The following is a 110,474-nucleotide window of genomic DNA, read 5'->3' as shown; positions in this document are numbered from 1 at the left end:
CACGTCGTGGTCGGGCTTGTCCCGACCATCCACGTCTTCTCTGGTCGAAGCTCGTGTTCAAGACATGGATGCTCGCCACAAGAGCGAGCATGACGGTAAGGCCTTTGCCTACCGCCCGATCACGACGTCCCACAGCGGCAGGCTGATCAGCGCGCTCAGGAAGATCACCAGATAGGCCCCGCGCCGGAACGTCTCCTCCGAAGCCAGCCGGAAGCCATGCGTCCCGGCCCAGAGCCCGATGCCGTAGACGGCGAAGAGCGGCACCGCCATCAGCACGGCACCGGTGGTGAGAATATCTTTCCACCACAAAACCATGCCGCTGATCAGCGTCGAGACGCCGAAAAAGGCCTGCAGGTTGGCCCGCGTCTTGTGTCGGTCGTTGCGCTGCGCGCCGAGCCAGAACACCGCGAGCGGCATGCCGCCGATCGAGGCCATGCCGTTGAAGAGTCCCGAAAGCGCCCCGACGCCGAGCGAGAGCGGGATCGTCGGCCGCCCGTGATAGCGCCATCCCGACGCCATCAGCGCGACAGCGATCAGCACAAGCAAGGCCAGCACCCAGCGCATCGTCTCGCGGTCGAGCCAGATCAGGAGCCAGATGCCGGCCGGGAGCGCGAGCGTCGCGGTCAGCAGCAGCGGCAGGATTTCGCGCCATTCCGCCGTCCTGGCGCTGCGCGCAGCGATCGGCAGCGCGAAAGGCAGGTCGATGAACCAGATCAGCCCGAGCGCCGCGACCGGCCCCAGCACGACCGAGGCCAGGGGCATGAACACCATGGCGAAGCCGAAGCCGGTGAAGCCGCGCACGAGGCCGCCGAGCAATGTCGCGGCCAGCAGGACGGCGATGCCGTCGGCCGTGAGGCCCGGCATGAAGGAAGACAGGATCGAGGACATGGAGCCGGCATGAGGAGAAAGTTGCCGCGAACCATGCCCACGGGCGGGCGGCAAGAACAACTTTCCTTTTTGATGTCATCGATCAGGGGAATTCATCCCGCTCGGTCTCGCCACCCGTCTCGGTGCGGGACAAATCCGAAACATCCGCTAGGTTGAGCCCGACATGGCACCCCCGATTCGCATCCTCGGCATCGACCCCGGCCTCCGGAAAACCGGCTGGGGCATCGTGATTTCGGAAGGCAGCAAGCTCTCCTTCGTCGCCTGCGGCTGCGTCGAGAGCGATGGAACTCTCCCGCTCGGCCAACGCCTGCGGCAATTGCATGAGGGCCTGAACAAGGTCCTCGCCACGCATCGCCCGCATGAGGCCGCCGTCGAGGAAACCTTCATCAACCGCGACCCGCAATCGGCGCTGAAGCTCGGGCAGGCCCGCGGCATCGCGCTGGTCGTGCCGGCGCTCGCCGGGCTCGATGTCGCGGAATACGCCGCCAACCTCGTCAAGAAGACCGTGGTCGGCGTCGGCCATGCCGACAAGAAGCAGGTCCAGGCGATGATCCGCGTGCTGCTGCCCAAGGCCGAGACCTCCTCGGCCGACGCGGCGGACGCGCTCGCCGTCGCGATCTGCCACGCCCAGCATCGCGGCATGAAGGCATTGGTCGCGCAGATGCGCGTGGCGGGCTGATGAGGAACAATGCGACGATCCCGGCTTTGCACAACGCTCTTCCTAAGCGTGTCATCCCGGACGGAGCGAAGCGGAGATCCGGGATCCATGCCTGAACCTCTTTCGGAAACCCTCCGGCATGGATCCCGGGTCAAGCCCGGGATGACACGCGGCGGAGAAAATCGATGATCGGCAAGCTCAAGGGCCTGATCGATTCCTATGGCGAGGATCACGTCATCATCGACGTGCAGGGCGTCGGCTATGTCGTGCAGTGCTCGGCGCGCACGCTGCAGCGCCTGCCCCAGCCCGGCGAGGCCGCTGCGCTCTCGATCGAGACCCATGTCCGCGAGGACGCGATCCGCCTCTATGGTTTCATGTCCGATGTCGAGCGGGACTGGTTCCGCCTGATGCAGGTCGTGCAGGGCGTCGGCGCCAAGGTCGCGCTCGCGATCCTCTCGACGCTTGAGCCGGGCGCGCTCGCCACCGCCATCGCCACCAACGACAAGGCCGCGATCGCGCGCGCGCCCGGCGTCGGCCCCAAGCTGGCGCAACGCCTCTGCGCCGAGCTCAAGGACAAGGCCCCGGCCTTCGGTCATATCGATCCGGGTGTGGCGCAGCTCGCCGGCGCGCTGGAGGACAGGAAGCTGCCGCAACCGATCGCCGACGCCGTGTCCGCTCTCGCCAATCTCGGCTATCCTCAGGCGCAAGCGGTGGCCGCCGTGGCGGCTGCCGCCAAGGCCGCCGGCGACGGTGCAGGCACGGCCCAACTCATCAAGCTGGGCCTGAAGGAACTGGCGAAGTGAGCGACGCGCCCGAAGAGCTCGAACTGCGCATCGTCACCGACAAGACCGAGCTTTGCCGCATCATGCTGGCGAGCTGGGGCTCGCACAGCATGATGATCGGCCTGCACGTCTACGACGTCGCCGAGATCGATGCGCTCGGCCTGTTCGAGCCGGATGGCGCCACAGCCGCGCTGGCGAGCTGGACCGTCCGCGGCGACAGCGCCTATCTCTGCGCGCTCCATTCGCTGAAGCCCGGCGAAGGCGTCGCGATCCAGATGCTCGACGCCGTCATCTTCGCGGCGCGCAAGGCCGGCGCCAAACGGCTCAAGGCCATGCTGACCAACGACAACATGCCGGGCATGACCTTCTATCAGCGCCGCGGCTTCCGCCTCTCGGGGCTTTATCTCGAGGCGATCGACGCCTATCGCTCGGTCGTGCCTGATATCATCAAGACGGGATACAAGGACATTCCGATCCACGACGCCATCGAGCTGGAGATCGCGCTGTGAGCGAAAGCAAGGGACAAGGAGCTGCGTCCCGGCCATCACGTTCCATAGCGGCTCCGGCATATATATTTGTCTGCTGTTTCCTTGCAGGCCCCGCTTTTGGCCTTCTCGCGATGTATCTGATCTATGTGCCTTTCGGCGCCGGTTCAGTTTCGCTCGAAGCTGCCATCGCCGCCTATGCCATGGCTTTGATCTTCGGAGGAATTCAAGGATACCGCGCGGGGTTGAGACTGACGGAGCAGTTGGACGAAAACGGGTACGTTTCGCTCCGCCATGTTGTGAAAACCACGGCCCGAATTGCGTTCACGCCCTCGGCTCTCTTCGCAATCCTCGCTTTCGTTCAGGCTTGGGCCGCTCACGACTTGAGAGGATTGTTTCTGTGGCCGGCCCAAGCCTTTGCCGCTTCCGTCGCCGTTCATGCTTTTGCCGCTCTGTGTGTCAGCGCGTTGATTTTTCCCTTGATGCGACAGCCTAAACATCGTCTTCCAGCCCAATGACACGACCTGGTCTTCTCTCCGGCGAACGCCGCGATGACGACAGCGAAACCTCGCTGCGTCCGCTGTCGCTATCCGATTTCACCGGCCAGGCGGCCGCGCGCGCCAATCTCCAGGTCTTCATCAACGCCGCCAAGAGTCGTGGCGACGCGCTCGACCATGTCCTCTTCGTCGGCCCGCCCGGCTTGGGAAAGACCACGCTGGCGCAGATCGTGTCGCGCGAACTCGGCGTCAATTTCCGCTCGACCTCCGGCCCGGTCATCGCCAAGGCCGGGGACCTTGCCGCCCAACTCACCAATCTCGAAGAGCGCGACGTGCTCTTCATCGACGAGATCCACCGCCTCAACCCGGCGGTCGAGGAAATCCTCTATCCCGCAATGGAGGACTATCAGCTCGACCTGATCATCGGCGAAGGCCCGGCCGCGCGCTCGGTCAAGATCGACCTACCCAAGTTCACGCTCGTCGGCGCCACCACCCGCGCTGGCCTGCTGACCACGCCGCTGCGGGACCGCTTCGGCATCCCGATCCGGCTGCAATTCTACACGGTCGAGGAATTGCAGGGCATTGTCGCGCGCGGCGCCCGCGTGCTCGGCGTGCCGATGTCCGATGATGGCGCCAACGAGATCGCCAAGCGCTCCCGCGGCACACCGCGCATCGCCGGGCGCCTGCTCCGGCGCGTGCGCGACTTCGCCATCGTCGACGGCGACCCGATCGTCACCCGCAAGGTCGCCGACAAGGCGCTCTCCCTGCTCGATGTCGACGCCATCGGCCTCGACCAGATGGACCGGCGCTATCTCACCACGGTCGCGATCAATTTCGGCGGCGGCCCGGTCGGGATCGAGACCATCGCCGCCTCGCTCTCCGAGCCGCGCGACGCGATCGAGGAAATCATCGAGCCCTTCCTGCTCCAGCAGGGTTTCATCCAGCGCACCCCGCGCGGCCGCCTGCTGACGCCGCACGCCTTCCGCCATCTCGGCATGCCCGAGCCGACGCGCGAGACGGCCCAGTTCGGCCTGTTCGGGAACGACGAGGACGAGGCATGAAGCAGATCTTTCGGAATTTCGCGCTGGCGCTCGCCTTGACCGGCGTCCTCGCAGTCCTTGCGGTTTCGGCACGCGCCGGTGACGATGTTCCGCGCGGTCCGGTCGAAGAGGCCTACGCCATCACGATCAAGACGCTCGCCGCCAAGGGCAAGGCCCCGCCGCCGCCCTGGCGCCCGCCGCATCGCGACAAGCTGATGAGCCAGAGTCTGGCCGCCCTCTTCGCCCGCGACGATCTCTACCAGGACGAGAGCGGCGACATGGGCCAGATCGGCGCCGATCCCTTCCTCAACGGCCAGGATGGCGAGATCAAGAAGCTGAGCCTCGACACGATCCCCGTAGCCGCCGGCAAGGCGACCGTGATCGCCAGCTTCCGCAGCTTCGGCAAGCCGGTCGCCGTCCAGTTCCGGATGATCCGGGAGAACGGCGGCTGGCGCATCGACGACATCGTCAACAGCTTCGAGGGCAAGGACTATTCGGTCCGCGAGGTGCTCTCCCAGCCTTATGACTGCGGCTCTTTCATGGGCAAGCCCTGCAAGCGCTGAGTCTGCCGATCTGACGGGGAACCACACCGTCATCCCGGGCTTGACCCGGGATCCATCATAAGGCGCCGAGCCCCCCGATGGATTCCGGATCGGCGCCGCTTCGCGGCTTGTCCGGAATGACGCGTGCTTCCCGGAAGCGAGGCAGACGTCCGCTACGACTGTCGCGCGATCTTCGAACGCATCATCGCCGGGCGAGCACCGGCGTCGTTCAACGCGCCGGATTTCGCCGCCTTCGGATTCTCGACCGGGCGCATGCCCTTGCTTGCCGTGCGGCTGGCAGGCCGCTCGGCTGCAAGCTGCCGCTGCTTGAGGGCAAGCGCCTTGCGCGCGAGACTGCGCTGGCTCGGCTTCTTCGCCTTCTCCTCCCGGCGCGTGCGCTCGGCGCCGACGCGCTTCAGCGCCGCGGTCAGCGCGTCCGCTTTCGCCTTGGTGCCGGTGTTGTCGGTGGCAGCTTTGGCACCTTTGGGCTCAGCCTTGCCACGCATCTCGCGCTTCTGGCGACGCGCCCCGTCGCGCGCCTTGTCGCGGCGCTCGCGCAGCTTGCCGGCGAGATCGCGCAACGCGTCGTCCGGCAACGTCCCGATCGCGCTGCGCTGGGTGCGGGCGACGAGATCGAGCTCGGTCTTGTCGAGCAGCCGCGCCGTCGTCTTGCTGGATTGTGCCATCGCTTGTCCTCCCTCATTGCGGTCACGCAAGCGGCAACGCCGCACGGCGAAGCCGGTTCCGGCCTTTCCGAAGGCGCGCCTCATGGTCTATGGCAGCGCGAACCGTCCGACAGCGCCCCGGAGCGACATGAGCAGCGTCCACCGCCTCGACGTCCGCGTCTACTATGAAGACACCGATTTTTCCGGCGTCGTCTATCACGCCTCCTATTTGCGCTTCATGGAGCGCGGCCGTACGGAACTGATCCGCGCCCTCGGCGTCGAGCAGCGCGAGCTCTTCGACGGCGAGACGGCGCTCGGCTTCGCGGTGCGCAAGATGACCATCGATTTCCTGCGGCCGGCGGTGATGGACGACCTGCTCACCATCGAGACCCGCTGTGTCGAAGCGCGCGGCGCCACGATGGACCTGGAGCAGCGCGTGCTGCGCGGCGCGGACGTCCTGATCGCCGCTCAGGTGATGGTCGCCTGCGTCGGCGGCGGACGCGCCCGGCGCATCCCCGACGGATTGCGCAAGCGGCTGATGCTCGACGACTGAGAAGATCCGGCCACCCGAAGCCCTCATCCTGAGGAGCCGCGCCAGCGGCGTCTCGAAGGATGGTCCAGGAGGCTCCGGAACCAACTGGAGCATCCTTCGAGACGCAAGCTTTGCTTGCTCCTCAGGATGAGGGCTTGTTGTTACGCCTAACAGTCGACGCAGCCCCCGCTCGCATGTTAGCGCTCCTTACATGAGCTGGAAGCGCGACCGCCCCGAGACACCCCGCGGCTATCACCATGGCAACCTCAAGGAGGAGCTGGTGAAGGCCGCGCTCGGGCTGATCGGCGAGAAGGGGCCGAACGGCTTCACCTTCGCCGAGGCCGCGCGCATGGCCGGCGTCAGCCCGGCCGCGCCTTACCGCCATTTCCGCGATCGTGACGAGCTCCTGGCCGATGTCGCGGCGCGCGGCTTCGAGGCTTTTGAGGCGGCACTGTCGCGCGCCTGGGACCAGGGCCGGCCCGATCCCGAAACCGCGTTCCACCGGCTGGGGCGCGCCTATCTCGCCTTCGCCCATGACGAGCCCGCCTACTACTCGGCGATGTTCGAGGCCGGCGTGCCGCTCGATGCCAGCCCCGAATTGCGTGCCGCGGCCGACCGCGCCTTCGCCGGCCTGCGCCAGGCCTCGGAAGCCCTGATCGCACAGCTCCCGGCCGGTAAGCGCCCGCCGGCCCTGATGATGGCCCTGCATGTCTGGGCGATGTCGCATGGCGTCGCCGCCCTGTTCGGCCGCGCCGATGGCGGGCGCCGTCCCCTGCCGATGTCCGCCGCCGAGCTGCTGGAAGCCGGCATGCTGATCTACCTCCAGGGCCTCGGCATCGGCGGCAACGGCGCCTCGAAGCCCGACTGATTCTTTTCGGCAAGCCCTCTTCTTGACAAGCGGCAGGGTCAGGCGCATCTATGTAAATGTGATTTACATTCACGCTGGCTCAGTGAGGGAGCAATGCCGATCGTCGAGAAACTGGACGAATATGGAAAGGGTGCCTGGATCGCCTTCGCGGTTCTCGGCTTCATTCTGTTCTGGCCGCTGGGTCTGGCGACCCTGGCCTTTCTATTCTGGAGTGGACGCATGGGTTGTGGATATGCCGGAGACCGGTACGAGCATCGGATGAGCCGTCTGCAAGGCAAGATGGACCGCCTGCGCGAGCGCATGGCCGGCCGCGAAGGCGGCTTTGGCGGCTGGGGCCGCGGCGGCCCCTCCAGCGGCAACCGCGCCTTCGATGAGTATCGCACGGAGACGCTGCGCCGGCTCGAGGACGAGCAGCGCGAGTTCCACGACTTCCTGGGCCGCCTGCGCATGGCCCGCGACAAGGCCGAGTTCGATCAGTTCATGAACGAGCGCCGCAACAACCCGCCGGCCCAGCCCGACGCGGCCTGACGCGTCAGACTCTAGCAAGCCTCCGATCACGCCCGTCCCGGTTCGCCGGGGCGGGCTTTCCGTTTCGGCTGCAGTTACAGCCGGTCGGCTCCGCGCCCTCGCCCGAACAAGTCCGCCTGCCCGGACACCGGGCAGGCGCGATGCGAGCGACGCCCTATCGCAGGGTGATGTAGAAGGCCTCTTCGAAGGTGAGGTCGACCATGTCGCCGCGCTTGAACCGCCGCAGCCGCTCCTTCACGGCCGGGTCGGCCACGGTGAGCGTGCGTGGACCCAGCGGCCCGACATAGTTGACCGTGCCGTTGGCCGCATCGAAGCGCTCGAAGCGCGCAGTCAGCGTCAGCGACCGCGTGACGAACCGCTCCGGCAGGTTCTGGAAGGCCGGCGTGCTCGCCGTCTCGGTATAGGTGATCCCCGGCCGGGAGCCGCGCCGGCTCGGCCGGACCTCGACGACAACGCCCTCGGCGCGGCTGATATCGACCATGTCGCCTTCGCGGACATTGTCGAGATTGCCGAAGACCGGTGGCACGTTGACCAGCCACTGCAAGCCGCGCTGCTCGACCACGACGGCGCGGTTGGGCCGATCGACCGAGACCACCCGGACATTGAGGCGCTCGATATCGACGGGCCCCAGGCCGGCGACGATCACGGTTTGGGTGGTTACCACCGGCGAGGTGGCGCAACCGGCAACAGCCGCTGCGAGCGAAAGAGCGACAATCAGACCAATATGCTTCGACATGGGAAACCTCTCCACTCAGAAAGCAACTTCGGTTCAATGTTGGTGTCTTGCCGCGGATGGATAGCCGCGAGGGATTCGTAGGCCTTTCCGAACAGGGTTTCAGCCAAATTCTTGCAGGCCTTCCGCCCTGCCGCTGGGGGCTCCGGAGTTTCCACCGGGCCTGCACCTCCACGACATCGCCACATCGCGCCGGGCGTATACCCGACATTAACCTTGCCGGAGGCTTAACTCGTTTCGGAGCATGCGTTCCGTGGGAAACCCCGTTTCGGCCCATCTTTCGCCGGATTCACGCGCGATTGGAGGGATACGGCATTTCCCCGGATCGCGGAACGGGCGGCGGCGTGGGTCTCCCGCGACGCAAGCGGCGGGGTTTGGGCCGAGGCTGGCGCCTTGAGACGTCCAGCATCGGCCGCACCGCCTGGGTGAGAAGGATGACAGGATGAACCCCGCCGACGTCGCGCAGGCCGCGCCGCAGATCGACATGTCGTTCTGGACGCTGTTCTGGCACGCCCACATCGTCGTCAAGCTGGTCATGATGGGCCTGCTGAGCGCTTCGGTCTGGTGCTGGTCGATCATCATCGACAAGACCCTGCTCTATCGCCGCACGCGCAAGGACATGGACGCCTTCGAGGAGGTGTTCTGGTCCGGCCGTTCGCTCGAGGAGCTCTATCGCGACCTCGCCAGCAAGCCGGTCAACGACATGGCCGCCGTCTTCGTCGCTGCTATGCGCGAATGGAAGCGCTCCTTCGAGAATGGCGGCCGCTCGGTCGCCAGCCTCTCGCAGCGCATCGACAAGGTGCTCGACGTCACCATCCAGCGCGAGACCGAGCGCCTCGATTCGAAGCTGCTCGTGCTCTCGACCATCGCCTCGGCCGCCCCCTTCATCGGGCTGTTCGGCACGGTCTGGGGCATCATGACCTCGTTCACCGCGATCGCGGTCTCCAAGAATTCCTCGCTCGCGGTCGTCGCGCCCGGCATCGCCGAAGCGCTCTTCGCCACCGCGATCGGCCTCTTCGCCGCCATTCCCGCGCTGATGGCCTACAACAAGCTCCAGGCCGAGGTCGCCAAGGCGCAAGGGCGCCTCGAAGCCTTCGCCGACGAGTTCTCCGCGATCCTGTCGCGGCAGATCGACGAGCGCATGGCGGCGTGAGGGCCTGACCGATGGGTATGTCAGCCGCTTCAGGCGCAAAGGGCGGTTCCGGCCGCCGAGGCCGGCGCGGACGCCGCCACGGCGCCATCGCCGAGATCAACATGACGCCGTTCATCGACGTCATGCTGGTCTTGCTCATCATCTTCATGGTCGCCGCGCCGCTGATCGCGACCGGCGTCCCGCTCGACCTGCCGCAGACCGGCGCCAAGCCGATCAATGTCGACCAGAAGCCCCTGACCATCGCCATTGACAGCAAAGGTCAGATCTTCCTGCAGGATGAACCGACGCTCGAGCCCGACCTCGTCACCAAGCTCCAGAGCCTGGCGAAGCAGGGTTTTGACGAGCGCGTCTATGTTCGCGGCGACAAGCAGGTCGATTACGGCCGCGTCGCCTCGGTGATGTCGACCATCACTGCCGCCGGCTTCAAGCGGGTCGCGCTCGTCACCGAGCCGGCGAGCCGCTGAAAGTAGGGATGTTCAGGGCGTGAAGCTTTCGACCTCCGAACCTGGCATGCTGGTGTCGGCGCTCGGCCACGTGACGTTCCTTGTCGCGGGGCTGCTGGCGTTCTCGTCGCCCGCGCCTCTGCCGGAGAACGAGGAGGCGATCGCCGTCGAGCTCGTCGACCCCAGCGCTCTCAACCAGGTGACGCGCGGCGAGCGCAGCGCCGAGAAGGTCCAGGCCCAGCCGACCCCGCGCGCCGAGCGCCAGTCCGAAAAGGTCGAACGCAAGGAAGCCGGCGAGGCCAAGGCCGACACTCCGGCCCCGCCCTCGCGCCCGGTCGAGCTGAAGACGGCCGAGAACAACGCCACGACGCCCCCGCCGCCGGCCCGCCCGGTCGAGCAGCCCAAGCCCGAGGCCAAGCCGCCCGAACCCGCCAAGCAGCCGCCGCAGAAGAGCGAGGCCGCCGCCGCCCGCGAGGCCGAGCAGAAGCGCGAGGAATTGGCCAAGCTCGCCGAGGAGGCCGAGCTCGCCTCCAAGGCGAAGAAGGCCGAGGAGGACGCAAAGGCCGCCGCCAAGGCCAAGGCGGAAGCCGAGGCCCAGGCCGCCAAGCGCGCCGCCGAGGCGAAGGCCAAGGCCGAGGCGCTCGCCAAGGCGGAAGCTGAGAAGGCCGCGAAGGAAAAGGCGGAGGCTGCCGCCAAGGCGAAGGCCGAGGCCGATCAGAAGGCCAAGCTCGCCGCGGAGGCCAAGGCCAAGCAGGAAGCCGAGGCCAAGGCGAAGAAGGAGGCGGAGCTCGCCAAGAACTTCAATCTGACAGATATCGACAAGCTGTTGCGCTCGAAGGAACCGGCAAAGTCGTCGGGGTCCTCAGCGCCCCAGGTCAATCGCACAGCGTCTCTGGGCACGGAACGAGGCGCTGGCCAGAAGCTCAATCCCTCGATGCGGGCGCAACTCGTCGGCATCATCAGGGATCAGTTGATCAGTTGCTGGAACAAGCCGATCGCGCTCGCCAACACTGACAATCCGCCCGTTCCGCATGTGCGGATAAAACTGAACACTGACGGCTCGCTGGCCGCCCAGCCCGGCGTGATTAATTCGTCCTCGGATCCGCTCTTCCGGGTCGCCGCCGATTCGGCGCTGACCGCCACCCGCCGCTGCGCGCCGTTGCGTATCCCGGCTCAGTTCGCCTCCTATTACGACGACTGGCGTGATGTCGTCGTCAATTTCGACGCCAGGGACGTCATGTGACCCCGATGATCGACAGAAGCCCCCTCCCCTTCCTCGCGGCCGCGCCGACGCGCCGTCGCCTCCTCGCCACCGCTGGCGCGGCGCTCATGGTGCCTGCCGCGGCCAGAGCCGAGCTGGTCATCGACCTGCGTGGCGGCGCCTTCCAGCCGATGCCGATCGCCATCGCCGATTTCGGCGGCGAGGGCGGCGTGCTCGTTTCCGGCGTCATCACCAACAACCTGAAGCGCTGCGGCTATTTCACGCCCGTCGACAAGGGCCGCTTCCCCGAAGCGAACCCACCCTTCGATGCCGCGCCGCGCTTCGATGCCTGGAAGGCGGCGGGCGTGCAGGCCCTCGTTACCGGCCGCGTCGCGCGCGAGGCCGGCCGCATCCGCGCCGAGTTCCGGCTCTGGGACGTCGCCACCGGCACGCAGACCGACGGCCAGCAGTACTTCACCGACCCGAGCAATGCCCGCCGCGTCGGCCACATCATCTCGGATGCGATCTTCTCGAAGGTCACCGGACTCGGCGGCTTCTTCGACACCCGCGTCGTCTTCGTCGACGAATCCGGCCCGAAGGAGACGCGCCGCAAGCGCCTCGCCATCATGGATCAGGACGGCGCCAATGTGCGCTACCTCACCAATGGCGACACCTCCGTGGTGACGCCGCGCTACTCGCCGGTCTCGCAGGACGTCACCTTCATGACCCAGCGCCAGGGCGAGCAGCCGCGCGTGCAGGTTTTGAACATCGAGACCGGCCAGCGCCAGATCGTCGGCAACTTCCCCGACATGAGCTCGAGCCCGCGCTTCGCCCCGAACGGCCAGCGCGTCGTGCTCTCCCTCCAGCAGGGCGGCAACGCCAATCTCTACGCCATCGATATCGGCTCGCGCTCGACGACGCGCCTGACCTCGACGGCAGCGATCGACACCTCGCCCTCCTATGCGCCCGACGGCTCGCGCATCGTCTTCGAGAGCGATCGCGGCGGCCAGCAGCAGCTTTATGTGATGCCGGCCGCCGGCGGCGAGGGCCAGCGCATCTCCTTCGGCCAGGGCCGCTACTCGCAGCCCTCCTGGTCGCCGCGCGGCGACCTCATCGCCTTCACCCGCCAGGGCGGCGGTGGTTTCGCCATCGGCGTGATGCGGCCGGACGGTTCGGGCGAGCGCATCCTGACCGAAGGCTTCCATAACGAGGCCCCGAACTGGGCGCCGAACGGCCAGTACATCATGTTCTTCCGCGATCCGGGCGGACAATCCGGCGGCAAGCTCTACATGGTCGACATCACCGGCCGCGTCGAAGTGCCGGTGCCGACCCCGGCCTTCGCTTCCGACCCGACCTGGTCGCCCCTGCTCAGCGGCCAGCGCTGAGGCGAAACCCGTGCCGGTCTGACGGGAAGCTGCCCGGTCCCGCCGGGCGGCTTCGGAAGCAGGCCGTCATGACGTACCGAAAATGCAACTGCCCGTTGAAAAGCGGCAGACACGCGGCCTGTTACCTTGCGTCAGAGCCCCATCGATTTGTACCGTTCGAATCAAGAGTTTGATCGGGCGTGCAGGGGCAATCGATGGCAACGTCTTCAGGTGAGAGCCGCTCTCCACGCAGGCTGCGACAGCTGGGACGCCTTTTGGGGGCCGGCTCGGCCCTTGCAGCGATATTCCTCGCGGCCCCGGCGAGCGCCCAGAATATCGACACCACGCCCTTTTGGAACGGCACGTCGTTCATCTCGAGCTTCGGGCGCCCCAATACCGCGACCTACGGCCAGACGATCACGGCCGACAGCAGCAGCCGGCGCCTGACCAGCTTCACCTTCAATGTGTCGCGCCAAAGCGGTGCCGACATTCCCTTCCAAGCCTATGTCTATGCCTGGGATAGCGTGAACCGGCGCGCCACGGGATCCGCCTTGTTCGAATCGCCGGTGATGACGATCTCGGGAACCGGCTATGCGGCCTACAAGGTTTCGACGGGTCTGCTGTCGCTGACGCCGGGCCAGCAATACGTCCTGCTGTTCACGACGACGAACATTCCCGGAGCGAACGGAAACGCCCGCTACGGCGCACTGACCAACAATACACAATATGCGGGCGGGCAGTTCGTCTTCATCAACAATGGTTCGCTCGGGCTCGGCAGCCTCACGTCATCGATGTGGAGCTTCATCCCGGAAGACCTGGCGTTCGCCGCGACCTTCGGCCTGCCCTATTTCTCGCTGGCCGGGCTGACCATCAATCAGGCCTCGACCGCGACCGCGCTGAACAATCAGATCGACAGGACCGGCGACCTGCCGCCCGAATTCCTCAACCTGTTCCTGCAGAGCCAGGAGCAGCTGGCCGGCAGCCTCACCCAGCTCTCGGGCGACGGCTACGCCAACATAGCCAGCACGACCTTCGCCGACGCCTCGCTCGTGCGGAACTCGGTGCTGGGCTATCTGCGTTCCGGCCAGAATTTCGGCTTCGACGGGCCGGTCGGCTCCGTGCCGACGCAAACCGTCTATGCCATGCAATCCTCCGATCTGCCGGGCGGCAAGGCCCGCCCGGTCGCGATGCAGGTGCCGACGCAGTTCCGCGGCGCCAGCCGCTACTCCCTCTGGGGTGAGGCGCTCGGAGCCCGCGGCCGGACCGACGGCAACGCGAATACGGCGAAGACCGACCGCTCCACGGGCGGCTTCATCATCGGCGGCGATGTCGGCTTCGACTGGCTCGGCGGAGAAACGCGCCTCGGTGTCGCCGGCGGCTATACGCGCACGAATTTCGACATGGACTCGCGCCTTTCCTCCGGAAACGTCAACGGCGTCTTCGGCTCGCTCTACGGCGCCACCTCGTTCGGCAATATCAATCTCCGCCTTGGTGCCGCCTACACCAATAACGACATCGAGATGAGCCGTGCCGTTCTTGTTCCCGGCCTGAACAGCGCCTTCAAGACCAAGCTCGACGGCTACACCGCCCAGGCCTTCGGCGAAGCGGGTTACCGGCTGAACTACGGTGCGTTCCAGGTCGAGCCGTTCGCCGGGGTGGCGGTCGTCCGGCTCCACACCGACTCGTTCAACGAGATCGGTGGCCCGGCGGCGCTTTTCGGCGCGAGCCAGGATCAGACCATACCCACCTCGACGATCGGCGCCCATTTCGCGACCAAGCTGGGAACCTCGCTTCCGCTGACCGCCCGGGCGACGCTCGGCTGGCAGCACGCTTTTGGCGACGTCGACGGCAAGGCCCTTCTGGGCTTTCGCTCGATCGGGAGCGCCTTCGCCGTGCAAGGCGTTCCCATCGCGCGGGACAGCCTGATCGCCGAAGCGCGGCTCGATTGGCAGATCAGCAAGCAATTGGTCGCGAGCATCGCCTATACCGGCGCCATCGCGAAGGACAATCAGGACCACGCCCTGAAAGCCCGGATGGACGTCCGGTTCTGAGCTGCGGGCGACCGTGCCCCGCACGGTCGCCGGTTTCCTTCCGGTTCAATCACGATAGACCGGTTCCTCGGCGTCGAGCTGGCGGCGGATCGAGGCCAGGTGCAGGCGCGCCGATTCCGGATCGCCCTCGCGCATCTGGCGATAGGCCGCTTCGGCGATCTCGGGCCTCACCGGCTTGACCTCGCGCCCGGTCGAGAGCGCCAATGCCTGCACTTCGCAGGCGCGCTCCAGATAATAGAGGTCGTCCCAGGCCTCGGCGATGTTTGGCCCGAGCACCATCACGCCGTGATGCTTCATGAAGACGATATCGGCATCGCCAATCGCGGCGGCGATGCGGTCACCCTCGCGCTCGTCCAGCGCCAGCCCGTTATAGTCTCGGTCGACGGCGGTGCGGCCGTAGAACTTCAGTGCCGTCTGCCCGGCGAAGATCAGCGGATCCCCCTCGGTCATCGAAAGCGCCGTCGCGTATGGCATATGCGTATGGAACGCGACCTTGGCGCGCGGAACGTTCTTGTGGATCCGCGCGTGGATGTAGAAGGCGGTCGCCTCCGGCTGGCCCTCGCCCGAGACGACATTGCCGTGGAAGTCGCAGATCAGAAGCTTCGAGGCGGTCAGCTCCCGGAAGGCCCAGCCATAGGGATTGACGATGAACAGGTCGTCATGGCCCGGCACCAGCGCCGAGAAGTGATTGCAGATCCCCTCCTCGAAGCCATAGCGCGCCGCCATGCGGAAGGCCGCGGCAAGGTCGCGGCGCGCCTCCCAGACGAGATCGGAATCGAGATCGGGCTGGTTGGGACCACGAAGGGGCGCCACGCTCGCAGCGCCGGACTTGAGGGAATGAGCCATCGCGATCTCCGATCGAAGGGAAGGCGGGAACGAAGCAAGTACCGAGCCGATGTTCAGGCAACGATAGAGCCGTTCCGGCGAAACAGGCGCTGCAATTGTCCGGGTGATCTGCAAGCTTCTTTCACGGGTGAGTGCCGATGTGGCCGCCGCACCACAGCCCCTCCCGGAATCGCCTTTTGCCATAATTGGTTAACCATAAGCCGCAATGCCGCCACTTCGCCCTGATTTGGCAAGGTCTCGTTTAGGTTGACGGTTCATTGATGAGGCCTCGCGAAGCCTTCCTCGAAGTGCACCGCCACACAATTCGATTGCCCCGGAGTCCAGCCATGTTGTCCACTCTCATTCCCAGCGGCCGTGCCGTCCGCTTCGCTGCCGCCCTCGCCGCCACCCTCGCGCTCGGCGCTTGCGCCAAGGACCAGAACGCCGATGCCAACGGTTCGGGCTTCGGCGCCGGCGGCGCAGCAACGCCGGGCAGCGCGCAGGACTTCGTCGTCAATGTCGGCGACCGCGTCTTCTTCGAGACCGACTCGACCGACCTGACCTCGACCGCGACCGCCACCCTCGACAAGCAGGCCGGCTGGCTGCAGCGCTATCCGCGCTACACCTTCACCGTCGAAGGCCATGCCGACGAGCGCGGCACCCGCGAGTACAACTATTCGCTCGGCGCCCGCCGCGCCCAGACCGTGCGCGACTATCTCGCCTCGCGTGGCATCCCGGCCAACCGCATGCGCACCATCTCCTACGGCAAGGAGCGCCCGGTCGCGGTCTGCAACGACATCTCCTGCTGGTCGCAGAACCGCCGCTCCGTCACGGTGCTGGATGGCGCCGGCGGCGCCCCGGGCGTCTGATCCCGACGCAGAGACAAATGAAAAGGCCCCGGATGGAAACATCCGGGGCCTTTTCATTCTTGAACAGGGCGTCATTCTCGGGCGAAGCGAAGACCCGAGAATCTCCGGCAGGATGAAGCGCCTCTTCCTCACGAGATGCTCGGGTCAAGCCCGAGCATGACGCTTGTCTCTCTCACCCCACCGCCGTCGGAATCAAGCTCCGCGCCACGCCCTCGATCCGCTCGGCCGCCGCGACCAGCGCTTCCGCCGCCCGGTCCTCGACCTCGCTGAGGCGCTCGTCGGCGGCGCCGGCATTGCCCTGCGTTGCCGCGAGATCGGTTTCCAGCTTTGCCAGCCGCAGCTTCAGTTCATGGACCTCATCGGCCACCATCAGCGCCGCCATGACATGCAGGCGCATGTCGCCGATCTCGCCGAAGGCCTGCCGCATCTCGCCGATCTTCTCGTCATAGAACCGGGCAAGCCCTTCGAGATGAGCTTCCTCGCCCTCCCCGCAGGCCATGCGATAGGCCTTCCCGGAGATCATGACGTTGACTTGCGGCATTCGGTCTCCAGTTCCGTTTTAGCTTTGGCTAGAGCATCGACCCGAAAAGTGGAATGCGGTTTTCGGACAAAGCCGATGCGAAATCAAAGAGCTGGACTATCGGGCTCCGCCGGCTGCTGCGCCTCCACCCGCGCGATCACCGCACCGACGACATTCATCGCCCGCTCCAGCCGCTGATCGACATCGGCAGCCGCCGTCTCGACTTGGCCCAGACGCGACATCGCGCCGTCGAGCTCGGCCGCCAGCCGCGCCCGGTCGTCCTGCATCAGGGCGAGTTCGGTTTCGAGATTGCCACGTCCACGCTCAGCCTCGACCCGCCGCCGCGCCGCCGCCTCCAGCTGCCCCAGCGCCGTATCGAGGCGCGCCAGCGCATTGTCCAGCATCAGGCTCGCCACCGTCGCTCTCCTTTCAGATCGAAGCCGGCTCACACGATTCGTGCCTCAATTTACAGCAAAGCGCCGGAAAACAGGAATCGATCTCGCAGCCCGGAAGCGCGTCTCCACAACGTCTTGGCCGGCACGGCTGAGACGGCATCTGCGGAAAACCGAGCGAAAGCAGTGCCTGCGACCCCAAAAGCAGGGTTTCGCGAATTGACTCGCAGGGAGGGCCGGGCCTAATCCACCCCGTCCTTTCCCAGCCTGCCGAAAGCGGCTGCAAGACCGCCTTCCCCCTTTCGCCGGCCCGCTGTCGCGCAGGCCGGTCCGGCCCTCCCGCCCGTCCGACGGAGCCCTGTGAGATCATCATGACCACCATCGATCGCGCCCAGCACGACAAGCTCGCCAATGCCATCCGCGGCCTGGCGATGGACGGCGTCGAGAAGGCCAAGTCCGGCCATCCCGGCCTGCCGATGGGCGCCGCCGACGTCGCGACGGTGCTGTTCACCCGTGTGATGAAGTATGACGCCGCCGATCCGCGCTGGCCGGACCGCGACCGCTTCGTGCTCTCCGCTGGCCACGGCTCGATGCTGCTCTACGCCCTGCTCTACCTCACCGGCACGCCGGGCATGGAGCTCGCCGACCTCGAGAAGTTCCGCCAGCTCGGCTCCCGGACTCCGGGCCATCCCGAGAACTTCGAGACCGCCGGCGTCGAGACCACCACCGGCCCGCTCGGCCAGGGCCTCGCCACCGCCGTCGGCATGGCGATGGCCGAGCGCATGCTCGCCGCCGAGTTCGGCAAAAAGGTCGTCGACCACCACACCTATGTGCTCGCCTCCGACGGCGACCTGATGGAGGGCATCAGCCAGGAGGCGATCGCGCTGGCCGGCCATCAGAAACTCAACAAGCTGATCGTGCTCTGGGACGATAACGGCATCTCGATCGACGGTCCGCTGACCATCACCGACAATGTCGACCAGGTCGCGCGCTTCAAGGCCTGCGGCTGGCGCTCGGAGCGCGTCGACGGCCATGATCCCGAGGCGATCGAGGCCGCGATCCGCCGCGCCCAAAAGTCGAACAAGCCGACCATGATCGCCTGCAAGACCGTGATCGGCTTCGGCGCGCCGAAGAAGGCCGGCACCTCCAAGGCCCATGGCGAGCCGCTCGGCGCCGAGGAACTCGCCGCCGCCAAGAAGGCGCTCGGCATCACCGGCGGCGCCTTCGAGGTCGCGGCCGACGTGCTCAAGGCGTGGCGCGGCTTCGGCACTGCAGGCAACACCGCCCACAAAGACTGGAATGAGCGCTTCGCCACCCTCTCCGAGCGCAAGCGCGGCGAGTTCGACCGTCGCCTCGCCCACACGGTTCCTGCGAAACTCGACAAGGTCATCCTCGCCCACAAGAAGGCGCTGATCGCAGCGCCGCAGGCTGTGGCCACCCGCAAGGCCTCGGAGCTGGCGCTCGAAGCCATCACCCCGATCATGCCGGAGCTGGTGATGGGCTCGGCCGACCTGACCCCGTCGAACAACACCCGCACCAAGGCCGCCGAGGACTTCACCCCGAAGACCCCGAAGGGCCGCTATGTCCGCTACGGCATCCGCGAGCACGGCATGGCCGCCGCGATGAACGGCATCACGCTGCATGGCGGCTTCCGCACCGGCGGCGGCACCTTCCTGGTCTTCGCCGACTATGCCCGCCCCTCGATGCGTCTCGCCGCCCTGATGGGCCTGCCGGTCGTCTATGTCATGACCCATGACTCGATCGGCCTCGGCGAGGACGGCCCGACCCACCAGCCGATCGAACAGATCGCTTCGCTGCGCGCTATGCCGAACATGCGCGTCTTCCGCCCGGCCGACACGATCGAGACCGCGGAAGCCTGGCAGGCGGCGCTGGAACGCACCGACGGCCCGACGGTGCTGGCGCTCTCGCGCCAGAACCTGCCGCAGCTGCGCACCGACGCTTCGGCCAAGAACCGCTCGACCACCGGCGCCTATGAGTTGCTGGCGGCCGAGGGCGGCAAGGCCCAGGTCTCGCTCTTCGCATCGGGCTCCGAGGTCGAACTCGCCGTCACCGCTCGCAAGCTGCTGGCCGATAAGGGCATCCGCGCCCGCGTCGTCTCGGTGCCCTCGCTCGAGCTTCTGCTGCAGCAGGACGAGGCCACTCAGGCCGCGATCATCGGCTCGGCTCCGGTCAAGATCGCTGTCGAGGCCGGCGTGCGCTTCGGCTGGGATGCCGTGATCGGCCATGACGGCACCTTCATCGGCATGAACTCCTTCGGCGCCAGCGCCCCCTACAAGGAGGTCTACAAGCATTTCGGCATCACGGCGGAGGCGATCGCCGACGCCGCGATGAAGCAGCACAACGGCTGACAACCCGTCATTGCGAGCGGAGCGAAGCAATCCAGGGGCGGCAGCGCTCTAGATCCCCCCTGGATTGCTTCGTCGCTTCGCTCCTCGCAATGACGGTTTTTATCTTGCGTTCGGCCATGCTTTGGCCGAATTGCCCGCGTGGATAGCGACGGCTTACGCCGGACGCTCGGCGAAGGAGAGGAAGACATGACGGTCAAGGTGGCGATCAACGGCTTCGGCCGCATCGGGCGCAACGTTCTGCGCGCGATCATCGAGTCGAAGCGCAAGGACATCGAGGTCGTGGCGATCAACGATCTCGGCCCGGTCGAGACCAATGCCCATCTCTTCCGCTTCGACTCCGTCCATGGCCGCTTCCCCGGCACGGTGACCGTCTCCGGCGACACGATCGATGTCGGCCGCGGCCCGATCAAGGTCACCGCGATCCGCGACCCCAAGGACCTGCCGCACAAGGCGCTCGGCGTCGACATCGCCTTCGAGTGCACCGGCATCTTCACCACCCGCGACAAGGCCGCCGCCCATCTCGCGGCCGGCGCCAAGCGCGTGCTGGTCTCGGCTCCCTGCGACGGCGCCGACTTCACGGTCGTCTATGGTGTCAACCATCACGAGCTGACCAAGGATCACGTCGTCGTCTCGAACGCCTCCTGCACCACGAACTGCCTCGCGCCGGTCGTGCGCGTGCTCCATGACGCCGTCGGCATCGACAAGGGCTTCATGACCACGATCCATGCCTATACCGGCGACCAGCCGACGCTGGATACGATGCACAAGGATCTCTACCGCGGTCGCGCCGCGGCGATGTCGATGATCCCGACCTCGACCGGCGCCGCCAAGGCGATCGGCCTCGTCATCCCGGACCTGAAGGGCCGTCTCGACGGCACCTCGATCCGCGTCCCCACCCCGAACGTCTCGGTCGTCGACTTCAAGTTCATCTCGAAGCGCAAGACCACGGTCGAGAAGGTCAACGAGGCCATCATCAAGGCGTCGAAGCGCGGCCCGCTCAAGGGCATCCTCGCCGTCACCGACCAGCCGAACGTCTCGATCGACTTCAACCACGATCAGGCATCCTCGACCTTCGCCCTCGACCAGACCAAGGTCATGGACGACAAGTTCGTGCGCGTGCTGTCCTGGTACGACAACGAGTGGGGCTTCTCGAACCGCATGAGCGACACCGCCGTCGCCATGGGCGCCCTGCTCTGATCCATCACCTTTCTGCCCTTCTCTGAGGGCATGACACCTGAATGCGAGGCCGCGCTGCCAAGGCGCGGCTTCGCCCGATACGTCCCAGCTACGGAGCGCCTATGGCCAAGATCGAGCCGACTGTCGTGACCCCGGCGAATACCGAGCCGCCCGTCATGGCGCCCCCCGCATCCGGCCCGACCCTCGTGGCGACGACGCCCGCCGAGACCGCAGCGCCCGTCACCGAGCCGCGCAAGCTCGACCAGCTCTCCCGCATCGAGGAGAAGGCGGCGCGCATCGAGGAGAAATTCGCCCGCTACGAGGCCGTGCTGACCCGCGCGGAAGCCTCGCTGGAGCGCAGCGCCCATAAGGTCGATGCCGCCGCCGGAACCATGGATTTCGCTTCGATCCGCGGCGAGATCACCGCCCTGCGTAACCGCGTCGATGCGACCCCGCGCGCCGGCACGCTGTTCATGACCGCGATCGTCACGGCCGTGCTGACCGTGATCCTCACCATCCTCGTGCTGAAATTCGGCGTGCCCGGCCTGTTCGGAGGCCTGCTGCCGCGATGAGCTTTCGGGACGTCGCCCTCCTTGCCGTGCCGCGCAGCCTGCGCTGGCGGCCGGTCGAGGGTGTCGGACTGGAGCATTTCACGCTGCGCAGCGCGCCTGACGGCCTCCACGCCGAAGCTGTGGTCATCGGCGAGCGCGGCGGTGGCGAGCCCTACGGCGTGTCCTACGCCATCGACTGCGGCCAGGACTTTACCGTGACCGCCGTCACTATCGCCGCGACCGACGGCCGGCGCGTCTTCCTGGAAAGGCGCGATGGCGTCTGGCGCGACGTCTTCGGTGAGCACCTCGCCGGTTTCGACGACTGCATCGACATCGACCTGCAGGGCTCGCCCTTCACCAACACCCTGCCGATCCGGCGGGAGCCTTGGGAGATCGGCCAGAGCCGCGAGTTCGCGATGCTCTACATCCCCTTCGACGATTTCGTGCCGCGCCTCGACCGGCAGGTCTATACTTGCCTCGCGCCACGCCTGTTCCGCTACCAGGCAGCCGATGGCAGCTTCGAAGCCGAATTGCCTGTCGACGAGGACGGCCTCGTCGTCGATTATCCCAGCCTGTTCGAACGCATCCGATAAGAGAGCCCGATGACCGCCTTCCGCACCCTCGATGACGCCGATCTCTCGGCTAAGCGCGTGCTTGTCCGTGTCGACCTCAACGTTCCCATGGAGGATGGCAAGGTCAGCGACACCACCCGCATCGACCGCATCCTGCCGACGATCCGCGAGATCGCCGACAAGGGCGGCAAGGTCGTCCTGCTCGCCCATTTCGGCCGCCCGAAGGGCCGCGACGACAAGAACAGCCTGCGGCAGGTCGTGCCCGCGCTGACGCAGGCGCTCGGCCGCCCCGTCACCTTCGTCGACGACTGCATCGGCGACGATGTCGCCAAAGCCCTGACGGCTGCGAAGAACGGCGACGTGCTGCTGCTGGAGAACACCCGCTTCCACGCCGGCGACGAGAAGAACGATCCCGAGTTCGTCAGGGCGCTCGCCGCCAATGGCGATCTCTATGTCAACGACGCTTTCTCGGCCGCCCACCGGGCGCATGCCTCGACCGAAGGCCTCGCCCATGTCCTGCCGGCCTATGCCGGGCGCACCATGCAGGCGGAACTCGAAGCCCTGTCCGCCGGCCTCGACAATCCCGCCCGCCCGGTCATGGCGATCGTCGGCGGCGCCAAGGTCTCGACTAAGCTCGACCTGCTCGGCAATCTCGTCAGGAAGGTCGACGTGCTCGCCATCGGCGGCGGCATGGCCAATACCTTCCTCGCCGCGCGCGGCGTCGATGTCGGCAAGTCGCTCTGCGAGCATGACCTCGTCGGCACCGCCCGCGAGATCGAGGAGAAGGCCAAGGCGGCCGGCTGCGAGATCCTGCTGCCGATCGACGCGCTGGTCGCCCGCGAATTCAAGGCCCATCCCAGCTACCGCGTCGTGCCGGTCGGCGAGGTCGAAGCCGACGAGATGATCCTCGACGCCGGCCCGCTCTCGATCGCTGAAGTCGTGCTGCATCTTGAGAAGGTCAGGACGCTGGTCTGGAACGGTCCCTTCGGCGCCTTCGAGCTGCCGCCCTTCGATACCGCGACGGTCGCCGTCGCCAAGGCTGCGGCCAAGCGCGTCAAGGCCGGTGGGCTCGTCGCGGTCGCCGGCGGTGGCGACACCGTCGCGGCCATGAACCATGCCGGCGTCGCGGACGACCTGTCCTATGTCTCGACGGCAGGCGGCGCCTTCCTCGAATGGATGGAAGGCAAGGCCCTGCCCGGCGTCGAGGCGCTGCGGAAGCGCTGATCCAACCGACATGAGCTGCCCTTGCGGCAGTTCATGTTTATGCTATGTTCTCTTGATGAGCGAGAATGTGCAGAGCGCAATGTTCGAGATCCTGAAGAAGATTCAGGCGGACCTGTCTTCGTTCAGGGCAGAGGTGAATACGCGCTTCGAGCATCTGGAGCAGCGCTTCGACACTATGGGCGACCTCGTCCGCAAGCAGCGCCGTGACACCGCCGGCCTGCTCGTCATGGCGAAATCGGTCACCGGCAATTTCGCCGAGGAACTCGCCGCGATCGAGGAGCGCGTCGCCGCTCTCGAAGCGCGCGGACGCTGATCTTAAGCGCGAATTCCGCTTTCGCTTTACCTTCGTCGCTTTTCGCCGCTAAACCCGGCTCCAGTCTGTTTTTCCAAAGGGGAGTGCCATCGTGGCCCGTATCACGCTTCGCCAGTTGCTCGATCATGCCGCCGAGAACGACTACGGCGTGCCCGCCTTCAACATCAACAACATGGAGCAGGCGTTGGCGATCATGGCGGCGGCCGACGCGACCGACGCGCCCGTCATCATCCAGGCCTCGCGCGGCGCCCGGTCCTACGCCAACGACATCATGCTCAAGCACATGATGGACGCGGTCACCGAGATCTACCCGCATATCCCGGTCTGCGTGCATCTCGACCACGGCAACGAGCCGGCGACCTGCATGACCGCGATCCAGGCCGGCTTCACCTCCGTGATGATGGACGGCTCGCTCAAGGCCGACGGCAAGACCCCCGGCGACTGGGACTACAATGTCGGCGTGACCAAGACCGTCACCGACATGGCCCATCTCGGCGGCATCTCGGTCGAGGGCGAACTCGGCGTGCTCGGCTCGCTCGAGTCCGGCGAGGGCGAGAAGGAGGACGGCCACGGCTTCGAGGGCAAGCTCTCCCACGACCAGCTCCTGACCAACCCGGATGAGGCGGTGAAGTTCGTCGCCGAGACCAAGGTCGATGCGCTCGCCATCGCCATGGGCACCTCGCACGGCGCCTACAAGTTCACCCGCAAGCCCGACGGCGCGATCCTGGCGATGCATGTCATCGAGGCGATCCACAAGCTGCTGCCGAACACCCATCTCGTCATGCACGGCTCGTCCAGCGTTCCGCAGGACCTTCAGGATGTCATCAACCAGTATGGCGGTAAGATGCCCCAGACCTGGGGCGTGCCGGTCGAGGAGATCCAGCGCGGCATCAAGCACGGCGTGCGCAAGATCAACATCGACACCGACAACCGCATGGCGATGACCGGCCAGATCCGCAAGATCCTGTCCGAGAACCCCGGCGAGTTCGATCCGCGCAAGTACCTGAAGCCCGCCATGGAGGCGATGACCAAGCTCTGCAAGCAGCGCCTTGAGGAGTTCAACACCGCCGGCCAGGCCTCGAAGATCAAGCGCGTCATCACGCTGGCCGAGATGGCCAAGCGCTACGCCAAGGGCGAGCTCGACCCGACCTTCGGCGGCAAGAAGGCGGCCTGATCGTCAGGATCGGCTTGAATTCCAGACGCCCGGCCCCGTGCCGGGCGTTTTTCATTCGGCCAGCGCATCGCTCCGGTTGCAGCCGGCATGTATGCGGCGCTCTTTCCGCAGGCCGCGATTTCTGATTCAACAATCTGCCCCGCCGCCTGAGCCAGCCACGCTATGTCGATCGTCTTCTCCGCTCTGGTCGCGGTCTTCGTCGGCTTCACCGCTTCCGTCGCCGTCATCCTGCAGGCGGCGCAGGCCTTGGGCGCCACGCCCGGCCAGACCATTTCCTGGATCGCGGCGCTATGCCTCGCCACCGGCGCATCCAGCCTCTGGCTGTCCTGGCGCTATCGCATGCCGATGATCTGCGCCTGGTCGACACCGGGCGCGGCGCTGATCGCGGCCGTGACCGGCTTCGACATGGCATCCGCCGTCGGCGCCTTCCTGGCTGCGGCCATGCTGATCATGCTGACCGCCGCCTTCCGTCCCCTCGGCAAGCTGATCGAGCGCATCCCGATGCCGGTCGCGGCGGCGATGCTCGCCGGCGTCATTTTCCGCTTCGTCGTCGCGGTCTTCGACGAGATGCGGCTCTCGCCCGGCCTTGTCCTGCCGCTGCTCGCCGTCTTCCTCGTGGCGCGATTGCTCAATCCCTTTCTCGGCGTCATCGCGGCGCTCATCGCCGGCATCGCGATCAGCTTCCTCGGCGGGCTCGCCCATTGGCCTGCCGGCGCAATGACGCTGAGCGGCCTCGAATTCGTCACGCCGCGCTTCGATATTCCCGCCATGCTCGGTATCGGCGTCCCGCTCTATCTCGTCACCATGGCTGCCCAGAACCTGCCGGGTTTCGCCGTGCTGCGCGCCGCCGGCTATAATCCGCCGACCGCGCCCTCGCTGTTCGTTACGGGCCTGACCTCACTCCTGACCGCCCCCTTCGGCGCGCATATGACCAACATGGCCGCGATATCGGCGTCGATCTGCACCGGTGGCGACACCCATCCCGACCCGAAGCAGCGTTGGAAGGCGGGCGTGCTCTACGGCCTGGCCTATTTCGTCGTCGCCGCCTGCACCGGGCTGCTGATCGCGCTGCTGCTGGCCTTGCCCAAGGCCCTGATCGTGGCCGTAGCGGGCTTGGGCCTCGTCGGCTCGCTCACCGGCGCGCTCGCCCAGGCGATGTCTTCCGACAAGGAGCGCTTCGCCGCAGTCGTCACCTTCGCCATCGCGGCGTCCAGCCTCTCGCTTTTCGGCATCGGCTCGGCCTTCTGGAGTCTCGTTGCCGGGCTTGCGGTCTTGACATTGGACTTCGCTGCGGGCCGTTTGCGCAGCCGATCATGACCACACAACCTTTCTCCACTCGCCTGATGCTCGTCACCCCTCCCGTCGCCGACGCGGAGGCGATGGCCTTTCGCCTGATGCAGGCCATGGCCGGAGGCGATGTCGCCGCCATCCTGCTACGCCTCGCGCCCGGCGACGACCGCAGCCGGATCGAGCGCGTCAAGCGCCTCGCCGGCCCGGTCCAGGCCAACAATGTCGCGCTCGTCGTCGAGGACACGGCGCTCGTCGCCGCGCGCGGCGGCGCCGACGGCGTCCATCTCACCGGCGGCCCGGCCGCAGTCGCCGAGGCCCGTTCCAGCCTCAAGGGCGAGCGCATCATCGGCATCGGGGCCTTGCGCGCCCGCCATGACGCGATGGATGCCGGCGAGGCCGGCGTCGACTACGTGATGTTCGGCGAGCCGCGCCCGGACGGCTCGCTGCCGCCCCTGGCCGCCGTCGTCGAGCGCGCCGGCTGGTGGGCCGAGATCTTCGAGACGCCCTGCGTCGCCTATGCGCCCGATGCCGAATCCATCCCGGCGCTGGTCGAGACCGGCGCGGAATTCGTCGCGCTCGGCGCCTGGGCCTTCGAGGAAGGGCAGGATATCCGCGCCCTCGTCGAACAGGCCAATGCGGCGACGGCCGCCTGCGCGGCGCGGAAGGCGGCGCGATGAAGCGCCTTGCCGGGTTCGTTCTCGTCGCCGGCGCCCTGCTCGCGGGCGCAGCCGAGGCGGCGCCCGCGCCGGATGTCGCCTATAGCGCCTATCAGACCGGGCACTATCGGCTGGCACAAGCGGAAGCGCTGAAGCGCATCGAGGCCGACAGCAACGATGCCGCCGCGATGACCCTTGTCGGCGAGCTTTATCGCCAGGGCCTCGGCATCGCGCCCGATCAGAAGGCCGCCACGGAATGGTACGAACGCGCCAATGAGCGCGGCGACATCAATGCCACCTTCGCGCTGGCGACGCAGCTTCTCGACGAGAAGAGCGGCCAGCGCGATCCGGCCCGCGCTGGCGCCTTGCTGGAGAAGGCGGCCGCCGCCGGGCACCCCGCCGCGAACTACAATCTCGCCATCGCCCTGCTCGCAACGAACCGCGAGGCCGACGACAAACGCGCTGTCGCCTGCCTGGAGATCGCGGCGAAGGCCCAGGTCGGCGACGCCATGTATGCGTTGGGCATTCTGGCGAAGCAGGGACGCGGCATGCCGGCAAGTGAAGAGGTCGCAGCGCGCTGGATGAAGCAGGCCTCCGTGGCCGGAAATGTCCCGGGCGAGGTCGAATACGCGATCATGCTGTTCAACGGCACCGGCGTGGAGAAGGACGAGACGGCGGCCGCCAACCTGTTCCTGCGCGCCGCCTGGCAGGGCAACCCGATCGCCCAGAATCGCCTCGCCAAGCTCTACCAGTTCGGCCTTGGCATCGCGCCGGACACGATCGAGGCAGCCGCCTGGCATCTCGCCGCCCGCGCGCAAGGGCTCAAGGACCCGGCTCTGGACGAGCTGTTTGACCGTCTCAAGCCCGAGCAGCAGGCCCGCGCCGCCCGCATAGCCGGCGGCCGGATCAGCACCGCCGTCTTGACGGCGCCCTAAGACCCGCGCAAGTGACGGCTCATTAAATTCCTGCCGGGCGCAAGGCTTGCGCCGCTGGCTCATCGCGCCGCTCTGGCGCGCAAGAGGTTTCCGATGATCCGCTCTCCCCTCATGACCGTGATGACCGACGCCGTGATGAAGGCGTCCCGCTCGCTGAAGCGCGATTTCGGCGAGGTCGAGAACCTGCAGGTGCTCGCCAAGGGCCCGGGCGACTTCGTCTCCAAGGCCGATCACAAGGCCGAGGAGATCCTGCGCGAGGCGCTCGAGAAGGCCCGCCCCGGCTACGGTTTTGTCATGGAAGAGAGCGGCGTCGTCCACGGCACCGACGAGAGCAACCGCTGGCATATCGACCCGCTCGACGGCACCCACAACTTCCTGCGCGGCATCCCGCACTGGAACATCTCGGTCGCCCTGGAGCGCGACAACCAGTTCATCGCCGGCGTGATCTACGACGCCGCCAAGGACGAGATGTTCATGGCCGAGAAGGGCAAGGGCGCCTTCGTCAACAACCGCCGCCTGCGCGTCTCCGGCCGCAACGAGCCGGCCGACATGCTGATCGGCACCGGCATCCCGCATATCGGCAAGGGCGGCCACGGCCAGTTCCTGCGCGAGCTTGCGGCCGTGATGCCGCGCTTCGCCAATGTCCGCCGCATGGGCTCGGCCGCGCTCGACATCGCCTATGTCGCCGCCGGCCGCATGGACGCCTATTGGGAACGCGGCCTCAACACCTGGGATTTCGCGGCCGGCGCCGTGCTGATCCGCGAGGCTGGCGGCACATTCGGCACGCTCGACGGCAAGCCGATGACCAGCGCGAAGGACATCATCTGCGGCAACGAGGCCGGCGAGCGCGCGCTGAGCGCCGCGCTGAAAACCGCGACGGCCTGAGACCGACAGCCACTAAACTGTTGCTCTTTCGTGCTTGATCCCGGCGGCGTGGGAGGCGACAGTCCTCCCCGCACTCCGAGGCGAACGGAAGACGACGCATGGCGATTGAGGATTTCGCGGCCGAGCCGGCAACGGCCGCAACCGTGCGGCCGCAGGTCCGCTTCTCCAGGCCGCTTCGCTACGTCGTCCGCGCGGTCGTCTTCCTTGCCCTGATCGGCTTCCTCGGCTTCATCCTGCAGGATGGGCTGCGCCAGGCCTTCATGACCAATCCCGGTCTGAACGGCCTCATTGTCGGCGCGCTCTTCGTCGGCTGCCTGATCGCGCTGCGCGAGCTCTGGCGCCTCCATAGCGAGGCGCGCGCCGCCACCAGCCTCGCAGCCAGTCCGGCATCGGCGGACGTCCGCCGCGGTCAGGTCATCGCCCCTCTGGGCTCCGTGCTACCCGCGCTGGAACAGGGCACGCTCGCCCCGGCGCAAGCCGCCTCGACGCTCGAATCGATCGCCGTCAGGCTGGATGACGGGCGCGAGGTGCTGCGCTATCTCAGCGGCCTGCTCGTCTTTCTCGGCCTGCTCGGCACCTTCTGGGGCCTGCTCGACACGGTCGGCTCGGTCGGCACGGTCATCAAGTCGCTGCGCACCGGCGCCGAGGCCGGCGTGCTCTTCGACGAGCTCAAGGCCGGCCTCTCCGCGCCGCTCGCCGGCATGGGCCTGTCCTTCTCATCCTCGCTCTTCGGCATCGCCGGCTCGCTGATCCTCGGCTTCCTCGACCTCCAGGTCGGGCAGGCACAGCGCCGCTTCCGCAACGAAGTCGAGAACTGGCTCGGCAGCCGCACCGGCACCCCCGAGGCTCCCGCCGCCCTGCTTGGCGCCGGCAATCCGCTCGCAGACCGCTTCGAGCAGCTCAGCGCCGCCATGGCCGATGGCGCCTCCAACAACCGCGCCGCGACCCAGGCCCTCTCCAATCTGGCCGAGGGCATCCAGGGCCTCGTCCAGCACATGCGCTCCGAGCAGCAGATGATCCGCGACTGGGTCGAGGCGCAGGCCGCACGCGAGAAGGACCTGAAGCGCCTGATCGACCGCCTCACCGCCGACCAGGTCACCGAGCCATGATGCCTTCAGGCACAACAGGAACCTGACCGATGGCCCTCTCCCGCGCCCATCGCCGCGAGGAACCGAATTTCTGGCCCGGCTTCGTCGACGCTCTCTCGACGATGCTGATCGGCATCGTCTTCCTGCTCACCGTCTTCGTGCTCGGCCAGTTCTTCCTCTCGCAGGAACTGACCGGCAAGGACACCGCGCTGGAGCGTCTGAACAAGCAGATCTCGGAACTCACCGATCTGCTCGCACTGGAGCGCTCATCCAACCGGCAGGCGCAGGAGAACCTCCAGCTCATGCAGTCGACGCTCGCCCAGACGCAAGGCGAGCGCACCCGCCTGCAAGGCCTGATCGACACGCAAGCCGGCAGCAACGCCAATGCCCAGCTCGCCGAGTCGCAGAAGGCGCTCGACGCCGAGAAGCAGCTTTCCGCCCGCGCCCAGGCGACGATCGATCTCGTCAACCAGCAGATCCAGGCCATGCGCCGCCAGCTCGCGGCGCTGGAGGAAGCTCTGGTCGCCTCCGAGGCCAAGGACAAGGATTCGCAGGCCCGCATCTCCGAGCTCGGCTCGCGACTCAACGTCGCGCTGGCCCAGCGCGTGCAGGAACTGGCGCGCTACCGCTCGGACTTCTTCGGGCGCCTGCGACAGGTGCTCGGCACGCGGCCGGATATCCGCGTCGTCGGCGACCGCTTCGTCTTCCAGTCCGAGGTCTTCTTCGATGCCGGCCAGGCCGTGCTGAAGCCCGAGGGCAAGGGCGAACTCGACAAGCTCGCCGCGATCCTGCTCGATCTCGGCAACGAGATGCCGCCCGACCTGCCCTGGATCCTGCGCGTCGACGGGCATACCGACAACCGGCCGATCCGGTCGGCCCAGTTCCCCTCGAACTGGTATCTCTCCTCGGCCCGGGCCATCGCGGTCGTCGAGTACCTGATCTCGCGCGGCCTGCCGACCGACCGCGTCGCCGCCACCGGCTTCGGCGAATACCAGCCCCTCGACGTCGCCAATACCGACGAGGCCCATCGCCGCAACCGTCGCATCGAATTCAAGATCACGGAGCGCTGAGGCGATGCCGCGGCTCGGTCGGACGCTCATCTCCTTTGCCATGGCCTTGCTGGCCCTGCAGACATTGCCGCTACAAGCGGAGCCGCGGACGTCCTCGATCGAGGAATGCGCCGCCTGCCATGGGCTCGACGGCATCGCCCGCGACAGCGAGGTGCCCCACCTGGCCGGCCAGAACGAGCGCTATCTCTACAACCAGATGATGGCTTTCCGCGCCGGCAAGCGCGCCCACAAGGAAATGCGCTACATGGCGCGCTCGATGTCGGTTGCCGAGATCGCAGCGCTTTCGGCCTATTACGCGGCGCTGCCGCCGCGGTGAGGCGTCCCTAAGCCGCTTCCAGCCCGAACTGGAGCGCCGCGAGCCGCGCATAAAGCCCGCCGCGCGCCTTGAGCTCGACATGGCTGCCCTCCTCGACGATCCGCCCGTCCTCCATCACGAGGATGCGGTCGGCCGAAAGGATGGTCGCGAGGCGATGCGCCACCACCAATGTGGTGCGGCCCAGCATCAGGTGGTCGAGCGCATCCTGCACCGCCCGCTCGCTTTCGGAATCGAGCGCCGAGGTGGCTTCGTCGAGCAGCAGGATCGGCGCGTCCTTGAGGATCGCCCGCGCGATGGCGAGGCGCTGGCGCTGCCCGCCCGACAACGTCACGCCGCGTTCGCCCACCACCGTCTCATAGCCGTCAGGCAGGGCGCGGATGAACTCGTCGGCCGCCGCGAGCCGGGCTGCCTCTTCGACCTCTTCCTGTGAGGCTCCGGGACGGCCATAAGCGATGTTGTCACGCACCGAGACGCCGAACACCGTCGGCTCCTGCGGTACCAGCGCGAAACGCTCGCGCCAGACCTCCGGATCGGCCTCCGGTCCCGCGACGCCGTCGACGACGACGCGCCCGTCCTGCGGATCGTAGAAGCGCAATGCCAGTTGCAGCACCGTGCTCTTGCCGGCGCCGGAAGGTCCTACCAGCGCGATCCGTTCGCCCGGCCGGACCGAGAAGCTGAGATCCGACAGCGCAGGTCCCACGCGGCCGGGATAGCTGAACGAGACGTTCTCGAAGGCCAGTTCGCCGAGCGAAGGCTTCGGCATCGGCTTGGGATGCGGCGGCGCGGCGATGGCCGGCTTCAGCGCCAGGATCTCGCCGAGCCGGCTGGAGGCGCCGGCGGCGGCGCTGATATCGCCATAGACCTCGGAGAGCTGGCCGAGCGAGCTCGCCGCCAGCACCGCATAGAGAATGAACTGCGAGAGCCGCCCGCCGCTCATCCGCCCGTCGAAGACCTCGGTCGCTCCAACCCAGAGCACGCAGACCACGCTGGCACTGACCAGGAAGATCGCGACGCCGGAGAGCAGCGCGCGCGAGGCCGTCGCCTCCCGCGAGGCACCGTAAGCGTCATCGGAGGCCGCCTCGAACCGCGCCGAGGTCTGGCGCGCGGCGCCGAAGGATTGCATCGTGCGGATCGCGCCGACTGCCTCGGCCGCGAAGGCGGAGGCGTCGGCGAGCCGGTCCTGCGCCGCCCGCGAGCGCCGCCTGACCGAGCGGCCGGACAGGACGAGCGGAACCACGATCAGCGGGATGACGCCGATGACGATCGCGGAAAGCCGCGGGCTCGTTGCCACCATCATCCCGAGCGCGCCCAGCGCCATAATGGCATTGCGCAACGCGATCGAGGCGGTCGAGGCGAAGGTCGACTTGATCTGCGTGGTGTCGGCGGTGAGTCGCGAGACGAGATCGCCGGCGCGGCTCGAATCGAAGAAGGCCGGCTCCAGCCGCGTCAGGTGGCGGAAGACGTCGGCGCGCAGCGACGCGACGATGCGCTCGCCCACCGTCATCACCAGATAGAAGCGCGCCGAGCTTGCCAGCGCCAGCACGCCGACCACGCCGATCAGCAGGATGAAATAGCTGTTGGCGAGTTGTCGCTCGCCACCCGCGAAGCCGACGTCGATGACGCGGCGGACCGCCAGCGGCAGCGCCAGCGTCGCCAGCGAGGCGACGACCAGGGCGACGAGCGCGAGCGTGATCCGGCGCTTCTGCGCCCGGGCGTAAGGCCAGAAGGTCGCAAGCGAGCGGAAATCGGGCCGGGGCTTCCTGTCGTTATTCTGAGCTTCGGCCACGCACTGGGACTCCTGCATCTCGCGCCCGCGCCGCGCGCGCGCTTTCAACCAATCTCGATCTCGCTTCCGTGAACCCCATCGGGAGGGGCTTGGCAAACGACGCAACGCCGCAGGGGAGCTCTCCGGGAACGCGTTGTGCTTGCGCTGAGGCGCTGGCTGCGATATGTGCACGCGACTTCACGACAGGCTCATCCGAATTCTTTCGACGGGCCGGGCAGGCTCGCCTGCTTGTCGATGCGCCCGTTTTTGTAGCTCCGAGGACTTCGTCATGGCCAAGGCCGGCATCCACCCCGATTATCACACCATCAAGGTCGTCATGACCGATGGCACCGAATATGCCACCCGTTCGACCTACGGCAAGGAAGGCGACACGCTCAACCTTGACATCGACCCCAAGACCCACCCGGCCTGGACCGGCGGCACGCAGCATATGCTGGACCGCGGTGGTCGCGTCTCGCGCTTCAACTCGCGCTTCAGCGGCATCGGCGCCATCGGCAAGAAGTGATGCTGCGGCGCTCCGGCGCCGCCGTCATTGATCTCAGACAAAAACCCGGCCTCGCGGCCGGGTTTTTCGTTTTGGCACTCACCATGCCCATCGCTCGCAGCGCTCCCGCAAAAACCTCCGTCGTCATTCCGGACAAGCCGCGAAGCGGCGCCGATCCGGAATCCATCGAAGGGCTCCGCGCTCTACGATGATTTCCGGGTCAAGCCTGGAATGACGGTGTGGTTCGACAGAAAATCAGCGCCCGAACCCCAGCCGCGCCTCCAGGCTCGCAAGCTGATTCAGCACGGGATTCACGCTCTCGCAGATGGTCGTTGCGCCGGACATCTGGCCCTCGAGATGGCGGATGCGCTCCTGCAGCCTGAACGCATGCGCCATCAGATCGCGCAGCCGCTCCGGCAGTCGCGCCACGACATGCACGGCCGGCGGCGCAATCGGATCGCTGATCTTGACCTTGTTGTGCTCGGTGCGGGCCTGTTCGGCGGTGAGTTCGCCTTCCGCCACCGCCCGCTGCACCAGGAGCCAGGAAGCGATCTGCATCAATCGCGTCGTCAGGCGCATGCTTTCGGTGGCATAGGTCAGCGAGGCCTCGCGCGGCAGGGCAGCCGCGTCCTTGCGCCCGTCCCCATCGAGATAGCCGGCGGTGTCCTCGACCAGTCCCATCCCCTCGCGAAACAGCAGCATGAAGGCTTCGGAGCGCACGAAACCCCGTGCGAAGGAAATCGCGCCCTCTTCCGTCTGCGGCTCGAGCAACTGGGCGTCGTTCATTGATGTCTCCCATCGGCACAAACCCGTGCGCCTCTGGAACGCGTCACGGATATGATAGCCGACGTCGCAAGGATAACGCCGATCACGATGTCCGGCGCAGGTAAGGCGTCGTTAACCTTAACGAGGCTAAACCGCTGTGGCGACAACAAGGCAGGCGGTTCCACAGGGACATCGCGACCTGTCGGACGCCAGATCATCGCGCGTCCGATCGGACGCGATAACGATGATCTGCCTTAAGGGTATCGCATCGGAATGATCCGAAAAGTGGTTTTCACTTTTCGGTCCGATGCGAGGGGAACGCGCACACAAAAAAAGAGCCGCCAAGGGCGGCTCGAAGGTCAACAGGGAGGCGTCAAACAGAGTGGGCAGGAGCCACTCGACATCCAGACAAACTGGATGATGCCATTCATACTTTGGAATCATTAACGCGCCCTTAACGGGCGTTTCTTTTTGACCCTTTTTCAGGCGGGCTTCCGGAAGAACGCGTCCGCCGCGGAGCGCGAGGCGTCCTTGCGCGCCCGCGTCTCGATCAGCCGATCGATCTCGTCCTTGAGCGCGGCGATGCGCTCGTCGATCTCCGCCAGCGACAGCATCGACAGGTCCTGCCCGATCTCATGCACGCTCTTCGGCTTGGGGCGATCATCCTCCGGGAATATCGACATGGCGGCCTCGCATCTGCTCAAACTGCGCGCGGCAAGCTAGCTGACTTTGCATCGCAGTCACGCTGCGACGCACCACGAAAGGACACTCCGCCATGACGAGCATTCCCGAGACGATGACGGCGATCGGCATGGCGGCACCCGGCGGCCCCGAAGTGCTGCAGCCGGAAACGCGCCCGGTGCCGAAGCCCGGCCCCGGCCAGATCCTCGTCGCCATCGCTGCTGCCGGCGTCAACCGCCCGGATGTCCTGCAGCGCCAGGGCGGCTACAACCCGCCGCCCGGCGCCTCCGACATCCCCGGCCTCGAATTCGCCGGAACGGTGGTGGCACAGGGCGAAGGCGCCCGCCGCTTTCCGGTCGGCGTGACCGTCTGCGCCCTCGTTGCCGGCGGCGGCTATGCTGAATATGCCGTGGTCGACGAGAGCAACGCCCTGCCTGCGCCCAAGGGCCTGACGCTCACCGAAGCCGGCGCGATCCCCGAGACCTTCTTCACCGTCTGGACCAACGTTTTCCAGCGCGGCCGCCTGCAAGCCGGCGAGAGCTTCCTCGTCCATGGCGGCTCGTCGGGCATCGGCACCACCGCGATCCAGCTCGCCAAGGCTTTTGGCGCGACCGTCATCGCGACAGCCGGCTCCGACGACAAATGCGCCGCCTGCCGCGAGCTCGGCGCCGACCACGCCATCAACTACCGGACCGAGGATTTCGTCGCCGCAGCGAAGGCCATGACCGGCGGGCGCGGCACCGACCTGATCCTCGACATGGTCGGCGGCGACTATATCGACCGCAATTACGAACTGGCCGCCGATCAGGGCCGCATCGTCCAGATCGCCTTCCTCAACGGGCCGAAGGCCACCGTCAATTTCAGCCGCCTGATGCTGAAGCGCCTGACCCATACCGGCTCGACGCTGCGCCCGCGCACCGTGCCCGAGAAGGCCGCGATCGCCGCGGAGCTACATGCCAAGGTCTGGCCGCTGCTCGAGGCCGGGCGCTGCAAGCCGCTGGTCCACTCGACCTTCCCGCTGGCGCAGGCGGCGGAGGCGCACCGACTGATGGAGTCGAGCGCCCATATCGGCAAGATCGTGCTGACGGTGTGAGGGGCTGTCATTGCGAGGAGCGAAGCGACGAAGCAATCCAGGGGCCGCCGGGTGGACCGGTTCAGCCCGGTCCCCTGGATTGCTTCGCTGCGCTCGCAATGACGATCTACGCCACCGCAATCACACGCTTTTCATGGACACTTGCCCCGCCCTCGCCTATAAGGCGCGCCATCCTGCTCATCGTCGATGATTTGGATGGCCGGCCGGGGAGGCCGGTCGGCGCATGAGAGCTATTGTCCGCGACCCTGCCTTTACGAGCCCCTCCAAATGGCGGCGCGAAGGCGAAGAGGAGACCGTCCCGTGTCACAAACCCCGCTGATGCCCAAGGCCACCGCGGTCTGGCTGGTCGAGAACACCTCGCTGACCTTCGAGCAGATCGCCGAGTTCTGCAAGCTCCACCCGCTCGAGGTGCGCGGCATCGCGGACGGCGAAGTCGCCGCCGGCATCAAGGGCCTCGACCCGATCACCTCCGGCCAGCTCACCCGCGAGGAGCTGGAGCGCGCCGCCAAGAACCCGAACCATCACCTCAAGCTCGCCGAGCGCAAAGTGAAGGTGCCGGAGATCAAGCGCACCAAGGGCCCGCGCTACACCCCGGTCTCGAAGCGCCAGGACCGTCCGAACGCCATCCTCTGGCTGCTGCGCAACCATCCCGAGCTCAAGGACGCGCAGATCATCCGCCTGATCGGCACGACCAAGTCGACCATCGCGCAGATCCGCGACCGCACCCACTGGAACGCCCAGTCGCTGACCCCGATCGACCCGGTCAGCCTCGGCCTGTGCTCGCAGATCGATCTCGATTTCGAAGTCGGCCGCGCCGCCAAGGACCGCCCGGCCGCGCTGGCCGAGGCCGGCTCGACCCTGCTCACGGTGGAAGAGGCGACCGCTCCGGAGCCCGCGCGCAATGAGAGCCAGCCCTTCGCCGACATGAGCCGGCCGAAGCGCGAGGAGGAAGCCGCGATCGACGTCGAATCCGTCTTCGCCAAGCTGAAGCAGCTCAAGCGCCCGGCCGAAGACGAGGACGACGAGGGCTGAGGCTCTCTAGCCTCTATCCCCACAACGCCGTCATCCCGGACAAGCGGCGTCAGCCGCGCCGATCCGGGATCCATGCCTGAACCGTTCTGGAATGGATCCCTGGTCTGCCCTTCGCTCCGCCCGGGATGACCTCGCGGGAGTGACGGGAGGCGATATCGCCTACCCGATCCCCCTGCCCTTCAGCGCCGTGCCGATCTCGCCGAGCACCGCGATATCCTCGATCGTCGCCGGCACGGCGTAATCCTCGCCATCGGCGATCTTCTTCATCGTTGCCCGCAGAATCTTGCCGGAGCGCGTCTTCGGCAATCGGTTGACCGTCAAGGCCAGCTTGAACGCCGCGACCGGCCCGATGCGCTCGCGCACCAGCGCGACGAGTTCCTTCTCGACCTGCTCGGGCGTCACGGTCGCGCCGGCCTTGAGCACGACGAAGCCACAGGGTTGCTCGCCCTTGAGCGCATCACGAATGCCGACGACCGCGCATTCCGCCACCGCCGGATGCGCCGCCAGCACCTCTTCCATGCCGCCGGTCGAGAGGCGATGGCCTGCGACATTGATGATGTCGTCGGTGCGGCCCATGATGAAGACATAGCCGTCCTCATCGATGAAGCCGGCATCCGAAGTGTTGTAATAGCCCGGATAGGTCGCGAGATACGCCTCCCTGAAGCGCGCATCGTCGTTCCAGAGCGTCGGCAATGCGCCGGGCGGCAATGGCAGCTTCAGCACGATCGCGCCCATCTTGCCGGCCTCGACCCGCCGCCCGCCTTCGTCCAGGCACTGCACATCCCAGCCCGGCAACGGCACCGTCGGCGAACCATGCTTCACCGGCAGGAGGCCCAGCCCCAGGGGATCGCCGACGATCGGCGAGCCGCTCTCGGTCTGCCACCAATGGTCGATCACCGGCACCTTGAGCATCTCCTCGGCCCATTTCAGCGTCTCGGGATCAGCCCGCTCGCCGGCGAGGAACAGTGCCCTGAAGCTCGAGAGGTCGTGCCCGGCGAGGTATTTGCCCTCGGGATCCTCCTTGCGGATGGCGCGGAAGGCGGTCGGCGCCGTGAACAGCACCTTGGCGCCATGCTCGGCGATCACCCGCCAGAAGGCGCCGGGATCGGGCGTACCGACCGGCTTGCCCTCGTAGAGCACGCTGGTCGCGCCCTGGATCAGCGGCGCATAGACGATATAGCCATGGCCGACGACCCAGCCGACATCGGAGGCGCAGAACATCACCTCGCCCGGCCCGACATCGAAGAGCTGGTCCATCGTCGCCTTGAGCACGACCATGTGCCCGCCATTGTCGCGCACCACGCCCTTCGGCCGCCCCGTCGTGCCGGAGGTGTAGAGGATGTAGAGCGGGTCGGTCGCCGCGACCTCGACGCACTGCGCCTTGCGCCCCGCAGCCTTGGCGGCAGCCACCAGCGTGCGCCAGTTCTTGTCGCGGGTCACATGCATCGAGGCGTCGGCCTGCGGGCGTTGCAGCACGACGCAGGTCTGCGGCTTGTGCCGGGCCATCTCGATCGCGCCGTCGAGCAAGGGCTTGTACTCGACCACCCGCGTCGGCTCGATGCCGCAGGTCGCGGTCAGGATGACCTTGGGCTCGGCATCGTCGATGCGCGTCGCCAGTTCCTTGGCCGCGAAGCCGCCGAACACCACCGAATGCACGGCGCCGATCCGGGCGCAGGCGAGCATGGCGAAGGCCGCTTCCGGCACCATCGGCATGTAGATGATGACGCGGTCGCCCTTGCCGACGCCGAGATCCTCGAGCACGGCGGCGAGCGTCGCCACCTCCTCCAGCATCTGCGCGTAGGTGTAGCTCGTCTTCGTCCCTGTAACCGGGCTGTCATGGATCAGCGCGACCTGTTGCCCACGCCCGTCACGAACATGCCGGTCGAGCGCGTTGAAGCAGGTGTTGCAGGTCGCATCCGGGAACCAACGGCCATAGATGCCGGCAGTCGGATCGAAAGCCTTCTCGGGCGGCTTGATCCAGTCGATGCCTTTTGCGATCTCCAGCCAATAGGCATCCGGATCGGCCCGCCAGCTTGCATAGGTTTCGGCATAGCCTTGCGCCGGGCGGGCGGGCGCCGCATGGGGGCCATTCATCGTAAGCGTTCCTCTGTGCCGGGTTTAAGAGTCTCTAACAAAACCCGAAGGGGTCTCGACGTCGGCAATTCGTCCGCTCCGCCAGGAGCGGAGCGAAGCCGATACCAACGGTATCGGCAAGCGCCGCGACGCCGCGGGCGGTCGAATTCCCGGCGCCGAAGGTGGGCTTTGGAGGGCCGCCTGCGGCGTCGGACCGACTTGCCGATATCTAGGGATATCGGCTGCGCGCTCCTCCTGGCATGCGTCCCTCCAAAGCCCATCGAGACCCCTTCGGGTTTTGTTAGAGACTCTAAGCCTAAAGCCCCGTAGCGAGCCGGCGATGGCGGGGCTGATTTTGCGCGAACCCTGCGCTCTTCCCCGCGCCCAGCGCAAGCGCGCCGCCTTAAGACTTTCGCCGATCCCGCCCTGCATTTCCCGGCCCTGCGACGCAGTACCACATGCCATTCGACCTGCTCTTCTTCGCCGCCATGGTCCCGGCCGTCGTCATGACCGGCCTGGCCAAGGGCGGCTTTTCCGGGCTCGGCCTGCTCTCCCTGCCCTTGATGGCGCTCGTCGTCTCGCCGGTGACCGCGGCCGCGATCATGCTACCGCTGCTGATCGCGCAGGATGTCGTCTCGGTCTGGTCCTACCGCCGCGATTTCGACCGCCGCAACCTGGCGACGCTGGCGCCCGGCGCCCTGCTCGGCATCCTCGTCGGCTATCTGCTGGCGGCCAAGGTCTCGGACGCCGCCGTCGTGCTCGCGGTAGGACTGATCTCGGTCGGCTTCGCTTTGCGCCGGATGCTGAGCGACGGCAGGAAGCCTGCCGCGGCCACCCAGGCGAACTGGAGCGCCGGCAGCCTCTGGGGTTTCCTCTGCGGCTTCACCAGCATGGTCGCCCATGCCGGCGGCCCACCCTTCCAGATCTATGTCATGCCGCAGAGGCTGAAGCCCGCGATCTTCGTCGGCACCGGCGCGATCTTCTTCGCCGCGATGAATCTGGTGAAGCTCATCCCCTATCTCGCGCTCGGCCAGCTCAACGGCCAGAACCTGCTGGCCTCCGCCGCGCTGCTGCCTTTCGCGATCGCCGCGACCTTCGCCGGCGTCTGGCTGGTCCGGAGGGTTCCTGCCGAACGCTTCTACGGCATCGTCTACTGGCTCCTGCTGCTGGTCGGTGCCAAGCTCGTCTTCGACGGCGTGCGCGACCTGCATCTTCTGGGGTGATGCCTTCCAGCGCGGTTGCAGCCTGCCCCGTCATTGCTTCGCTCCTCGCAATGACGGCCAAGTGGCTCGGTCGGATCGAAACGACTCCAAAGCAGCGCGCGATTGCGCCGCATCGGAAAAAGGGATGGATTACGCGGGAGCGCGCCAGCCGCTAAGGCTTTGCGAGCTTGCGAGGAAGGCTCCCGATGACCCGTTCGGCTTACGATACCGATCTCGACCGCAATCCGGCGAACTACCAGCCGCTGACGCCGCTCGCCTTCCTGGAGCGCGCGGCCTCGGTCTTCCCTGACCGCACGGCGATCATCCACGGCCCGCTGCACCGCTCCTATGCCGAGTTCTATGCCCGCTCGCGGCGCCTCGCCTCGGCGCTGGCGAAGCACGGCATCGGCAAGAACGATACGGTCGCCGCGATGCTGCCGAACACGCCGGCGATGCTCGAATGCCATTACGGGGTGCCGATGACCGGCGCCGTGCTCAACACGCTGAACACCAGGCTCGACGCGGCGATCATCGCCTTCTCCCTCGACCATGGCGGCGCGAAAGTGCTGATCACCGACCGCGAGTTCTCCAAGACGATCAAGGAAGCGCTCGCGCTCTGCAAGGCAAAACCGATCGTCATCGACTATGACGACCCCGTCTATGACGGCCCCGGCGAGCGGCTGGGCAGCGTCGAATACGAAGATTTCGTCGCCTCGGGCGATCCCGATTTCGACTGGCTGATGCCAGCGGACGAATGGGACGCCATCGCGCTCAATTACACCTCCGGCACCACCGGCGACCCCAAGGGCGTGGTCTATCACCACCGCGGCGCGAACCTGCTGGCGACGTCCAACGTCATCACCGGCAATATGGGCCGGCATCCGGTCTATCTCTGGACGCTGCCGATGTTCCACTGCAACGGCTGGTGCTTCCCCTGGACGATCTCGATCGTCGCCGGCACCCATGTCTGCCTGCGACAGGTCCGCGCCAAGGCGATGTACGACGCTCTCGCCGACCATGGCGTGACCCATCTCTGCGGCGCGCCGATCGTGATGTCGACGCTGCTCAACGCCACGCCTGACGAGCGCCGTGATTTCCCGCAGACGGTCTCCTTCTTCACCGCCGCTGCACCACCGCCCGAGGCGGTGCTCGCCGGCATGAAGCAGGCCGGTTTCGAGGTGACGCATCTCTATGGGCTGACCGAGTGCTATGGTCCCTCCGTCGTCAATGACTGGAACGACGACTGGAACACCCTCTCCCCGGCCGAGCAGGCCGCCAAGAAGGCCCGCCAGGGCGTGCGCTATCCCGCGCTGGAAGGCCTCGACGTGCTCGATCCCGAAACGATGCAGCCCGTCCCGCGCGACGGCCAGACGCTCGGCGAGGTGATGATGCGCGGCAATGTCGTGATGAAGGGCTATCTCGGCAACCGGAAATCGACCGAGGCCGCCTTCGCCGGCGGCTGGTTCCATACCGGCGATCTCGGCGTGCGCTACCCGGACGGCTATATCCAGCTCAAGGACCGCTCGAAGGACATCATCATCTCCGGCGGCGAGAACATCTCCTCGATCGAGGTCGAGGATGCGCTCTACAAGCATCCGGCCGTGCAGGCCGCTGCCGTCGTCGCCCGCCCCGACGAGAAATGGGGCGAGAGCCCTTGCGCCTTCATCGAACTGAAGCCGGGCAAGACCGCGACCGAGGCCGAGATCATCGCCTGGTGCCGCGAGCATCTCGCCTCGTTCAAATGCCCGCGCACCATCGTCTTCGCCGAGGTGCCGAAGACCTCGACCGGCAAGATCCAGAAATTCCGCCTGCGCGAGATGGCACGGGCGCTGTAGCGCGCCGGTCTGGAAGGCCAATAAGCCGTCATTCCGGGGCTTCGCATCGCGAAGAGCCCGGAATCCAGAACCGATACCGCACCCACGAGGGCGCAGTTAGGCCAGCGATCAAAGGAGCAACGGCATCGGTTCTGGATTCCGGGCTCGGGCCTGCGGCCCGCCCCGGAATGACACCGCTGGTTTTGACCTCACGCCCCGGCGCGATCGATCCGCCCGTTCGGCGTGAAGCGGTCGACGGCTTCCGGCAGAACCTGCGACAGCCGGTCCAGCAATTCGTCCCGCGACAGGCCGGTGCGGCGGGCAATCGCGTCGATGACCTGCGGGCCGAGCGCCTGTTCGAGGTCATCGGGCGCGACGTTCTGGTTGGGGCCGTTCTGCACCCAGGAATCGACCTTGTCGCCCTGGCCCGCCTGCCTGAAGCGGTCGGAGAGTTCGCCGAGCCCGCCATTCAGCACGCTGCCGATGCCGCCGGCACCGAGCAGCCCGCCAAGGCCGCCGAGAAGCCCACCGCCGTCGCCCTGCGGCGCAGCGCCCGCCTGGCCCGGTTGCGGAGCAGGCACCTGCCCGGGCTGAGGCTGGCTATGCCCGCCGAGCCATTCCGCAATCTTGTCGCGGTTCTGATAGCCTGCGACCGCGACGAGCCCGAGAAGGGCGGTCAGGGACGGAAAGCCGCTGCTGCTATTGTCGTCACTCACGGCAGTCACTCCATCTGGGAAGAAATACCGGCCCGAGACACGAGATGAGTTCGGACCGGTGCGGGAAAGCTCAGGGCTCAGACCGCGCGGTTGCGGCCGTTGATCGCGCCCCAGACGACCAGCACGACAATGGCGCCGACAACCGCGCCGATCAGCCCGGCGCCCTGGCCCGGCGCGTACCAGCCGAGCGACTGGCCGAGATAGGTCGCGACGAAGGCCCCGATGATGCCGAGGATCGTCGTCAACACGAAGCCGGCGGGCTCGTTGGAACCCGGCATGATGAACTTGGCGACGACGCCGGCGATGAAACCGATGATGATGGTCCAGACGATGCCCATGGCTGCTTTCCCTCGCGATGCACGCCCGGCCTCAACCGGCCATCGCGACAGAAGTTCCCGTCAGCTTGCATCGGCCCGAAAGGCGGAATGCGGTTTTCGGAGAATGCCGATGCAACATCGAGGCCCATTGTGTCATTCCGTTGACGACACTCGTTGTGGCCGGTCGCCAACGAAAAACCGGCCCTCTCGGGCCGGTTCATCCGCATCGTCATGGCATTCGACAGGCCGCTAAGGCCCGCAGGCTCAATGCAAGGTTCGCTCCGGCATGGTCATCCGTACGCGTTCGATCTCATCCTTCAGTTGCAACTTCTTCCGCTTCAGCTCCGCGAGGCTGAGGTCGCTCGAAGACGGGCTCGCCACCGCCTGGGCGATGGCATCCTCAAGCTGACGGTGCTTGCGCTCGAGTTCCGCAAGACGGGTCTGCAACGACATCTGGATCCTCCTGATGAGCAGTTGACGTTCCAATCTGGCATAGAGCCGGCTTCACGTCTTCCCTGTGCCGTCACACGGCATTCATGAGATTCTGTGATCATCGCCGGTCCGTTCCCGGAAAGCCGTGAATAGATGGGCTTCCCGATGCCTGTGCCGCCGCGCCCACACTTGCAGGACAACGGGCGGCACGCGCATAGTCGCCCCCGATCAAGGCGATGATGAGATGCCCATGGGATTCGAGCTCAGCCCGGAAGAGGTCGAGACCTTCACCTCGGAGCTCGCGCGGCTGCGCGAGGAGCATCGCGATCTCGACAGCGCCATCGACGCGCTGGAGCGTGTGGGCTCGATCAATCAGGTCCAGGTCCAGCGCCTGAAGAAGCGCAAACTCTACCTCAAGGACCGCATCGCCCAGATCGAGGACGCCCTGACGCCCGACATCATCGCCTGACACAGGCGTTTTCCGGCTGCACTGCGGCGATTCTCCCTTGCTTCCCCGGCATCTACCAGTCTAGATCGCGCGCTTCCGGAGCCGAGCCCGAGCGCATTCCATGGCAGCCAGCAGCCCCCCCGTCGCCATCATCATGGGCAGCCAGTCCGATTGGGCGACGATGCGTCATGCGGCAGAGGCGCTCGACGCCCTCGCCATTCCCTATGATGCCCGCATCGTCTCGGCCCATCGCACGCCCGAACGCCTCTTCGACTTCGCCAAGGGCGCCAAGGCGGAAGGTTTCAAGGTGGTCATCGCCGGCGCCGGCGGCGCCGCTCATCTGCCGGGCATGACGGCCTCGCTGACGCCCCTGCCCGTATTCGGCGTACCCGTCGAATCCAAGGCCCTCTCAGGCCAGGACAGCCTGCTCTCGATCGTGCAGATGCCGGCCGGCATCCCGGTCGGCACGCTTGCCATCGGCCGGGCCGGCGCCGTCAACGCCGCCCTGCTCGCCGCCGCGGTGCTCGCTCTCTCCGACACCGCGCTGGCCGGCCGGCTCGACGCTTATCGCGCCCGCCAGAGCGCCGGTATCGCCGAGCGCCCCAACCGGGACGACACATGAGCGCGCCCGTCCCGACCGGCCTCGCGCCCGGCGCCATGCTCGGCATCCTCGGCGGCGGCCAGCTCGCCCGGATGATGGCGCTCGCCGCCGCCGATCTCGGCATCCGCTGCCATATCTTCGCGCCCGAGACCGATAGCCCGGCCTTCGATGTCGCGGCACGCCACACCGTCGCGGAGTACGAGGACGAGGAAGCGCTCGCCCGCTTCGCCGATGCCGTCGACGTCGTGACCTACGAGTTCGAGAACGTTCCGGCGGCGACCGCCGCCTTCCTCGCCGCGCGCGTGCCGCTCCATCCCGGCGCCCGCGCCCTGGCGGTGACGCAGGACCGGCTCAGCGAAAAGCGCTTCGTCTCCGAGCTTGGCCTTGCCGTCGCCCCCTTCCGCGCCGTCGACACGCTGGCCGATCTCGAATCGGCTGCGGCCGCGCTCGGCCGGCCCTCGGTCCTGAAGACCCGCCGCTTCGGCTATGACGGCAAGGGCCAGGTCAAGATCGCGCCGGGCAGCGACCTCGCCGAGGCCCATGAGGCGATCGGGCGCTTTCCGGCGATCCTCGAAGGTTTCGTCTCCTTCGTCCGTGAGGTCTCGGTCGTCGCGGCGCGCGGGCTCGATGGCTCCTTCGCCGCCTTCGACGTCTGCGAGAACGAGCACCGCGATCACATCCTCGCCTATACGCGCATCCCGGCGAATCTCTCGGAGGGCGCGTCGCTGCAGGCGATCGACGCGGCCCGGCGCATCGGTGAGGCGCTCGGCTATGTCGGCGTCTTTGCCGTGGAGCTGTTCGTACTCGAAGCCGAGGGCGACCTCGCCGAGCGCGTCGTCGTCAACGAGATCGCCCCGCGCGTCCATAATTCCGGGCATTGGACCAGCGAGGGCGCGCAGACCTCGCAGTTCCACCAGCATGTCCGCGCCGTCTGCGGCTTCCCGCTCGGCTCGACCGCCCGGCGCGGCCGTGTCGAGATGGAGAATCTGATCGGCGCGAGTGCGCTCCGCTGGCGCGAATTGCTGGCCGAACCCGGCGCGCATCTGCATCTCTACGGCAAGCGCGACGCTCGTCCCGGCCGCAAAATGGGCCATGTCACCCGGATTCTCGGCGAGGCCGGCTAAGCGCTGGATACAAGGCCGGTCTGAAACGTGCTCAGACCCGATTTTCACGGGTTTGTGGCGTGGACAGGCGAAATGAATTCTGCTATCCGCACCCATCTTCGCGCGGAGGGCCTGCCCCGCCGCCGGCCCCAATTCTTGGATCAACCGCTTAAGGACGGACGTTTCACGTGCAGGTTCTCGTTCGCGACAACAATGTCGATCAGGCTCTCCGCGCCCTCAAGAAGAAGATGCAGCGCGAAGGCATCTTCCGTGAGATGAAGCTCCGTGGTCACTACGAGAAGCCGTCCGAGAAGCGCGCTCGCGAGTCGGCCGAGGCCGTGCGCCGCGCCCGCAAGCTCCAGCGCAAGAAGCTCCAGCGCGAAGGCCTCCTGCCCGCGCCGGTGAAGCCCAAGCGCCCCTGAGACCCTCATGGCGATCCCCATGGGGTCGTCACGACAGGGCCGATAGCGATTCGCGCCTGGAGCCCGCTCCGGGCGCGTTGTCATTTCAGCGACGTTAACCAAGTTTTGGCGGGTTTCGGGCGTTGTCTCCGGCAGTGCGCTGTCGGCGGGGAGCGCGATCACGCCGCGGCGGCCACAAGGCCGATCATCTCCGGGGATCGGGGGCATCGCGGCAGGCGAAGCACGAGACCGATGAGGCAGAGCATGATCCGAGGCAGTAACTGGTTGGCCGCAGCCGGCATGGCGCTGGCGCTTGCGGGTTGCGACACCGTCTCCAATCTCGGTTCCCAGCCCGCCGTCGCCGAACTCGACACCCGCGACACCGCCGATGCCAGCGTCAATATCGGCTCGCTGAGCGACGTCATCTCGCGCAATCCGAACGATCCGGGCGCCTACAACACCCGCGGCGCCGCCTATGCCCGCGTCGGCCGCTTCTCGGATGCGATCGGGGATTTCACCAAGGCGATCCAGCTCGATCCGAATCTGGCCTCGGCTTACACGAATCGCGGCCTCGCGCTGCGCCAGAGCGGCCGCGCCGATTCGGCCCTCGCCGATTTCAACCGCGCCACCACCGCCAATCCGAACTATGCGCCGGCCTATATCGCCCGCGCCAACCTGCTGCGCCAGCAGGGCAACAGCCAGCAGGCGCTGGCCGACCTCAACACTGCGATCCGGCTCAACCCCGAATCGGCGGAAGCCTTCCATGCCCGCGGCCTCGTCTATCAGAAGGAAGGCCAGCACCAGCATGCGGTCACCGATTTCGACTCGGTGATCGACCGCAATCCCTATACCGCGCCGCCCTATATCGCGCGCGGCCAGAGCCTGAACGCGCTCGGCAAATACGACGCGGCGCAGGAGGATTTCACCGCCGCGCTGAACGTCGACAACCGCAATGCCGATGCCTGGGCCGGCCGCGGCTTCGCCTTCGAGAAGCTCGGCAAGAAGGCGGAAGCCTCGGAAGCCTATCAGCGCGCGCTCGCGCTCGACGGCAACAATGCCATTGCCCGCGCCGGTTCCTCCCGCATCGGCGGCGGTGGCGGCGGCTTCTTCCGGAGCTGATCCGACGCCGGGCGCGCCTGTCAGGGACGCGTGCCGGCAATCTCCCCGACCGTCCGGGTCTCCACGCCCGCGATGCCGCCCGAGGCGGCATCCGCCAGGAAGCGCCGGACCTCCTCGATCGATCCGTATCGCGGCAGGTCCGTATACCGGCCCGCCGGAAAGCGCAGGAAGCGCTTGGGCGGGCTCGCGAGCGCGTAGAGCTCTTCTCCCTGCGCGAAGGGAATGACCTGGTCACGCTCGCCATGGAGCACCAGCAGCGGCACCTTGATCCGGCCGATGATCTCGTCCGAGCGGAACTGGTCCTTCATCGCCAGGCTGAGCGGCAGATAGGGATAGAGGCCCTGCGCCACGGCGAGCGTCGAGCGATAGGGCGCCTCCAGCACCACCGCCTGAAGCGGCACCTCGGCCGCCAGCTTCAGCACCACACCGGTGCCGAGCGACTCGCCATAGCCCACAAGCCTGCCGGCGCCGAAGCGCGCGGCAGCGGCGCCATAGGCCGCCCGCGCGTCCTGCAGCAGCCCCTCCTCGCTCGGCAGGCCGGTGGAGCCGCCATAGCCGCGATAACTGATCGCAAAGAGCCCGGTGCCGTCCTCCGTAAGCGCCCGGAAGCGGTTGACTCGTCCGGCCCGCCCGAGATTGCCGGCATTGCCATGGAAATAGAGCAGGACCGGCTTGCCGGCGCGGGGCGGCACGACCCAGGCGACCAGCCGCTCACCATCTGCTGTGGCCACGCTGACCTCCTCGGCGGCCGCAAGGCCGGCAGAGGCGATGTCGGCCCGCCCGGAATCGCGCGGATACATGATCTCGCGCTGGCGCATGTAGAGCAGGCCGAGACCAGCTGCATAGACCGCAAGCCCGAGCAGCAGCACCGGTTTGAGCAGACGCCTGATCATCACGCGATGCAGGTCCCGGAAACGAAAGGGCCGGCGATCAAGCCGGCCCTTTGCAGCGATCCGATGACGGCGAGGCCCCTCAGTGCGCCATCGCCTTGACGATCTCGTCGGTGACCTTCTTGGCGTCGCCGAAGAGCATCATCGTGTTGGGCCGGAAGAACAGCTCGTTCTCGACGCCGGCATAGCCCGCCGCCATGCCACGCTTGATGAAGAGCACGGTCTTGGCCTTCTCGACGTCGAGGATCGGCATGCCGTAGATCGGCGAGGACTTGTCGGTCTTGGCGGCTGGGTTGGTGACGTCGTTGGCGCCGATGACGAAGGCGACGTCGGCCTGGCCGAATTCCGAGTTGATGTCCTCGAGCTCGAAGACCTCGTCATAGGGCACGTTGGCTTCCGCCAGCAGCACGTTCATATGGCCGGGCATGCGGCCCGCCACCGGGTGGATGGCGTATTTGACCTCGACGCCTTCCTTCTTGAGCAGGTCCGCCATCTCGCGCAGCGTGTGCTGCGCCTGCGCCACCGCCATGCCGTAGCCCGGCACGATGATGACCTTGGCGGCATTCTTCATGATGTAGGCCGCGTCATCGGGCGAGCCCTGCTTGACCGGGCGCGCCTCGACGGCACCACCGGCCGCGGCGGCGGCATCGTCGCCGCCAAAGCCGCCGAGGATGACCGAGACGAAGCTCCGGTTCATCGCCTTGCACATGATGTAGGACAGGATCGCGCCGGACGAGCCGACCAGCGCGCCGGTGATGATCAGCGCCATGTTGCCGAGCGTGAAGCCGATGCCGGCGGCAGCCCAGCCGGAATAGGAGTTCAGCATCGAGACGACGACCGGCATGTCGGCGCCACCGATCGGGATGATCAGCAGCACGCCGAGCGCCAGCGAGACCGCGACGATCAGCCAGAAGACGGCGTGGCTCTCGCTCTTGATGAAGATCGCGAGCAGCACGACCAGCGCGATGCCGAGCCCGATATTGATGCCGTGGCGCTGCGGCAGCATGATCGGCTTGCCGCTCATCCGCCCGTCGAGCTTGAGGAAGGCGATGATCGAGCCGGTGAAAGTGATCGCGCCGATGGCGACGCCGAGCGCCATCTCGAACAGGCTCGCGCCCTTGATCGAGCCGGTATGGCCGATGCCGAAGGCCTCGGGCGCATAGAGCGCCGCCGCCGCCACCAGCACGGCAGCGAGGCCGACCAGCGAGTGGAAGAAGGCGACGAGCTGCGGCATCTGCGTCATCTGCACGCGCTTCGCCATATAGGCGCCGATGCCGCCGCCGATGGCGATGCCAAGGATCACGAGCAGCCAGCCGGAGAAGCCGGAGGGCGGGTAGAACACCACGGTCGTGGCGATGGCGATCGCCATGCCGATCATGCCGTAGCGGTTGCCCTGTCGCGAGGTCGTCGGATGCGACAGGCCGCGCAGGGCCATGATGAAGAGGACGCCGGAGACGACGTAGAGCAGGGCTGAGAGATTCGCGGCCATGGCGATCAACCCTTCTTCTTGTACATCGCGAGCATGCGCTCTGTGACGAGGAAGCCGCCGAAGATGTTCACCGAGGCGAGGATCAGCGCGAGGAAGCCGAAGACCTTGGCCCAGATCGGCCCGTCACCGAGTGCGGGCAGTGTCTCGACGCCGACCGCCAGCAAGGCGCCGACGACGATGACGGAGGAGATCGCGTTGGTGACCGACATCAGCGGCGTATGCAGCGCCGGCGTCACCGACCAGACGACATAGTAGCCGACGAAGACGGCGAGCACGAAGATCGCGAGGCGATAGACCGTCGGGTCGACGCCGCCGGTCGCGATGCTGGCCGCGGCCGCGGCCTGATCGGCATAGCGCTCGGCAAGCTCGGCTGCCTGTTTGGCGAGGGCGGCCGCGTTGCGGGCCTGTTCGAGAGCCTGTTCGGTGGAGGGAGTTGCCATGGTCGGAATTCCTTACGCTCAGGCCTTCGGCGCGAAATTCGGATGGATGACGGCGCCGTCCTTCGTCAGGGCGGTCGCCTTGACCAGCTCGTCGTCCCAGTTCACCGCGAGCTTCTTCTCGGCCTTGTCGATCAGCGTCTCGACGAAGGCGAGGAGGTTCTTGGCGTAGAGCGAGGAGGATGTCGCTGGCAGACGGCCCGGCACGTTGAGATGGCCGACGATCTTGACGCCGTTAGCGGTGGTCACGACCTCGCCCGCCTTGGCCAGCTCACAATTGCCGCCACGCTCGACCGCGAGATCGACGATGACGGAGCCGGGCTTCATGCTCTCGACCATCGCCGCCGAGATCAGCTTCGGCGCCGGGCGACCCGGGATCAGCGCGGTGGTGATGACGATATCCTGCTTGGCGATGTGGCTGGCCGTCAGTTCGGCCTGCTTCGCCTGGTATTCCTTCGACATCTCCTTGGCGTAGCCGCCGGCGGTCTGCGCCTGCTTGAACTCCTCGTCCTCGACGGCGAGGAATTTTGCGCCGAGTGATTCGACCTGCTCCTTGGTGGCGGGGCGCACGTCGGTGGCGGTGACGATGGCGCCGAGACGGCGCGCGGTCGCGATCGCCTGCAGGCCGGCTACGCCGACGCCCATGATGAAGATCTTCGCAGCCGGCACCGTGCCCGCCGCCGTCATCATCATCGGCAGCGCCCGGCCGTATTCGGCGGCGCCGTCGATCACGGCGCGATAGCCGGCGAGATTGGCCTGCGAGGACAGCACGTCCATCACCTGCGCGCGGGTGATGCGCGGCATGAACTCCATGGCGAAGGCGGTGACATTGGCCTTGGCCAGCGCCTCGACCTGCGCCTCATTGCCGTAGGGATCCATCGTCGCGACGACGAGCGCGCCGGCCGGCAGGCCGGCGATCTCGCCCTCGGACGGACGGCGCACCTTCAGCACGATGGCGGCGCCCTTCAGCGCCTCCTTGGCCGTCTTGGCGATCGTCGCCCCTGCCGCCTCATAATCCGCGTCGAGAATACCGGAAGCTTTGCCCGCCCCCGTCTCGACCACGACCTCGGCACCGAGGCCCTTGAACTTGCGGACGGTCTCCGGCGTCGCTGCGACGCGGGTTTCCGCCCCTTGCGTTTCGGCTGGGACAGCAATGCGCATGGCGGGGGCAGGCCTTTCCGGCGTTATGGGGAGACGGTCAGAGCAGAAGCAGCGCGAGGAGCATCAGGACGAGCGAGACGACAGGCGCGCGCCAGCCGATCGAGGGAGCTGCGATGCCGACGCCGGTGCCGAGCACAGCAAGAAGCGTGCCGATCAGCGCCGTGCCCCAGGCATGCTTGGCGCCGCCAACGGCGAGCGCGGCGACGATGGCGAGCGCGGCAACAGTGCCGACCTCGGCGAAATGCACGAACCCGGTATAGGTCCGCTCGTGCTCGGCATAATCCATCGCGGGAGCGTCGGCGGAGTGGGCGTGGTCGGCCATGGTCTCGATCCTGAAAAAGACACAGTCTCTTTAAGCCTGTAGCGCACCCGCGACGCACGAGCAACGCGGCAGCGCGCAGCAGCCGTGGAGCGTGGCGCTGACACACCGCACCCCTCTTCTCTAACGGCGGAATCAGAGGAATTCAATCGATTTAAATAGAAAGATATTCTCTCGTTTCTCCTGTTTTTGAAGCAATTAACGCCAACGCAAGCCCAGGGAAGCGCCGCTCGGCAGATTCGCTTATGCTTGGATCACCGAATGGAGACGCCGGTGGACGATCGGACCAAGCAAACGACGAAGGACCGCCTCCTGGATCTCGACCCTGCTCTGCGCGAGAAGGCAAAGCGCTGGTTCGCCGAGGCACGCGAGCAGACGAAGCGCGACGATGAAGAAATCGCCCGATGGCGCCGCACGTCCGGCGGCGGAGATGGAGGAAGCGGGGGCTTCGGCGATGACGGCGGCGGGGATTGCGGCGGCGGGGGCGACTGAGCGACGCGAGGCCAGGGAAATTTTCGCCCTGATTGAACCGTCAGGCCGTCATTGCGAGCGCAGCGAAGCAATCCGGGGGGACTGGATTGAACGCTCCAGCACAGTCCCCCCTGGATTGCTTCGTCGCTTCGCTCCTCGCAATGACGGTTCAGTCAGGGCAAAGCCGGTCTAGGGCGTCAAACCAGCAGCGACCAGCGCCGCGCCCTGCCGCTCGGCAACCCGCTCCACCGAAAATCCGTCGATCTCCGCCTCGAACAATCGGTGGAAATTCAGCTCCGCATCGAGATGCAGGAAGACGCCGCCGAGCCCGATCGCGGCGCGGTCCATGAAGACGAATTCGCGCGGCACAGTCACCGGCCCGCGCGCCTTCAGGGCCTGATGCACCTGGAAAGCCTGCTTGCGGCCGTATTCGGCCGGGCTGACGCCCTCGGCGATGCGCCTCACCCGGTCCTCCAGCAGCGGCCCGTAGATGAAGCGCGCCCAGATATTCAGAGTGTCGACGAGGTCCTTGGTCAGCCCCTTGAAGCCCCAGGTCTCGTAGGCGTGGACGACGCGGGCTTCCTCGCCATCGCGCAGCCCCTTGTAGAGATCGACCACCCCGCCGACGAAGCTCTCCGGGAAGATGCGGATGCAGCCATAGTCGAGCAGGTTGATACCCTGCGGCTCGCCGCCCTCCGCAAACACCGTGTAGTTCCCGAGATGTGGATCGCCATGGATGACGCCGTGATGGCTGAATGGACGCCACCAGGCCTTGAACATCGCGGTCGAGATCCGGTCGCGCACCGCCTGCCCGTCCTGCTTGTGCGAGAGGATCGGGCTGCCTTCGAGCCAGTGCATCGTGAGCAGCCGCCGGGTCGATAGTGCCGGCTCCAGCGCCGGCACGCGCACCTCCGGCGTATCGGACAGGATCGCCTGATAGAGCGCGGCATGCTTGGCCTCGCGCCGGTAGTCGAGCTCCTCGCGGACGCGGGCGCCGATCTCCTTGGCGATCTCGGTGGTGTCGATCACCGCGCCCATGCGCCGGTGTAGCGAGAACAGCACCTCGAGCTGTGCGATATCGGCCTCGACGGCCGATTCCATGTCGGGATATTGCAGCTTGCAGGCGAGCGCCGCTCCATCGAGCGTCGTCGCGCGATGCACCTGCCCCAACGAGGCCGCCGCTGCGGGCTTCAGGTCGAACTCGCCGAAGCGCTCGCGCCAGTTGGCGCCGAGCTCGGCCATCATCCGCCGCTTGACGAAGGCGGCGCCCATCGGGGGCGCCTGCGATTGCAGCTTCTGCAACTCGGCAGCGTATTCCGGCGGCACGACATCGGGGATGGTGGCGACGAGCTGCGCCACCTTCATGATCGGACCCTTCAGCCCGCCCAGCGCCTTGGCCAGCGCCTCGGCATTGGTGGCGTCGCGCCCCTCGACGCCGAACAGCCGGGCGCCCGCGATCCGGGCCGCAACCCCGCCGACATTGGCGCCGACGCGGGCATAGCGCGCTGCGCGGGCGGAGAATCGGTTGGCTTCGGCGTCGCGTTCGGACATGCGTATGGCGCTTTCGCTGATCCTGCCCACCTCATGTAGGCGGCGTCAGGCCGCACGCCAATGCGACAAGCCGCGCGAAGCATCGCGTCCGAGCCGGAACCACCTCCGTCATTCCGGGGCATTGCGCAGCAATGAGCCCGGAATCCAGAACCGATGCCGCCTCTTGAAGAAGCACGCGGGAATGGCTCGCCTGGCGATGAACGGCATCGGTTCTGGGTTCCGGGCTCGGCCCAATGGGCCGCCCCGGAATGACGGCGAATTCGTACGAAGCGAAACGCCTACGCAGCGCCCTGCCCCGCCAGCAGGCAGATCCGCCGCGCCACCTCGTAGGAGGTCTCAAAGGCCGGCAGCGGCAGGAACTCGAAGCGCGAGTGGAAATTATGCGCGCCGGTGAAGAAATTCGGCGTTGGCAGCCCGCGTGCCGAAAGCGCCGCGCCGTCCGTGCCGCCGCGCATCGGAATCAGCTTCGGCGCGATCTGCAATTCGGCCAGCGCCGCCATCAAGAGATCGACCGAACGCCGGTCCTCGCCCAGACTGTCGGCGATGTTGCCGTAAACGTCGCTCACCTCCGAGGTGACGCGCCCGGTCGGATAGCGCCGGACGATATCCGCCGCGACCTCGCCGATCCGGCGCTTGCGCGCCGCGAACGACATCTTGTCGAAATCGCGGATATTGGCCCGGAGCACCGCTTCGGCCGGCGTGGCGACGAGTTCAAGGAACCAAGTGTAGCCCTCGCGGCCCTCGGTATGTTCCGGCGTCTGCGCCCGGTCGAAGGCGGCCATGAAATCCTGCGCCATCATCAGCGGGTTCACCAGCACGCCCTTCGCGGACATCGGATGGGCAGTGACGCCGGTGAAGACGATCTCGGCCATGGCTGCGTTGAAATTCTCCCAGACGACCTCGCCGACCTCGCAGCTGTCGATCGTGTAGGCGAAGTCGCAGTCGAACCGAGCAAGATCGAGCGCCTTGGCACCGCGCAGCCCGATCTCCTCGTCCGGCACGAAGGCGACGAGGACGTCGCCATGCTGGTCCTCGGGGCGCAGTTCGGCAAGCAGCGTCATGACGATCGCGACGGCCGCCTTGTTGTCGGCGCCGAGCACGCTGGTGCCGTCGCTGAAGACGATCTCACTGCCCCTGTAGCCAACGATCTCAGGATGCTCGGCGACGCGCAGCCAGATGTCCTTCTCCGCATTAAGGCAGAGATCCTCGCCCTCGAAGCGCAACACCTGTGGCTTGATCACCGGCGACAGGCCGACATCGACCGTATCGACATGGGCGATGAAGCCGATGCGCGGCGCGCCCGCCTTCGTGCCGCGCTTGAGCGCCGTCACCGTGGCGTGGTCGTCGATGACGACATTCTCCAGCCCGAGCACGCGCAATTCCTCGGCGAGCAATTCCGCCAGAGCCTGCTGGCCGGGCGTGCTCGGCAGGCTCGTCGCCTTCATGTCGCTCTGGCTCTCGATCGCGACATAGCGCAGGAACCGTTCGAGCAGTTTGTCGCGCAAACTCACTGCGCCTCTCCCTTCGCCTGTCGCGACAGCCAGTCCCGCACCTCGGCCGCGCTTGCAGGCTGTCCGCCCGCCGCCTCGACCAGCCGGACGGTGTCCGCGATCAATTCACGATTCGTCTTGTCGCAGCCGAAGGGCGCATCCTCCAGCCCGCCGCGGACATGGACGCCCCGCCCTACCGCCGGGCCGATGAGATCGCCGAGATCGACACCGAGCCCGGCGATCATCACCGGCGCCTCGGGCGCATCCTCGGCGAGCAGCTTGAGATGGGCTTCCAGAGCCCATTCGCGCGGCGGAAAGCCCCAGGCGAAGGCATCCGAGAACATCAACCGGTAGATCGGCATCGGCATACCCGGATAGGCCTTGGCCAAGGCCGCGCCCAATCGCGTGAAGCCCGGCTCATAGATCGCATAGCTCGGGTGGACCTTGTGGCGCTCGGCCACCTCCATCCCCTCGCGGATATGCTCGCCGGGGTTCTGGTAGATGAAACCGGCCTCGCCCTGCGGAATGCCGGAGAAGGTCGTCCAGTTGCAGGAGCCGGGATCGAGCACACCCCATTCGGCAAGCCCGCGCTTCGCCAGCTCCTCGAGATGGGTGTAGCGGCCGGAGCCGATCATGTCGCCGGCATAGCCCGAGCCGAGGATCGGAATGGTCGGATAGACGATGGCATCGACCTTGGCGCGGATACCCTCGATCGCCTGCGCATAGAGCTCCCAGTCGTCGCGCTGGCGTCCGGTCGCCATGTCGTAGACATGCAGATGCACGATCGCCGCGCCCGCCTCCACGGCGGCGATGCCATCCGCGACGATATCGGGAATGCTGATCGGAATGCCGGGCTGGCGCTCCTTGCCCCAGGGGCCGTTGATCGCGGCCTCGACCCAGATCGGCTTGCTCATGCCGGCATATCCTTCGGCCAGTTGTCGCGAATCCAGCGCGTCAGCCCGTCCTCATCGACCTCGCCGGCCGCAAGCGCGAGGATCGCGGCAGCGGCACCGGCTTCAGGCACGATGAAATCGACGCCGTTGATGTAGAGAAAGGTGTAGAGCGCGAGCAGCGCGGTTCGCTTGTTGCCGTCGACGAAGGGATGATTCTTTGCCAGCCCGAACGCATAGGCCGCGGCAAGCTCGGGCAGCCCGGCGTTCTCATAGGACCATTTGTTGACCGGTCGTTCGAGCGCGGAAGCCAACATCCCTTCATCGCGCAATCCGACCCCTCCGCCATGAATGGCGAGCTGTTCGTCATGAATCGCGATGATGATCTCGTCCGACAGCCAGTTCGGCTCGCTCACTTCGCGAGTTCCGCCAGTGCGTTATGATAGATCTTCATCCCGCGCCGCGCGGCTTCCATCGCCTTGTCGAAATCCGGCTTCTGCTTGACGAAGCGAAAGCCGCCGCCGGCCTGCTCGACCAGATGGACCTTGTCGCCCTCGGAGAGCTTCAGCTGCGCGAGAACATCCCGCGGCAGGATCACCCCAAGCGAATTGCCGATCTTGCGGATCTGCAGCACGTTGGCATTCTCGCTGCCACGCTCGGTCGCAGGAGGGTTCTGCTTGTTCATTGCGGAATCCTTTCTGAGGCAATCGCGTTATATCACATGTATAACATACGCATTGTTATAACAAAAGTTATGCCGCGCTGAGGTCCTCGCCGCCTTGTCAGGCCCCCCGATGGCGAGTCTAGTGTCGCAGATTCAGCAGACGGATGACGACATGCTCGAACGCCGCGCGACCTATCGTGACACGCTGGACGCCTTCGCCTGGCGCATCCCGGAGCGCTTCAATATCGGCACGGCCTGCTCGGACGCCCATGCCGACGGCAGCGGCAAACCGGCGCTGATCTTCGAGGAGGACGGAGGCAAGGTCGCAACACTCTCCTTCGATGAGCTATCGCGCGCCTCGAACCGCTTCGCCAATCTGCTCCGCGCCCACGGCATCGGTCCGGGCGAGCGCGTCGGCATCCTGCTGCCGCAATCGCCGCAGACCGCGATCGCCCATCTCGGCGCCTATAAGCTCGGCGCCATCGCGCTGCCGCTCTTCATCCTGTTCGGCCCCGAGGCGCTTGAGCACCGCCTCGGCCATAGCGGCGCCAGCGTGCTGGTCACTGACGCCGAGAATATCGGCAAGGTCGAGGCGATCCGCGACGCCCTGCCGAACCTGCGCAAGATCTTCGTCGTCGGCGGCACCGGCCATCTCGATTTCGAGGCGGAGATGGCGAAAGCCTCCGACCGCTTTACCCCTGCCGACACGCGCGCCGACGATCCGGCCGTGATCATCTATACCTCCGGCACAACGGGGAAACCGAAGGGCGCCTTGCATGCCCACCGCGTGCTGCTCGGCCATCTGCCCGGCGTGCAGCTGCCGCAGGAGTTCTTCCCGCAGGCCCATGACCTGTTCTGGACACCCGCCGACTGGGCCTGGATCGGCGGCCTGCTCGACGTGCTCCTGCCCAGCCTCTATTGCGGCGTGCCGGTGCTGGCCTCCCGTGCCCGCAAGTTCGATCCCGAGGCCGCCTTCGCGCTGATGGCACGGCACAAGGTGCGTAACGCCTTCCTGCCGCCAACCGCGCTCAAGTTGATGCGGCAGGTCGGCAATCCCAGGCGCTTCGGCTACGCCATGCGCTCGATCGGCACCGGCGGCGAGACGCTCGGCGCCGACATGCTCGACTGGAGCCGCGAGACCTTCGGCTTCCCGGTCAACGAGTTCTACGGCCAGACCGAGGCCAATCTGCTCGTCTCCAATTGCGCGAGCCTCTTTTCCGTGAAGCCCGGTTCGATGGGCCGCGCCGTGCCCGGCCATCGCGTCGCGGTGATCTCGCCGGAAGGGCGCGAACTGCCTGATGGCGAGCAAGGGCTGATCGCGGTCGCACGCCCCGATCCGGTGATGATGCTGGAATACTGGAACCAGCCCGAGGCGACCGCGGCCAAGTTCATCGGCGACTGGCTCGTCACCGGCGACAGCGGCGCGCGCGACGAGGAGGGCTATTTCTGGTTCCAGGGCCGCGACGACGACATCATCTCCTCGGGCTCCTACCGCATCGGGCCGGGCGATATCGAGGATTGCATCATCCGCCACCCGGCCGTGCTGATGGTCGCGGTGGTCGGCGTGCCCGATCCCGTCCGCACCGAGATCGTCAAGGCCTTCGTGCTGCCGAAGCCGGATGTGACGCCGACAGCGGAACTGGCAGCCGAAATCCAGGCTTTCGTGCGCGACCGGCTCGCGGCCTATCAGTATCCGCGCGAGGTCGAGTTCGTGACCGAGCTGCCGCTGACCGCAACCGGCAAGATCATGCGCAAGGATTTGCGCAACCGGGAGATCGAGAAGCAGCGGGGCGGTTGAACCCCGCCGTCATGCTCGGGCTTGACCCGAGCATCTCAGGACCAGAAGGCGCCTCTTCTGGAAGAGATTCTCGGGTCTGCGCTTCGCTCCGCCCGAGAATGACACGGCGGCTCAGATCGCCTCCAGCACCAGCTCGAAGGTCATCAGCACCGGATTGTCGCCGCGCTTCAACCGCCCGCTGGCCAGTGCACCGCTGTAGTCGACCAAGGCGACATCGATCGCCGCCTCAAAGCCGCCGGCGGCGGGAGCGATCCGCCCCGCCGTAATCGCAACCTCGGTGGCGAAATTCTCGACCACGCCGCCACCCGTGAACCGCGCCCCGATGGTCGAGCCGACGCCGCCATGGATCACCGCTTCGCGGATGCCACGCTCGGCGCAGAACGCTTCCAGCGCTCCGCAAAAATCGACATTCGGCTTCACGCGAAGCGCGAAGAACCGCCCTTCGCCAGCGCCACCCGACGCCACCACCGGCCCGAACAGCTTGAAATGCGTCTCGCTATCCGGCTCCGCCGCGAAAACAGCACCGTCCAGCCCGACAGCCTGCAGCGTGATCGTCTCGGCCACGGTGGTTTCATCCGGCAGGATATGCCCGCCGCTGTGCTTGCCGTCCCCTTCCACCCATAGCGCATGGGCATGGAAGAACGGCGCCCCGTCGCGCCGGCCGAAAGTCATGGCGCCGACCTCGATCCGCGCCCCGCCCTCCGGCCGATAGGTATCGCTGTAGAAGGCCGCATGCTCAGGCGTCTTCGACAGCGCAGGCATCACATAGGCGAAGGGCGAGAGCCTGAGCCCATCGAGCTTGACCACCCCCGAGGCGAAACCCTCGGCCGCGAAACCGCTCCTCACCGCCTCCAGCAGCGGCACACCCGCCTGCAGCGTCAGCGAAAAACCCCGCCCGCGGCATTCGACCCACTGGATGCGCTCGGGCGTACCGGTGCCGGGCTGCTGGATGCGCCTCACGACGCCTTCCCCTTCAGGAAATCGAGTTCGCCGCGCTTCTCCAGCTCGTCCTTGACGAGGCGTTTCGGCACCTTGCCGTAACCGGATTTCGGCAGCGACTCCCAGAACAGGAAGCGCTTCGGCATCTTGTAGCGGGCGATCTTCGGCCCGAGGAAATCGGCGATCTCGGCTTCCGTCGCATTCTGGCCGGCCCGGTTGACGCAGACCGCGATGCCGATCTCGCCCCAGACCGGATCAGGCACGCCGAGCACCGCGACCTCCGCGATCGCGGGATGTGTCAGGATCTTCTCCTCGATCTCGCGCGGATAGATATTGGAGCCGCCGGAAATGTACATGTCCGAGGCCCGGCCGGTGATGTAGACGAAGCCCTGTTCGTCCATATGGCCGAGATCGCCGGTGCGGAACCAGCCGTTGCGGAAGGATTTCGCGTTGGCTTCCGGGTTGTCGTAATAGCCGGCGAAGACGGCCGGCCCGATCACGCAGATCTCACCCTGAACGCCGGGCTCGACCTCCTTGCCGTCCTCATCCTGGATCTGCACCTGCATGCCGGTGCGCTCGAAGCCGCAGGTGCCGATGCGGGCATTCGGCCCGTCCTCGGCCTCATGCAGGGCTGGCGGCAGCACGGTGATGTTGCCGGTCACCTCGCCCAGCCCGAAATACTGCACGATCACCTTGCCAAGTTTCTTCAGCGCCGCCTTCTGGTCCTCGCGATACATCGGCGCGCCCGCATAGATGATGTAGCGCAGGCTGGAATGATCATGGCTGTCGACGGCGGGATGCTCGACCAGCATCTTCAGGATCGTCGGCACGGTGAAGATGTTGCTGATCCGGTGCTTTGCGATCAGGCGATAGGCCTCGTCGATATCGAAGCGCTCGGTCGGCAGCAGGATCGAGGTCGCACCGCGCGCCGAGATCACGAGCTGGTGCACACCCGCGCCATGCGAAAGCGGCGCCACCACCAGCGATGCATCCTTCTCGGTCGAGCCGGGCACGAGGTCGCAGAGATGGTTGGTGATGACGAAGCCCATCTGGCCATGTGTCAGCACCGCAGCCTTCGAGCGCCCGGTCGTGCCGGAGGTGAAGAAGAACCAGCAGGGATCGTCATGCTCGACCGCCGCATTCTCGACCTTTTCGCCGCGATGACGGGCGATGACGGCACCGACCTCGTCCTCGCCGAAGGCCCCCTCGCCGATCCGCCAGATGAACTCCGGTGCCGGATGGGCTGCCGCGACCGTCGCTGCATGCTCCGGGAAATCGCCATGGCAGAGGAAGCCCTTGGCGCCGGAAGCGGTCGCGAGATAGGCGACCTCGTCCGGCAGCAGGCGGAAATTCGTCGGCACCCAGACGGCGCCGAGCCGGAAGGTCGCGAACATCGAGACGAACATCGCGTCGCAATTCTTGGAATGGACGAGCAGGCGGTCGCCCTTGCCGATGCCGCGCGCCCGCAAGCCCGCCGCCAACGCCGAAACCTGCGCATCGATCTCGGCCCAGTCGAGCGTCTTCTCGCCCCAGATAAAGGCGGGATGCTCCGCCAGGCGCCGCGCATTCTGCGTCGCGATATGGGCGAGGTTCATCACGCGCCGCGTCATCGGCACGACGCCCCCGGTGGGGGCTCCTTTTGCAGAGCTCATCTTGCGGCTCTCCCTGTCTCGATGGATCGCGGCGCGGCGGCGGCCGTCGGCCGCGCTGCCCGCTTGGATACGAACATCTCGGCCAAGAGCGTTTCCATGCGCTCAGCCTCGCGTGCCAGCGGCACCGCCAACTCCGCCTGCCGGCTCGGCGTCATGCGGCTGTCGATCGCTGCGATAGAGAGGGCCCCAGCGACCCGCCCGTCCGGATAGCGGAAGGCACGGCCGATGCCCCAGGAGCTGGCGACGAGCCGGCCGGGATTGAGCGAGAAGCCGCGCTCCCGCGTCTTGGCGAGATCGGCACGCAAGGCCTCCGGCGCGAAGCCCGGATAGCGCGCCAATAGCGCGGCTTCATTGGCCGCGATCACCCGGTCCACATCGTCGTCAGGCAGCGCCGCCAGCATGGCGAGCGAGCCGGCGCCGACGCCGAGCGGATGCTGGTCACCGGCCTGCAAGGCATGGGTCCGCACCGGATAAGTCCCCTCCTCCCGATGCAGGCAGATCGCATAGTTCTCGCGCCGAACGGTCAGGAAGCTCGTGTCCTGCGTCTCCGCTGACAGCCGGCGCAGGCCGTCCATCGCCAGCTCGAGCAGGCCGTGACGGCGCGCCGCCAGCACGCCGAGCACGAAGGCTTCCTCGCCGAGGCAATAGCGCCGCGTCTGCGGCTCCTGCTCGACAAGCCCGGCCCGCATCAGCGCCAGCAGCAGGCGCCGCGTCGTCGGCTTGTTGAGCCCGCTGCCGGAAACGATCTCGCCGAGCGGCATGCCGTCGGCCGGCTCCCGCCCGATCAGCGAGAGCAGCCCGAGCGCGCGGTCGACGCTCTGCGAGCCGGACAGGCCGGCTTCGGGCGCGGAATTCTGCGGCAAGCGCTCCTCCAGACAGTCCATGATATGGACCTTATTCTTGTGCCCCAACCGTAGATCGGCGCTTTGCGGATTGCAATGCCGCCTCCCTCGTGTAATCTGCCCGCCGTCCCGCTGCCTGGCTATTCACAGTGTGGACCGCAATCGACGCCGGCGACTTCACAAGATCGGCGCGAAGGGAGGAACGGAACGATGGCCCCAAGGGCATTCTGCATCACGGGCGTAATGCGCCCGGCGACCGGCATCTGAGGCCGCCGCATGAGTGATATCGCCGATACGCTGACGATCCCCGAGAACCTGAGCGAGAACGCGGATGCGCGTCCGGGCTCGGCCATCATGCGGCCAGTCGAAATCGTCGCCGCCGCGCTGGTCGCCTTCATCATCGGCGTACTGCTGCTCGGCGTCGTCTCGCGCTATGTCTTCGCGCTGCCCTTCGTCTGGGTCGACGAGGTCGCCTCGATCGCCTTCATCTGGCTCGCCATGCTCGGCGCCGCCATTGCCGTGGACCGCAACGAGCACCTGCGCCTGACGCTCTTCGTCGGCATGATGCCGCAGCGGCTGCGCGAATTCGCCGAGACCCTGGCGCTGACCGCCGTCGCCGCCTTCCTCGCCGCGATGGTCGATCCGGCCATCGAATATGCGGTGGAGGAGAGTTACGTCACCTCGGCCGCACTCAACATCCCCGTGAGCTGGCGGGTCTCGGCCATCGCCGTCGGCATCGTGCTGATGGGGCTGCTGACCCTGCGCTATCTCTTCAAGACCGCGCGCCTCGTCGACATCGCCGCTGCGGCTGCAATCGTCGGCGGACTCGGCCTCGCCTTCTGGCTGCTCGGACCGACCTTGAAGGGGCTCGGCTACTACAACATCCTGATCTTCCTGATCGGCGTTGTCGCCGCCTGCCTCGTCGCGGGCGTTCCGATCGCCTTCTGCTTCGGGCTGGGCACGCTCGCCTTCCTCGCCTTCTCGACCAATGTCCCGATGATCGTGATGATCGGGCGCATGGACGAGGGCATGTCGAGCCTCATCCTGCTCTCGGTGCCGATCTTCGTGCTGCTCGGCTGCATCCTCGATGCCACCGGCATGGGCAAGGCGATCGTCGATTTCCTGGCCTCGCTGCTCGGCCATGTCCGCGCCGGCATGTCCTATGTCCTGCTCGGCTCGCTTTATCTCGTCTCAGGGATTTCGGGCTCCAAGGTCTCTGACATGGCGACCGTGGCGCCTGCGCTGTTCCCGGAGATGAAGCGGCGCGGCTACAAGCCCAAGGACCTGATCGCGCTGCTTTCGACCGGCGCCGCCATGGCCGACACCGTGCCGCCCTCGATCGTGCTGATCGTGCTCGGCTCCGTCGCCGGCGTCTCGATCGCGGGTTTGTTCAACGCCGGCTTCGTCATCGCTGGCGTCTTGCTCGTCGCGCTCGCGGGCCTCGCCCGCTGGAAGGCGGCGGCGGAGGACATGAAAGGCGTGCGCCGCGCCCCGCTCGCGGTGATCGGCAAGGTCGCGCTCGTCGCGGCACCGGCGCTGGTCCTGCCCTTCATCATCCGCGCCGCGGTCGGCGGCGGCGTCGCCACCGCGACCGAGGTCTCGACCATCGCGGTGCTCTACGCGCTCATCATCGGCATCGTGCTCTATGGCGGCATCAGCCCGCGCAAGTTCTACGCGATGCTGGTCGAGACGGCGGCGCTCTCCGGCGCGATCCTGATGATCCTCGGCACCGCGCTCGCCATGGCCTGGGCGCTGACCCAGACCGGCTTCGCGCGCGACCTCGCCAGCTTCATGGCGCATCTGCCCGGCGGCTGGCTCAGCTTCATGGCGGTGTCGATCGTCGTCTTCATGATCCTCGGCTGCGTGCTGGAGGGCCTGCCTGCGATCGTGCTGCTGGCGCCCCTGATGTTCCCGATCGCCAAGAGCCTCGGCATCAACGACGTGCACTATGCGATGGTCGTGGTCACCGCGATGAATATCGGCCTGATGGCGCCGCCGATCGGCATCGGCTTCTACATCGCCTGCAAGATCGGCAACGTCTCGCCGGACGAGGCGATGGGTGCGATCTGGCCCTATCTCATCGCCCTGCTCGTCGGCCTCGTCGTCATCGCCCTCGTCCCCGGCCTCTCGACCTGGGTGCTGTGAAGCTCATGCCGGAACGAACAGGCTCCATGTCATCCCGGACAAGCGGCGCTAGCCGCGCAGATCCGGGATCCATCGTAGAGCACGCAGCCCTACGATGGATCCCGGCGCTCCGCTTCGCTGCGGCCGGGATGACGCGCCTCTGAGATCAACTGCAGAAACAAGCAAAAGCACCAAGGAGAAAACGCCCATGACCATCTCGCGCCGCACCCTGCTCCAGGCGACAGCCGCCGCCTCTGCCATCGGCACCTTCCATATCGGCCGCGCCAACGCCCAGGCCGCCGAGTTCACCTATAAATACGCCAACAACCTGCCCGTCGCGCACCCGATGAACGCGCGCGCCAACGAGGCCGTGGCGAAGATCAAGGAAGAGACCAAGGGCCGGGTCGACATCCAGATCTTCCCGAACAACCAGCTCGGCTCCGACACCGACATGCTGAGCCAGGTGCGCTCGGGCGGCGTCGAGTTCTTCACGCTCTCGCCGCTGATCCTGTCGACGCTCGTCGCCAACGCCTCGCTCTCCGGCATCGGCTTCGCCTTCCCGAACTACGATGCCGTCTGGAAAGCGATGGACGGCGAGCTCGGCGCCTATGTCCGCGGCCAGATCAACAAGGCCAATCTCGTCGTCATGGACAAGATCTGGGACAACGGCTTCCGCCAGATCACCTCGTCGAAGGGCCCGGTCAATTCGCCTGACGATCTCAAGGGCTTCAAGATCCGCGTGCCGGTCTCGCCGCTCTGGACCTCGATGTTCACCGCCTTCCAGTCGGCCCCGGCATCGATCAACTTCGCCGAGGTCTACACCGCGCTGCAGACCAAGATCGTCGACGGCCAGGAGAACCCGCTCGCGATCATCGCAACCGCAAAGCTCTTCGAGGTGCAGAAGTACCTCTCGCTGACCAACCACATGTGGGACGGCTTCTGGTTCCTGGCCAACCGCCGCGCCTGGGAGAAGCTGCCGGAAGACCTGCGCGCCATCGTCGCCAAGAACATCAACGCCGCCGCGCTGCTGGAGCGTGACGACGTCGCAAAGCTCAATGCCGGCCTGCAGGGCGAGCTCGCCTCGAAGGGCATGACCATCAACGAGACCAAGGCCGACCCCTTCCGCGATGCGCTGCGCAAGGCCGGCTTCTACGCCGAGTGGAAGAAGAAGTACGGCGACGAGGCCTGGGGCATCCTGGAGAAGGCCGTCGGCAGCTCGCTGAGCTGATCGGCTACTAGCTCGTCATTCTCGGGCGAAGCATGGCTTCGACCCGAGAATCTCACGACCAGTTCGCTCTGGTTTCAGAGATGCTTGGGTCAAGACCGAGCATGACGGCGCTGCATTGGCGCGCCTTACCCCATCCAATAGAAAGAACTCTCACATGGCCGACCGGCTGAAGGGCAAGATCGCCATCGTTTTCGGCGCGGGCTCCTCCGGGCCCGGCTGGGGCAACGGCAAGGCCGCGGCAGTCGCCTATGCGCGCGAAGGCGCCAGCGTCGCCTGCATCGACCTGAATCTGGCCGCCGCCGAGGAAACCGCCGCGATCATTACTCGCGAAGGTGGCAAGGCGCTGGCGTTCGCCGCGAATGTCACCGATCTCGCCTCGGTCGAGGCTTGCGTCGCCGCGACCGCCCGGCATTTCGGCCGCATCGACATCCTCCACAACAATGTCGGCGTCACCCATATGGGCGGCCCGGTCGAGCTGTCGGAAGAGCAGTTCAACGCCTCGCTCCAGCTCAATCTCGGCTCGGTCTATCGCTGCGCCAAGGCCGTCATCCCGGAGATGCTGAAGGGCGGGGGCGGCGCCATCGTCAACATCTCCTCGCTTGCCGCCATCCGCTGGACCGGCTACCCGTACTTTGCCTATTACGCGACGAAGGCGGCGGTGAACCAGGCGACGGTCGCGCTCGCGATGCAATACGCAAAGCGGGGCATCCGGGCGAACTGCATCATGCCCGGCCTGATCGACACACCGCTGATCTACAAGCAGATCTCCTCGCAATACGCCTCCGTCGAGGAGATGGTGGCCGCCCGCGACGCGCAGGTGCCGATGGGCAAGATGGGTACCGCCTGGGATATCGCCAACGCCGCGATCTTCCTCGCCTCAGACGAAGCGAAGTTCATTACCGGCGTCTGCCTGCCGGTCGATGGCGGCCAGAGCTGCACCGCCGGCCTGCCGGGCTGAGCGCACCGCGTCATTCTCGGGCGGAGCAAGGCGAAGACCCGAGAATCTCCGGACAAGAGGGCACTGGAGCCTCCACCGGCACGAGATGCCCGGGTCAAGCCCGGGCATGACGGTCCTCTCCCCCCATCGACCGTCCATTCCTCCATTGGAACGCTTGCTCCATTTCAGCTTCGCTGCCAGAACTGTCGCAACAGGGACGGCAACGAGAATCCTTCAATGAGCGAAACCGCCGTTGCGGAGCTGCCGCGCGACTTCGACGAGTTGCGCACATCGATCCTCGCCCAGCGCGAGAGCCTGCCCAAGCGTATCGCCCAGATCGCGGCCTATGCTCTCGACAATCCCGACGAGATCGCCTTCGGCACCGCTGCCAGCATCGCGATCTCGGCCGGTGTCCAGCCCTCCACCCTGATCCGCTTCGCCCAGCATCTCGGTTTCGACGGCTTCACCAGCCTGCAAAGCGTCTTCCGCGAACGGCTGCGCGAGCGCAATTCCAGCTATGAGGAGCGCCTCAATACGCTGCGGGGCGGTGACGACGCAGCTGCCGGCAACCATCGCATCCTCGACGGCTTCCTCACCGCCTCGCGTAAGTCGCTCGACGTGATGAGCCGCACGCTGGATGAGGCGACGCTCGACCGCGCGATCGATGTGCTCGCGCGCGCCGAGACGATCTACATCCTCGCCCGCCGCCGCTCTTATCCGGTGGCGAGCTATCTCGCCTATGCGCTCGGCAAGCTCGAAGTCCGCAACCAGCTCGTCGAGTCGGCCGCCGGCCTCGATCCGGAGATCATCGCCTTCGCCACGCCGAAGGATGCGGTCCTGGTCATCAGCTTCTCGCCCTATGCGCCTGCGACGATCGAGGACGCGCGCGGCCTCGCCGAACGCGGCGTGCCGCTGGTCGCCATCACCGACAGCGCCTTCTCTCCGCTCGCCAGCATCGCCAAGCTCTGGTTCGAAGTCGCCGAGGCGGATTTCGGCGGATTCCGCACCCTGGCCTCGACCATGGCGCTGTCGATGGCGCTCGCCGTCGGCGTTGGTGAGGCACGCCGGACCGGGCGCGGCAAGGGCCGGCGCATCGGAGGCGTTTAAGGTTCTAGGGAATGTACATTCCGCATTGACGAAAAGCTGGAATTATTATTTCATTCCGGCAACGGGAGCCCTTCGGCTCCGATGACCAGCGCAGCCGGGAGAGAGACATGACGGGACCGCTCGGCGGATCGGCGCAGGCGCTCGACGTCATCACCATCGGCCGCGCCTCGGTCGATCTCTACGGCCAGCAGATCGGCTCGCGGCTGGAAGATGTCACCTCCTTCGCCAAATCGGTCGGCGGCTGCCCGGCCAATATCGCGATCGGCACGGCCCGGCTCGGCCTGCACTCTGCCCTGCTCACCCGCGTCGGCAACGAGCAGTTCGGCCGCTTCCTGCGCGAGCAACTTGCCCGCGAGGGCGTGAATCTCGACGGCCTCAAGACCGATCCGGAGCGCCTGACCGCGCTCGCCATCCTCTCGGTCGAGAGCGACAAGTCCTTCCCGCTGCTGTTCTATCGCGAGAACTGCGCCGACATGGCGCTGGAGGAAGGCGATATCGACCCCGCCTTCATCGCCAAGGCCCGCGCCGTCGTCGTCACCGGCACGCATTTCGCCCGTCCCGGCCCCGAAGCCGCCCAGCGCAAGGCGATGAAGCTGATGCGCGGGAACGGCGGCAAGGTCGTGCTCGACATCGATTACCGCCCCAATCTCTGGGGCCTCGCCGGGCATGATGCCGGCGACAACCGCTATATCGCCTCGCAGGCCGTCTCCGAGCGGATGAAGACGGTCCTGCCCGGCTGCGACCTCATCATCGGTACGGAAGAGGAAGTCCTGATCGCCTCGGGCGAGAACGAACTCCTGCCGGCGTTGAAGACGATCCGCTCGCTGACGCCTGCGACCATCGTGCTCAAGCGCGGCCCGATGGGTTGCATCGTCTATGAGGGCGCCATTCCCAACGACCTTGAGGACGGCATCGTCGGCAAGGGCTTCCCGATCGAGGTCTACAACGTCTTAGGCGCCGGCGACGCCTTCATGTCCGGCTTCCTGCGCGGCTGGCTCGGCGGCGAAAGCCTCGCCACCGCCGCGACCTGGGCCAATGCCTGCGGCGCCTTCGCCGTCTCGCGCCTGCTCTGCTCGCCGGAAAGCCCGACTTTCGAGGAGTTGCAGTACTTCCTCAAGAACGGCAGCCCGCATCGAGCGCTGCGCAAGGACGCCGACATCAACCACATCCACTGGGCGACGACGCGCCGCCGCGACATCCCCTCCCTGATGACGCTGGCCTGCGATCATCGCTCGCAATTGGAAGAACTCGCCGCGAAGCTCGGCGCCGAGCCCGCCCGCATCCGCGATTTCAAGGTGCTGGCGGTGAAGGCCGCCGCCCGCGTCGCCGATGGCCGCCCCGGCTACGGCATGTTGCTCGACGAGAAGCATGGCCGCGAGGCGATGTTCGAATTCGCCCGTCATCCCTTCGCCTGGCTCGGCCGCCCGGTCGAATTGCCGGGCTCGCGCCCGCTGCGCTTCGAGGTGAGCCAGGATATCGGTTCGCTCCTGCCGGAATGGCCGGTCGACCACTGCATCAAGGCGCTCTGCTTCTACCACCCGGACGATCCGGAAGAACTGAAGCACGAGCAGCAGGAGAAGCTGCGCGGCCTGTTCGAAGCGGCCCGCAAGGTCGGCCGCGAACTGCTGATCGAGATCATCGCCAGCAAGAACGGCCCGCTTGGCCCCGATACGATCGCCCGCGTGCTCGAAGAGATCTACGCGCTCGGCATCAAGCCCGACTGGTGGAAGCTGGAGCCGCAATCCTCTCCCGCCGCCTGGGCCGCGATCGAGAAGACTATCGCGAAGCATGATCCCTGGTGCCGCGGCGTGCTGCTGCTCGGGCTCGATGCCCCTGCCGAGGAGCTGGAGGCCGGCTTCGCCGCCACGGCCTCGGCGCCCATCGTCAAGGGCTTCGCCGTCGGCCGCACCATCTTCATGAATGCTGCCGAAGGCTGGCTCTCGGGCAAGCTCGACGACGAGGCAGCGATCGCCGACATGGCAGAGCGATTCGAGGCGCTGACCGGCCTCTGGCTTGCCACGCGCGGCCGCAAGGCGGCATAGCTTTCCGGCCTGGAGACCATCATGACCCGCACCGTCCGCCTCACCATGGCGCAGGCGCTGACGCGCTATCTCGCCGCGCAGATGACCGAGATCGACGGAGAGCGCCTCCCGATCTTCGGCGGCGTCTGGGCGATCTTCGGCCATGGCAATGTCGCCGGCCTCGGCGAGGCGCTCTGGCACGAGCGCGAGCGCCTGCCGACCTTCCGCGCCCATAATGAGCAGGCCATGGCCCATGCCGCCATCGCTTACGCCAAGGCCAATATGCGCCGCCGCTTCATGGCCGCGACCACCTCGATCGGCCCCGGCGCGACCAATCTCGTCACCGCCGCGGCACTCGCCCATGTCAACCGCCTGCCCGTGCTGCTGCTGCCGGGCGACGTCTTCGCCAACCGCATCCCTGACCCTGTGCTCCAACAGGTCGAGGATTTCGGCGACGGCACGGTCTCGGCCAATGACTGTTTCCGACCGGTCTCGCGCTATTTCGACCGCATCACCCGGCCGGAGCAGATCATCCCGGCGCTGACCCGCGCCATGCAGGTCCTGACCGACCCGGCCGAATGCGGCCCCGTCACGCTGGCGCTCTGCCAGGACGTGCAGGCCGAAGCTTACGACTATCCCGAGAGCTTCTTCGCCGAGCGCCTCTGGACGCCGCGCCGTCCCCGCTCCGACCGCGACGAACTGAAGGCAGCAGCCGACGCTCTGAAAGCCGCGAAGAAGCCGCTCATCGTCGCCGGTGGCGGCGTGCTCTATTCCGGCGCCAGCGATGAGCTCGCCCGTTTCTCGGCCGCGACCGGCATTCCGGTCTGCGAGACGCAAGGCGGCAAATCCGCCCTGCCCGACGACAATCCGCTCAACATGGCCGCCGTCGGCGTCACCGGCACCGAAGCCGCCAACCGGCTCGCGGCCGAGGCCGATCTCGTCCTGGCTGTCGGCACGCGCCTGCAGGACTTCACGACCGGTTCCTGGGCGCTGTTCGGCGCCTCCACAAAGACGATCGTCGGGCTCAACGTGCAGCCCTTCGACGCCGGCAAGCACCACGCCCTGCCCCTTGTCGCCGATGCCCGCGAGGGGCTTACCGAGCTGGCCGAGGCCATCGGCAGCTGGAAGGCGCCTGAGAGCTGGACCGCTAATGCCAAGGCCGGCAAGGCCGACTGGCAGAAGGAAGCCGGCAAGGCGACCGCCGCCAGCAATGCCGCCCTGCCCTCGGATGCGCAGGTCATCGGCGCGGTCCAGCGCACGCTGGGCTCCGACGTCATCCTGCTTCATGCGGCGGGCGGCCTGCCCGGCGAATTGCACAAGCTCTGGCAGGCCGGCGCGCCCGGCTCCTACCATGCCGAATACGGCTTCTCCTGCATGGGCTACGAGATCGCCGGCGGGCTCGGCGCCAAGATGGCGCGGCCCGACAAGGAGGTCGTCGTCATGGTCGGCGACGGCTCCTACCTGATGCTCAATTCCGAGATCGCGACCTCGGTGATGCTGGGCCTCAAGCTCACCATCGTCCTGCTCGACAATCGCGGCTACGGCTGCATCAACCGCCTCCAGAACGCGACTGGCGGCCAGAGCTTCAACAACCTGCTTAGGGACGCCCGGTACGAGACGCTGCCGGAGATCGACTTCGTCCAGCACGCCGCCAGCATGGGCGCGATCGCGACGAAGGCAGCCTCGATCGCCGAGCTCGAAAGCGCGCTGGCGCAAGCGAAGAGCAACACTCGCACGACCGTCGTCGTCATCGACACCGACCCGCTGATCTCGACGGGAGCCGGCGGCGCCTGGTGGGATGTCGCGGTGCCAGAGGTCAGCGAGCGTGCCGAAGTTCGCACGGCGCGGGCGAATTACGACAAGAAGCGCAAAGGGCAGCGCGTCGGTGAGTGAACCATGGCCGTCATTGCGAGCGTAGCGAAGCAATCCAGGGGCGGAAGAGCTCTACGTCCCCCTGGATTGCTTCGTCGCTGCGCTCCTCGCAATGACGGCAGAGCCAGCCATCAGGAAAGACTTGAAACATGATCCGCATCGGCGCGAACCCCATCGGCTGGTCGAATGACGACATGCTGGAGATCGGCGGCGACATCCCGCTCGAAACCTGCCTGAGCGAGGCTCACGAAGCCGGCTTCACCGGCATGGAGCTCGGCAACAAGTTTCCGCGCGAGGCCAGCAAGCTGAAACCGATCCTCGACGCCCATGGCCACGCGCTGGTCTCCGGCTGGTACTCGACCGAACTGCTCGTCCGCGACGTCGCCGCCGAGATGGTCGCCGTGAAGGCCCATGCGACGCTGCTGCGCGACATGGGCTGCTCGGTCCTGATCGCGGCCGAGACCTCGAACGCGATCCATTCCGACATCGCCAAGCCGCTCTCGGCCCGGCCCGTGCTGCCGAAGAACCGCTGGGACGATTTCGGCGCGCGCTACACCAACTTCGCCGAAGCGGTGAAGGCCGAGTACGGCCTGCAACTCGTCTACCACCATCACATGGGCACGGTGGTGCAGACCGAAGCCGAGATCGACCGGTTCATGGGTGTCACCAGCCCGGCCGTGGGCCTCTTGCTCGATACCGGCCATGCCACCTGGGGCGGCGGCGACCCCGCCCGCATCGCCCGCCACTGGAAGGCCCGCATCCACCATGTCCATTGCAAGGATATCCGCGAGGCCGTGATGTGGCGCTCCAACCGCGAGGACTGGTCCTTCCTCGAATCCGTGCTCGCCGGCGTCTACACGGTGCCGGGCGACGGCCTGATCGACTATGTCCGCGTGCTCAAGGAATTGCAGGGCTATTCCGGCTGGATCGTGGTCGAGGCCGAGCAGGACCCTAAGAAGGCGGAGCCGGCGACCTATGCCAAGCTCGGCCACGCCAATCTCGCCCGCTTCATCAAGGAAGCCGGGCTGGCTTGAGTTTAACTGACAAGCCCTCATCCTGAGGAGCCGCCGAAGGCGGCGTCTCGAAGGATGCTCCAGATGGTTCCGGAGCCTCCTGGATCATCCTTTGAGACGGCCCTCCGGGCCTCCTCAGGATGAGGGCTATGCTGATTTCCGGCCCGAGGAGCATTCCATGTCCCATCTCAAGGTCAAGCCGCAGGGCACGTACGGCCACGTCACCCATGTCACGCCGGAAAGCGCCGGCTGGACCTATGTCGGTTTCGACCTGCATCGCCTGAAGCCGGGCGAGACCGTCTCCGCCAGGACCGGCAACCGCGAGGCCTGCCTGGTCTTCGTCACCGGCAAGGGCAAGGCCGCCGCCGGCGGCAAGGAATTGGGCGAACTGGGCCAGCGCATGAGCCCCTTCGAGGGCAAGCCCTGGTCGGTCTATCTCCCGGAAGGATCGGACTGGTCGGTCACCGCCACCACCGATCTCGAACTCGCCGTCTGCACGGCGCCCGGCCTCAAGGGCGGCCTGCCCATCCGCGTCATCAGCCCGAACGATCTCGGCCAGGAGATCCGCGGCAAGGGTTCCAACACCCGCCACGTCACCAATATCCTGCCTGAGAACGAGCCGGCGGATTCGTTGCTCGTCGTCGAGGTCATCACCCCCGCCGGCAACACCTCCAGCTATCCGCCGCACAAGCACGACCGGGACGACCTGCCGCGCGAATCCCATCTGGAAGAGACCTACTACCACCGTCTCAACCCGCCGCAGGGTTTTGGCTTCCAGCGTGTCTACACCGACGATCGCAGCCTCGACGAGGCCATGGCGATCGAGAACGGCGACGTCGTGCTGGTGCCGAAGGGCTATCATCCCTGCGCCACCTGCCACGGCTACGATCTCTATTATCTCAACGTCATGGCCGGCCCGAAGCGGACCTGGAAGTTCCACAACGCCGCCGAGCACGAATGGCTGCTGAAGAGCTGAACTCTCCTCGCCAGTCAGCTGCACCACGGCAAAGTCAGCCATCATTCCGGACGAGCTGCAAAGCAGCGCAAACCCGGAAGCCAGCATAAAGCTCGACGCTCAGCGATGGATCCCGGGTCAAGCCCGGGATGACGATCCACTCTGGTCGTCGCGTAGCCTAACTCTCAAGGGTTGCATTTGTAGACGGTACCCTTGGTATCGGGCCCCTTCCACTTGATGTCGGCGGCAGTGGCGAAGACATGGGTTCCGTCCATCTCTGCCGCGCGAATCTTCAGGCGCGTGATCACCGAATCGCGCGTCTTGTCGATCGTCATGATCGACTGGACGCTGTCCTGCCCGTCGATCTCGCCGAGCTTCGTGCAATTCTCCACAACGCTCTTTGCGTCGGTCACCACGACGATGCTGCTGCGTGAGGTGTGATAGGCGCAGGCGCCGAGCAGCAGGGCGGGCAGGAGGATGAGAAAGCGGGGCATCGTCACGTCCGGGCTGTCCTGATCGGGTCTCCGCCCATGTTCCGCCGCTTTGGCGCAAATGCAAGCCTGAGCCCGCGTAAAACCGCTCCTACGCTCCTGCCGCTCCCTGGGGAACAGCGATATCGTCACGATTGCAGCGGAATTGTCGCGATTTGACGCTGCGAACTTTAACGCAAAGCCCGCGTTATTCTTGACCTTCCTACGTCGCTGCTCTTAACTCCCTCCAGGCCAATGGGAGGCTGAAAAGGATAAAATATGCGTAGCATTCTGATTGTTGGCGCCATGGCCGCTCTTCTCGCCGGTTGCCAGACCGCGCAGGAGTCGATGGCCGACGCCGAAGTGACCTGCGAGTCCCAGGGCTTCCGCCCGGGCACCCGCGCTTATCAGCAGTGCCGCTCGGCCAACTATGTCGAGAACCGTCGCGCCTCGAACGAAGCCGGCTCGGCTGTCGCCGCCGGCGTGGCCGCCGGTGTCGTCGGTGGCGCGCTCATCGCCGCTGACAACCGCTCCTATTACCGCGGTGGCTGGTACGGTCGTCGCGGCGGCTATTGGTGGTAAGATAGCGGACGCCTTCCCTTCGGAAGGCACCCTTTCAACATATTCGAGCCCTGCGGCGTTTCGCGCCGCAGGGCTTTTTCATTGAAGGGCTGAAGCCCGAAAGCGTCAGCGGCGGGCGCTCCGCTTGCGCGCCGGAGCCGCGGCCGGCACGCTGGCCGAAGACGAACTCAACAGCGAACCGATCACATAGGCCGCGAGCCCCAGCCCGACGACGAGTGCCACCGGTTCGCGCTCGGCGCGCTTCGCCAGCATGCGCCCGCCTCTGTCGGCGTAGCTGCGGGCCGTCGCCGCATAGTCGCTTGCGCGGTCGGCATAATCGTCAGCGACATCGCGCTGCGAACGCAACCAGCCAGCGCCCGATTTCAGGGCCCGGTTGCCGGCATCGGCTGCCTCGGAGCCGTAATCCTGGAGCCAGCCGCGCCAGCGCCCGTCATCCGGCTGGTAGCGTTCCCAGCCCGATGACGGCCGGCTGCGCAGCGCCGCCCAGGCGACGAGGCCGGCGCCGATCACCCCGAGCCCGAGCACCGTGAGCGGATGGCGCTCGACTGTCCGTGCCACCGCCTCCCCGCCGCCGCGGACGGTCTCGAACGGCTCGGCCTCGCCCCAGGCTTCCTTCGCCCGGTCGTAATGCTCCTTGATGGTCTCCTGAGCCTTGCCGGCGAATTCCGCCGCCTTGCCGCGCAGGCTGCTCACGCTGGCGCCCATCGCCTCATCGGCCCCATCGCCGGCCTTCGGAACATCGGGCGGGAAGCTGTTGCTGATCGCCATGGCGGTCTCTCCGTTGTTGAAGGGGGTGATGGCCAGAGAACGAAGCGGGCGCGGCCGAGTTCCCCGCCGCGACAAAACAACCGGGCCTCGATTCTTCGCGGCTTCGGCCATGACCGCGTCATGATTGGATGCGACGTCTTCGGGAACAGGGGCATTCAACGAGAAGGAGACGCGCATGCATGTTCAGCACCTCCAGATCGCTCACCCGTTCGTTCTCTCCGATCCCGAATGGATCGCGCTCGAGAGCATCGAGGAGGAAACCCGCCACTTCATCTTCGACGAAACGATGTTGCATTCCCTGAAGGATCGCGGTCTCGTCGAGTCGGACGGCACCATCTGGCGGGTCACCCAGTCCGGCCAGAAGCGTCTGAACGAACGTGACTGAAGCGGACGAAAACCGGAGTTTCCGGTTCAAGCGATGGACAATCAGGCCCGCCCGTTCGGCGGGCTTTTCCATGCGCGGGTATCGATAGTCAGAACAGTGCGCCCGGCCATAGCCACCAGAGCAGCGCAACTGCGCCCCCGATCCAGATCGCCAGGATCGCGATCATCCCGCCATAGCTCGTCTGCTTCGCCTGATTTGCCGCGATGGTGCGGTACTCGGCCATCAACGGTCCCGGGATGAGCTTGACCACCAGAAGGATGCCGAGCGGCACGATGATCAGGTCGTCGAGATAACCGAGGATCGGGATGAAATCCGGAATGAGATCGATCGGGCTGAGGGCATAGGCCGCGACCGCGCCCGCCGCGAGCTTCGCATGCCACGGCGTCCGGCTGTCGCGAGCCGCGATCCACAGAGCGAGCGCGTCCCGCTTGAGCAGGCGTGCCCATTGCTTCATTCGTTCCAGCAACACGGACCCTTCCGGACTTCGATCTCGCGCCCGCCCCGGTTAGCAGATAACTCTTGCCAGGTTCCACTGTCCGGCAGCGCTGGAAAAGCGCCTGCCTCATGGCCATATAGCGGCCCCCTTCCCGTTCCGATGAGCTGACATGGGCAAACCCGTTTCCATCACCATCTCGCATGACCTCGGCCGGGACGCCGCGCTCGCGCGCCTGCGCGGCGGCGTCGACAAGATCCGCGACCGGCTCGGCATGGTCAGGATGCAATTGGTCGAGGAGCGCTGGGAGGGCGACGCCCTGCATTTCGGCGTCGGTGCGCTCGGCCACACCGTCCATGGCCGCGTCGAAGTCGAGGAGCGGCTGATCCGCGTCGAGGTGACCTTGCCCTGGATGCTCGCGGTCTTCGCCGAGAAGCTCAAGATCGGCGTCGAGAAACAGGGCCAGATCCTGCTCGAGAAGCCGAAGGCCTGACCGTATCGTCCGCCATTCCCGGCGGCCGGAATTTTCGGCACCAAAGCCTGAAAAGTCGTACGCCTTTCGGTTGAAATCACCATCCCGAAACCCCATGCTCGGATCGTTCAAACAATCTTGATTTCTTGACCTTTCGGATTCGGGAGACCCATGCATCACGGCCCGCTGATCGCCATTATCGTCGCGGGCCTAGGCCTGGCTTTCGTCTTCGGGGCTCTCGCCCAAAAGCTGCGGATCTCCCCCCTCGTCGGCTACCTTCTCGCCGGCGTCGCCGCTGGCCCGTTCACGCCGGGCTTCGTCGGCGACCAGAACCTCGCCAACGAGCTGGCAGAGATCGGCGTCATCCTGCTGATGTTCGGCGTCGGCCTGCATTTCTCCCTGAAGGACCTGCTCTCGGTGCGGGCGATCGCCGTGCCCGGCGCCATCGTTCAGATCGGCATCGCCACGCTGCTCGGCCTCGGACTCGGCAGGCTGCTCGGCTGGAGCTGGTTTTCAGGCGTGGTCTTCGGCCTGGCGCTCTCCACCGCTTCGACCGTCGTGTTGCTGCGTTCGCTGCAGGAGCGGCGGCTGGTCCAGACCGAGCGCGGCCGCATCGCAGTCGGCTGGCTGATCGTCGAGGACATCGCGATGGTTCTGGCGCTGGTGCTGCTGCCGGTTCTGGCCGAGATCATCAACGGCACGCCCTCCGGCGGCAGCGCGCCGCTCGCCACCCGCTTCGACCTCGGCGTCTGGGGTGTCCTTGGCCTGACCTTCGCCAAGCTCATCGGCTTCCTCGCCTTCATGCTGCTGATCGGCCGGCGCGTCATCCCCTGGGTGCTGCACTGGGTCGCTCATACCGGCTCGCGGGAGCTGTTCCGGCTGGCGGTTCTCGCTGTCGCGCTCGGCGTCGCCTATGCGGCGGCGACCCTGTTCGGCGTCTCCTTCGCGCTCGGCGCCTTCTTCGCCGGCATGATCCTGTCGGAATCGCCGCTCTCGCAGCGCGCAGCCGAAGAGACGCTGCCGCTGCGCGACGCCTTCGCGGTGCTGTTCTTCGTCTCGGTCGGCATGCTGTTCGACCCCGGCATCCTCCTGCGCGCGCCGGGCCCGCTGATCGGCACGCTCGCCATCATCCTGATCGGCAAATCCGTCGCGGCCTGGTTGATCATGCGTGCCTTCGGCCGCTCGCAGACCGCGGCCCTGACGATCTCGGCCTCGCTCGCCCAGATCGGCGAGTTCTCCTTCATCCTTGCCGGCCTCGGCACAGCTTTGGGCATCCTGCCGGCGCAGGGGCGCGACCTGATCCTCGCCGGCGCGATCCTGTCGATCCTGCTCAACCCCGTAATCTTCGCCCTGGCCGAGCGCCTGGCGCCGGAAGCCCCGGCCGCCAAGCCGAAACCGGCGGCAGCTTCCGAAGCCGGCGAACCAGAGGCTGCCGCGCCCGAGCCGCAGCCGGAGCCTACGCCGGAACGCGACATCACCCCGACCAGCCTTGCCGATCACATCGTCGTCGTCGGCTATGGCCGCGTCGGCAGCCTGCTCGGCGCCGGCCTGCTCTCTCAAGGCGCCAAGCTCCTGGTCATCGAGGACAATCCCGACGCGGTCGAGACGGCAAAGCGCGACGGCGCCGAGCTCCTCGTCGGCAACGCCGCCGACCCCGAGGTGCTCTCCGCCGCCGCGGTCGGCCGGGCGGTGCGCCTCTTTGTCGCCATTCCCGGCAGCTTCGAGGCCGGCCAGGTCTGCGAACAGGCCCGCGCCGAGAACCCGGCCTTGCCGATCGTCGCCCGCGCGCATTCCGATGCCGAAGTCGCGCATCTCACCAAATGCGGGGCGACGCTGACGATCATGGGCGAGGCCGAGATCGCCCGCGCCATGCTTTCGCTCTGCCAGAACCTCAGCGGCACCGCACCGGTCGAGCCTGCCGCTCCCGCCAAGCCGGCGAAGCCCGAGAGCATTGCTGAGTTGTCGGCTCCCAGGCCACCAGCGGCCAAGCCGGCGGAAGACCCGCCGGCCGATCCTCCGGCTGCAGCATAAGCAAAGGGCGGGACGCAAGGCGCCCCGCCCTTTCCGCATTCAAGCGCTGTTCGAGTTCAGTCGACGAGGTCGAAGCGCACGTCCTGAACGCCTTCGTAGAGCGTCTTGCGGCCGAGCGTGTAGAGGTTCTCCAGCCCCGAGGTCAGGGTGATGAAGTGGTTGCCGGAGAGCACGCCGGCCTTGCTGGCAAACTGCACGCCGCCATAGGCGAGCAGGATCTCGGTCTCGCTGACGCCGCCCGGATACAGGATGATGTGGCCGGGAGCCGGATAGGCGGTGTTGTTCTCGTAGCCGACGCCGAAATCGAGATCGCCTAGCGGCATCCAGACGCCCTCGCCGCTCCAGCGCACATGCACCATCTTGCTGATGAACGGCATCTGCTTCTTGAAGGCGGCGCAGGTCTTCGGCGCGGCTTCCAACTCGAACTTGGCGTCGAACTTGAACGGCCCGGCGGTGACGATCAGCTTGCTCATGAAATCCCCGTCTTCTTGGAAACGTTTCGGACCCGCTGAATGACATCACGTCCGCGGCCCGCGCAAGAGCGCTGCCGGAACAACTGCGACGCCGGAACGTGAAGGATACCGGCGGCGTCAGGGTCCCTTGCACCGCCTTTTCCCAAAGCGCGCCGTCATCCCGGGCGGAGCGCAGCGGAGATCCGGGATCCATCGTAGAGCGCAGCGCCCTTCGATGGATCCCGGGTCAAGCCCGGGATGACGGAGAGGCTCGGTGCAAGATTGGCAGGCCGGCAGCCGCTCAGCCGATCGCGTCCCTGAGGTCGAGCGTGCCGGTCTTGCCGATCGCCTCGTAGTTGCGCTTCAGCCAGCGCCGCCCGGCGTTGCGGCCCATGTCGCGCAGCTTGAGCAGGAACGACCATTCCGCATTCATGCGCGACGACGAAGCGAGCTCCGCCAGCGGCGGGCCGCCGTCGATCCGATGCATCAGCACGCGCTTGTACTCCTCGCGCGGCAGCTTGCCGGAATCGACGAGGCGATTGACGAAATCGATCGCGCGGAGCTCGCGCAGCAGCGAGGCGTTGAAGGTGATCTCGTTCAGCCGATCCTGGATCTCGCGCGCCTTGGTCGGCAGTTCCCGCCGCTGGATCGGATTGATCTGGACGAGCAGAATGTCGTCGCAATGCGCCTGGTAGAACAACGGATACAGGGCCGGGTTGCCCATATAGCCGCCATCCCAATAGGCCTCGCCGTCGATCTCCACCGCCTGGAACACCATCGGCAGGCAGGCCGAGGCCATGACGTGGTCGGCGGTCAGGTCCTTGCGCTCGAACACGGCGATCTTGCCGGTGCGGACATTGGTCGCCGCGATGAACAGCTTCACCACATCGCAGGCCCTGACCTTCTCGAAATCGATGAGATCGGCGACAACCCCGCGTAGCGGGTTGATGTTGAGCGGATTGACGTCATAGGGGCTCGCCACCTTCGCGAACATCTCGAAGAACAGCATGCCGGGCGGCGTGCCGTTATTGTTGCCCCAGGCGCCAAGCATGGTGTCGAGCAGCGAACGCTCCGAGCCGCCATATTTCCCGTCGACGCTGATCGCCCGCCAGAAGGCTTCGAGCTTGGCGCGCGCGCCATCGATGCCGCCATCGATCCAGCCCTCGGCCAGCACGACGGCGTTCATCGCGCCGGCACTGGTGCCCGTCAGCGCCTCGATGCCGAGGCGCCCGTCTTCCAGGATGGCGTCGAGCACGCCCCAGGTGAAGGCGCCATGCGCGCCTCCGCCCTGCAGCGCGAGCGAAACCGTCTTCTCCGCCTTCGGACCGACCAGTCCTTTGACCGGTTCGGCCTTGCGGGACGGGCGGCCGCTCACGCAGCGGTCCAGCCGCCATCCATCGGCAGCGTCGTCCCGGTGATCGACTTGGCCGAGTCCGTGCACAGGAACACCGCCAGCGCCGCGACCTGCTCGACCGTGACGAACTGCTTGGTCGGCTGGGCATCGAGCAGCACGTCGTTGATCACCTGCTCCTTGGTGAGCCCGCGCGCCTTCATCGTGTCCGGGATCTGCTTCTCGACCAGCGGCGTCCAGACGTAGCCCGGCGCGATCGCATTGACCGTGATGCCCTTGGTCGCGACTTCCAGCGCCACAGTCTTGGTCAGGCCGGCAACGCCATGCTTGGCCGCGACATAGGCCGACTTGAAGGGCGAGGCGACGAAGGCATGCGCCGAGGCGGTGTTGATGATGCGGCCCCAGCCCTTCTCCTTCATTTTCGGCAGAACGGCGCGGATCGTATGGAAGGCCGAGGACAGGTTGATCGCGATGATCTGGTCCCATTTCTCGATCGGGAACTCGTCGATCGGCGAGACGAACTGGATGCCGGCATTGTTGACCAGGATGTCGATGGCGCCGAAGACCTTCTCGCCCTCGGCGATGAAGCCGGCGATCTCGGCGGGCTTGGTCATGTCGGCGGGCGAAAACACCACCTTGATACCAAATTCCGCCTCCAGATCGGTGCGCAGCTTCTCGGCATCAGCCGGCGCCATGATGCCGTTGATGACGAGGTTGGCGCCCTCGGCGGCAAGCGCGCGAGCATAGGCCAGTCCGATGCCGGAGGTCGAGCCGGTGATCGCAGCGGTACGGTCTTTGAGGAACATGAGCGTCAAGGCTCCTGACAATCGGGAAGAAAATGCTTAGGTTCGGGCCAGACAGGGCAATGGAACGGCCGGATATCGCCGCACGTTGCCCGATGACCCTTCGCAACGCAACATGACGAAAATGCAGTCAGACGCGCATATGCATGACGACCATGTGCACCACACACATGACGGGCAGGCCTGCCGCCATGCCGAGGATCACCGCCGCCACGCGGCGGATGCCCTCGCGCGCGCCGAGCGCATCTGCCGCGAACGGGGTCTGCGCCTGACGCCGATCCGGCGGCAGGCGCTGGAAGCCCTCCATGCCGACCATCGCCCCGTCGGCGCCTATGATCTGGCCGACCGCATCTCGCCGGCCGGCGGCCGGCGGCTCGCGCCGATCTCGATCTATCGCGCCCTCGATTTTCTGGTCGAGCAGGGCTTCGTCCACCGCCTCTCGTCGAAGAACGCCTATATCGCCTGCCTGCACGGCCATGGCGCGAACGAGGTCGTCGCCTTCCTGATCTGCGAGGCCTGCGGCGGGGTCGACGAGGATTCCTCGCCCGCCATGAAGAAAGCGGTGGCGGCGATCGCGGAAAACCGGCAATTCTCTCCCTCGCACCAGATGGTCGAGATCGTCGGGCTCTGCGAGCATTGCCGGAATGCCGGATCATGATAGAGAGCCCGCATGAATGAGCGCGCCTTTTCCTATCTGACGCCGGAACGCGCCGGCCCGCTGGGCCGCCAGCTCACCGTCCCCGTCAAGGTCGGCCATGTCACGGTCGGCGGCGGCGCGCCCATCGTCGTGCAGTCGATGACCAATACCGACACCGCCGATATCGCGGCGACGGTGGCGCAGGTCGCGGCGCTCGCCCGGCAGGGTTCCGAACTCGTCCGCATCACCGTCGACCGCGACGAGGCGGCAGCCGCCGTGCCGAAGATCCGCGAGCGGCTCGACCGCATCGGCGTCGACGTGCCGCTGGTCGGCGACTTCCACTATATCGGCCACAAGCTGCTGAGCGACCATCCGGCCTGCGCCGAGGCGCTGGCGAAATACCGGATCAATCCCGGCAATGTCGGCTTCAAGGACAAGAAGGACAAGCAGTTCAGCCAGATCATCGAGCTTGCGATCAAGCACAGCAAGCCGGTGCGCATCGGCGCCAACTGGGGCTCGCTCGACCAGGAACTCCTGACCGCGTTGATGGACGAGAACGCGCGCGCCCTGCGCCCGCTCGACGCCCGCGCCATCATGCGCGAGGCGATGGTGCAATCGGCCCTGCTCTCGGCCGAACGCGCCGAGGAGCTCGGCCTTGGCCGCGAATACATCATCCTCTCCGCCAAGGTCTCAGGCGTGCAGGACCTGATCACGGTCTACCGCATGCTGGCGAGCCGCGCGGACTACGCCATCCATCTCGGCCTGACCGAGGCCGGCATGGGCTCGAAGGGCATCGTCGCCTCCTCGGCCGCGCTCGGCATCCTTCTGCAGGAAGGCATCGGCGACACCATCCGCTATTCGCTGACGCCCGAGCCCGGCGGCGACCGCACGCTCGAGGTCAGGACGGCGCAGGAACTGCTCCAGACCATGGGCTTCCGCGCCTTCGTGCCGCTGGTAGCCGCCTGCCCCGGCTGCGGCCGCACCACCTCGACCGTCTTCCAGGAGCTGGCGCGGGATATCCAGAACTGGATTTCCACCTCCATGCCCGAATGGAAGACACGCTATCCCGGCGTCGAGAACCTCAACGTCGCGGTCATGGGCTGCATCGTCAACGGCCCCGGCGAGTCCAAGCATGCCGATATCGGCATCTCGCTGCCCGGCACCGGCGAGGCGCCGACGGCCCCGGTCTTCGTCGACGGCAAGAAGGTCGCGACGCTCCGCGGCGCCGGCATCGCCGCCGAATTCAAGAGCATGGTCGCGACCTATGTCGAGCGGCGCTTCGGCGTCGGTCTCGGTACCAGCGGCTGATCCCGCCTTTGCGTGCCGCCCGCAACGTGTTAGAGGCCCCGGCCTTTCGCTGCGCCGCAGCATGTGCGGAGATCCCTGATGGGGCATGAGAACCCGAATCCTGCGACCGTTCGGCCGGAGGATTCACGCTTCGGGCTTGACGCCAGCCATGACCAGAATGGCGGCCACGGCAAGCATGGCTTCGCCGCGCTGGCGCTGGGTGCACTCGGCGTCGTCTACGGCGATATCGGCACGAGCCCGCTCTACGCGCTGCGCGAAACGATTCTCGCCGCGACCGGCGGTGCCGAAAATGCTGCGGTTCCCCCGAGCGTGGTCATCGGCGTGCTCTCGCTGATCCTCTGGTCGCTCGTCATCGTCGTGACCCTGAAATATGTCGTGCTGCTGATGCGCGCCGACAATAACGGCGAAGGTGGCATCCTCACCCTCGTCGCGCTGGCCCAGCGCAGCCTCGGCCGCGCCCGCAGCCATGTCGTCCTGCTGCTCGGCATGATCGGCGCCGGCCTGTTCTACGGCGACACCGTGATCACCCCGGCAATCTCGGTCCTCTCGGCGATCGAGGGCGTGAAGCTGATCACGCCGGCGCTCGACGACTACATCCTCTGGATCGCCTCGGTGATTCTGATCGGCCTGTTCGTCATGCAGAGCCACGGCACCCACCGCGTCGCGACCCTGTTCGGGCCGATCATGCTGGTCTGGTTCCTCACGCTCGCGGGGCTCGGCATCTATCATATCGCTGACGATCTCAGCGTCTTCCGCTCGATCAACCCCTGGTACGCGCTGCTCTTCTTCCGCGATCATGCCGGCGTGTCGCTCGCCGTGCTCGGCTCGGTCTGCCTGGCGGTGACGGGCGCCGAGGCGCTCTATGGCGACATGGGCCATTTCGGCCGCGGCCCGATCCGCGGCGCCTGGCTCTATGTCGTCTTCCCGGCCTTGTGGCTCAACTATCTCGGCCAGGGCGCGCTGATCCTCTCCGACCCGACCGCGATTGACAATCCGTTCTACCGCCTCGCGCCGCAGGGCCTGCTGCTGCCCTTCGTGATCATGGCGACGGTCGCGACGATCATCGCCAGCCAGTCGGTCATCACCGGCGCCTTCTCGCTGACCCGGCAGGCGATCCAGCTCGGCCTGCTGCCGCGCATGGAGATCCGCCACACCTCCGAGCAGACCTCCGGCCAGATCTACGTGCCGCGCGTCAACCTGCTGCTGCTCGTCGTGGTGCTGATCCTGGTCTGGTCGTTCCGGACGTCGTCGAGCCTGTCGCATGCCTATGGCATCTCGGTCTTCGGTACGATGGTGGTCTCGTCGATGCTCGCGGCCATCGTCATCCGCCGCCACTGGGGCTGGAGCCCGCTGGCGACCGGCGCGCTCATCCTGCCCTTCCTGCTCGTCGACGTTTCCTTCTTCTCGGCCAACATGCTGAAGCTGCTCCATGGCGGTTATGTGCCGGTGCTGCTCGCCATGGGCCTGACGCTGGTGATGTGGACCTGGATGCGCGGCACCAAGATCCTGTTCGACAAGACCCGCAAGACCGATGTGCCGCTGCTCGAACTCGTCACCATGCTCTCGAAGAGCCCGCCCGCGCGCGTGAAGGGCATGGCCGTCTTCCTGACCAGCGACCCGGAGACCGCGCCGGCCTCGTTGCTGCACAACCTCAAGCACAACAAGGTGCTGCACGAGCGTAACGTCGTCCTGACCGTGCGCTCGGCCGACACACCCCGCGTCGTCGACGAGGAACGCGTGCGCCTCGCCCGCATCACCGACGATTTCTGGCGGGTCGACATGGTCTATGGCTATATGGAAAGCCCGAACGTACCGAAGGGCCTGGCCATGCTGCGCAAGCAGGGCTTCAAGTTCGACATCATGTCGACCTCGTTCTTCCTGTCGCGCCGCTCGATCAAGGCCTCGCCGCAATCGGGCATGCCGATCTGGCAGGACAATCTCTTCATCGGCCTGACCAAGAGCGCGACCGACGCGACGGACTTCTTCCAGATCCCGACCGGCCGCGTCGTCGAGGTCGGCACGCAGGTCACGGTCTGACGGCGTTCAAGCCGTCATTCGGGGGCATTGCCAAGAAAATCAGTCCGGAAAAAGCAAATAGCGCGCCGCAGAGACTGCTTGGCAAGTCGCTGCGGGGAGTCGAATGGCGGTGCTTTCGAGAACCGGAGCGGAGCGTACTACAGTACGTGAGCACCGGAAGCGCAGAAAACGCCGTCAGTCGACCGCCGCAGTAGAGTTGCCGAGTGGTCTCTCAGTCCAGTCGTGCCGAAGCCGCTTCCTGCGGCACACGCCGCACCCGCTCCCGATAGAGCAGGTAGAGACCCGACGCGATCACGATGCCGGCACCGACGAAGGTCCAGAGGTCCGGCAACTGGTCGAAGACCAGCCAGCCGAGCAGCAGCATCCAGACGATCTGCGAATAGATGAAAGGCGCCAGCACGGTAGCCGGCGCCAACCGATGCGCCAGGATCAGGAGCCAGTGACCGAAGCCGCCGAGCGCGCCGACGGCGATCATCAGGAACCAGGGCAACAGCGTCTGCGGCGTTTCCCAGATCCAGGGCAGGAGCGGAATGGTCGCCAATGTCCCCGCCGCGCCGGAATAGATCATCGTCGTTTCCGATGAATCATGGCCGGAGAGCATGCGGGTCGACAGGGAATAGAAGGCGTAGCACAGGCAGCCCATGACGCTGAGCAGCGCCGCCGGATGCATGCCGCCAATCCCCGGTCGCGTCACCACCAGCACGCCGATGAAGCCGACGCCGATCGCGGCCAACCGCCGAGGCCCGGGCCATTCCCCGAGCAACGGTCCGGAGGCCAATGCCACCAGCAACGGTGTCGCGAACATGATCGAGATCGTCTCGGCCAGCTGAAGATAGCGCAGCGCGATGAAGTTCAGCGCCGTCGAGCCGAGCAGGAGCAGCGATCGGCCCCACTGCAGCCAGGGCCGCTTGGTGCGCAGCACGCCGGGATGCGTCCAGGGGTTGATCAGGGCAAACACCATGATCATGCTGCCGGCATAGCGCGCGAACACCACTTGCAGCGGGTTCATCGACTGGCCTAGCCATTTCGCGCTGGTATCCAGCATCGAGAACAGCAGGACGGCCGCGCACATCAGGCCGATCGCAGCCATGCGCGCGCGGCCCGTCTCGGAAGGCGCCACTGAAGGGGAGGACACGGAGTCTCGCCATGCTCTGGAGGAATGACGAGAGCAGATTGAACCGATTTAGCTCGCGTTGCCACTACACCGGAGCATGCACTCCATGCAGAAATCAGGCGTCGCTATCGGCCTCGTCGAGCTCGGGATCGTCATGGTCGGCACCGGCCTTGGAAAGACCCTTGGCCGCCTTACGCAGGAGCTTGCGCAATTGCTTGCGCTCCTTGCCGTCGAGCTTGTCAAGGAGCTCTTCCTCAACCTCGTTCCAGACTGCGTCGAGCTCGGCCGCCGTGTTCTGACCGGCTTCGGTCAGCGCGACCTGTACCAAACGGCCGTCGCGATTGCCGCCCTCGCGCGTCACAAGCCCTTGCAGCGAAAGCCGCCCGATCGTCTTCGACACGGTCGGCGGCTTGACGCGCAGCAGTGCCGCGAGCTCGCCCATCGTCATCGCAGCCGGCTGCAGGGCCTTCAGCGCCTGCTCCTGCCCGGGAAACAAACCCAGCCCGTTCAGCCTCTCGCCCATCCGCGAGCGATGCAGCCGCGCGGTGACGAGCAGGGCACGGCCGACACTCTTCTCGATTGCCTTGGTCATGGGGTCGATCCTTCGGGCCGATCCTTGGACGGGTAAGCAGACGCTTCGCCGGCTGCGTATTCGCGCGCGAACATGACAGACGGATGACAATCGAATGTCAGAGCTAAGAGAGCGCGAGTTTCGCCGCAACTTTCTTCAGGAAAGCCGCCCGGCTGGTCGGTGTCGAGAGATTCATCTCATGATGGGCGAGATAGGTCGTACGCGCCAGCGGGTGGCAGACGGCGCGCAGCGCCCGGCAGACCGCCTTGCGCGGCGGGTCGCCCATCAGGAAGGCGCGCCAGCGCGAGCCGCCATAGCTCGTCACCGCGACGAGCCGGCGGATGTTATGCAAAGCTGGCTGTGCCTTGCCATCGACCATCTTGAACGAGACGCCAGGCAGGAAGACGCGGTCGAGAAATCCCTTCAGAATCGCAGGATAGCCGAAATTCCAGACCGGGAAACACAGCACCAGCGCCTCGGCCCGCTTCACCCGCTCGACATAGCCGGCAACAGGCAGCGTGTTGCTGTCCGTGTCGTGATAGCCGCGCCGCTCCTCCCGGCTCAGCACCGGGTCGAACCCCTCCGCATAGAGATCGCAATCGTCGACCTCGTGCCCCGCCGCCCTCAGGCTGGCGACGACCGTCTCATGGATGGCGGCGCCGAAGCTCTCCGGCACAGGATGGGCATAGAGGACGAGGACGCGCATGGCGGTGTCTCCAAGAGCGGATTGCGTTCCGAAGGAACCACGACGTCATCCCGGACAAGCCGCGAAGCGGCGTCGATCCGGGATCCATCGTAGAGCGCCGGCGCCCTTCGATGGATCCCGGGGCAAGCCCGGGATGACGCCGTATTTCCCTGCGAAGCCAGTAAGGTCCTTAGCCGACCCCGGCTTCGGCAAGGCTGCGGAACAGGAAGGTCTTGCCCGAGCGATAATCGTAGCTCGGGTCCTCCCAGGCGATCATCTTGCCGGGGTTGAGCAGGCCCTGCGGATCGGCCTCGCGCTTGAAGGCGAGTTGCGTCTCGTCGGTCTGCTTCATGCCGCCCTCCTCCAGCGTGTAGCGATGCGGATTGAAGATCGGCGCGCCCATCTCTTCGTGGATCGCCATGATCTCCTCCAGCCGCTCTTCGCTGGTGAAGCGCACCAGCGGCAGGCCGAAGCAGGTGATCTTGCCGTCGAAGCGCACGAATTCGAGATGACAGGTCACCTCGTCGCCGAGGCGGGCATGGATCTTGTCCACGAGATCGACCTGGTTCGGGAAGGGATAGAGTACCTGCAGATAGGTGATCGCCGGATCGACGCGCAAAGCCCGCAGCGTCGTGTGGTTCCAGCCGAGCTCATAGGCCGGCGGCAGGCCCTTGGCATCCTCGGGCGCGAGTTTGTCGGTGCGCAGCAGCAGCTCCGCGCCCTTGAAGCGCCGCGCATAGGCGCAAAGCGCATCCACCGCGAAATCGGCGGCCATGACGATGACGAGATGGCTGTCGCGGGGCAGGAACTTGCGATGGCGCAGGAAGTAGTCGTGCGGCGCGGGCGCCGCGACAACGCTGAGGTTCTTCAGCGCGAGCCCGTCCTGCTCGCCGACCGCATTGGCGAATTCGGTCGCGGTGCGCAGGTCCTCGAAGCCGACGATGACATCGACCCAGTTGTAGGCCGGGCCGAGCGGCATCTCGACCTCGGTGATGATGCCGTTGGTGCCATAGGCATGGGCGACCTTGTGCAGATCCTCACCGGAGAACTCGAGGATGCGCGGGCTTGCCTCCATCGTCGCGACCCTGAGCCGGATGATGTTGCCCCAGTCGCGCAGGCCGCCCCATTTGATCGAGCCGACGCCGCCCGAACCGCCGGCGATGAAGCCACCGATCGAGGCGGTCTGGTAGGTCGAGGGATGCAGCCGCAGTTCCTGCCGCGAAGCGCTGCGCGTCTCGTCGTCGATCCGCGCCATGATCGCGCCGGGCTCGGCGACATAGCGGCCGGCGGCGATCTCCTTGACCTTGTTGAAACCGGAGAGGTCGAGCAGCACGCCGCCCGAGAGCGGCATCGCCTGCCCGTAATTACCGGTGCCGGTGCCGCGCGGCGTCACGGGAATGCCCAGCTCGTGGCAAGCCGACAGCACTTGCACGACCTCGGCCTCGCTCGTCGGCGAGACGACGATGTCGGCCACGACATGATCGAGCTGACGCTTCAGGATCGGCGAGTACCAGAAGAAGTCGCGGCTCTTCTGCTTCACCAGCGCCGGGTTCTCCTCGGTGCGAATGCTGCCGAGGCGCGCCTTCAGCGTGGCGATGTCGTAGCGTGCAGTCATGATGCTCTGCCCATCAGATGGTCGAGTTCGCGGTAGTCCGGCAACGTCCGGTTGATCGCCTTGCCGGAAACCAGCACGGTGCGATCGGCCTGCGGCCGGGAGAAGAGTTCGGTCCAGTCGCGCGCCCGCGTCAGGATGAGATCAGCCGGGGCGCCGACCGCGATGACGCCGGCTTCGATGCCCATCGTCTGGGCAGGGGTCCGTGCCACGGCATCGGCCCAGTCCGGTCCGGAATGATCGAGTTGGAGGATGCGGGTGCCCTCGCGCAGCACCTCGACGAGATCGAGATCGCCATAGGCGTAGAACGGGTCGCGCGTATTGTCGGAGGCGATCATCACCGGCACGCCGGCCGCCTTCAGCTCGTGCAGCGCCGTGACGCCGCGCCAGCGCGGCGTGCGGCTCTGTTGGCGATCCTGCAGATACATGTTGCACAGCGGCAGCGAGACCACGTCGATGCCGGCCTCGCGAACCTTGGCGATGATCCGCGCCTCGTCCTCCGGCGCCTGAAGGGCGAGCGAGCAGCAATGCCCGCAGAGGATGCGGCCGGTGAAGCGATGGCGCAGGGCCGCCTCCGCAATATGCTCCAGCGAGCGTGCCGCCGGATCTTGGGTCTCATCGACATGGAAGTCGAGATCGAAGCCGTTCTCGATCGCTGCCCGGAACAGGATGTCGAGCGCCCGGTCAAGCTCGGGGATCATGTAGGTGACGCAGCCGAGCAGCCTGTCGCCATGCGCCTTCACGGCAGCGACGATCGCCTGCATATGCGCGGGATCGAGCGCAGCATCCGCTCCGAACAGCGGCGAAGCCTGAAGCGCGATACGCCCTGCCCATTCCGCCCGCAATTCCGCATAGACCGGCCAGGAGATGCCGATCTGCTTGCCCAGCGAATCGAGATGCGTCCGCATCGCCGCCGTGCCGTGGGCGAAGGCGCCGCGCAGCGAGAAATCCATCCGCGCCCGCACGTCCTCAGCCGACCAGTTCGCCTCGCGATCGGCGCCGACCGTGTTCAGCGCCCCGGGAAAGGTGCCGTCCGGATTGGGGCTGCGCGGCCAGATATGCCCCTTGTCGAGATGGACATGCGCATCGACGAGCCGAGGCAGCGCAATGCCGCCGTCGAGGCTCAAAGCAGTTCTCGACCCAGCGCTTGCCGTCCCGGCAGGCTCGATCGCCGCGATGCGGCCATCAGCGATCGCAAGATCGACGCGCGCTAGCCCGTTGCGATCGACCTGGATAGCAGCGCCCTCGATCAGGCAGGCAGGCACGCGCAAGTCGGTCAGGCGGAAAGCGGAGGCATCGGGTAGGCGGGCGAAACCGGTCGTCACGTTGTCTCGCCTCTCCTGCCTCTCAAGCTCCGGTTCGGAGATACCGGGCCGATGGAACAGTCGCAAGCCGCGCCGGCCCCTCCTCCCCCGCTGATGACGTCGCAGCCGGGGAAGCCACGCATTCGGGCTTGTCCGGACCGGCGCGATCGCGCATGAGGGCGGCGTCATCAGCCAACACGAGGTCGGACCCATGACCGGCGAAGCCCGCATCATCGACGGCAAGGCCACTGCCGCTGCGCTCAGGGCCGAGATCGGCCGTGAGGTCGCAGCGATCAAGGCGGCGCGCGGGATCGTTCCCGGTCTCCATGTCGTCCTCGTCGGCGAGGACCCGGCCAGCAAGGTCTATGTCGCCTCGAAGGAGAAGCTCGCGGTCGAGGTCGGCATGAATTCGGTCGCACACCGGTTGCCGGCCGATACGACGGAAGCACAGCTCCTCGCCAAGCTCGCCGAGCTCAATGCCGACGATAACGTCGACGGCATCCTCGTCCAGCTGCCGCTGCCGAAGCATATCGACACCGGCCGGATCATCGATGCCATCGACCCGGCCAAGGATGTCGACGGCCTGCACCCGATCAATGCCGGCCTGCTCGCCGGCGGCAAGAACGGCCTCGTGCCGTGCACGCCGCTCGGCAGCATGCTTCTGCTGAAGCAGGCCCTGCCCTCGCTGTCGGGGCTCGACGCCGTGGTGATCGGCCGCTCCGAGCTGGTCGGTCGCCCGGTCGCGCAGCTCCTGCTCCAGGCCGACTGCACCGTCACCATCGCCCATTCGCGCACGCGCGACCTGTCGGCGGTGGTGAAGCGCGCCGATATCGTCATCGCCGCGGTCGGCCGTCCGCGCATGGTCAAGGGCGACTGGATCAAGCCCGGCGCGACCGTGATCGATGTCGGCATCAACCGCCTGCCCGACGGCAAGCTCACCGGCGACGTCGATTTCGCGGAAGCCGTGAAGGTCGCGGGCGCGATCACCCCGGTCCCGGGCGGCGTCGGCCCGATGACCATCGCCTGCCTGCTCAAGAACACGCTGACAGCGTTCCACGCGCGGCGGGGATAGGGCGCAAACGAGCGATCGCGTTAAGCATATCTTAACCAAGAATTTGTTTGGCGGCGCGCGCGGGGGCACCTTGCAGTCCTTCGCAAGACCCGGAGGCGCGCCATGCACGGCACAACCATCGACATCGCGCGCCACAATGCCGGCCTGTTCGACCGGAGCGACATCGCCGAGTGGTATGGCGGGCAGAGCCTCTTCGCCGCCGAGCGCGTGATCTTCGAGCACTTCCGCGAGGATTATGCCGGCAAGCGCCTGCTCGACCTCGGTGTCGGCTCCGGGCGCACGACACATGCCTTGCTGCCGCACGTCGCCGACTATGTCGGGATCGACAAGGCCCAGGCGATGCTCAGCGTCGCCCGGCGCAATTTCCCGAGCGCCACCTTCCTCGATCTCGATGTCCGGTCACTCAGCGAGTTCGGGCCCGGCCGCTTCGATTTCGTGCTCGGCGCACTGGCCATCCTCAGCGCCTTCGACCATGCCGAGCGCCTTGCCGTGATCGAATCCGTGCATGACGTGCTGGTGCCGGGCGGGGTCTTCGCCTTCTCCTTCCATAATCGCGGCTGGCACCGCGCCGGCGGCATGCCGCTACACGCGCGCTCCTGGCACCCGCGGGAGATCGTGAATTCGGTGCATCCGCAGAGCTGGCTCAACTATCTGCGGCTGCGGCCCTTCGCGCATGAGGAAGCGGATTACGCCATCCATGTCGATCCCGCCCATCGCTGGAGCGGACTGTTCTACTTCATCGACCTGGCGACGCAGGAGCGCCAGCTCGCGGCGGCGGGCTTCGAGACCCTCGCCCGCTTCGGCGAGGACGGCCGCCCCATCGGCGCAGGCGACGACACCACGCGCGACGGGCTCCTCCACCTCGTCTGCCAGAGGAGCGGCACGCCGCATTAGTGAGGGCTCGGGGCCGACCGGAACGCCGCGCTGCCGTCATGGTCGGGCTTGTCCCGACCATCCACGTTTTGCTTCGGACAACGCGGTGTTCAAGACGTGGATGCTCGCCACAAGGGCGAGCATGACGACAAGTGGAATAGCGTCGGATCGAAAGCTTCCAGGTTCTGGCTTTTGGCCTGCATCGGAATGGCGAGACAGAACCCGTGAAGACGAGTCTATAACCCGAAACGCAAAACAGCCCGCGCTCCGGAGAACGCGGGCTGCTTGAGACAGGCCGCCGTAGCGGCCCCGATCACATATGGATCTGGCGCTTCTCCACCGCCATCGCGGCTTCCTTGACCGCCTCGGCCAGCGTCGGATGGGCGTGACAGGTGCGGGCGAGGTCTTCCGACGAGCCGCCGAACTCCATCAGCACCGTCACTTCCGCGATCAGGTCGCCGGCATGCGGGCCAATGATATGGCAGCCGAGCACTCGGTCCGTCGCGGCATCGGCCAGCACCTTCACGAAACCTTCGGTATGGCGCATGGCGCGGGCGCGGCCATTCGCCGTGAACGGGAACTTGCCGACCTTGTAGGCGACGCCGGCCGCCTTCAGCTCTTCCTCGGTCTTGCCGATCGCGGCGACTTCCGGCGCGGTGTAGACGATACCGGGAATGGCGTCGTAGTTCACATGGCCGTGCTTGCCGGCGATGATCTCGGCCACCGCGACACCCTCATCCTCGGCCTTGTGCGCCAGCATCGGCCCGCGCACGACGTCGCCGATCGCGTAGATGCCGGCGACATTGGTCTTGAAATGGTCGTCGATGACGACGCGGCCACGCTCGGTCGCGACGCCGGCCTTGTCGAGGCCGAGGCCATCGGTGTTCGGACGGCGGCCGATCGCGACCAGCACGATATCGGCATTGAGCGTCTTTGCCTCTCCGCCGGCCGCCGGCTCGACGGTGACGGTCGCGCCCTTCTTGCCCGTCTCGACTTTGGTGACTTTGGAGCCGAGCTGGAAGCTGAAGCCCTGCTTCTCCAGGATGCGCTGGAACTGCTTGGCGACCTCGCCATCCATGCCGGGCAGGATGCGGTCCAGGAACTCGACGACGGTGACCTTGGCGCCGAGACGGCTCCAGACCGAGCCGATCTCGAGGCCGATCACGCCGGCGCCTACCACGACGAGCTCCTTCGGCACGGAGCCGATCTCGAGCGCACCGGTCGAGGTCACGACGGTCTTCTCGTCGATGGTCACGCCCGGCAGCGGGGCCGATTCCGACCCCGTCGCGATGACGATGTTCTTGGTCTCGATCTCCTGCGTCTTGCCGTCCTCGGCGGTGACGACGACCTTGCCGGCGGCGGGGATCGAGGCGGTACCGTGGAAGGCGTCGATCTTGTTCTTCTTCAGGAGGAAGCCGACGCCGGTGACGTTGGCGTCGATCGTCTCCTGCTTGTGGGCCATCATCGCCTTGAGGTCGAGCTTCGGCTTGCCGACGACGATGCCGAGCTTCTCGAAGGTGTGGCCGGCTTCCTCGAACATCTCGGAAGCGTGCAGCAGCGCCTTGGAGGGGATGCAGCCGACATTCAGGCAGGTACCGCCATGGGTCTTGCGCTTCTCGACCACCGCGACCTTGAGGCCGAGCTGGGCGGCGCGGATGGCGCAGACATAGCCGCCGGGGCCGGTTCCGATGACGACGAGATCGTAGGCCGCAGCCATGGTGACTTCCTTTCCTGTGTTCAAATGCGGCGGCGCTTCAGCGCCCGCCGGTCACGTTCAAGACGGTTCCGTTGGTGTAGGAGGCCTCATCCGAGAGCAGCCAGGCGATCGCCTGCGCCACCTCGCGCGCCGTGCCCTCGCGCTTCATCGGAAGCTGGTCGCGAAGTAGCGCGACGCGATCAGGCATGCCGCCGCTGGCATGGATCTCGGTATCGATGATCCCGGGCCTGACGGCATTGACCCGGATGCCCTCGGCCGCGACCTCGCGAGCGAGGCCGAGCGTGAAGATGTCGATGCCGGCTTTTGCTGCGGCATAGTCGAGATATTGCCCGGCGCCGGCCAGCACCGCCGCGGCGGAGGACAGGTTGACGATGCCGCCACCCTGCCCGCCATGGCGGGTCGACATCCGCTTCACCGCCTCGCGGGCGCAGAGGAAGCTGCCGGTCAGGTTGATCCGGAACATTCGCTCCAGCCGGGCGAGGTCCATCTCGTCGAGGCGCTGCGGGGCATCGATGACGCCGGCATTGTTGACCAGCGCCGTCAGGCGCCCGAGCCCGTCAGCGGCGGCGAAGATCGCGGCGACATCGGCCTCATCGCCGACATCGCCCTTGACCGCCACGGCCTGCCTGCCCTGCCGGAGAATAGCCGCGACCGTATCAGTCGCGGCGTCGGCATTGGACTGGTAGTTGACGACGAGATCGTAGCCACGCTCCGCGAGCAGGATCGCGGTCGCCCGGCCGATTCCCCGGCTTCCGCCGGTGACGATCGCAACGCCCGACACGTCCTGCTCCGCGCGATCAGAGATCGAGCACGAGGCGCGCCGGATCCTCCAGGCCTTCCTTGATGCGGACGAGGAAGGTCACGGCTTCCTTGCCGTCGATGATGCGGTGGTCGTAGCTGACCGCGAGATACATCATCGGGCGGATCTCGATCTTGCCGCCGACCACGACCGGGCGCTCCTGGATCTTGTGCATGCCCAGGATCGCCGATTGCGGCGCGTTCAGGATCGGGGTCGACATCAGCGAGCCGTAGACGCCGCCGTTCGAGATGGTGAAGGTGCCGCCCTGCATCTCCTCGATCGAGAGCTTGCCGTCGCGGGCCTTGCGGCCGAACTCGCCGATCTTCTTCTCGACGCCGGCGATCGAAAGCTCGTCCGCATCGCGCACGACCGGAACCACCAGGCCCTTCTCGGTGCCGACGGCGACGCCGATATGGTAGTAGTTCTTGTAGATGATGTCGGTGCCGTCGATCTCGGCATTGACCGCCGGGATTTCCTTCAGCGCCTGCACGCAGGCCTTCACGAAGAAGCCCATGAAGCCGAGCTTCACGCCGTGCTTCTTCTCGAAGACGTCCTTGTACTGATTGCGCAGCGCCATCACGCCGGACATGTCGACCTCGTTGAAGGTCGTCAGCATCGCGGCGTTGGACTGGGCTTCCTTGAGCCGGCGCGCGATGGTCTGGCGCAGCTTGGTCATCTTGACGCGCTCTTCGCGGGCGCCGTCATCCGGCGCCGACGGGGCGCGGACGGCGATCGGCGCAGGCGCGGCGGCCGGGGCGGCAGCGCCGCCGGTCGCGATCGCGGCGAGCATATCGCCCTTGGTCACGCGGCCATCCTTGCCTGAGGCAGAGACATTCGCCGGATCGACGCCGCTCTCGGCAGCCAGACGCGAGACGGCCGGGCCGGAATCGGCGGCCTTGGTCGCGGCAGCCTTGGGGGCCTCGGCGGCCGGCGCAGCGGCGGCGGGCTTGACCTCGGCCTTCGGAGCAGGAGCGGCGGCAGCACCACCTTCGGCGATCGAGCCGAGCAGCGCGTTGACGCCGACCGTCTCGCCTTCCTTGGCGACGATCTCGCCGAGCACGCCGGCGGCCGGCGCGTTGACTTCCAGCGTCACCTTGTCGGTCTCGAGCTCGACCAGGGGCTCGTCGGCCTTCACCGCCTCGCCCGGCTTCTTGAACCACTTGCCGATGGTGGCCTCGGAAACGGATTCGCCGAGGGTGGGTACGCGGATTTCGGTCGCCATGTCAGGCCTCTGTTGTCTCGTTCTCTGGCGGTCGGGTCGGCACCGGCACAAGCGTCGGTGCGGCAATGGAATCCGGCAGCACGCTCAGGTGCTGCCGGGAAGGTCGTCAGGCCGCGAAGGCCTCGTCGAGGAAGGCGTTGAGCTGGGCGAGATGCTTGGACATCAGGCCGGTCGCGGTCGCGGCCGAGGCCGGGCGGCCGACATAGCGCGGGCGCTTCGACTTCGAGCCGGCATGGCCCAGAACCCATTCCAGATAGGGCTCGACGAAGGTCCAGGAGCCCATGTTCTTCGGCTCTTCCTGGCACCAGACCACGTCGGCGCCCTTGAAGCGCCCCAGCTCCTGCGCCAGCGTCTTCAGCGGGAACGGATAGAGCTGCTCGACGCGCATCAGATAGACATCGTCGACGCCGCGCTTCTCGCGCTCCTCCAGCAGGTCGAAATAGACCTTGCCCGAGCAGAGCACGACGCGGCGGATCTTCGAGTCCTTGACCAGCTTGGTGGTCGACTTGCCGCGCTCGGCATCGTCGGCCAGCACGCGGTGGAAGGTCGAGCCCTCGGCGAGGTCGGCGAGGTCGGAGATGCAGCGCTTGTGGCGCAGCAGCGACTTCGGCGTCATCAGGATCAGCGGCTTGCGGAAGTCGCGCTTCAGCTGGCGGCGCAGGATGTGGAAGTAGCTCGCAGGCGTCGAGCAGTTCGCCACCTGCATGTTGTCCTCGGCGCACATCTGCAGGAAGCGCTCCAGGCGGGCGGAGGAGTGCTCCGGCCCCTGGCCCTCGTAGCCATGCGGCAGCAGGCAGACGAGGCCGGACATGCGCAGCCACTTGCGCTCGCCGGACGAGATGAACTGGTCGAACACGACCTGCGCGCCGTTGGCGAAGTCGCCGAACTGCGCCTCCCACATCGTCAGAGCGTTCGGCTCCGACAGGGTATAGCCGTATTCGAAGCCGAGCACGGCCTCTTCCGAGAGCATCGAGTTGATGACCTCGTAGCGGGGCTGGTCCTCCCGGATATGGTTCAGCGAGGTGTGGCGGGCTTCGGTCTCCTGGTCGATCAGCACCGAATGGCGCTGCGAGAAGGTGCCGCGCTCGCAATCCTGGCCGGAGAGGCGGACCGGGTTGCCGTCGAGCAGCAGCGAGCCGAAGGCCAGCGCCTCAGCCGTCGCCCAGTCGATGCCCTCGCCGCTCTCGACCGCCTTCTTGCGGTTGTCGAGGAAGCGCTGGATCGTCTTGTGGACGTTGAAGCCGGCCGGAACGGCCGTGATCTTCTCGGTGATCTCCTTGAGCACGGCGGCGGGAACACCGGTGGCGCCGCGGCGCGGATCGTCCTCGTCGGCGCGGATCGCCTTCATGCCGGCCCAGCGGCCGTCGAGCCAGTCGGCCTTGTTCGGCTTGAAGGCCTGGCCGGCGTCGAACTCGACCTCGAGCTTGCCCTTCCAGCCGGCGCGCATCGCGTCAAGCTCGCCGGCGGCGATCACGCCCTCGGCTTCGAGCTTGGCGCCGTAGAGCTCCAATGTCGACTTGTGGCCGCGAATCTTGCGGTACATCAGCGGCTGGGTGAAGCCCGGTTCGTCGCCCTCGTTATGGCCGAAGCGGCGATAGCAGAACATGTCGATCACGACCGGCTTGTGGAACTTCTGCCGGAACTCGATCGCGACCTTGGCCGCGAAGACGACCGCTTCCGGATCGTCGCCGTTCACATGGAAGACCGGGGCCTCGACCATCTTCGCCACGTCGGACGGATAGGGCGAGGAGCGCGAATAGCGCGGATAGGTGGTAAAGCCGATCTGGTTGTTGATGATGAAATGCAGCGAGCCGCCGGTGCGGTGGCCCTTCAGCCCGGAGAGGCCGAGGCACTCCGCCACGACGCCCTGGCCGGCGAAGGCCGCGTCGCCATGGATCAGCAGCGGCAGCACCTTCGAGCGCTCGACGATGTCGCCGAACTGGTCCTGCTTGGCGCGCACCTTGCCGAGCACGACAGGGTCGACGATCTCGAGATGCGACGGGTTGGCGGTCAGCGAGATATGGACGTTGTTGCCGTCGAACTCGCGGTCCGACGAAGCACCGAGATGGTACTTCACGTCGCCCGAACCCTCGACGTCGTCGGGGGCGAAGGAGCCGCCCTTGAACTCGTGGAACAGCGCGCGATGCGGCTTGCCCAAGACCTGGGTCAGCACGTTGAGGCGGCCGCGATGGGCCATGCCGAAGACGATGTCGCGCACGCCGAGCGCGCCGCCGCGCTTGATGATCTGCTCCAGCGCCGGGACCAGCGCCTCGCCGCCATCCAGGCCGAAGCGCTTGGTGCCGGTGAACTTGAGGTCGAGGAACTTCTCGAAGCCTTCGGCTTCGACGAGCTTGTTCAGGATCGCCTTCTTGCCTTCCTTGGTGAAGGCGATCTCCTTGTCCGGCCCCTCGATGCGCTCCTGCAGCCAGGCCTTCTGCTCGGGGTCGGAGATGTGCATGAACTCGATGCCGACCGTGCCGCAATAGGTCCGCTGCAGCACCGCGACCATCTCGCGGATGGTTGCGAATTCCATGCCGAGCACGTTGTCGATGAAGATCTTGCGGTCGAGATCGGCGTCGGTGAAGCCGAAAGCGGCCGGCGACAATTCCTCATGGTCGGTGCGGCTCTCAATCCCGAGCGGGTCGAGCTTGGCATGGAGATGGCCGCGCATCCGGTAGGCGCGGATCAGCATGATCGCGCGCACGGAATCGCGGGTCGCCTGCTGCACGTCCGCCGCGGAGAGCGCGGTGCCGGCGGCCTTGGCCTTGGCTCCGAGCTTGTCGGAGATCACCTTCTCGACGACGGCCCAGTTGCCGTCCAGCGCCGAGACCAGCTCGCCATTGGCGACGACCGGCCAGTTCGGCTTCTTCCAGGACGCGCCCTTGGCGTTCTGCAGAACGGCTTCCTTGTCGTCCTTCAGCGCGCCGAAGAAGCTCTGCCACTGCTCGTCGACCGACTTGGGGTCGGCCTCGTAGCGGGCATAGAGATCCTCGATATAGGCGGCGTTGCCGCCATAGAGGAAGCCGGTCTGCGCGAGAGCCTCGTTGATGTCCTGGCGAGCCATGATGCTCCTGCCTTCCTTCGCCGCTTAAGCCATGTCCGAACCCTTGCCCGGACATCCTTTTAATTCGTTCGGCCGGGCCTCAAGCCCAACCTAATCGTTTCGTAACCAAAGACCGCACGGCGTGGCCGGGATCGCCCCGGCCGCGCCGCTTGCGCCTCAGCCCTTCAACACTTCGACCAAGGTCTTTCCAAGGCGCGCCGGCGAGGGCGAGACCCGGATGCCGGCCGCTTCCATCGCCGCGATCTTGTCCTCGGCGCCGCCCTTGCCGCCCGAGATGATCGCGCCCGCATGCCCCATGCGACGGCCGGGGGGAGCCGTGCGACCGGCGATGAAGCCGACCATCGGCTTCTTGCGGCCGCGCTTCGCCTCGTCCTTGATGAACTGCGCCGCGTCCTCTTCGGCCGAGCCGCCGATCTCGCCGATCATGACGATCGACTCGGTCTTCGGATCCGCCAGGAACATCTCGAGCATGTCGATGAACTCGGTGCCCTTGACCGGATCGCCGCCGATGCCGACGGCCGTGGTCTGGCCGAGGCCCTCGTTCGTGGTCTGGAACACCGCCTCATAGGTCAGTGTGCCCGAGCGCGAGACGATGCCGACATTGCCCGGCTTGAAGATGTTCGCCGGCATGATGCCGATCTTCGACTGGCCAGCGGTGACGACGCCGGGGCAGTTCGGGCCGATCAGGCGCGACTTCGAGCCCGAGAGCGAGCGCTTCACGCGCACCATGTCGAGCACCGGGATGCCCTCGGTGATGCAGATGATCAGCGGGATCTCGGCGTCGATCGCCTCGCAGATCGCGTCCGCTGCGCCCGGAGGCGGCACATAGACGACCGACGCATCGGCGCCGGTGGCGTCGCGGGCCTCTGCGACGGTGTCGAAGACGGGCAGGCCGAGATGGAGCGAACCGCCCTTGCCCGGCGAGGTGCCGCCGACCATCTGCGTGCCATAGGCGATCGCCTGCTCGGAGTGGAAGGTGCCGTTCTTGCCGGTGAAGCCCTGGCAGATGACCTTGGTGTTCTTGTCGATCAGGATGGACATGTCTGCTCCTCAGGCCTTCTTGACCGCGGCGACGATCTTCTGCGCGGCGTCGTCAAGGTCGTCGGCGGGGATGACGTTGAGGCCGGACTCGCGGATGATCTTCTTGCCTTCCTCGACATTCGTGCCTTCGAGGCGCACGACCAGCGGAACCTGCAAGCCGACGGCCTTCACCGCCGCGATCACGCCGCGCGCGATGACGTCGCACTTCATGATGCCGCCGAAGATGTTGACGAGGATGCCCTTCACCTTCGGATCGGCGGTGATGATCTTGAACGCCGCCGTCACCTTCTCTTCGCTGGCGCCACCGCCGACGTCGAGGAAGTTGGCGGGCGATTCCCCGTAGAGCTGGATGATGTCGAGCGTCGCCATGGCGAGGCCGGCGCCGTTGACCATGCAACCGATCGTGCCGTCGAGCGCGATATAGGCGAGGTCGTACTTGGAGGCCTCGATCTCCTTGGCGTCCTCCTCGGTCTCGTCGCGCAGCGCGACGACATCCGGGTGGCGATAGAGCGAATTGGAGTCGAAGTTCACCTTGGCGTCGAGGCACTTGATCTGACCCTGAGTGGTCACGATCAGCGGGTTGATCTCGAGCATCGCCATGTCCTTGGCGACGAAGGCGTTGTAGATCTGGGCCAGGACCGTGCCGGCCTGCTTGGCGAGGTCGCCGGTCAGGCCCAGCGTCTTGGCGACGGTGCGGCCGTGATGCGGCATGATGCCGGTCGCCGGATCCACCGAGAAGGTCTTGATCTTCTCGGGCGTGTCATGGGCGACGGCTTCGATGTCCATGCCACCTTCGGTCGAGACGACGAAGGCGATGCGCGAGGTCTCGCGGTCGACCAGCGCCGAGAGGTAGAACTCCTTCTCGATGTCCGAGCCGTCCTCGATATAGAGGCGGTTGACCTGCTTGCCGGCCGGGCCGGTCTGCACGGTCACCAGCGTGTTGCCGAGCATCTCCTTGGCGAAGGCCTCGACCTCCGCGACCGACTTGGCGAGGCGCACGCCGCCCTTGGCGTCGGCCGGCAGTTCCTTGAACTTGCCCTTGCCGCGCCCGCCGGCGTGGATCTGCGACTTTACGACATAGAGCGGGCCCGGCAGCTTCTTGGCGGCCTCGACCGCCTCAGCCACCGTCAGCGCCGGGAAACCGGCCGAAACGGGCGCGCCGAATTCCTTGAGAATGGCTTTGCCCTGGTATTCGTGGATGTTCATGTGCTCGGTTTCCCTGACAGCGACAAATGAAGACGAAAAGGCGGCGAAGCGGATCGACGCTCGCCGCCTTCAGTTAGATCACGCGAGTGACGGGTCGACGGTCTTGCAGGCGTCGATCAGGCCCTGGACCGAAGCCACCGACTTCGCCAGCATCTCCTTCTCTGCGCCGTTGAGGCGGATCTTGACGACGCGCTCGACGCCCTTGGCACCGATCACGACGGGAACGCCGACGAACATGTCCTTGACGCCGTACTGGCCCTTCAGCGCAGCCGCCGCCGGCAGGACGCGCTTCTGGTCCTTGAGATAGCTCTCGGCCATCGCGATCGCGGAGGCAGCCGGAGCATAGAAGGCCGAGCCGGTCTTGAGCAGGTTGACGATCTCGCCGCCGCCCTTGCGGGTGCGCTCGACGATGGCGTCCAGCTTCTCCTGCGTGGTCCACTTCATCTTGACGAGGTCCGGCAGCGGGATGCCGGCGACGCCCGAGTAACGGACCAGCGGCACCATGTCGTCGCCATGGCCGCCGAGCACGAAGGCCGAGACGTCCTTGACCGAGACGTTGAACTCCTCGGCGAGGAAGTAGCGGAAGCGGGCGCTATCGAGCACGCCGGCCATGCCGCAGATCATGTTGGGCTTCAGGCCCGAGAACTTCTGGAGAGCCCAGACCATCGCGTCGAGCGGGTTGGTAATGCAGATCACGAAGGCCTTCGGAGCGTACTGCTTGATGCCTTCGCCGACCGACTTCATCACCTTGAGGTTGATGCCGATCAGGTCGTCGCGGCTCATGCCGGGCTTGCGCGGCACGCCGGCGGTGACGATGATGACGTCGGCGCCCTTGATGTCCTCGTAGGAGTTCGTGCCCTTGTAGCCGGCGTCGAAGCCGTCGACCGGCGAGGACTCGGCGATGTCCAGGCCCTTGCCCTGCGGGATGCCCTCGGCGATGTCGAACAGGACGACGTCGCCCAGTTCCTTGAGGCCGGCGAGGTGGGCGAGCGTGCCGCCGATCTGGCCGGAGCCGATGAGGGCGATCTTCTTACGGGCCATTGCCTAGTCCTTTGTTTCTGGCGCTACCATCGATCCGGCTGCTGCCGGCTTCGACATTCAAAATGCCTTGGCGCTGCGACAGGCCGGGGACCCGGCCAAACCGTGCGTTCCTTTGGCCCAAACCGGCCTTTTGCCGCAACCCTTGCCGAAAAAGCGGCTTTTCTCGGGCAGCGGACGCCACGCGCGATACCGCGCGAGAGCGGCTTATATTTTTCAATAGCTTAGATGAGACTGGCAATCGCACTCGGTTCCAGCAGGAACGAAATCCAGCAATTACAATTTACAGATATTGTAATTCGTCACCAGATTATTCACACGATCCCGCTGCCGAGCACCCGCAGGATCACCCGGATAAGGGTCGAGAGCCGCGTATCGACGGATGCCTGCGGCACATCGGCCTCCAGCGCCAGCGAGGCGGGGTGGATGAAGCGATTGGTGGCGTCGATGACGAAGGCGATCGCCCGGTCGCGGTCGCGTGGCTCGAACACGCCGGTGGCCATGCCCTCGTCGACCACCCGCTCGAACAGGGCCCGCACGCGGGTGCGGTTGCGCCGGCTGATCGCGTGCCGCTTGGCAACGGCCAGCGACAGCGCCGCGAAGAGATGCGGTTCCTCGGTCAACAGGTCGCGATTGGCCTTGGCCAGCGCCAGGATCAGGCGCTCGAGCTTGTCGTCGGCCGGGTCGGGGCCATCAGCGACATCGGCCAGCCGCCGCTCGGTCGCCTTCAGCCAGACATCGACGACCGCGTCGATCAGCGCACCCTTGGACGGGAAGTAGCGGTAGACATTGGCATGGGTCATGCCCGCCTCTTCCGCCACGGCAACGACCGTGAAGCGCTTCAGCCCGAACTTGCGCAGATGTTCGCCGGCGACCGTGAGGATGCGGGTCTCGCTCGGCTCGCGCTGCGGCATGGCTCAGCGGCTCCCCGATCCTGGGTTCGCAAGGAACCACACCGTCATCCCGGGCTTGACCCGGGATCCATCCCGGAGCGCTGCCGAGCAAGGTTCAGGCATGGATCCCGGGTCGGCGCTGCTGCGCAGCTTGCCCGGGATGACTGCCTCCTTCTGATCGGCGGCGAAGCTCACGTCTCGACCAATCCTGTCGTGTCCCCGCTCGCCGTGGAATCCGGCCGGCCATGCGGCATCGCCAGATAGTCCTCGGAGCGCATCTCGATCAGGCGGGAGACGGTGCGGTCGAACTCGAAGGCCTCGCGCCCCTGCCTGGCGCGGTAGAGCTCATGCGGCTCGGCCGCCGCCGAGGCGACGAGCTTCACATGATGCTCGTAGAGCGTGTCGATCAGGATGATGAAGCGCTTGGCCTCGTTGCGACGGTCGTAGTCGAGGATCGGAATGTCATCGAGCATCAGCGTGTGGAAGCGCTGCGCCAGGGCGATGTAGTCCGAGGCACCATAGGCCTGGGCACAGAGATCGGCGAAACTCGCCCGCGCCACGCCGCCGGCCGCCTGCGGCAGGACGAGTTCGTGCCCCTGCACGCTCAGCACGGCCTTGTGCCCATGCGCCTTGCCCGACAGCGCCTTGAAGGCGGCATTGAGCGCGGCCTTCGCCTTCTCGTCGGCCGGGACATGATAGACCGGCGCGCCGCCCAGCTTCTCCAGCCGGAAATCGGTGCGCGCGTCGAGCTTGAGCACCTCAACCTTGGTCTGCAGCAATGCGATGAAGGGCAGGAACAGCGCCCGGTTGAGCCCGCCCTCATAGAGCCGCGACGGCTCGACATTTGAGGTCGCGACCACCACGACGCCGGCCACGAAGAGTGCCGTGAACAGCCGGCCGAGGATCATCGCATCGGCGATGTCGGTGACGGTGAACTCGTCGAAGCAGAGCAGATAGGCTTCTTCCGCGAGATCCGCCGCGACGGGCGCGATCGGATCGGAATCCTTGACCTCCCCGCTCTTGACCTTCTGACGGTAGGCATTGATGCGGCCATGAACGTCGGCGAGGAATTCGTGGAAATGCACGCGGCGCTTGCGCTTCACCGGCGCCGCCTCGAAAAACATGTCCATCAGCATGGTCTTGCCGCGGCCGACCGAGCCCCAGACATAGAGCCCCTTCGGCGCAGCCGCCGTGTCCGGCTTCTTGCCGAAGAGCCAGCCGAGCGCGCTGCCCTTGCGGGCCAGGCGCCGGGCGGCGAGCGTTTCGGTTAGCGCCTGGAGCTTCTTGACTACTGCGACCTGCGCGGGATCGCGCTCGATGGCGCCCGCCTCGACCAGGGCGGCATAACGGTCGGTGATCGAGGCTGACATGACGGCGGGCGCTGGCGATCCGGATAAGACCTGCCCGGGTTACGGCAGCGCAGCCGAGCCTGCAAGCCCGCGCTACGGGTTGCTTGATCGCGCAAACGCGGCAACGCGCAGCGAATCCCACGAAGAACGCCGTCATTCCGGACAAGCGGCGAAGCCGCGCCGATCCGGAATCCATCGAAGGGCGACGCGCTCTACGATGGATTCCGGGTCTCCGCTTCGCTCCGCCCGGAATGACGGCGTCGTTTCAAAGCGGCGGGGACAAATACCCCGCCGTCCAGAGACTCACTTGCCCTGATTGATGCTGACCGGCTTCACCGCGTTGTCGAGCAGGCCGTATTTCTTGATCAGCGCGTCATAGGTGCCGTTGGCCTGGAGCCGGTCGAGCGCGCCCTTGACCGCATCACGCAGCTGCGTGCCTTCCGCCGTCTTGGCGAAGGGGATGCCGGCCAGCGAATGGGTGAAGGGCTTGCCGAGCGGGATATAGGTGTTCGGCTCCAGCTTCTGGAAATGGCTCATCGTCTCGCTACCCTGGACGCCGCCCTGCAGACGCTGCGTCTTGAGCTGGGTGCGGGCATCGACCGAGCCCTCGGTGCCGACCACGTTGATCGCCGGCTTGCCCTTGGCGACGCAGTTCGCCTCGCTCCACTCACCGATCTGGCGCGGCCAGTTGGTCGAGCGGCTGGCGCCGACGCTCTTGCCGCAGAGATCCTCGGGGGTCTTGATCGTGTCCTTGAAGGCGGTGACCGTATAGAACTGCGCGCCGGAATCCATGTAGTCGATGAAATCGGCGGTCTCGCGCCGCGCCGGCAGATCGCTCATGCCCGCCATCACGGCGTCGACACGACCGGTCTGCAGTGAGGGCAGCATCTGGGCGAAGGCGGTCTCCTGCCACTCGACCTTGACACCGAGCTCCTTGGCGATCGCCTCGCCGAGCTCGATGTCGAAGCCCGAGAGCTGGTTGGTCGCGACATCCTTGAAGGTGATCGGCGGATAGTTCGGCTGGGTTGCGATCACGATCTTGCCGGCGGTCTTGATGCGGTCTGGCAGGGCCTGGGCCTGCGCGGCGAGCGTGGTGCCGGCGAGAAGCGCGGCGGCGATGGTCAAACGAAGCATGTGGTCTCTCCCTCTACTGAACGGATTCACCGTCGTCACTTCAGGACGGCGGCGATGAAATCGCGGGTGCGCGCCTGCCTGGGCGCGACGAGTACAGTCTGCGGCGGGCCCTGCTCGACGATCTCGCCCTTGTCCATGAAGACGACATCGCTCGCGACCTCGCGGGCGAAGCCGAGCTCGTGGGTGACCACGATCATGGTCATGCCGGAAGCCGCGAGGTCGCGCATGACGTTGAGCACCTCGCCGACGAGTTCGGGGTCGAGCGCCGAGGTCGGCTCGTCGAACAGCATCAGCTTGGGCTTCATCGCCAGCGCGCGGGCAATCGCGATACGCTGCTGCTGCCCGCCCGAAAGCTCGCTCGGATAGGAATCGCGCTTGTCGGCGAGGCCGACCCGCTCCAGCAGCGCCATCGCCTCGGCGACGATCTGCTTGCGCGGCTGCTTCAGCACGGTGAGCGGTCCCTCGATGATGTTCTGCAACGCCGTCATGTGGTTGAACAGGTTGAAGCGCTGGAAGACCATCCCGGTGACGAGGCGCTGGCGCGCGATCTCGACATCGGTCAATTCGTGCAATTCGTCACCGACGCGGCGATAGCCGATCAATTCGCCATCGACGCGGATCGCGCCCTGGTCGATCTTCTCGAGCTGGTTGATGCAGCGCAGCAGCGTCGACTTGCCCGAGCCCGACGGCCCGATGATGCACTGGACCGTGCCGGGCTCGATCGAAAGCGAGACGTTGTTCAGCGCCTTCAGGTCGCCGAAGAGCTTGCTGACATTGGCGATCGTGACGATCGCGCTATCGGCCTTCGCCTGGGTCTCAGCCGCGCTCATGCCGCGTCCTCCTGCACCGCCGCGCGCTTGACGCGCCGCCCTCCCCGGCCCTTCGCGAAATGGCGTTCGAGGAAATACTGTCCGACCTGCAAGATCGTCACCACGAGCAGGTACCAGCCGGCCGCCACGATCAGCAACTCGATGACGCGGGCATTGGCGTAATAGATCGTCTGCGCGTTGCGCAGGATCTCGGCATACTGGATCACGCTCGCGACCGAGGTCAGCTTGACCATGCTGATGACCTCGTTGCCGACCGGCGGGATGATGACCCGCATCGCCTGCGGCAGCACGATCCGGCGCAGAGTCGTGAGCCGCGTCATGCCGATCGCCTTGGCGGCCTCGGTCTGCCCGGTATCGACGGAGAGGATGCCGCCGCGCACCACCTCGGCGGTATAGGCGCCCTGGTTCATGCCGAGCCCGAGCAGCGTCGCCATGAACGGCCCGATGATGTCGATCGTGCGCCAGGAGAACAGGCCGGGAATGCCGATGGTCGGAAAGACCAGCGCCAGGTTGAACCAGATCAGGAGCTGGAGCAGCAGCGGCGTGCCCCGGAAGAACCAGATGTAGAACAGCGCGACGCTGCGCAGCACCGGGTTCGGCGACATGTACATGATGGCGAAGACGACGCCGAGCACGATGCCCAGCGCCATGGCGCAGGCCGTCATGACCAGCGTATTGCCGAGACCGGCAATGATCGCCGGCGCGGTGAAGAACTGCCGGACGACCGGCCAGGCGATGTCGCCCTCGACGAAGGCCATCACCACCCAGGCGAGGATGGCGAGGATGATTGCCGACGCAATCCAGCGCCCGTAGAAGCGCCGCGGCACGATCCGGAGATGCGAGACGGCGGCGAGGTCGCGGCTGCTGATCGGCGAGGTCGCGTCGCTCATCGCTGCGTCTCCCGGCTCCAGGCTTCGAGATCGGCGAGCTTGCCGCGGAAGCGCGCGATCTGCTCGCGCACCCTGTCCGGCGCCGTGCCGCCATGGCCGCTGCGCGCGGCGACTGCCGCATCCAATGTCAGATGATCGAGCACACCGGCATCGAGCCTCGGATCGACGGCGCGGAGATCGACGGCATCGAGCGTTTCCAGCTCACAGCCCATCTCCTCGCAATAGCGCACCAGCGCGCCGGTGATCTCATGCGCCTCGGCGAAGGGCACGCCCTGGCGCGCCAGATGGTCCGCCACCTCCGTCGCCAGCGCGAAGCCCGAACCGGCCTGCGCCCGCATCGTCGCGACATCGGCGCTCATGCTGGCGATCAGTCCGGCGAAGGCCGGCAGCACCTCTTCCAGCACGTCGACGGCATCGAAACCGGTGCGCTTATCCTCGGCGAGGTCGCGGTTATAGGACAGCGGCAGTCCTTTGAGCGCGCCGAGCATGGTGACGAGGTCGCCGGCGAGCCTTGCCGCCCGGCCGCGCGAGATCTCGGCGATATCCGGGTTCTTCTTCTGCGGCATGATCGAGGATCCCGTCGCGAAGGCGTCGTCCAGCGTCACCCAGGCGAATTGCCGGGAGGTCCACAGCGTCACCTCTTCGGCCAGCCGCGACAGATTGGTCGCCAGCATCGCCGCGACGAACAGGAATTCCGCGACATGGTCGCGCGCGCCGACCGCATCGACCGAATTCTCGAACGGGCCGTCATAGCCGAGCGCCTTGGCGCTGAGTTCCGGATTGAGCGTGATCGCCGAGCCCGCGAGCGCCGCCGCCCCGAGCGGGGATTGGCCCGAGCGCTTCTCCCAATCGGTCAGGCGCGAGGCATCGCGCATCAGCACCTGGCCATGCGCCATCAGCCAATGGCCGAAAGTGACGGGCTGCGCGCTCTGGAGATGGGTAAAGCCCGGGCAGACGGACGCCGCATGCTCCTCGGCCTGATCGGCGATCGCGGTCAGCAGTTCCGCCAGCATCCCGGCGAGCGAGCGCGACTTACTCCGCAGATAGAGCTTGAGATTGTTGGCGGCCTGATCGTTGCGCGAGCGCCCGGCGCGCAGTTTCGCCCCCGTCGTGCCGATGCGCTCGGTCAGGATGCGCTCGATGAAGGTATGGACATCCTCGTCCTGCGGTCCCGGCGCGATCCGCCCCGCGACCGTGTCGCGGGCGATCCCGTCGAGTGCAGCCAAGATGGTCTCAAGCTCCTGCGCCGTCAGCAGGCCGGCGCGCCCGAGCTCGGCCGCATGTGCCTTGCCGCCTGCGACGTCCTGCGGCACCAGCCGGGCATGCTCGCCGGCCGCGCTCGACAGCTTCATCAGGCGCGGGTCCGGCTGCTTGCGGAAGCGGCCGCCCCAGAGGCGGGTCGTCTGGTTCATGATGTCACTTCTCCCGCCCGGAAGAATGGCCTCTTGACCGCGAGCCCGGCAAACGAAACGATCTCCGCCGCTATAGTCCAAAAAGGAATACCCCATGGCGGCCGGCCGCCCCCCTCCCTCAGCCGCGGCGCTCAGGGCGTTCGCCACCGTTGCGAGGCTGGGCTCGACGGCCCGTGCCGCCCAGGCGGTCAACCTGACCCAGAGCGCGGTTTCCAAGCAGATCCTCTCGCTGGAACATCATCTCGGCGCCGTGCTGTTCGACCGCAGCCCGCTCGGCCTCAAGCTGACCGAGGCCGGCGCGATCTACCTGCCCTATGCCGAGGCGGCGCTGGAGCAGATGGAGCGCGGCGCAAGACGCCTTGCGGAACGCAACGCCATCGCCCGGCCGATCCGCCTGCACATGGTCGCGATCGCCGGCGAACGCTGGCTGATGGCGCGCTTTCCCGCCTTCGCCGAGGCCCATCCCGGCGTCGACGTGCAGTTCACCAACTATGTCAGCGAGAGCGAGACCGAGGAGCCGGATATCGAGATCGCCCACGGCGTCCCGCCCTGGCCCGGCAAGGAGGCGCATTTCCTGTTCGGCCGCGATGTCGCGCTCGTCGCGGCGCCGAGCCTGATCGAACGGATGGGCGGCTTCCGCCGTGCCGCCGACATCCAGAAGATGACCCTGCTGCAGCATTACCAGATGCCGACCTTCTGGGCCGAGTTTACCGAGGCGCATGACCTGCGCGGCGCGGTGCCCGAGCATACCGTGCGCTACGGCTATTATTCCGTCATCACCAGCGCCGCGGTCGCAGGCCTGGGTTTCGCGCTGGCGCCGCGCTGCTATGTCGCCGACGAACTGGCTTCCGGCGCGCTCGTCAATCCGCTGGGGCTCGGCTTCACCAGCGCCATCGGCTGCTGGCTGACGCGCCCGCTCGACCAGCCGCCGCGCCCGGGCCTGGATGCCTTCATCGCCTGGCTGCGCGCCGAGGCCGAAAGCTTCGATGCCGCCACGCGCGCGCCTGTCGCGTCAGCCTGATCGGTACGCGAAACTTCACCCTCGTCCGCGCGTTGTCTCGGAGAAGGAGGAGCCATGCTCACCATCCTGCCCGCGCCGGACCATGTCGCCGCCTACCGCCTGTCGCAGACGCTGACCGGCGAGGATCTCGACGCGATCATGGCCGATATCGGCGCCAGGCTCGCCCGCCACGAGAAGATCGGCATTCTCGCCGATATGACCGATTTCACCGACATGACGCTCGCCGCCGCCTGGAAGGATGCGCGCTACAGCATCGGCAAGCTGCGGGAGCTGCGCCGCTTCCCCAAGGAGGCCGTGATCACAGACAGGGGCTGGCTCGCCCGCCTGATCGACCTGCTCGATCCGGCGATCCCCTTCGTCAAGGTTCGCGCCTTCAAGCCGCAGGACTATGAGGAAGCACAGCGCTGGGTCGGCGATATCGAGGGCGGGCCGGACGCCTGAAGCTTACGCCGCGCCGCCCCGCGCAAAGGTCTCGTCGAAGGCATAGCCGGCGCCGCGCACGGTGCGCAGCGGGTCCTTGGCATCGCCCGGCGTGATCGCCTTGCGCAGGCGCCCGACATGGACGTCGACCGTGCGCTCGTCGATATAGACGTCGCGCCCCCAGACGGCGTCGAGCAACTGGGCGCGCGAATAGACCCGGCCCGGCGCCTGCATCAGGAACTCCAGCAGGCGGAACTCGGTCGGCCCGAGATGCAGTTCGCTGCCGGCGCGGCGGACGCGGCGCGTCGTGCGGTCGAGTTCGAGATCGCCGGCCGCGAGCAACCCCGCGACGTGACCCGGCTTCGCCCTGCGAAGAAGCGCCTGGATGCGCGCGATCAGCTCCGGCAGCGAGAACGGCTTCACGACATAGTCGTCGGCGCCGGTCGCAAGCCCGCGCACCCGCTCTGTCTCCTCGCCGCGGGCCGTGAGCATGATGATCGGCACGCGCTCCGTATCGCGACGCGAACGCAGCCGACGGCAAAGCTCGATGCCGGACAGACCCGGCAACATCCAGTCGAGCAGGACGAGATCAGGCGTGTGATCGCGCAGATGCAGCTCCGCATCGTCCCCGCGCGCGACGCTGTCGACCTCGAAGCCCTCGGCTTCGAGATTGTAGCGCAGCAGTAGGGTAAGCGGCTCCTCGTCCTCGACGATCAGGATACGTGCGGCCATGCTTCTTTTTCCGTCGGTCTTTCGAGCCCGCCGTCATGCTCGCCCTTGTGGCGAGCATCCATGTCTTGAGCGGCACTTGCCGGGACGAAGACGTGGATGGTCGGGACAAGCCCGACCATGACGGAAAGGCTACGGCACTTCGTGTTCGTTCAGTTTCCCGTCACCGCTTCGACC

Annotated in this window: 112 protein-coding genes; 61 read left to right on the top strand and 51 right to left on the bottom strand. The window is 66.5% G+C overall.

Annotated features, from left to right (window positions below):
• Positions 1-108 precede the first annotated feature (108 nt).
• Entirely contained in the window at positions 109-888 is a 780-nt protein-coding gene (locus Q0Q02_RS00560) for a sulfite exporter TauE/SafE family protein (protein WP_293806102.1), read from the bottom strand.
• A 163-nt stretch (positions 889-1,051) separates the two neighbouring features.
• Between Q0Q02_RS00560 and ruvC the strand changes: the two genes are divergently transcribed.
• The 6 genes from ruvC (at position 1,052) to Q0Q02_RS00530 (ending at position 4,913) form a co-directional block, all read left to right on the top strand.
• Positions 1,052-1,567: a crossover junction endodeoxyribonuclease RuvC gene (ruvC, locus tag Q0Q02_RS00555; protein WP_293806101.1), complete on the top strand. Its 516-nt coding sequence runs from the start codon at positions 1,052-1,054 to the stop codon at positions 1,565-1,567.
• 164 nt (positions 1,568-1,731) lie between these two features.
• Positions 1,732-2,349: a Holliday junction branch migration protein RuvA gene (gene ruvA / locus Q0Q02_RS00550; RefSeq protein WP_293806100.1), complete on the top strand. Its 618-nt coding sequence runs from the start codon at positions 1,732-1,734 to the stop codon at positions 2,347-2,349.
• The gene (locus tag Q0Q02_RS00545) at positions 2,346-2,837 is read left to right on the top strand and encodes a hypothetical protein (RefSeq protein WP_293806099.1); all 492 of its coding nucleotides are present in this window, start codon (positions 2,346-2,348) and stop codon (positions 2,835-2,837) included. Before ruvA ends, Q0Q02_RS00545 begins: the two co-directional genes overlap by 4 nt.
• 110 nt (positions 2,838-2,947) lie before the next feature.
• Complete coding sequence (locus tag Q0Q02_RS00540; RefSeq protein ID WP_293806098.1) at positions 2,948-3,331, top strand: hypothetical protein; 384 nt, start codon at positions 2,948-2,950, stop codon at positions 3,329-3,331.
• A complete protein-coding gene (gene ruvB / locus Q0Q02_RS00535; protein ID WP_293806097.1) occupies positions 3,328-4,371 on the top strand; it encodes a Holliday junction branch migration DNA helicase RuvB in 1,044 nt (347 codons plus the stop codon). Before Q0Q02_RS00540 ends, ruvB begins: the two co-directional genes overlap by 4 nt.
• Positions 4,368-4,913, top strand: a complete 546-nt coding sequence (locus Q0Q02_RS00530) for a DUF3828 domain-containing protein (RefSeq protein ID WP_293806096.1) — start codon at positions 4,368-4,370, stop codon at positions 4,911-4,913. Before ruvB ends, Q0Q02_RS00530 begins: the two co-directional genes overlap by 4 nt.
• A 152-nt stretch (positions 4,914-5,065) precedes the next feature.
• Here the strand turns inward: Q0Q02_RS00530 and Q0Q02_RS00525 are convergent, their stop codons facing one another.
• Positions 5,066-5,578 carry a hypothetical protein gene (locus Q0Q02_RS00525; RefSeq protein ID WP_293806095.1) on the bottom strand — a complete coding sequence of 171 codons (513 nt, stop codon included), beginning with the start codon at positions 5,576-5,578 and terminating at the stop codon, positions 5,066-5,068.
• Between the two features lie 127 nt (positions 5,579-5,705).
• Here Q0Q02_RS00525 and ybgC point away from each other — a divergent pair, with 127 nt between their 5' ends.
• The 3 genes from ybgC (at position 5,706) to Q0Q02_RS00510 (ending at position 7,485) form a co-directional block, all read left to right on the top strand.
• Entirely contained in the window at positions 5,706-6,110 is a 405-nt protein-coding gene (ybgC, locus tag Q0Q02_RS00520; RefSeq protein ID WP_293806094.1) for a tol-pal system-associated acyl-CoA thioesterase, read from the top strand.
• A 190-nt stretch (positions 6,111-6,300) separates the two neighbouring features.
• Positions 6,301-6,957 carry a TetR/AcrR family transcriptional regulator gene (locus Q0Q02_RS00515; RefSeq protein WP_293806093.1) on the top strand — a complete coding sequence of 219 codons (657 nt, stop codon included), beginning with the start codon at positions 6,301-6,303 and terminating at the stop codon, positions 6,955-6,957.
• 93 nt (positions 6,958-7,050) lie between these two features.
• Entirely contained in the window at positions 7,051-7,485 is a 435-nt protein-coding gene (locus Q0Q02_RS00510; protein ID WP_293806092.1) for a DUF2852 domain-containing protein, read from the top strand.
• Positions 7,486-7,639: 154 nt separating this feature from the next.
• Here the strand turns inward: Q0Q02_RS00510 and Q0Q02_RS00505 are convergent, their stop codons facing one another.
• Positions 7,640-8,221, bottom strand: a complete 582-nt coding sequence (locus Q0Q02_RS00505) for a hypothetical protein (protein WP_293806091.1) — start codon at positions 8,219-8,221, stop codon at positions 7,640-7,642.
• Between the two features lie 439 nt (positions 8,222-8,660).
• On the opposite strand from Q0Q02_RS00505, the gene tolQ reads away from it, so the two are divergent.
• From tolQ to Q0Q02_RS00480, 5 genes are all read left to right on the top strand, one after another.
• Positions 8,661-9,371, top strand: coding sequence for a protein TolQ (tolQ, locus tag Q0Q02_RS00500; protein WP_293806090.1), 711 nt, complete (start codon positions 8,661-8,663; stop codon positions 9,369-9,371).
• Between the two features lie 11 nt (positions 9,372-9,382).
• Positions 9,383-9,835 carry a protein TolR gene (gene tolR, locus Q0Q02_RS00495; RefSeq protein ID WP_293806089.1) on the top strand — a complete coding sequence of 151 codons (453 nt, stop codon included), beginning with the start codon at positions 9,383-9,385 and terminating at the stop codon, positions 9,833-9,835.
• A gap of 19 nt (positions 9,836-9,854) precedes the next feature.
• Positions 9,855-11,057, top strand: coding sequence for a cell envelope integrity protein TolA (tolA, locus tag Q0Q02_RS00490; protein ID WP_293806088.1), 1,203 nt, complete (start codon positions 9,855-9,857; stop codon positions 11,055-11,057).
• Positions 11,058-11,143: 86 nt separating this feature from the next.
• Positions 11,144-12,400: a Tol-Pal system beta propeller repeat protein TolB gene (tolB, locus tag Q0Q02_RS00485; protein WP_293806263.1), complete on the top strand. Its 1,257-nt coding sequence runs from the start codon at positions 11,144-11,146 to the stop codon at positions 12,398-12,400.
• Positions 12,401-12,654: 254 nt separating this feature from the next.
• Entirely contained in the window at positions 12,655-14,430 is a 1,776-nt protein-coding gene (locus Q0Q02_RS00480; protein WP_293806087.1) for an autotransporter outer membrane beta-barrel domain-containing protein, read from the top strand.
• Positions 14,431-14,475: 45 nt separating this feature from the next.
• Here Q0Q02_RS00480 and Q0Q02_RS00475 read toward each other — a convergent pair whose 3' ends face one another.
• Entirely contained in the window at positions 14,476-15,276 is an 801-nt protein-coding gene (locus tag Q0Q02_RS00475) for an aldolase (protein ID WP_293806086.1), read from the bottom strand.
• Between the two features lie 326 nt (positions 15,277-15,602).
• Between Q0Q02_RS00475 and pal the strand changes: the two genes are divergently transcribed.
• Entirely contained in the window at positions 15,603-16,124 is a 522-nt protein-coding gene (pal, locus tag Q0Q02_RS00470; protein ID WP_293806085.1) for a peptidoglycan-associated lipoprotein Pal, read from the top strand.
• A 172-nt stretch (positions 16,125-16,296) separates the two neighbouring features.
• Here pal and Q0Q02_RS00465 read toward each other — a convergent pair whose 3' ends face one another.
• Together Q0Q02_RS00465 and Q0Q02_RS00460 are read right to left on the bottom strand one after the other, a co-directional pair.
• The gene (locus Q0Q02_RS00465; protein ID WP_293806084.1) at positions 16,297-16,665 is read right to left on the bottom strand and encodes a cell division protein ZapA; all 369 of its coding nucleotides are present in this window, start codon (positions 16,663-16,665) and stop codon (positions 16,297-16,299) included.
• An 83-nt stretch (positions 16,666-16,748) separates the two neighbouring features.
• A complete protein-coding gene (locus Q0Q02_RS00460) occupies positions 16,749-17,060 on the bottom strand; it encodes a DUF4164 family protein (RefSeq protein ID WP_367275003.1) in 312 nt (103 codons plus the stop codon).
• A 347-nt stretch (positions 17,061-17,407) separates the two neighbouring features.
• Here Q0Q02_RS00460 and tkt point away from each other — a divergent pair, with 347 nt between their 5' ends.
• The 14 genes from tkt to Q0Q02_RS00390 all read left to right on the top strand — a co-directional run bounded on the left by tkt (position 17,408) and on the right by Q0Q02_RS00390 (position 30,655).
• Positions 17,408-19,405 (top strand): transketolase, encoded by a 1,998-nt coding sequence (tkt, locus tag Q0Q02_RS00455; protein ID WP_293806083.1) that lies wholly within the window; start codon positions 17,408-17,410, stop codon positions 19,403-19,405.
• Positions 19,406-19,591: 186 nt separating this feature from the next.
• A complete protein-coding gene (gap, locus tag Q0Q02_RS00450) occupies positions 19,592-20,602 on the top strand; it encodes a type I glyceraldehyde-3-phosphate dehydrogenase (RefSeq protein WP_293806082.1) in 1,011 nt (336 codons plus the stop codon).
• 101 nt (positions 20,603-20,703) lie between these two features.
• Positions 20,704-21,153 carry a hypothetical protein gene (locus tag Q0Q02_RS00445; RefSeq protein ID WP_293806081.1) on the top strand — a complete coding sequence of 150 codons (450 nt, stop codon included), beginning with the start codon at positions 20,704-20,706 and terminating at the stop codon, positions 21,151-21,153.
• The gene (locus tag Q0Q02_RS00440; protein WP_293806080.1) at positions 21,150-21,725 is read left to right on the top strand and encodes a putative glycolipid-binding domain-containing protein; all 576 of its coding nucleotides are present in this window, start codon (positions 21,150-21,152) and stop codon (positions 21,723-21,725) included. Before Q0Q02_RS00445 ends, Q0Q02_RS00440 begins: the two co-directional genes overlap by 4 nt.
• A 9-nt stretch (positions 21,726-21,734) precedes the next feature.
• On the top strand, positions 21,735-22,928 hold the full coding sequence (gene pgk / locus Q0Q02_RS00435; protein WP_293806079.1) for a phosphoglycerate kinase: 1,194 nt from the start codon (positions 21,735-21,737) through the stop codon (positions 22,926-22,928).
• 55 nt (positions 22,929-22,983) lie between these two features.
• Positions 22,984-23,241 (top strand): hypothetical protein, encoded by a 258-nt coding sequence (locus Q0Q02_RS00430; protein WP_293806078.1) that lies wholly within the window; start codon positions 22,984-22,986, stop codon positions 23,239-23,241.
• Between the two features lie 91 nt (positions 23,242-23,332).
• Positions 23,333-24,415 (top strand): class II fructose-bisphosphate aldolase, encoded by a 1,083-nt coding sequence (fba, locus tag Q0Q02_RS00425; RefSeq protein WP_293801089.1) that lies wholly within the window; start codon positions 23,333-23,335, stop codon positions 24,413-24,415.
• Positions 24,416-24,577: 162 nt separating this feature from the next.
• Positions 24,578-25,732, top strand: coding sequence for a benzoate/H(+) symporter BenE family transporter (locus tag Q0Q02_RS00420; protein WP_293806077.1), 1,155 nt, complete (start codon positions 24,578-24,580; stop codon positions 25,730-25,732).
• Positions 25,729-26,382 (top strand): thiamine phosphate synthase, encoded by a 654-nt coding sequence (locus tag Q0Q02_RS00415; RefSeq protein WP_293806076.1) that lies wholly within the window; start codon positions 25,729-25,731, stop codon positions 26,380-26,382. Before Q0Q02_RS00420 ends, Q0Q02_RS00415 begins: the two co-directional genes overlap by 4 nt.
• Positions 26,379-27,296: a tetratricopeptide repeat protein gene (locus Q0Q02_RS00410; protein WP_293806075.1), complete on the top strand. Its 918-nt coding sequence runs from the start codon at positions 26,379-26,381 to the stop codon at positions 27,294-27,296. The genes Q0Q02_RS00415 and Q0Q02_RS00410 overlap by 4 nt, the downstream gene beginning before the upstream one ends.
• 93 nt (positions 27,297-27,389) lie before the next feature.
• Positions 27,390-28,181: an inositol monophosphatase family protein gene (locus Q0Q02_RS00405; protein ID WP_293806074.1), complete on the top strand. Its 792-nt coding sequence runs from the start codon at positions 27,390-27,392 to the stop codon at positions 28,179-28,181.
• A 98-nt stretch (positions 28,182-28,279) separates the two neighbouring features.
• Positions 28,280-29,290: a flagellar motor protein MotA gene (locus Q0Q02_RS00400; protein ID WP_293806073.1), complete on the top strand. Its 1,011-nt coding sequence runs from the start codon at positions 28,280-28,282 to the stop codon at positions 29,288-29,290.
• A 29-nt stretch (positions 29,291-29,319) separates the two neighbouring features.
• Positions 29,320-30,339: a peptidoglycan -binding protein gene (locus Q0Q02_RS00395; RefSeq protein WP_293806072.1), complete on the top strand. Its 1,020-nt coding sequence runs from the start codon at positions 29,320-29,322 to the stop codon at positions 30,337-30,339.
• A gap of 4 nt (positions 30,340-30,343) precedes the next feature.
• Positions 30,344-30,655, top strand: coding sequence for a c-type cytochrome (locus Q0Q02_RS00390; RefSeq protein ID WP_293806071.1), 312 nt, complete (start codon positions 30,344-30,346; stop codon positions 30,653-30,655).
• Between the two features lie 7 nt (positions 30,656-30,662).
• On the opposite strand, the gene Q0Q02_RS00385 is transcribed toward Q0Q02_RS00390, so the two are convergent.
• Positions 30,663-32,441 (bottom strand): ABC transporter transmembrane domain-containing protein, encoded by a 1,779-nt coding sequence (locus Q0Q02_RS00385; RefSeq protein ID WP_293806070.1) that lies wholly within the window; start codon positions 32,439-32,441, stop codon positions 30,663-30,665.
• A gap of 268 nt (positions 32,442-32,709) precedes the next feature.
• Here Q0Q02_RS00385 and rpmE point away from each other — a divergent pair, with 268 nt between their 5' ends.
• Together rpmE and Q0Q02_RS00375 are read left to right on the top strand one after the other, a co-directional pair.
• Positions 32,710-32,946: a 50S ribosomal protein L31 gene (rpmE, locus tag Q0Q02_RS00380; RefSeq protein ID WP_199091846.1), complete on the top strand. Its 237-nt coding sequence runs from the start codon at positions 32,710-32,712 to the stop codon at positions 32,944-32,946.
• Positions 32,946-33,137: a hypothetical protein gene (locus Q0Q02_RS00375; protein ID WP_293806069.1), complete on the top strand. Its 192-nt coding sequence runs from the start codon at positions 32,946-32,948 to the stop codon at positions 33,135-33,137. The genes rpmE and Q0Q02_RS00375 overlap by 1 nt, the downstream gene beginning before the upstream one ends.
• 43 nt (positions 33,138-33,180) lie before the next feature.
• Here the strand turns inward: Q0Q02_RS00375 and Q0Q02_RS00370 are convergent, their stop codons facing one another.
• Both Q0Q02_RS00370 and Q0Q02_RS00365 read right to left on the bottom strand, forming a co-directional pair.
• Positions 33,181-33,711 carry a DUF1465 family protein gene (locus Q0Q02_RS00370; RefSeq protein WP_293806068.1) on the bottom strand — a complete coding sequence of 177 codons (531 nt, stop codon included), beginning with the start codon at positions 33,709-33,711 and terminating at the stop codon, positions 33,181-33,183.
• Between the two features lie 461 nt (positions 33,712-34,172).
• Positions 34,173-34,373 carry a DUF1192 domain-containing protein gene (locus Q0Q02_RS00365; protein ID WP_293806067.1) on the bottom strand — a complete coding sequence of 67 codons (201 nt, stop codon included), beginning with the start codon at positions 34,371-34,373 and terminating at the stop codon, positions 34,173-34,175.
• Between the two features lie 92 nt (positions 34,374-34,465).
• Here Q0Q02_RS00365 and Q0Q02_RS00360 point away from each other — a divergent pair, with 92 nt between their 5' ends.
• Both Q0Q02_RS00360 and Q0Q02_RS00355 read left to right on the top strand, forming a co-directional pair.
• Complete coding sequence (locus Q0Q02_RS00360) at positions 34,466-35,464, top strand: NAD(P)H-quinone oxidoreductase (RefSeq protein ID WP_293806066.1); 999 nt, start codon at positions 34,466-34,468, stop codon at positions 35,462-35,464.
• Between the two features lie 300 nt (positions 35,465-35,764).
• Positions 35,765-36,496, top strand: a complete 732-nt coding sequence (locus Q0Q02_RS00355) for a DUF1013 domain-containing protein (RefSeq protein ID WP_293806065.1) — start codon at positions 35,765-35,767, stop codon at positions 36,494-36,496.
• 159 nt (positions 36,497-36,655) lie between these two features.
• On the opposite strand, the gene Q0Q02_RS00350 is transcribed toward Q0Q02_RS00355, so the two are convergent.
• Positions 36,656-38,590 carry a propionyl-CoA synthetase gene (locus tag Q0Q02_RS00350; protein ID WP_293806064.1) on the bottom strand — a complete coding sequence of 645 codons (1,935 nt, stop codon included), beginning with the start codon at positions 38,588-38,590 and terminating at the stop codon, positions 36,656-36,658.
• Positions 38,591-39,027: 437 nt separating this feature from the next.
• Here Q0Q02_RS00350 and Q0Q02_RS00345 point away from each other — a divergent pair, with 437 nt between their 5' ends.
• Positions 39,028-39,792 (top strand): sulfite exporter TauE/SafE family protein, encoded by a 765-nt coding sequence (locus Q0Q02_RS00345; RefSeq protein ID WP_293806063.1) that lies wholly within the window; start codon positions 39,028-39,030, stop codon positions 39,790-39,792.
• A 185-nt stretch (positions 39,793-39,977) separates the two neighbouring features.
• Complete coding sequence (locus Q0Q02_RS00340) at positions 39,978-41,606, top strand: acyl-CoA synthetase (protein WP_293806062.1); 1,629 nt, start codon at positions 39,978-39,980, stop codon at positions 41,604-41,606.
• Between the two features lie 188 nt (positions 41,607-41,794).
• Here Q0Q02_RS00340 and Q0Q02_RS00335 read toward each other — a convergent pair whose 3' ends face one another.
• The 3 genes from Q0Q02_RS00335 to Q0Q02_RS00325 form a co-directional block, all read right to left on the bottom strand.
• Positions 41,795-42,301, bottom strand: coding sequence for a YidB family protein (locus Q0Q02_RS00335; protein WP_293806061.1), 507 nt, complete (start codon positions 42,299-42,301; stop codon positions 41,795-41,797).
• 77 nt (positions 42,302-42,378) lie between these two features.
• Positions 42,379-42,639, bottom strand: a complete 261-nt coding sequence (locus Q0Q02_RS00330; RefSeq protein WP_293806060.1) for a GlsB/YeaQ/YmgE family stress response membrane protein — start codon at positions 42,637-42,639, stop codon at positions 42,379-42,381.
• Between the two features lie 243 nt (positions 42,640-42,882).
• Entirely contained in the window at positions 42,883-43,071 is a 189-nt protein-coding gene (locus Q0Q02_RS00325) for a DUF465 domain-containing protein (RefSeq protein ID WP_047580742.1), read from the bottom strand.
• 229 nt (positions 43,072-43,300) lie between these two features.
• Between Q0Q02_RS00325 and Q0Q02_RS00320 the strand changes: the two genes are divergently transcribed.
• The 5 genes from Q0Q02_RS00320 (at position 43,301) to Q0Q02_RS00300 (ending at position 46,722) form a co-directional block, all read left to right on the top strand.
• Positions 43,301-43,519, top strand: coding sequence for a DUF465 domain-containing protein (locus Q0Q02_RS00320; RefSeq protein ID WP_265056003.1), 219 nt, complete (start codon positions 43,301-43,303; stop codon positions 43,517-43,519).
• 100 nt (positions 43,520-43,619) lie between these two features.
• Positions 43,620-44,120: a 5-(carboxyamino)imidazole ribonucleotide mutase gene (gene purE / locus Q0Q02_RS00315; RefSeq protein ID WP_293806059.1), complete on the top strand. Its 501-nt coding sequence runs from the start codon at positions 43,620-43,622 to the stop codon at positions 44,118-44,120.
• Positions 44,117-45,223, top strand: a complete 1,107-nt coding sequence (locus tag Q0Q02_RS00310; protein WP_293806058.1) for a 5-(carboxyamino)imidazole ribonucleotide synthase — start codon at positions 44,117-44,119, stop codon at positions 45,221-45,223. Before purE ends, Q0Q02_RS00310 begins: the two co-directional genes overlap by 4 nt.
• A gap of 167 nt (positions 45,224-45,390) precedes the next feature.
• A complete protein-coding gene (gene rpsU / locus Q0Q02_RS00305) occupies positions 45,391-45,624 on the top strand; it encodes a 30S ribosomal protein S21 (protein WP_047579559.1) in 234 nt (77 codons plus the stop codon).
• A gap of 243 nt (positions 45,625-45,867) precedes the next feature.
• Complete coding sequence (locus tag Q0Q02_RS00300; protein WP_293806057.1) at positions 45,868-46,722, top strand: tetratricopeptide repeat protein; 855 nt, start codon at positions 45,868-45,870, stop codon at positions 46,720-46,722.
• Between the two features lie 20 nt (positions 46,723-46,742).
• Here Q0Q02_RS00300 and Q0Q02_RS00295 read toward each other — a convergent pair whose 3' ends face one another.
• From Q0Q02_RS00295 to Q0Q02_RS00275, 5 genes are all read right to left on the bottom strand, one after another.
• On the bottom strand, positions 46,743-47,615 hold the full coding sequence (locus Q0Q02_RS00295; RefSeq protein ID WP_293806261.1) for an alpha/beta fold hydrolase: 873 nt from the start codon (positions 47,613-47,615) through the stop codon (positions 46,743-46,745).
• Positions 47,616-47,694: 79 nt separating this feature from the next.
• A complete protein-coding gene (locus Q0Q02_RS00290; protein WP_293806056.1) occupies positions 47,695-49,101 on the bottom strand; it encodes an NAD(P)(+) transhydrogenase (Re/Si-specific) subunit beta in 1,407 nt (468 codons plus the stop codon).
• A gap of 5 nt (positions 49,102-49,106) precedes the next feature.
• Positions 49,107-49,541, bottom strand: a complete 435-nt coding sequence (locus Q0Q02_RS00285) for an NAD(P) transhydrogenase subunit alpha (RefSeq protein ID WP_265056008.1) — start codon at positions 49,539-49,541, stop codon at positions 49,107-49,109.
• Between the two features lie 18 nt (positions 49,542-49,559).
• A complete protein-coding gene (locus tag Q0Q02_RS00280) occupies positions 49,560-50,699 on the bottom strand; it encodes a Re/Si-specific NAD(P)(+) transhydrogenase subunit alpha (RefSeq protein WP_293806055.1) in 1,140 nt (379 codons plus the stop codon).
• A gap of 37 nt (positions 50,700-50,736) precedes the next feature.
• Complete coding sequence (locus Q0Q02_RS00275; protein ID WP_293806054.1) at positions 50,737-51,021, bottom strand: aa3-type cytochrome c oxidase subunit IV; 285 nt, start codon at positions 51,019-51,021, stop codon at positions 50,737-50,739.
• Positions 51,022-51,279: 258 nt separating this feature from the next.
• On the opposite strand from Q0Q02_RS00275, the gene Q0Q02_RS00270 reads away from it, so the two are divergent.
• Positions 51,280-51,510 carry a hypothetical protein gene (locus Q0Q02_RS00270; protein ID WP_293806053.1) on the top strand — a complete coding sequence of 77 codons (231 nt, stop codon included), beginning with the start codon at positions 51,280-51,282 and terminating at the stop codon, positions 51,508-51,510.
• A 168-nt stretch (positions 51,511-51,678) separates the two neighbouring features.
• Here Q0Q02_RS00270 and Q0Q02_RS00265 read toward each other — a convergent pair whose 3' ends face one another.
• From Q0Q02_RS00265 to Q0Q02_RS00245, 5 genes are all read right to left on the bottom strand, one after another.
• Positions 51,679-53,040 (bottom strand): AarF/UbiB family protein, encoded by a 1,362-nt coding sequence (locus Q0Q02_RS00265; protein ID WP_293806052.1) that lies wholly within the window; start codon positions 53,038-53,040, stop codon positions 51,679-51,681.
• 278 nt (positions 53,041-53,318) lie between these two features.
• Entirely contained in the window at positions 53,319-54,551 is a 1,233-nt protein-coding gene (gene pepT / locus Q0Q02_RS00260) for a peptidase T (protein ID WP_293806051.1), read from the bottom strand.
• Positions 54,548-55,444 carry a 3-keto-5-aminohexanoate cleavage protein gene (locus tag Q0Q02_RS00255; protein WP_293806050.1) on the bottom strand — a complete coding sequence of 299 codons (897 nt, stop codon included), beginning with the start codon at positions 55,442-55,444 and terminating at the stop codon, positions 54,548-54,550. The genes pepT and Q0Q02_RS00255 overlap by 4 nt, the downstream gene beginning before the upstream one ends.
• Positions 55,441-55,836 carry a type II toxin-antitoxin system death-on-curing family toxin gene (locus Q0Q02_RS00250; RefSeq protein WP_293806049.1) on the bottom strand — a complete coding sequence of 132 codons (396 nt, stop codon included), beginning with the start codon at positions 55,834-55,836 and terminating at the stop codon, positions 55,441-55,443. Before Q0Q02_RS00250 ends, Q0Q02_RS00255 begins: the two co-directional genes overlap by 4 nt.
• Positions 55,833-56,105 carry an AbrB/MazE/SpoVT family DNA-binding domain-containing protein gene (locus Q0Q02_RS00245; RefSeq protein ID WP_293806048.1) on the bottom strand — a complete coding sequence of 91 codons (273 nt, stop codon included), beginning with the start codon at positions 56,103-56,105 and terminating at the stop codon, positions 55,833-55,835. Before Q0Q02_RS00245 ends, Q0Q02_RS00250 begins: the two co-directional genes overlap by 4 nt.
• Positions 56,106-56,256: 151 nt before the next feature.
• Here Q0Q02_RS00245 and Q0Q02_RS00240 point away from each other — a divergent pair, with 151 nt between their 5' ends.
• A complete protein-coding gene (locus Q0Q02_RS00240) occupies positions 56,257-57,882 on the top strand; it encodes an acyl-CoA synthetase (protein ID WP_293806047.1) in 1,626 nt (541 codons plus the stop codon).
• Between the two features lie 111 nt (positions 57,883-57,993).
• Here the strand turns inward: Q0Q02_RS00240 and Q0Q02_RS00235 are convergent, their stop codons facing one another.
• The 3 genes from Q0Q02_RS00235 to Q0Q02_RS00225 are packed head-to-tail and all read right to left on the bottom strand — an operon-like array spanning position 57,994 to position 61,357.
• Entirely contained in the window at positions 57,994-58,842 is an 849-nt protein-coding gene (locus Q0Q02_RS00235) for a DUF296 domain-containing protein (RefSeq protein WP_293806046.1), read from the bottom strand.
• A complete protein-coding gene (locus tag Q0Q02_RS00230) occupies positions 58,839-60,473 on the bottom strand; it encodes an acyl-CoA synthetase (RefSeq protein ID WP_293806045.1) in 1,635 nt (544 codons plus the stop codon). Before Q0Q02_RS00230 ends, Q0Q02_RS00235 begins: the two co-directional genes overlap by 4 nt.
• A complete protein-coding gene (locus tag Q0Q02_RS00225) occupies positions 60,470-61,357 on the bottom strand; it encodes an IclR family transcriptional regulator (protein ID WP_293806044.1) in 888 nt (295 codons plus the stop codon). Before Q0Q02_RS00225 ends, Q0Q02_RS00230 begins: the two co-directional genes overlap by 4 nt.
• Before the next feature lie 234 nt (positions 61,358-61,591).
• Here Q0Q02_RS00225 and Q0Q02_RS00220 point away from each other — a divergent pair, with 234 nt between their 5' ends.
• From Q0Q02_RS00220 to iolB, 8 genes are all read left to right on the top strand, one after another.
• Positions 61,592-63,460, top strand: a complete 1,869-nt coding sequence (locus Q0Q02_RS00220; protein ID WP_293806043.1) for a TRAP transporter large permease subunit — start codon at positions 61,592-61,594, stop codon at positions 63,458-63,460.
• A gap of 187 nt (positions 63,461-63,647) precedes the next feature.
• Positions 63,648-64,667, top strand: a complete 1,020-nt coding sequence (locus Q0Q02_RS00215) for a TRAP transporter substrate-binding protein (protein ID WP_293806042.1) — start codon at positions 63,648-63,650, stop codon at positions 64,665-64,667.
• Between the two features lie 154 nt (positions 64,668-64,821).
• On the top strand, positions 64,822-65,625 hold the full coding sequence (locus Q0Q02_RS00210) for a glucose 1-dehydrogenase (RefSeq protein ID WP_293806041.1): 804 nt from the start codon (positions 64,822-64,824) through the stop codon (positions 65,623-65,625).
• A 216-nt stretch (positions 65,626-65,841) separates the two neighbouring features.
• Positions 65,842-66,711 (top strand): MurR/RpiR family transcriptional regulator, encoded by an 870-nt coding sequence (locus tag Q0Q02_RS00205; RefSeq protein WP_293806040.1) that lies wholly within the window; start codon positions 65,842-65,844, stop codon positions 66,709-66,711.
• Positions 66,712-66,818: 107 nt separating this feature from the next.
• Entirely contained in the window at positions 66,819-68,753 is a 1,935-nt protein-coding gene (gene iolC, locus Q0Q02_RS00200; RefSeq protein ID WP_293806039.1) for a 5-dehydro-2-deoxygluconokinase, read from the top strand.
• A 21-nt stretch (positions 68,754-68,774) separates the two neighbouring features.
• Positions 68,775-70,625, top strand: coding sequence for a 3D-(3,5/4)-trihydroxycyclohexane-1,2-dione acylhydrolase (decyclizing) (gene iolD / locus Q0Q02_RS00195; RefSeq protein WP_293806038.1), 1,851 nt, complete (start codon positions 68,775-68,777; stop codon positions 70,623-70,625).
• 128 nt (positions 70,626-70,753) lie between these two features.
• Positions 70,754-71,638, top strand: coding sequence for a myo-inosose-2 dehydratase (gene iolE, locus Q0Q02_RS00190; RefSeq protein ID WP_293806037.1), 885 nt, complete (start codon positions 70,754-70,756; stop codon positions 71,636-71,638).
• A 157-nt stretch (positions 71,639-71,795) separates the two neighbouring features.
• Complete coding sequence (gene iolB / locus Q0Q02_RS00185) at positions 71,796-72,593, top strand: 5-deoxy-glucuronate isomerase (RefSeq protein ID WP_293806036.1); 798 nt, start codon at positions 71,796-71,798, stop codon at positions 72,591-72,593.
• A 164-nt stretch (positions 72,594-72,757) separates the two neighbouring features.
• Here the strand turns inward: iolB and Q0Q02_RS00180 are convergent, their stop codons facing one another.
• On the bottom strand, positions 72,758-73,066 hold the full coding sequence (locus Q0Q02_RS00180; RefSeq protein ID WP_293806035.1) for a hypothetical protein: 309 nt from the start codon (positions 73,064-73,066) through the stop codon (positions 72,758-72,760).
• 255 nt (positions 73,067-73,321) lie between these two features.
• Here Q0Q02_RS00180 and Q0Q02_RS00175 point away from each other — a divergent pair, with 255 nt between their 5' ends.
• Positions 73,322-73,624, top strand: coding sequence for a hypothetical protein (locus Q0Q02_RS00175; protein ID WP_293806034.1), 303 nt, complete (start codon positions 73,322-73,324; stop codon positions 73,622-73,624).
• A gap of 105 nt (positions 73,625-73,729) precedes the next feature.
• Here the strand turns inward: Q0Q02_RS00175 and Q0Q02_RS00170 are convergent, their stop codons facing one another.
• Positions 73,730-74,392 carry a hypothetical protein gene (locus Q0Q02_RS00170; RefSeq protein ID WP_293806033.1) on the bottom strand — a complete coding sequence of 221 codons (663 nt, stop codon included), beginning with the start codon at positions 74,390-74,392 and terminating at the stop codon, positions 73,730-73,732.
• 175 nt (positions 74,393-74,567) lie between these two features.
• Between Q0Q02_RS00170 and Q0Q02_RS00165 the strand changes: the two genes are divergently transcribed.
• On the top strand, positions 74,568-74,777 hold the full coding sequence (locus tag Q0Q02_RS00165) for a hypothetical protein (protein WP_293806032.1): 210 nt from the start codon (positions 74,568-74,570) through the stop codon (positions 74,775-74,777).
• 88 nt (positions 74,778-74,865) lie between these two features.
• Here Q0Q02_RS00165 and Q0Q02_RS00160 read toward each other — a convergent pair whose 3' ends face one another.
• Positions 74,866-75,231, bottom strand: coding sequence for a YkvA family protein (locus Q0Q02_RS00160; RefSeq protein WP_293806260.1), 366 nt, complete (start codon positions 75,229-75,231; stop codon positions 74,866-74,868).
• Positions 75,232-75,382: 151 nt separating this feature from the next.
• Between Q0Q02_RS00160 and Q0Q02_RS00155 the strand changes: the two genes are divergently transcribed.
• Together Q0Q02_RS00155 and ybaL are read left to right on the top strand one after the other, a co-directional pair.
• Positions 75,383-75,703, top strand: a complete 321-nt coding sequence (locus Q0Q02_RS00155) for a polyhydroxyalkanoic acid system family protein (protein ID WP_293806031.1) — start codon at positions 75,383-75,385, stop codon at positions 75,701-75,703.
• 150 nt (positions 75,704-75,853) lie between these two features.
• Positions 75,854-77,713, top strand: coding sequence for a YbaL family putative K(+) efflux transporter (gene ybaL, locus Q0Q02_RS00150; RefSeq protein WP_293806030.1), 1,860 nt, complete (start codon positions 75,854-75,856; stop codon positions 77,711-77,713).
• Positions 77,714-77,769: 56 nt separating this feature from the next.
• Here the strand turns inward: ybaL and Q0Q02_RS00145 are convergent, their stop codons facing one another.
• From Q0Q02_RS00145 to Q0Q02_RS00135, 3 genes are all read right to left on the bottom strand, one after another.
• Positions 77,770-78,186: a DUF3830 family protein gene (locus Q0Q02_RS00145; RefSeq protein WP_047578809.1), complete on the bottom strand. Its 417-nt coding sequence runs from the start codon at positions 78,184-78,186 to the stop codon at positions 77,770-77,772.
• A gap of 280 nt (positions 78,187-78,466) precedes the next feature.
• Positions 78,467-79,540, bottom strand: a complete 1,074-nt coding sequence (locus Q0Q02_RS00140) for a patatin-like phospholipase family protein (RefSeq protein ID WP_293806029.1) — start codon at positions 79,538-79,540, stop codon at positions 78,467-78,469.
• A complete protein-coding gene (locus tag Q0Q02_RS00135) occupies positions 79,537-80,322 on the bottom strand; it encodes a 3-hydroxybutyrate dehydrogenase (RefSeq protein ID WP_293806028.1) in 786 nt (261 codons plus the stop codon). Before Q0Q02_RS00135 ends, Q0Q02_RS00140 begins: the two co-directional genes overlap by 4 nt.
• A gap of 112 nt (positions 80,323-80,434) precedes the next feature.
• On the opposite strand from Q0Q02_RS00135, the gene Q0Q02_RS00130 reads away from it, so the two are divergent.
• From Q0Q02_RS00130 to Q0Q02_RS00120, 3 genes are all read left to right on the top strand, one after another.
• Positions 80,435-80,977: a transcriptional repressor gene (locus tag Q0Q02_RS00130; RefSeq protein ID WP_293806027.1), complete on the top strand. Its 543-nt coding sequence runs from the start codon at positions 80,435-80,437 to the stop codon at positions 80,975-80,977.
• A 12-nt stretch (positions 80,978-80,989) separates the two neighbouring features.
• Positions 80,990-82,264 carry a flavodoxin-dependent (E)-4-hydroxy-3-methylbut-2-enyl-diphosphate synthase gene (gene ispG, locus Q0Q02_RS00125; protein ID WP_293806026.1) on the top strand — a complete coding sequence of 425 codons (1,275 nt, stop codon included), beginning with the start codon at positions 80,990-80,992 and terminating at the stop codon, positions 82,262-82,264.
• A gap of 78 nt (positions 82,265-82,342) precedes the next feature.
• Complete coding sequence (locus tag Q0Q02_RS00120) at positions 82,343-84,301, top strand: potassium transporter Kup (protein WP_293806025.1); 1,959 nt, start codon at positions 82,343-82,345, stop codon at positions 84,299-84,301.
• Positions 84,302-84,512: 211 nt separating this feature from the next.
• Here Q0Q02_RS00120 and Q0Q02_RS00115 read toward each other — a convergent pair whose 3' ends face one another.
• From Q0Q02_RS00115 to Q0Q02_RS00095, 5 genes are all read right to left on the bottom strand, one after another.
• Entirely contained in the window at positions 84,513-85,436 is a 924-nt protein-coding gene (locus Q0Q02_RS00115; protein WP_293806024.1) for a DMT family transporter, read from the bottom strand.
• A 94-nt stretch (positions 85,437-85,530) separates the two neighbouring features.
• Complete coding sequence (locus tag Q0Q02_RS00110; RefSeq protein ID WP_293806023.1) at positions 85,531-86,007, bottom strand: MarR family winged helix-turn-helix transcriptional regulator; 477 nt, start codon at positions 86,005-86,007, stop codon at positions 85,531-85,533.
• 103 nt (positions 86,008-86,110) lie between these two features.
• Positions 86,111-86,692 carry an NAD(P)H-dependent oxidoreductase gene (locus Q0Q02_RS00105; protein WP_293806022.1) on the bottom strand — a complete coding sequence of 194 codons (582 nt, stop codon included), beginning with the start codon at positions 86,690-86,692 and terminating at the stop codon, positions 86,111-86,113.
• Between the two features lie 169 nt (positions 86,693-86,861).
• Positions 86,862-88,286 carry an FAD-binding oxidoreductase gene (locus tag Q0Q02_RS00100; RefSeq protein ID WP_293806021.1) on the bottom strand — a complete coding sequence of 475 codons (1,425 nt, stop codon included), beginning with the start codon at positions 88,284-88,286 and terminating at the stop codon, positions 86,862-86,864.
• Complete coding sequence (locus Q0Q02_RS00095) at positions 88,283-89,608, bottom strand: cytosine deaminase (protein ID WP_293806020.1); 1,326 nt, start codon at positions 89,606-89,608, stop codon at positions 88,283-88,285. Before Q0Q02_RS00095 ends, Q0Q02_RS00100 begins: the two co-directional genes overlap by 4 nt.
• A 190-nt stretch (positions 89,609-89,798) precedes the next feature.
• On the opposite strand from Q0Q02_RS00095, the gene folD reads away from it, so the two are divergent.
• Together folD and Q0Q02_RS00085 are read left to right on the top strand one after the other, a co-directional pair.
• A complete protein-coding gene (gene folD / locus Q0Q02_RS00090) occupies positions 89,799-90,659 on the top strand; it encodes a bifunctional methylenetetrahydrofolate dehydrogenase/methenyltetrahydrofolate cyclohydrolase FolD (RefSeq protein ID WP_293806019.1) in 861 nt (286 codons plus the stop codon).
• Between the two features lie 102 nt (positions 90,660-90,761).
• Positions 90,762-91,553, top strand: a complete 792-nt coding sequence (locus tag Q0Q02_RS00085) for a class I SAM-dependent methyltransferase (RefSeq protein WP_293806018.1) — start codon at positions 90,762-90,764, stop codon at positions 91,551-91,553.
• A 292-nt stretch (positions 91,554-91,845) separates the two neighbouring features.
• Here Q0Q02_RS00085 and lpdA read toward each other — a convergent pair whose 3' ends face one another.
• The 13 genes from lpdA to argH form a co-directional block, all read right to left on the bottom strand.
• A complete protein-coding gene (lpdA, locus tag Q0Q02_RS00080) occupies positions 91,846-93,249 on the bottom strand; it encodes a dihydrolipoyl dehydrogenase (RefSeq protein WP_293806017.1) in 1,404 nt (467 codons plus the stop codon).
• Between the two features lie 37 nt (positions 93,250-93,286).
• Positions 93,287-94,030: an SDR family oxidoreductase gene (locus tag Q0Q02_RS00075; RefSeq protein ID WP_293806016.1), complete on the bottom strand. Its 744-nt coding sequence runs from the start codon at positions 94,028-94,030 to the stop codon at positions 93,287-93,289.
• 16 nt (positions 94,031-94,046) lie between these two features.
• The gene (gene odhB, locus Q0Q02_RS00070; RefSeq protein ID WP_293806015.1) at positions 94,047-95,270 is read right to left on the bottom strand and encodes a 2-oxoglutarate dehydrogenase complex dihydrolipoyllysine-residue succinyltransferase; all 1,224 of its coding nucleotides are present in this window, start codon (positions 95,268-95,270) and stop codon (positions 94,047-94,049) included.
• Positions 95,271-95,376: 106 nt separating this feature from the next.
• Positions 95,377-98,334, bottom strand: coding sequence for a 2-oxoglutarate dehydrogenase E1 component (locus Q0Q02_RS00065; protein ID WP_293806014.1), 2,958 nt, complete (start codon positions 98,332-98,334; stop codon positions 95,377-95,379).
• Positions 98,335-98,490: 156 nt separating this feature from the next.
• Positions 98,491-99,375 carry a succinate--CoA ligase subunit alpha gene (gene sucD / locus Q0Q02_RS00060; RefSeq protein WP_293806013.1) on the bottom strand — a complete coding sequence of 295 codons (885 nt, stop codon included), beginning with the start codon at positions 99,373-99,375 and terminating at the stop codon, positions 98,491-98,493.
• 9 nt (positions 99,376-99,384) lie between these two features.
• Complete coding sequence (gene sucC / locus Q0Q02_RS00055) at positions 99,385-100,581, bottom strand: ADP-forming succinate--CoA ligase subunit beta (protein WP_293806012.1); 1,197 nt, start codon at positions 100,579-100,581, stop codon at positions 99,385-99,387.
• 78 nt (positions 100,582-100,659) lie between these two features.
• Positions 100,660-101,622 (bottom strand): malate dehydrogenase, encoded by a 963-nt coding sequence (gene mdh / locus Q0Q02_RS00050; protein ID WP_293806011.1) that lies wholly within the window; start codon positions 101,620-101,622, stop codon positions 100,660-100,662.
• A 311-nt stretch (positions 101,623-101,933) separates the two neighbouring features.
• A complete protein-coding gene (locus Q0Q02_RS00045) occupies positions 101,934-102,533 on the bottom strand; it encodes a TetR/AcrR family transcriptional regulator (RefSeq protein ID WP_061969969.1) in 600 nt (199 codons plus the stop codon).
• Positions 102,534-102,703: 170 nt separating this feature from the next.
• The gene (gene zapE, locus Q0Q02_RS00040; RefSeq protein WP_293806010.1) at positions 102,704-103,882 is read right to left on the bottom strand and encodes a cell division protein ZapE; all 1,179 of its coding nucleotides are present in this window, start codon (positions 103,880-103,882) and stop codon (positions 102,704-102,706) included.
• Positions 103,883-104,164: 282 nt separating this feature from the next.
• On the bottom strand, positions 104,165-104,995 hold the full coding sequence (locus tag Q0Q02_RS00035) for an ABC transporter substrate-binding protein (RefSeq protein ID WP_293806009.1): 831 nt from the start codon (positions 104,993-104,995) through the stop codon (positions 104,165-104,167).
• Positions 104,996-105,030: 35 nt separating this feature from the next.
• Positions 105,031-105,825, bottom strand: coding sequence for an amino acid ABC transporter ATP-binding protein (locus Q0Q02_RS00030; protein ID WP_293806008.1), 795 nt, complete (start codon positions 105,823-105,825; stop codon positions 105,031-105,033).
• Positions 105,822-106,715 (bottom strand): amino acid ABC transporter permease, encoded by an 894-nt coding sequence (locus Q0Q02_RS00025; protein WP_293806007.1) that lies wholly within the window; start codon positions 106,713-106,715, stop codon positions 105,822-105,824. The genes Q0Q02_RS00030 and Q0Q02_RS00025 overlap by 4 nt, the downstream gene beginning before the upstream one ends.
• On the bottom strand, positions 106,712-108,127 hold the full coding sequence (argH, locus tag Q0Q02_RS00020; RefSeq protein WP_293806006.1) for an argininosuccinate lyase: 1,416 nt from the start codon (positions 108,125-108,127) through the stop codon (positions 106,712-106,714). Before argH ends, Q0Q02_RS00025 begins: the two co-directional genes overlap by 4 nt.
• A gap of 94 nt (positions 108,128-108,221) precedes the next feature.
• Between argH and Q0Q02_RS00015 the strand changes: the two genes are divergently transcribed.
• Together Q0Q02_RS00015 and Q0Q02_RS00010 are read left to right on the top strand one after the other, a co-directional pair.
• Entirely contained in the window at positions 108,222-109,148 is a 927-nt protein-coding gene (locus Q0Q02_RS00015; RefSeq protein ID WP_293806005.1) for a LysR substrate-binding domain-containing protein, read from the top strand.
• A gap of 54 nt (positions 109,149-109,202) precedes the next feature.
• Positions 109,203-109,589, top strand: a complete 387-nt coding sequence (locus Q0Q02_RS00010; RefSeq protein WP_293806004.1) for an STAS/SEC14 domain-containing protein — start codon at positions 109,203-109,205, stop codon at positions 109,587-109,589.
• A gap of 3 nt (positions 109,590-109,592) precedes the next feature.
• Here the strand turns inward: Q0Q02_RS00010 and phoB are convergent, their stop codons facing one another.
• Positions 109,593-110,300: a phosphate regulon transcriptional regulator PhoB gene (phoB, locus tag Q0Q02_RS00005; protein ID WP_047576054.1), complete on the bottom strand. Its 708-nt coding sequence runs from the start codon at positions 110,298-110,300 to the stop codon at positions 109,593-109,595.
• Positions 110,301-110,474 lie beyond the last annotated feature (174 nt).

Source organism: uncultured Allobosea sp. (genome assembly GCF_945956895.1).
Taxonomy (GTDB): domain Bacteria; phylum Pseudomonadota; class Alphaproteobacteria; order Rhizobiales; family Beijerinckiaceae; genus Allobosea.
The sequence above is the reverse complement of the archived record's forward strand: the minus strand, read 5'-3'. Positions and strand labels throughout refer to the sequence as shown.

Bases quoted from the DNA above. Each gene is read 5' to 3' on its own strand.
- Q0Q02_RS00360 (WP_293806066.1), top strand. From the start codon at position 34,466: ATGACGAGCATTCCCGAGACGATGACGGCGATCGGCATGGCGGCACCC.
- Q0Q02_RS00160 (WP_293806260.1), bottom strand. From the start codon at position 75,231: ATGAAGCAATGGGCACGCCTGCTCAAGCGGGACGCGCTCGCTCTGTGG.
- pal (WP_293806085.1), top strand. From the start codon at position 15,603: ATGTTGTCCACTCTCATTCCCAGCGGCCGTGCCGTCCGCTTCGCTGCC.
- Q0Q02_RS00145 (WP_047578809.1), bottom strand. From the start codon at position 78,186: ATGAGCAAGCTGATCGTCACCGCCGGGCCGTTCAAGTTCGACGCCAAG.
- ybaL (WP_293806030.1), top strand. From the start codon at position 75,854: ATGCATCACGGCCCGCTGATCGCCATTATCGTCGCGGGCCTAGGCCTG.
- Q0Q02_RS00065 (WP_293806014.1), bottom strand. From the start codon at position 98,334: ATGGCTCGCCAGGACATCAACGAGGCTCTCGCGCAGACCGGCTTCCTC.
- Q0Q02_RS00010 (WP_293806004.1), top strand. From the start codon at position 109,203: ATGCTCACCATCCTGCCCGCGCCGGACCATGTCGCCGCCTACCGCCTG.
- Q0Q02_RS00415 (WP_293806076.1), top strand. From the start codon at position 25,729: ATGACCACACAACCTTTCTCCACTCGCCTGATGCTCGTCACCCCTCCC.
- Q0Q02_RS00330 (WP_293806060.1), bottom strand. From the start codon at position 42,639: ATGGGCATCGTCTGGACCATCATCATCGGTTTCATCGCCGGCGTCGTC.
- Q0Q02_RS00025 (WP_293806007.1), bottom strand. From the start codon at position 106,715: ATGAGCGACGCGACCTCGCCGATCAGCAGCCGCGACCTCGCCGCCGTC.
- Q0Q02_RS00165 (WP_293806032.1), top strand. From the start codon at position 74,568: ATGCATGTTCAGCACCTCCAGATCGCTCACCCGTTCGTTCTCTCCGAT.
- Q0Q02_RS00530 (WP_293806096.1), top strand. From the start codon at position 4,368: ATGAAGCAGATCTTTCGGAATTTCGCGCTGGCGCTCGCCTTGACCGGC.
- iolE (WP_293806037.1), top strand. From the start codon at position 70,754: ATGATCCGCATCGGCGCGAACCCCATCGGCTGGTCGAATGACGACATG.
- Q0Q02_RS00375 (WP_293806069.1), top strand. From the start codon at position 32,946: ATGCTGCGGCGCTCCGGCGCCGCCGTCATTGATCTCAGACAAAAACCC.
- Q0Q02_RS00280 (WP_293806055.1), bottom strand. From the start codon at position 50,699: ATGCGCATTGCTGTCCCAGCCGAAACGCAAGGGGCGGAAACCCGCGTC.
- Q0Q02_RS00175 (WP_293806034.1), top strand. From the start codon at position 73,322: ATGCGTAGCATTCTGATTGTTGGCGCCATGGCCGCTCTTCTCGCCGGT.
- Q0Q02_RS00265 (WP_293806052.1), bottom strand. From the start codon at position 53,040: ATGTCCGAACGCGACGCCGAAGCCAACCGATTCTCCGCCCGCGCAGCG.
- Q0Q02_RS00525 (WP_293806095.1), bottom strand. From the start codon at position 5,578: ATGGCACAATCCAGCAAGACGACGGCGCGGCTGCTCGACAAGACCGAG.
- ybgC (WP_293806094.1), top strand. From the start codon at position 5,706: ATGAGCAGCGTCCACCGCCTCGACGTCCGCGTCTACTATGAAGACACC.
- Q0Q02_RS00275 (WP_293806054.1), bottom strand. From the start codon at position 51,021: ATGGCCGACCACGCCCACTCCGCCGACGCTCCCGCGATGGATTATGCC.
- Q0Q02_RS00350 (WP_293806064.1), bottom strand. From the start codon at position 38,590: ATGAATGGCCCCCATGCGGCGCCCGCCCGCCCGGCGCAAGGCTATGCC.
- Q0Q02_RS00155 (WP_293806031.1), top strand. From the start codon at position 75,383: ATGGGCAAACCCGTTTCCATCACCATCTCGCATGACCTCGGCCGGGAC.
- folD (WP_293806019.1), top strand. From the start codon at position 89,799: ATGACCGGCGAAGCCCGCATCATCGACGGCAAGGCCACTGCCGCTGCG.
- sucC (WP_293806012.1), bottom strand. From the start codon at position 100,581: ATGAACATCCACGAATACCAGGGCAAAGCCATTCTCAAGGAATTCGGC.
- Q0Q02_RS00030 (WP_293806008.1), bottom strand. From the start codon at position 105,825: ATGAGCGCGGCTGAGACCCAGGCGAAGGCCGATAGCGCGATCGTCACG.
- Q0Q02_RS00560 (WP_293806102.1), bottom strand. From the start codon at position 888: ATGTCCTCGATCCTGTCTTCCTTCATGCCGGGCCTCACGGCCGACGGC.
- gap (WP_293806082.1), top strand. From the start codon at position 19,592: ATGACGGTCAAGGTGGCGATCAACGGCTTCGGCCGCATCGGGCGCAAC.
- Q0Q02_RS00240 (WP_293806047.1), top strand. From the start codon at position 56,257: ATGCTCGAACGCCGCGCGACCTATCGTGACACGCTGGACGCCTTCGCC.
- ruvB (WP_293806097.1), top strand. From the start codon at position 3,328: ATGACACGACCTGGTCTTCTCTCCGGCGAACGCCGCGATGACGACAGC.
- Q0Q02_RS00135 (WP_293806028.1), bottom strand. From the start codon at position 80,322: ATGTTCCTCAAAGACCGTACCGCTGCGATCACCGGCTCGACCTCCGGC.
- purE (WP_293806059.1), top strand. From the start codon at position 43,620: ATGGCAGCCAGCAGCCCCCCCGTCGCCATCATCATGGGCAGCCAGTCC.
- Q0Q02_RS00130 (WP_293806027.1), top strand. From the start codon at position 80,435: ATGACGAAAATGCAGTCAGACGCGCATATGCATGACGACCATGTGCAC.
- Q0Q02_RS00215 (WP_293806042.1), top strand. From the start codon at position 63,648: ATGACCATCTCGCGCCGCACCCTGCTCCAGGCGACAGCCGCCGCCTCT.
- Q0Q02_RS00410 (WP_293806075.1), top strand. From the start codon at position 26,379: ATGAAGCGCCTTGCCGGGTTCGTTCTCGTCGCCGGCGCCCTGCTCGCG.
- Q0Q02_RS00255 (WP_293806050.1), bottom strand. From the start codon at position 55,444: ATGAGCAAGCCGATCTGGGTCGAGGCCGCGATCAACGGCCCCTGGGGC.
- Q0Q02_RS00225 (WP_293806044.1), bottom strand. From the start codon at position 61,357: ATGGACTGTCTGGAGGAGCGCTTGCCGCAGAATTCCGCGCCCGAAGCC.
- phoB (WP_047576054.1), bottom strand. From the start codon at position 110,300: ATGGCCGCACGTATCCTGATCGTCGAGGACGAGGAGCCGCTTACCCTA.
- Q0Q02_RS00300 (WP_293806057.1), top strand. From the start codon at position 45,868: ATGATCCGAGGCAGTAACTGGTTGGCCGCAGCCGGCATGGCGCTGGCG.
- Q0Q02_RS00230 (WP_293806045.1), bottom strand. From the start codon at position 60,473: ATGAGCTCTGCAAAAGGAGCCCCCACCGGGGGCGTCGTGCCGATGACG.
- Q0Q02_RS00345 (WP_293806063.1), top strand. From the start codon at position 39,028: ATGCCATTCGACCTGCTCTTCTTCGCCGCCATGGTCCCGGCCGTCGTC.
- Q0Q02_RS00310 (WP_293806058.1), top strand. From the start codon at position 44,117: ATGAGCGCGCCCGTCCCGACCGGCCTCGCGCCCGGCGCCATGCTCGGC.
- Q0Q02_RS00475 (WP_293806086.1), bottom strand. From the start codon at position 15,276: ATGGCTCATTCCCTCAAGTCCGGCGCTGCGAGCGTGGCGCCCCTTCGT.
- Q0Q02_RS00110 (WP_293806023.1), bottom strand. From the start codon at position 86,007: ATGACCAAGGCAATCGAGAAGAGTGTCGGCCGTGCCCTGCTCGTCACC.
- ispG (WP_293806026.1), top strand. From the start codon at position 80,990: ATGAATGAGCGCGCCTTTTCCTATCTGACGCCGGAACGCGCCGGCCCG.
- Q0Q02_RS00390 (WP_293806071.1), top strand. From the start codon at position 30,344: ATGCCGCGGCTCGGTCGGACGCTCATCTCCTTTGCCATGGCCTTGCTG.
- Q0Q02_RS00220 (WP_293806043.1), top strand. From the start codon at position 61,592: ATGAGTGATATCGCCGATACGCTGACGATCCCCGAGAACCTGAGCGAG.
- Q0Q02_RS00285 (WP_265056008.1), bottom strand. From the start codon at position 49,541: ATGGCAACTCCCTCCACCGAACAGGCTCTCGAACAGGCCCGCAACGCG.
- Q0Q02_RS00295 (WP_293806261.1), bottom strand. From the start codon at position 47,615: ATGATCAGGCGTCTGCTCAAACCGGTGCTGCTGCTCGGGCTTGCGGTC.
- iolB (WP_293806036.1), top strand. From the start codon at position 71,796: ATGTCCCATCTCAAGGTCAAGCCGCAGGGCACGTACGGCCACGTCACC.
- Q0Q02_RS00340 (WP_293806062.1), top strand. From the start codon at position 39,978: ATGACCCGTTCGGCTTACGATACCGATCTCGACCGCAATCCGGCGAAC.
- rpmE (WP_199091846.1), top strand. From the start codon at position 32,710: ATGGCCAAGGCCGGCATCCACCCCGATTATCACACCATCAAGGTCGTC.
- argH (WP_293806006.1), bottom strand. From the start codon at position 108,127: ATGAACCAGACGACCCGCCTCTGGGGCGGCCGCTTCCGCAAGCAGCCG.
- Q0Q02_RS00405 (WP_293806074.1), top strand. From the start codon at position 27,390: ATGATCCGCTCTCCCCTCATGACCGTGATGACCGACGCCGTGATGAAG.
- Q0Q02_RS00400 (WP_293806073.1), top strand. From the start codon at position 28,280: ATGGCGATTGAGGATTTCGCGGCCGAGCCGGCAACGGCCGCAACCGTG.
- ruvC (WP_293806101.1), top strand. From the start codon at position 1,052: ATGGCACCCCCGATTCGCATCCTCGGCATCGACCCCGGCCTCCGGAAA.
- Q0Q02_RS00515 (WP_293806093.1), top strand. From the start codon at position 6,301: ATGAGCTGGAAGCGCGACCGCCCCGAGACACCCCGCGGCTATCACCAT.
- tolB (WP_293806263.1), top strand. From the start codon at position 11,144: ATGGTGCCTGCCGCGGCCAGAGCCGAGCTGGTCATCGACCTGCGTGGC.
- Q0Q02_RS00320 (WP_265056003.1), top strand. From the start codon at position 43,301: ATGGGATTCGAGCTCAGCCCGGAAGAGGTCGAGACCTTCACCTCGGAG.
- Q0Q02_RS00100 (WP_293806021.1), bottom strand. From the start codon at position 88,286: ATGACTGCACGCTACGACATCGCCACGCTGAAGGCGCGCCTCGGCAGC.
- tkt (WP_293806083.1), top strand. From the start codon at position 17,408: ATGACCACCATCGATCGCGCCCAGCACGACAAGCTCGCCAATGCCATC.
- Q0Q02_RS00170 (WP_293806033.1), bottom strand. From the start codon at position 74,392: ATGGCGATCAGCAACAGCTTCCCGCCCGATGTTCCGAAGGCCGGCGAT.
- Q0Q02_RS00245 (WP_293806048.1), bottom strand. From the start codon at position 56,105: ATGAACAAGCAGAACCCTCCTGCGACCGAGCGTGGCAGCGAGAATGCC.
- Q0Q02_RS00440 (WP_293806080.1), top strand. From the start codon at position 21,150: ATGAGCTTTCGGGACGTCGCCCTCCTTGCCGTGCCGCGCAGCCTGCGC.
- Q0Q02_RS00205 (WP_293806040.1), top strand. From the start codon at position 65,842: ATGAGCGAAACCGCCGTTGCGGAGCTGCCGCGCGACTTCGACGAGTTG.
- Q0Q02_RS00365 (WP_293806067.1), bottom strand. From the start codon at position 34,373: ATGTCGATATTCCCGGAGGATGATCGCCCCAAGCCGAAGAGCGTGCAT.
- Q0Q02_RS00430 (WP_293806078.1), top strand. From the start codon at position 22,984: ATGAGCGAGAATGTGCAGAGCGCAATGTTCGAGATCCTGAAGAAGATT.
- pgk (WP_293806079.1), top strand. From the start codon at position 21,735: ATGACCGCCTTCCGCACCCTCGATGACGCCGATCTCTCGGCTAAGCGC.
- Q0Q02_RS00035 (WP_293806009.1), bottom strand. From the start codon at position 104,995: ATGCTTCGTTTGACCATCGCCGCCGCGCTTCTCGCCGGCACCACGCTC.
- Q0Q02_RS00180 (WP_293806035.1), bottom strand. From the start codon at position 73,066: ATGCCCCGCTTTCTCATCCTCCTGCCCGCCCTGCTGCTCGGCGCCTGC.
- tolQ (WP_293806090.1), top strand. From the start codon at position 8,661: ATGAACCCCGCCGACGTCGCGCAGGCCGCGCCGCAGATCGACATGTCG.
- iolC (WP_293806039.1), top strand. From the start codon at position 66,819: ATGACGGGACCGCTCGGCGGATCGGCGCAGGCGCTCGACGTCATCACC.
- tolR (WP_293806089.1), top strand. From the start codon at position 9,383: ATGGGTATGTCAGCCGCTTCAGGCGCAAAGGGCGGTTCCGGCCGCCGA.
- sucD (WP_293806013.1), bottom strand. From the start codon at position 99,375: ATGTCCATCCTGATCGACAAGAACACCAAGGTCATCTGCCAGGGCTTC.
- mdh (WP_293806011.1), bottom strand. From the start codon at position 101,622: ATGGCCCGTAAGAAGATCGCCCTCATCGGCTCCGGCCAGATCGGCGGC.
- Q0Q02_RS00045 (WP_061969969.1), bottom strand. From the start codon at position 102,533: ATGCCGCAGCGCGAGCCGAGCGAGACCCGCATCCTCACGGTCGCCGGC.
- Q0Q02_RS00445 (WP_293806081.1), top strand. From the start codon at position 20,704: ATGGCCAAGATCGAGCCGACTGTCGTGACCCCGGCGAATACCGAGCCG.
- zapE (WP_293806010.1), bottom strand. From the start codon at position 103,882: ATGTCAGCCTCGATCACCGACCGTTATGCCGCCCTGGTCGAGGCGGGC.
- ruvA (WP_293806100.1), top strand. From the start codon at position 1,732: ATGATCGGCAAGCTCAAGGGCCTGATCGATTCCTATGGCGAGGATCAC.
- Q0Q02_RS00210 (WP_293806041.1), top strand. From the start codon at position 64,822: ATGGCCGACCGGCTGAAGGGCAAGATCGCCATCGTTTTCGGCGCGGGC.
- lpdA (WP_293806017.1), bottom strand. From the start codon at position 93,249: ATGGCTGCGGCCTACGATCTCGTCGTCATCGGAACCGGCCCCGGCGGC.
- Q0Q02_RS00420 (WP_293806077.1), top strand. From the start codon at position 24,578: ATGTCGATCGTCTTCTCCGCTCTGGTCGCGGTCTTCGTCGGCTTCACC.
- Q0Q02_RS00325 (WP_047580742.1), bottom strand. From the start codon at position 43,071: ATGTCGTTGCAGACCCGTCTTGCGGAACTCGAGCGCAAGCACCGTCAG.
- Q0Q02_RS00015 (WP_293806005.1), top strand. From the start codon at position 108,222: ATGGCGGCCGGCCGCCCCCCTCCCTCAGCCGCGGCGCTCAGGGCGTTC.
- Q0Q02_RS00370 (WP_293806068.1), bottom strand. From the start codon at position 33,711: ATGAACGACGCCCAGTTGCTCGAGCCGCAGACGGAAGAGGGCGCGATT.
- Q0Q02_RS00105 (WP_293806022.1), bottom strand. From the start codon at position 86,692: ATGCGCGTCCTCGTCCTCTATGCCCATCCTGTGCCGGAGAGCTTCGGC.
- Q0Q02_RS00465 (WP_293806084.1), bottom strand. From the start codon at position 16,665: ATGCCGCAAGTCAACGTCATGATCTCCGGGAAGGCCTATCGCATGGCC.
- Q0Q02_RS00120 (WP_293806025.1), top strand. From the start codon at position 82,343: ATGGGGCATGAGAACCCGAATCCTGCGACCGTTCGGCCGGAGGATTCA.
- Q0Q02_RS00270 (WP_293806053.1), top strand. From the start codon at position 51,280: ATGGAGACGCCGGTGGACGATCGGACCAAGCAAACGACGAAGGACCGC.
- odhB (WP_293806015.1), bottom strand. From the start codon at position 95,270: ATGGCGACCGAAATCCGCGTACCCACCCTCGGCGAATCCGTTTCCGAG.
- iolD (WP_293806038.1), top strand. From the start codon at position 68,775: ATGACCCGCACCGTCCGCCTCACCATGGCGCAGGCGCTGACGCGCTAT.
- Q0Q02_RS00085 (WP_293806018.1), top strand. From the start codon at position 90,762: ATGCACGGCACAACCATCGACATCGCGCGCCACAATGCCGGCCTGTTC.
- Q0Q02_RS00505 (WP_293806091.1), bottom strand. From the start codon at position 8,221: ATGTCGAAGCATATTGGTCTGATTGTCGCTCTTTCGCTCGCAGCGGCT.
- Q0Q02_RS00395 (WP_293806072.1), top strand. From the start codon at position 29,320: ATGGCCCTCTCCCGCGCCCATCGCCGCGAGGAACCGAATTTCTGGCCC.
- Q0Q02_RS00510 (WP_293806092.1), top strand. From the start codon at position 7,051: ATGCCGATCGTCGAGAAACTGGACGAATATGGAAAGGGTGCCTGGATC.
- Q0Q02_RS00540 (WP_293806098.1), top strand. From the start codon at position 2,948: ATGTATCTGATCTATGTGCCTTTCGGCGCCGGTTCAGTTTCGCTCGAA.
- Q0Q02_RS00290 (WP_293806056.1), bottom strand. From the start codon at position 49,101: ATGGCCGCGAATCTCTCAGCCCTGCTCTACGTCGTCTCCGGCGTCCTC.